The following is a 113,914-nucleotide window of genomic DNA, read 5'->3' as shown; positions in this document are numbered from 1 at the left end:
CGACGTCCGGTGTGGCCCCGCGCGTGGGGCTGATTGGCGTCGCTCGTCAGGGTCCGAGAATGCAGGACCGTCGGTCGTCGATGGCCCGCTACGGCTGTTCGAGCACGATCGCGGCGGGGAAGCGCGCGAGCACGCGGTCGAACGGTGCCCGCGCGAGGCGGCCCGCCTCCGCGGCATCGACGATGCGTGGCCGGGTCAGGGTCGATTCCCGCCCCTTCCACCGCAGCGAGGCGCCGGCGCTCGCCATGACGTTGCGCGCCCAGTTGGTGTCGCGGCCCCACGGCAGCCCGATCATGACGATCGAGGCATCCTTCGTGGGCACGATCGCGATCGGCGTTTCGTAGGCGGTTCCGCTTCGTCGGCCACGGTGCCGGATCACCGCCCACAGCGGGACCCCGCGCCGCCCCGCGAGGGCCTTCGCGATCGGCGCGGTCGCATTCACGAGTCGGCGTGGTGGTCCCCCGGCCGTACGGGGACGCGGCGAGGTCTGGGCCTTGGACGTGTCATTCACGCTAAGAAGACGAGTGACGGGGGTCGGATGTGACAGGCAGGATGCGACGCAGGGTTGCGTCACATCCGCCCGTGGTGGATCGTCTTGATGCCATGACCGAATTCGCCTCCCTCTGGACCGCGTACCGACCACTGGTGCGCGATGTCGCCTACCGGGTGCTCGGATCGGTCGCCGAGGCGGAGGACGTCACCCAGGAGACGTACCTTCGGCTGCTCGCCCGCGGGGACGAACCCCTCGACGAACCGCGCGCCTGGCTCGTGACGGTCGCCTCGCGTCTCGCGATCGATCGGCTGCGGGCGCACGAGCACTCCCGGCGCGCGTACGTGGGCCCCTGGCTGCCGGAGCCGATCGTCACCGACGAGCGCACGCTCCCCGAAGACCGGGTCACCTTGGACGACTCGGTGCGGATGGCGCTGCTGGTCGTGCTCGAGCAGCTCACCCCGGCGGAGCGGACCGCGTTCCTGCTGCATGATGTCTTCGACCTCGACTTCGACCGGATCGCCGACGTGCTCGGAGTCTCCCCCACGGCTGCACGGCAATCCGCCTCCCGCGCCCGCCGGCGCATCGCGGACCACGGAGCCGCCCGCTTCTCGGTCGACCCGGCCACCGCCCGTCGTCTGTCGGAGCGATTCGCAGCGGCGGCCTCGGACGGCGACCTCGACGGGCTCGTCGCCGTGCTGGCCTCCGATGCACGCGGGCACTTCGATTCCGGCGGCCGCATCCCGGGGGCGCCGCAGAATGTCACCGTCGGCGCGGAGAACGTCGCCCGTCAGCTCCTGGCCTCGGTCGGCGGGCTCGGACTGCAATTCTCGCCCGCCGAGGTCAACGCCGCCCCGGGGGTCGTCGCCCGTCGCCGCGGGCGGGTCATTGCGGTCCTCGCCCTCGAGTACGGGGACGACCGGATCAGCTTCATCCACGGCATCGGCAACCCTGAGAAGCTCGCACACATCCTCTGACCGGCGCCCGCGGACCGCGTGGGCGGCTCGTATCCGCGGCGACCGTCCGGGATGATGTGCGCATGGCAACGCTCTCCGAGATGCTGCACACTCTGATTCCGCCGACGCAACGTCAAACCGTTGATGAGGTGACGGAGGCGCTCGATCTCGGCTCGGGCGACCGGGCCGGCAAACGCAGCGGCTTCCTCATCATGCTCACGATCGCGGGGATCATCGCCATCGCCGGGGTGATCACCGACTCGACGGCAACGGTCATCGGCGCCATGATCATCGCGCCGCTGGGCACCCCCATCCTCGCGATCGGGCTCGGCATCGTGACCGGACGGCTCAGCCTCGTCGTGCGCTCCATCCTGTGGGTGCTCGCCGGGCTGATCATCGTCATCGTGCTGGGCCTCGCGTTCTCGGTCTTCGTGGCGACGCCGGAGAGTCTCGCCACGAACTCGCAGGTGGTCGGTCGCACGTCGCCGAGCTTCATGGATCTCGTCGCGGCCCTGGCGACCGGGTTCGCGGGAGGTTTCGCGATGTGCCGCAAGGACCTCAGTGCGGTGCTCCCGGGCGTCGCGATCGCGATCTCGCTCGTTCCACCCCTCGGCGTCGTGGGCGTGTGCGCGGGGCAGGGACTCTGGACGGATGCGCTGGGCGCGCTGTGGCTCTTCTTCTCCAACGTGATCGCGCTCATCATCGCCGGCAGCATCGTCTTCACGCTGGCCGGGTACGCCCGCGACCCCGGGTCGTCGCCGGTGGCGAACCGTCGCCGCGCGTACGTGATCGTCGGAGTGCTCGCCGTGATCATCACCATCCCGCTCGCTGCGAACTCGATCGTCTCCGTCGCCCTCGCGCGCTGGTCGGTATCGATCCAGGATGCGACGGCTGCGTGGCTCTCCGGCGAGCAGGGGGCGCGCGTGTACGGGGTCGAGTGGTCGGGCGGAACGGCCACCGTGGACATCACGACGGACGACGGCTCGACCCCGCCGATCGACGAGCTGCAGAAGTCGATCGCCGCAGCCGTGCCGTCGTATATCGGGGTCATCGTCGACGTCGGGCAGGGCCAGGAGGTCATCGTCCAATAGCGGGTGCAGATGGCTCCGCGGCCACCCGCGAGCCGATCACCGCGGCTGGGTCGACCTGACTCGCTGCTCGCCGGGGCGCCGGCTGGGGTTGGCCGCTGTGCCGATGGCAGGCAACCCGAGTCTGCGGGCGATGTACCAGCTGAGGTTGAAGAGGGCGATGCTTCCCGTGGTGGCGGCGGCGATGATCGTGCCGAGGTCGGCGATGAGGATGGCCCAGATCAGCCAGATGACCTGGTTGAGCACGGCGAAGATCAGGAACAGCACCGACACGCCCCGAACGTGGTGGGCGCGGACCAGGGCGACGCTCTGCCCGGCGTTGGCGAGCACGGCGGGGATGATCGCGATCGCCCCGTAGGCACCCGAGCCGAAGATGTGGTCGACGAGGATCATTGCCGCGGCCAGGACGATGCCGGGCAACAGGGCCACGAGGAAGCTGCGACGAAGCTGGCGTGCCAACAGGAACAGAATCGGCACCGTGGAGCACAAGGACAGAGCGCTGGCGACCACCTGGGGCGCCTGCCCGATGGACATGCCGTGCGCAGTCCATCCGAGGTTGACTGCGAGAAACGCCTGCCAGGCCGGGAGCGAGAGCCCTTCCACATTCCTCGTTCGCGCGAGGCGGACCAGCTGCGGCAGGCCGAGAACGACGGCGGTGACGGTGCCGGCCCACCCCAGGATCTCCACCGCCGTCATCGCCAGCCTCCGTTCGCCGGTCGACTGCCAGGCGTTCTTCTTGTCAGGTTAGGCGAGCGTGCGCTCGAGCGGTCACCACGTGTTCGCTCCGGGACGTGAGGGTGCCGGGTGCGACTGAACAGGCTCCCCGGAGACGGCGAGGCTGCCGAGCAGCTGCAACGCCTGATGGTCGGCCGAGCCGGGCTCGGCAGCGAGGACGGTGAGCTGGATCGCCTCCTGCCCGACGACGTCCAGTCCGTTGAAATGCAGGGTCAGGTCGCCGACGACGTGGTGGTGAAAGCGCTTCACCCCCGATTGGTGCTCCCACACGTCGTGGCGGCCCCAGAGCCGGCGGAAGTGGTCGCTGCGTGTCGAGAGCTCTCCGACGAGATCGTGGAGCTCCTTGCTGTGCGGATCGCGTCCGGCCTCGGTGCGCAGCTGTGCGACGTTGATGCCGGCGATCGAATCCCAATCCGGATAGAAGCGGCGGGCGACCGGCTCGAGGAAGATGAACCGCGCGAAGTTCGGCGGCGATGTGGTGGCTGTCGCGAGGAGCTCCTCCATCAGCGCCGCCCCCAAGGGATTCCAGGCGAGCAGGTCCGTCCGGCCGTTGCCGACCAACGCCACCGCCGTTGTCATCGAGTCCATGAACCACTGCATGCTCGACGAGGGATGCCAGACGTCCGCGCGCTTACCCGGGCGGCGCGGTCTGGTGTTCGCGCCGCCATCCCGATGCGCGAGCCGCAGCAGATACTCGCGTTCCGCGGCATCCATCTGCAACGCTTTCGCGAGTCCCTCCAGCACCGCCTCCGATGCGCCGCCGATCGCGCCGCGCTCGAGGCGCGAGTAGTATTCGACGCTCACTCCGGCAAGCGCAGCGACCTCGCCTCTGCGCAGTCCCGGCACCCGACGGTCGTCCCCACGCGGCAGGCCGACCTGCTCGGGTTCGATGCGCGCGCGACGCGACATCAAGAACTCGCGAACTTCGGAACGTTGGTCCATGGCACGAGGGTAGATCGAGCCGGCCGTCGGCTGGGATGCCCTGTCGGGGCACGTCAGACCCGGGACTCCCGCGTTCGCGCGCATCGCCGTTCGATGGATGTCATGGCCCCACGCGCTCTGATCTCGCTGTTCGCCGTCCTGCTCCTGGCGACGGTTCCCGCCTGGTCCTCATCAGCCCAGGACAAGACGCCGGAGACCGTCGTCATCCGCATCGCGGACTCGGCGACGGCCCGCGAGTTCGCCCATCGCCTTCCCGTCACTGTGACCTTCGACGACCGGATGGGAGTCGCCGAGGTCGCGCACCTCCCGCAGCCGCTGGATGCTTCTCAGTCCGCGCTGCTCACCGCCCACCGCGCCGGCGACGTCGCGTATCAGGTGTCGCAACAGATCCTGATCGTGTTCCTGTCCGACGGCAGCGCCGTGCCAGAAGGGGACCTGGTGCTCGTCGGCCACATCGCCACGGGGTACGGCCACATGGCCGCGTGCGTCCGAGACTGCACCATCCATCTCGATTCAGTGACTCCGTAGGCCGGGGCGCCGTCCGATCCGAGTTCAGCGTGTGGGCCGCATCGCGACGTGCTTGTCTTGACGCCGTGCAGCGTCTCTTCCGGACGGCCACGTCCCTCGCGATGAGCTCGGACGCGAACGTGAACACCTGATCAGGCGGCAAGAATGAGTGATGCCCCTGGAGGGACTCGAACACGTTTTGAGCATTCTGCATAGCGACACGAAAAGCCAACTTCCGCGGAATTACGCGGGTTTTCGAGGGTGCGACGACAACGCGCGACGTCCGAAAACAGCTAGCTACGAATGGAATGCGGCCAAAATGCGGCCAAAAATGCCCCCTCGTGTCCAGTGTCTGCGCGGCATTCGTGAGAGCCCTCCTCGAAGACGTGGGTGCGCCTGAATTCGAGATGCGCAATTTTGGGCACTTTGCTCACCGCGTGGCGGTATATGCAGGTTCTTGAGGCAGATTGCTCAAATCTGCTCCGAGCCCTGGGAGCGGTCCCCGCCTCTGATGGAGGGACCCCAAGGAGGGAGGGCCTGGCGGGCGGGTGAGGCCCGCATGTTGACCCTGTTCGAGGGGGCGTCTTCTCGGGTATGCGGCGGTTCCCGGCCGGCCGTAAGGATCCCGTTAGGACAGGGGTCACGAACCCGCTGGAGTTCTACGCTTCGACTCGTGGCAAGCATGACGCGTGTGATCGATGAAGTCCGCACCTCGCGAAGCCCGATCAGCCTTGCGCTGTTTGTGGGCGCGCTGGGCGTGGTGTTCGGCGACATCGGGACGAGCCCGATCTACACGCTGCAGACCGTGTTCAATCCGGACGACCCGCACCCGGTCCCGCTCACCACCGAGAACCTCTACGGCGTGATCTCACTGATCGTCTGGTCGGTCACGCTCATCGTCACCGTCACGTACGTGCTGCTGGCGATGCGGATGGACAACGACGGCGAGGGCGGCATCATGGCTCTGCTGACGCTGCTGCGCAGGTGGGCGCCTCACGGGCGGCGACGCACCCTCCTGATCCTGTCGTCCCTGGGTGTACTCGGTGCGGCCCTGTTCCTCGGAGACAGCATGATCACCCCGGCGATCTCCGTTCTCTCCGCGGTGGAGGGCCTCAAGGTGAGCAATCCCGGCCTCGCGGAATGGGTCGTCCCGATCACCGCCGCGATCCTCCTCGTCCTGTTCCTGCTGCAGAGGTTCGGCAGCGCCGCCGTAGGCCGGCTCTTCGGCCCCGTCATGGTGGTCTGGTTCCTGGTGATCGCGGTGCTCGGCATCGGCGGGATCACCCAGGATCCCCGCATCCTGCTCGCCCTTCTGCCGACCTACGCGATCGGCTTCCTGGTCGGACACTTCCAGATCGCATTCTTCGCCCTTGCAGCAGTCGTCCTCGCCGTCACCGGCGCGGAGGCTCTCTATGCCGACATGGGCCACTTCGGCCGCCGACCCATCTCGCGGGCCTGGCTCCTCCTGGTCTTCCCGGCATGCGCGCTGAGCTACCTGGGGCAAGGCGCGCTCGTGCTGAAGAACCACGCGAACCTCTCCGCACCGTTCTTCCTGCTCGCCCCGAGCTGGGGACAGTTCGCGCTCGTGATCCTCGCGACGGCCGCCACCGTCATCGCATCCCAGGCCGTCATCTCCGGGGCGTTCTCCGTCGCCGCGCAGGCGTCCGGTCTCGGGTACCTGCCCCGGCTGAGAGTGACGCACACCTCCTCGTCGACGCACGGCCAGATCTATGTACCGTGGATCAACTGGCTGCTGATGGTGTCCGTCATCACGCTGGTCTTCGCGTTCCGCAGTTCGGCAGCGCTCGCGTTCGCGTACGGGATGGCGGTCACCGGCACCATCACCATCACCACCATCCTGTTCTTCTATCTCGCTCGGCAGCGGTGGACCACCCCGGCCTGGGTCCTGTGGAGCGGAGCCGTCGTGCTCCTGGCGGTGGATCTGCTGTTCGTGGCCGTGAATCTCACGAAGTTCATCCACGGCGCGTGGCTGCCGCTGGCCATCGGACTGGCCGCCTACACAGTCATGACGACCTGGCAGCGCGGCCGCGAACTGATCACCGCACGACGAAGCCAAGCGGAAGGGTCGCTGACCGAGTTCGTGCGCAACATCCGCACCAACCCGGACCTCGTCGATCAAGTGCCCGGCACCGCGATCTTCCTCAATCCGGGGAGCGCGACAACCCCGCTCGCTCTGCGGGCGAACGTGGAATTCAACCACGTCCGACATGAACGGGTGATCATCCTGTCCGTCGACGTCGACACCGTGCCACGACTCGGCGAGGACGACCGGTTCCGGGTGGACGACCTCGGCGATCCCACTGACGGCATCCTGCACGTGACGACCCGATTCGGGTACACCGAGACACCCGACGTCCCCCGCGCCCTGCAAGGACTCTCACCCGAGCAGTCCGAGGGGCCGCTCGAGCTCGAACACGCCACGTACTTCCTCTCGAAGATCGAACTCCGCCAGGGCGACCTGCCCGGGATGGTCCGGTGGCGCAAGCGCCTGTTCCTCGCCGCCTCCCACATCACCGCCGACGCGAGCGACCACTTCAGCCTGCCCCGCGACCGTGTCATCGTGATGGGATCCCAGATCGAACTATGACCCTAGCTGTCCGTCTGGTGCGCGCCGGCCGCATGAGGACTCACATCGGCAACGTGCGCCGAAGGAGTCCGGCGTGGAGACCTGTGCGATGGGAATGCGTTAGCGAACAGCCGCGCTCCGCATGCCTTGCGTTAGGGACGGCTCCTCCGCCGCGGCAGAGAGCGACGCTGAGGTCATGCACAGCGTCATGACGGACGGCACGATCACCGCACGGGTGGTCGACCGGATCACAGCGCGAGGCGGGAACGAGCGCGCATGGGGATCGGTGAATGTGTGGTGGGAGCCGTACGGGATCGTTCGATACAGGCTCATCGTTCATCCGCCCGGAACCGACGCTGAGACCCGACGCTGGCTGCGTACAGGCGACCAGTGGCCCGCGGTCGGCCTTCCGAGCGCCACCGTGGTGGCGATGGTGCTCACCCTGGTCGCCCCGCCCGCCGTAGCCGCGGCCGTCAGTGCCGCACTTTACATGGCCGGATGGATCGTGGTGCACCACCATGTCGCCCGAGCCCGACGTCACACGCGTCGTCTGGTTGCGATCGACTTCGGGGCTCGCGCCACAGCGGAGGAGAGAGCAGAGTGCGCACGGCTGCGACGTCTGGCGTCGATGCTCACGAATGCCGACCGTGCCCTACGTGCTGGCGAGATCACGCCCGTTGACCACGAGATCATCTGGGCACGCGTCTTCAGCGACGTCGAGCCACGCGGTTCACAACGCAGCTGGTCGGCCCACTGAGAGTCCGTTGTCGGCCCCACCGTGATCGCCTCCGCTCAGGTCGACGGGGCTTCGACGACACGTTGCCGTGACCAGGCATCGATCACCTGGTCGGGGTCAGCCCGGGTCACCGCCAGTTGCCGCCAGCGTGCAGCTTCGAGGTGTCGCGGATAGGACCGTTCCGGCCGTCGGGGATGGCTACGCGGATGTACACGCACGCGCCCATCGGCAGGCCGAGGATCGTCTTCCCATAGATGCGTCGACGCCGTCGACCACGACGTGCCGCTGCAGCACGGTCGCTGTCACTTGTCCCCACTGGAACTGCGCTGTTGACTCATGACGAGTGCTAGCAGGGTATAACCGGCGAAGATGACTGCCGCGGTGAGCCCCGTGACATAGAGCGCCACGTCGTTGCCCGGCCAGAGATTGGTGATGATGAGCACCATGCTGCCCGCTATGCAGATGTTCAGCGGCAGTCCGACGAAGGGGAAGATCCGATCGATCCGTTGCCGGCTGCGGCTCAGCTGTCGGGAATCCGAACTGCGACTGAAGACGATCATGAAGATGGCCCAGATCGCGGTGGCCACCACGGCGCAGGATAGCCACAGCCAGTGGTCGCCGACGCCATATTGGTTGACCGCGATAGGGATAAGGGCGGAGATAACCACCCAGACTCCCAGTCCGAGGACGCCTTGCAGGTAGACAACACTGTGCACATCGCTCACCGGAGCGCTGCGCACACTGATCAGTGCACCGAACCCGACGAACACACCGGCGATCTCGGCGAAGTGGACGAACAGGTCTGTCTCCATAGCGCACGTCCCTTCAGGCTGGAACCAACGTCGCCATTGCCCGGGGCGCGATGAGCGTATGCCTCGTGCGTCTCGCGGCGGAGGACTTTCGGCCTGCGCGGCGCGGACTCTGCGTGCGAGGGATCATCGTCCTCCTGGGAGACGCACGCCGACCCGGACGAGGGATGGGGCGACGACGCGAACCTCCGCAAGTGGCTACGCGATGGCGAGTGGCTGGAAGAGCGGCTGCAACACTGCGTTTTGAGCATGCTGCCTTGGCAGGCGGGTGAGGTCCGCATGTTGGCTGTGGAGGTCGTCTCCCGTCACGGCTGACGTCACGAGCGCGCGCAAGCTGGAGTAGCGACAGCTATATTCCGTGTTAGGCGCCTAAACTGGAATAGTGAGGTCCGACGTTCCTGGCACGAGTGCCACCCCCGCCTGGCCACGTCATGGAACCGAGCGACGGGAGTGGCATCAATCGGTGCGCGGCGGGAGCCGCGAAGATCGGATGCTGCGCCACGTCGACGTGTCCGTCCCGCCGCGCATCGCTGGGCGCGAGGCTCCGGCGAGAACAGACCTCGCCGCGAGCACCGAGAGCGCGTTGGTGGAGATCGCATCGACAGACGCCGACGCGAGAAGCCATTCGCTGGCCCTGGGACGGTTCCTGCTCCGCACCGAGGCGGCTGCCTCGTCGAAGATCGAGCGGGTGTCGGCAAGCGTCGGGGATTTCGCACGTGCGTTGGCCGGCAGCCGGGCCAATACGAACGCGACGAGCATAGTGGCGGCATCAGCGGCGTTGCTGCGACTTGTTCGCCGCGCGGGCGAGATCGGCAGCATCCAGCTGGATGACCTGCTCGCAGCCCATCACGACTTGATGGTGAACGATCCCGCAGAAGCAAGCTACGCGGGTCGGCTGCGCGACATGCAGAACTGGATCGGCGGCAGCGACCATAGCCCCCGCGGCGCACTATTCGTCCCCCCTCCCCCTGATCTGGTGCCGGACCTCATCGCCGACCTCCTGGCATGGACATCGCGTGACGACATCCCGGTCATCGTCCAAGCCGCGATCGCCCACGCACAGTTCGAGTCGATCCATCCGTTCACCGACGGGAACGGACGAATCGGAAGAGCGTTGATCAGTGCCGTGCTCCGGCGTCGGGGAGTTGCACGGAATGTCGTGATCCCGCTTGCCAGCGGGCTGCTGGCAGTTCGTGATGACTACTTCGCCGCGTTGACTGCCTACCGCGCCGGTGATGTCGCGCCGATCGTCGAGATCATCGCCCTTTCGGCCCGAGTGGCCTCCGTCGAGAGCCGGGTCTCGATGGACGAGCTGCGTGCCCTTCCCGCCGAGTGGCGGAAACAGTTGCCGGGTCGGCGGAGCCCCGTCGCCGAACGCGTCATCGGGGCGCTGCTCGATGACCCTGTGATGAGCGCTGAGGACATCGTGACAGCATCAGGAGCACCCACGTCCGCCGCATACAACGCGATCGATCGACTGACGGATGCCGGCATCATCACCGAGATCACGGGACGCAAGCGCGACCGGGTCTGGGCAGCAACGGACGCTCTCGGTGAGTTGGATGAACTCGACCGGCGCATCCAAGCCTCGATGACGCGGGAGTTCACCGCACGCCGCACGTCGACGTCGTAGCCCCGGTGGATCCCGATAGAGTCTCGGCTCACACAGAACGGAGGGACCGACAATCGACAAGAGTGCGGCGCTGAGCAGCGCAAACGCCCACCTGTTCGGCACCGGGCTCGTGGCGGACGCTGACGACGTTCATCGCAACGAGCTTCAGCAGCTATGGCTGATCGGCAGCTACGATCCGCGGCAGTCGGGCGATGTGATGGGCGCCATTGCTGTCTGCGTCCGGGACGACGGGACCGTCTACGACGTCAACCGGGCTCCCTTCGAGTCCGAATGGGATGGCGTCGTCTACCCTGACTGCGAACCGGACTGATCGTCGACCGCTGGAGCGTCACGAAGTGCGGGTCAGGCCAGGGGAAAGGTGTGCTTGTCGAGCCACAGCTCCACGTCGTGTAGAGGCAGCGGCTCCGCGCCGGCGATAAGCCGGATGTAGCGGTCGCCGTCCTCCGCGTCGGCGCGCAGGTCGTAACCGTTGACGTCGTAGAAGGCGACCGTGACGAACCAGCTCAACCGCTTGTTGCCATCCAAGAGCGGATGATTGTGGTTGATCGCGCCGATCAGCACGGCCGCCTTCTGATGAATCCCTGGGTAGACCTCCTCGCCGAACACGGGCATCGGGGACGCCAGCGCGGACAGCAGGCCATTGCGATCCCGGTAGTGGAATCCCTCATCCTCGACGAGTTCGTCGACGTCTTCCGGCTCGATGTACTCCGTCACCGCGAGAGCCGGTCGAGCAGCTCAGCGTCACGGTCGCGGACCCGATCGAATGCGCGGCGCACCCGCTCGCGGCGGATCGTGCGAGCGTCCAGCTCGAGCACGGCCATCTCGATGACGCTGTTCTTGCTCTGCCCCATGAGGGAGGCGAGCTCGGTGAGCTTCGTTTCCGCCTCTGGCGAAAGGCGCACGGTGCGGGCCATGACGGCTCCTCTCCTCGTGGTGTCATCATGATACCGCCGACGTGGCGCGGCTACCGCTCCGTGTAGACGCCACCGCCTTACCGGACGCCGCTCGCGGCGGCCCTCAGCGGCCCTCCTCGCGGTTCGGCTCGCGGAACCGCTGATCGTAGGGTTCTCCGGAAATCTTCTCCGGCTGACCGGCGCGCGCTTCCGGCCTCAGCGGCGAAGACTCTTAGTCAACCCCACTGAGGTCAGCAGGAAGTCAACCGCGGGACCCGCTTGGAGTGGCTCACACTCCGCGGCGCACCGACGCATGGGTGTTCGACCTCATCCGCGAAGCCGCCGACGCGACAGGCGCCAGCGATCCGCGTCACCATCTCACTGCCCGAGAAGAGGAAACAACCATGAGCTACATCACGACCGACGACGGCGCGCAGATCTACTACAAGGACTGGGGTGATGGCCCTGTCGTCACGTTCTCGCACGGGTGGCCGCTCAGTGCCGACGCATGGGACGGACAGCTGCACTTCCTTGCGCAGCACGGCTATCGAGTCATCGCGCACGATCGTCGCGGACACGGGCGATCCAGCCAACCCAGCGACCGCAACGACATGGACGGGTACGCCGACGATCTTGCTGCCGTCATCGACGCGCTCGGCGTCACCGACGCGACCCTGGTCGGGCATTCCACCGGTGGCGGCGAAGTGGCCCGCTACATCGGACGCCACGGCACGGGCAAGGTAGCGAAGGCCGTCCTCGTCTCCGCGGTTCCGCCGATCATGGTGCAGTCCGACGCCAACCCCGAAGGGCTGCCGATCAGCGCATTCGACGAGTTGCGCGCGAACCTCCTCAAAGACCGCTCCCAGTTCTACAAGGACCTCGCGCGACCGTTCTATGGAGCCAATCGTGAAGGTTCGACGGTCTCCGAGGGTGTGCTTCTGCAGTTCTGGCTCTGGAGCATGCAGGCCGGCTTGCGCAACGCCTACGCCAGCATCAAAGCGTTCTCTGAGACCGACTTCACCGAAGACCTCAAGGCGTTCGATGTGCCCACGCTGGTGTTGCACGGGGAGGACGACCAGATCGTCCCCGTCAAAGACTCCGCGCACAAGTCGGCCGCCCTCATCCGTGGGGCGAAGGAGATCTACTACCCCGGCGCTCCGCACGGGCTCAGCGACACCCACGGAGACCAGCTCAACGCCGATCTGCTCGCGTTCCTCAAGAGCTGACACACAAACGATCGAGCTGTCAGTCGAAGGACAACACCGTGAACGATTCACCCTCGCCGGGAGGGTCCGCATGGAACGTGAAGACGCCACCACCCAGATCCTGAACGCCGGCGACGGCTTCCTCATCCCGCCAGGAGTCCCGCACAACGCGACAGATCTCGGCCCTGGCACCGGGAGGATGCTGTCGACCTACATCGTCGAGAGGGGGCAAGCCCATCGCGACGCTGGAACCGTGATGTCGGCGCGCGGTCAGATCTGAGCGTGACGGATGACCGAGGAAGTAGTTGACCGCAGCTGCGTCGGCCTCACTCAGAGCGATCGCCAGAGGAGGGCGGACGCGAGGGTTCGGTAGGGAGACCAGACGGCGCCCCGCTCGCGAACGTCGGCGATGAACGGCAGCTCCACCAGTGCGTATGCATGTTGCACCGCGGTGCGGATGCCGAGATCTCCGGCCGGCAGGATGTCCGGTCGCCGCAGTTGGTGGATGAGGAACATCTCCGCACTCCACGGCCCGATGCCTTTCACGCGGCTGAGCGCAGTGATGGCCTCGTCATCGCTCACTTCTTCGAGGGCGTCGATGGCAAGAACTCCGGCCACGACGGCGTGCGCCAAGGAGTGCAGATACCCGGCCTTGGAGTGCGACATCCCCAGTGCCCTCAGTTGATCCAGATCGAGACCGAGAACACCGACCGGTGTCGGCGGACCGCCCAGGGTGACGGTGAGTCGGTCGTACAGGACGAGCGCCACCTTGATGGAGATCTGCTGCGCCACGATGTGCAGGACCATGCCGGCGAAGTTGTTGCCTGTCGTGCGTCCGCCGTCGGGGAACGCGAACGGGTCGGGGGTCCCGACCCTCTGGATCAGTCGGTCCAGGACCGGATCGGCGGCGCCCAGTACGGCATAGCCCTCCGCGACCGACGTCGTCATGGCGTACGCCTCGGAAGGAGGAGTTGCAGGAGGTCGTGCGCGACCTGCTCGGGCTGGTCCTCGACGAGGAAGTGTCCGGCATCCAGGCCGCGGCCGTGCAGATCTACTGCCCAGGGTCGCCAGACGTCCAGCACGTCGCCATAGAACTTGGGCAGCGCACCCGGCGCGCTCCACAGAACGAGCAGCGGGCAGTGGATCTGACGGTCGTGCGCTCTGTCATGGTCGTCGTGTTCGCGGTCGATTCCGGCGCCGGCGCGGTAGTCCTCGCAGATGCCGTGAACGACGCTCGGGTCATCGAGGAGAGCGCGGTATTGCGTCATGAGCTCTTCGGGGTAGCGGCCAGCGGTGCGCCCGAGTCCGAGCGCGCGGACGTGGTGATCGAAGAACGTGGACGGGTTCGCGTTGATGAGATCCTCCGGCAGAGGCGCCGGCTGTGCCAGGAACGCCCAATGCCAGTAGGTCAGCGCCATCCGTGCATCGGCACGCGACCAGACTTCTCCGGTTGGCACGACGTCGAAGGCTCCAGCGGCGGAGATCACCTCAGGGTGATCCAGCGCCATCCGGTAGGCGATCCGGCCGCCGCGGTCGTGCCCGGCGACCGCGAAGGTGGGAATGCCGAGCACGCGCATCAGCTCGACCAGGTCGTCCCCAATGGCTCGCTTGGAGTACGTGCTGTGATCGTCGACGGTCCCGGGCCGGAAGGATTCACCGTAGCCGGGCAGATCGACCACGACGACCGTGTGGCTGCCGGTGAGATGATCGACGACCTCGTGCCACATCAGGTGCGTCTGCGGGTAGCCGTGCAGCAGCAGGATCGGCGGGCCGTCGCCCCCGATCAGCGTGAAGATCTGCCCGCGCGCGACGTCGATCGAGCGGCTGGTGAACGTGTCGAACATGGCGTCGGCGTCGTTTCAGGTCCGGATCGTCACGACGGGTCCAGGTCGATCGGCGCGGAGTTCTCTTCGCCGACCGTGATGGTGCTCACAGTGTGCTCCTCAGGCTCGAAATGGGGTGACGCAGTCAGCGTGCCCCGCAGGCCGGCGCCCCCGCAGCACGGCAAACCCGAGAAGATTTCCGGCAAACCCGACGGTCAGTTGATCACGTTGGTCGCACGATGGGACCATGGCCGTGACAGTCCTGATCGTCGATGACGACGAGCGCTTTCGCGACTTGGCGAGGAGAATGCTCTCTACCTGGGGTTACCAGCCCGAAACCGAGGCAGGCAGCGTGACCGAAGCGTTGCAGCGAGTATCAGAATCGCGACCCGACGTCGCGCTCGTCGACATCGGCCTGCCCGACGGAACCGGCCTCGAACTGAGCAGAATCCTGGCAGTGACGCCGGGGCAGATCCGGGTTATTCTCGTCTCCTCCGACAGCGACGCGACGACAACGGCAGAGGCGACCGCGGCCGGCGCCACGGCGTTCATCCCCAAAATCGACCTGTCCCGCGCGCTTCTTCACTCGTTCCTCGAGGAAGGCTAGGTGATGAGTGTCGACATCCAGGGTCAGCCGCTGCGGGTGTCTGTCGGGGAGGACGACCTTCTCTTCCGGCAAGGTGTCGTGCGTGTCCTCACCGACGGTGGACTGAATGTCGTCGCAGAATCGGGCAACGCGGTCGAGTTCCTCGCCGAAACACTTGCTCATGGACCAGACGTCGCGGTCGTCGACATCAGGATGCCGCCGCGCCGAGACGACGATGGGCTGCGAGCGGCGATCGAGCTGCGTGAACGCATACCGACGATGGGCGTCGTCGTCCTCACCCAGCACTGCGAACCGGAGTTCGCCGTCGAGCTGATCGGAGACCGCCCTGAGGGCGTCGGCTACCTCTTGAAAGAGCGCGTCGGCGACATCCACGAGTTCGTCGAAGCGGTGATACGGGTTGCCCGGGGCGGGAGCGCCCTGGACCCGGAGATCGTCGCACGCATGCTCCGACCGCACCCTGTTCCAGAAGAACTCGCGCCGCTCACACCTCGAGAACGGGCGGTCCTCGCCGCAATGGCGGAGGGATTGTCCAACCAAGGAATCGCACGAGCGCTGCTCATCAGCAACGCGGCGGTGGAGAAGCATGTCACCGCGGTGTTCCGCAAGCTGTCCATCACTGCCGAGGGCGCCGACCACCGGCGCGTCCGCGCTGTGCTCCGATACCTGACGGCTCAACGAGCCTGAGCTGTCGACCGATGTCGGACGTCACCGATCGCATTCCTCCAGGCAGCGGCCTCACCGAGCCGGAAGGAACATGGTTCGGCACCGATCTGGAACGTGAAGAGATCCGCCGCCTGATCGAGAAGGATCGGGCGCTTCGCGATGTCGCAGATGTGATCGCTCGTGCCGGTGCGGACGCCGACGTCATCGCCTTGATCGTTCGCGAGGCATCGCGGCAGGTAGAAGGCTTGCCTGTGACACTGACCCAGTTCATCGGCCAGGGAGAATTGCTCGTCCTGGCCTCACAGGCGGGGCCGGCGGAAGCCGGCACACGCATCGCGTTCGAAGCAGACACGCTTCCCGACCGGGTCCTTCGGGCCGGCGTGCCGTCCCGAGTCGATGACTACCGGGGAGAGCCGGATGCCGACCTGGCGGTGCGGTTCGGGATCGCTGCCGGGGTGGGCGTGCCGATCGTCGTCGAGGGCCGGACGTGGGGGATGTTCTACGTCAACTCCCCCGCCGGGCCACTGCCCGTCCAGACCGAGGCCCTCCTGGCGGGGTTCGCGCAGCTGGTGACCGCCTCGTTCGACAGCATCGAAGCCCGCAGCCAGCTTCGTGCGGTGGCAGAGCACGATCAAACGATGCGCTCGATCCAGCAGGATGCCGCCGACGCGTCCCTCACCTCCCTCGCCACGCGCCTCGTGGAGTACGCAGCGAAACTGAGCGGGGTGACGCGCGCCTCCCTGAGCATCGTCGGCGGTGTGGTGGTGTCGGCGACCAACCCGGTCGGGTCAGTCACGAACTCGTCGATCCCTCTGACGAACCATCTCGAGTTCCCGATCGTGGCGCATCACGAGCACGTGGGAGTGCTCTCCATCGAGACGACGTTGCCCGCACTCCCCCGCCAGACCAGCCAATACCTGATTGATCTGGGCGAAGTGGCCGGGCGTATCTTGCTGGCGATCAGCAACCGGCAACACCTGAGCGAGCTCATCGACGAACAGGCGTCGCTGCGGCGCATCGCTGAACTCGCCGCACGTGGGGTTCCGAGCGCGACACCGATGGACGACATCCTCACGGTGATCTGCAGGGCGGCATCCGACCAGTTGAGCGGACAAGAGGTCACCCTCCTTCAATTCGAAAGCGCCGACACGATCCTGGCGGTCGCCACGCACGGCGGCCCCGTCCCGCCCGGCATCCGGATCATCCACCCCCTCGGGTCGCTATCCGACCAGGTGGCACGGACAAAGAGTTCTGTGCGCGTTGATGACTTCGACGCGCTGCCGAGCGCTGAGATCGTACGCAAGTACGGTATTCGCGCCGGCGTCGGAGTCCCGGTGTTCATCGACGACCGGCTCTGGGGGGCGTTCGTGTCGACGTCCCCGAGCGAACCCCTGCCGCCCGACACCGAACAGCGCTTGGAGGGCTTTGCCCAGCTGACATGGGCGGCGATCGCGAATGCCGAAGCCCGCGAGATCTTGCGCCGCCTCGCCGACGAACAGGCAGCCCTGCGCCATGTCGCCGAGCTCGTGGCGCGCGAGTCGCCGCTGCCTACGGTCTTCCACGCCGTCGCGCAAGAAGCATTTCGTGTTCTCAACGCCTCATCGGTCCAGGTCGTTCGCAATCAAGATCGCGAAGCGTCCGATACCCGCCTGATGGCCGAGGTCAGGCCGCAGCCGACTGCCCGCGCTCACTATGCCGCAGCACTCATCGTCGTCAACGGCGAAAAGTGGGGCACTCTCTCCATCGAGTCGGACGCTCCCAGCCGCATCGACGGCAGGGATCGCCTCAAGCCCTTCGCCGACCTCATGGCCGCCGCCATCGCCAACGCCGACCACCGGGCGAGCCTCACACAGTCCCGTGCGCGCGTGATCGCCGCGGCCGACGAAGCTCGCCGGCGACTGCAGCGCGACGTTCACGATGGCGCGCAGCAGCGCCTAGTGCACACCATCCTCCTCCTCAAGCTGGCGAGGGATTCCGCTGGCGCCGGCGGTGACGTCACCGATCTGCTTGCCGATGCGCTCTCGCACGCCGAGGAAGCGAATCGCCAACTCCGCGACATCGTCCGCGGAATCCTGCCCGCCGTCCTCAGCCGCAACGGTCTCGCCGCCGGCATCGAGTCGCTCGCTGCCGACACCCCGATCCCCATCGATCTCACGCTCCTCGTTCCGCGACTGGATTCCGTCATCGAGACGACCGCGTACTTCACGGTCGCCGAAGCGATCACCAACGCTGTCAAGCACGCGGAAGCCACACACGTCCGCGTGTCGTGCGTGCTGTCCGGCGATGCTGACGAGCTGATCCTCACGATCGAAGACGACGGCGTAGGCGGCGCCGAACCGTCGCGCGGCACAGGCCTGACCGGGCTCAGAGACCGCATCGAAGCAAGCTACGGAACGCTCGACATCGCGAGTCCCCCGCACCGCGGCACCCGGATCGTCGCGCGCATTCCCCTGGATGCGTCGGACGTGCGATAGAGATCCGGGAAATTCGTCCGTGGGGCGCTAGCAAGAACGCAAGAGGAGGCACATGGTGAGCAGACAGTACGGGTGCATCGCGTTTACCGAGGATGTGCGTGATGTGCAGGCCGACTACGGCAGTTCCGGCTTCTACGACAGGATGCGGCGCCGCGCAGACGGCACGGACGAGTCTGACCCACTAGGTCCGAGGGAGGCGTCATTCCTCACTCAGCGCGACGGCTTCTACCTCTCCACCGTCAGCCAGACCGGATGGCCCTATGTGCAGTTCCGCGGCGGGCCGCCCGGCTTTCTCCACGTCACGGATGAGCACACGATCGCCTGGGCAGACTTCAGGGGCAACCTGCAACACGTCTCGACAGGCAATCTCGTGGGCGACCAACGCATCGCGATGATCGCCGTGGACTACCCGAGGCGACAACGACTCAAGCTCTACGGGATGGCTCGCGTCATCCGGATTGACGACGACCCGGAACTCGTGTCGTCGCTCGCGATGGCCGACTACCACGCGATCGTCGAGGCTGCCATTGTGGTGAACGTCATCGCCTTCGACTGGAACTGCCCTCAGCACATTCCACAACGCTTCACGCTCGCCGAAGTAGAAGCGCGAGTCGCCCCGCTCCGGGACCGGATCAAGGAGCTCGAGGGCCGGGCGTCCGCCACTTGATCTCTTCAGACCAACGACGTTGGGCACCCCTGCCCAACATTCATGGCGTGCCTCATCAACAGGAAAGGACTTCACATGACGACTCCGAACATGACCCCACCCGACGACTTGTCAGGAACCGCTGACGAACGAATCAGACAACTCGACCTGCTCGCCGGAACCGATTTGTCAGCGGAATGGCTCCGACGCCAGCTGGATGCAGTCCTGCTCGCGTGGTGCGCCGACGAGACCGAACTCGACATCGATCGGGAATCTCGAGTCGACTACTGATCAGCGGGACAGCTCACATCTGTGTCGTGCATAGAGTGGTCCGTTCTTGAGCGTTCTGCTCAGCCAGCGGCTCGTGTGTGGCGAAGTGCACCAAGGCCGGCTCGATGCGTCGCAATGACGTCATAGCCCGATCGACGGGCCCGACGGGGAGCCCGGGATCTGGTGCGGGCGACTCTGCTGGTCCTGGTCGGCCCGCATCCGGTTGTACGTCTCGCGGGTGATGAGGTCCTCCGCGAGCCCCGCTCCGCGAGCCCGCGCCATCATCCGCGTCGCCGTGCTGACACTGACGCCGAGCTGGTCCGAGACGAGCTTGAGCGGCGCGATGTTCACCGTGGTGGCGATCCGATACAGCCTCACCGCCTCGACGAGGGTCTCGCCGAATTCGCGATCGGATGCATGTGCACGCACGTCGGCGAGGTACTCGCTCAGGGACATGGGCTCTCCCTCAGCCCACTGCAGCGTGACTACTCGCAACGCAGACCGCTGGACGATCTGCAGCACGCTCACATCTCGTAGCGACGCGGTCGTGACTTCCTCGCCCTCCCCCGATCGGTCCACTCGGACGGATTCGGCGACCGACCGTCGCAGCTGCTGGTCGTAGACGACGCGGACGCGGATAGGCCCCAGGTTGTCCGGTTCGCCCGTCGCGACGGCATCCCAGCTCGAGGGAATGTGCACGCCGTCGCCGACATGGATCCGTTCGGGGTCGACCGCTTCGACCAGGAGTTCACTCACAACGGCGAGTGTCCCACGATTGGCATGTCGTGAGCAATTCATGTCGCGCTTTGCTCAGATAGGGAGTACGGTGTGCGCAAGCGATGTCACACATTGCTCACCAGGAAGGAGAAGGACGTGAACAGGACAACGGACTCACTCGCGCTGACGATGAAGGATGCCGCGAAGCTCGTCGGCGTCGACTACCGCACGATCAAGCTCGGCATCGAGAGCGGGACCATCCCCACGGTACAACTCGGCCCGCGGCGGATGATCCCCCGCGTCCCGCTGTTGCGCGCCTTCGGTGTCGACCTCTGAACGCGCGAGCTCAACGTGCCCGGCTACACCGTCAGCGTACGACTGGACGTTTGGGACGGCGTCAAGAAGGTGCGCGCTTATACCCTTCTGTCTTTGATGGCGTCGTAGCTCAAAGATCCCTCACTCACGCGAGGGCACTTCCATCATCATCGGGTCCGGGTCGTCATCGCCCGGCAGAATGGCGTCACTCACGGTGACGTATCGCTTCGCTCGATGCACCGTCACGTCCCGATTGGACAGCGTCAGTATCGGAGTCGGCGGGCCGAACGAACGACGCCATAGCTCGGAGTCCGCCGAGTCACCCGCGGGCGGAGGGTCAGAGCGGACGTCATTAGCGCTCGCCCACACGAGAACGTTCTTTCCCTCTTCGCCCCCTCGAAGGAGATGACTCTTCCACGCGACGCCGTCCAACTTTTCCTCCGGCGCCCAGCGGAAATACTCCCCGATGATCTGGGTGACGACGTACTCCACGCGCTCCTCGCCCGTGAGTCTCACCGACTGCGTCAGACGCTCCTCGAAGTCATCTGCGAATCGTGCGAAAAGGAACTGGCGGCGTTTGTCGGCAGCGAAGATGCTCGGCAACGCCGGTGACTTCGTGAAGTCCAGAATGGTGAGTGCCCGCTGCGCGACGAATCCACCGACCACGGCATCGTCGTACAGGCTATGAAGAGCGGTCTCCTTCACCGCAACCTCGCGTGTCGTGGCGCCGTAAAACAACCCGACCCCTTCAGGGTTCAGGCGCCCCGCAGACGCCTTGCCCGCAGGAGCCGGACCAAGATGCTTCGCCGGGTCGTCGCACGACTCGTGGCGGAACGTGAACCCGTCCTCAGCCATCCGAGCGCGATAAAGCTTCTGCCCCTGCGCGATGGTCGTCAGCATGTCGTCCTGCACGTACGCGGCAAGGCCATCCAGGAATCGCGAGACTCGAGCTGGTGGTTCGTTCCGCCGCCCCTCCCGCTCACGAGCGCCGATGTACACGAACCGCGACTGGTACTTCACAGTCTCCGCGAACCCGTCCCAGGAGAACAGGAACTCGTCACGCAAGCCCGACTCCATCCAGTACTTCGGCGCGGCGATGGCATCAGTGATGTGTGCGTTTACTTCGTCTATGACGGAAGCATCGAAGGCGCCGGACGTGCAGTCATCGACGACGTAGTCAGTTTCAAAGCCCCCGTTCCATTCGTCCCACTCGTCCGGTGTCAGGCCGCCGTGGTCGTGATAGAGCCACACGGCGGCGTCGTAGACGTGCCGCCCGACAACGTCCATGGAGACCGCCGTTATCCTGCCGTCGGCACTGCGATGGTCGCAGTAGGAGCAGACGCGACTGTCTGCCTCGCTCATCACCAGTTCCAAGAGAACGGGGTCGGTGATGTGGGAGAGGCAGATAGTCTCGCTCAGGCCGGTGAAGCCCGCAGGTTCATACACGAGCTGATGGTATCGGTGGCGCACCCCGCTAGTCGCCGCTCGCGGGGTGCGGACATTGTCACGGATTTCGTCCTCCCACCCGGAACTTGCAGACGTACGACGCCTCCACGAGGTCTATGGTCTGGTCAAGCCGCCGCCAATGGGATGTAGTTCGAATCGGGCCCCCACTGCACGCTCGTTTGCGATGAGCCAGAATGGTGACGACCGTTCACATGACTGCCTGGCTCTAACGATGAAGGGTGCCGCCGAGCTCGTCGGCGTCGACTGCCGCACGATCAAGCACGGCATCGAGAACCGGGACCATCCCCATTAGTCAGCTCGGCCGCAACGATGATTCCCCTCGCCCCACTGCTGCACGTATTCGGGATCAGCTCGCTGATCCCGCGATCGCGGGCGGTCTGCGCGACCAGGTTACCCTGCGCGACCAGATGCGGGATCGACGCCGGGACTCCGGGGGGTGGGGCAGCAGGCATCTCTCAGACTCCCTTCCGAGACGATCATCGCCTCAACTCGGGTGTCCGGAAAAGCGGTCAGGCTCCCGCTGCACTTGGCAATCCGTATGAGCTCAGCGAACGAATGCGGATCCGCCGCCATGCATTCCAGTGATCCAACTGCGAGCGACCGGAATGGCTCCTCTGCCTGCGGCGCCGTCGCGTTCGCGACTGTATGAAGGGGACCGAAGCCGAGGCGATGTGGCCCGTTCAGGCAACGTCCACGCTGTCTTCACTGACATCGTGGACGAGGGATCCGATGGCCGCCACGATCTCCGCATCCGCGCGTGGCAACGCGTCTGTTCCGAATGTGTAGGCCACAAGCTTGGAAGCAACCCGCTTCGCGCCGGGGATTGCGGCAAGGCGTTGGGTGTATCGGTTCACGGCTTCTTTGACCGAGGGGGTCTGGGAGAGTGACCAGGGGTCAACGCCGAAGGTCGCGAAGCGGGCTCCCTGCCATTGCTTGTCGTCTGGCAGTACCCAGCCGATGGATAGTGGCTGTCTCCGATCCGGGGTGGTGATTCGGAAGGACGCGCCCTGCGATCGCCATTTCACCTCGACACCAAGAGCGGTACAGCCTGCAATTACGTCGCGCATCGCGTCACGGTATACGCCGTCTGCGATACCGGTCAGGAATGCGGCTTCGTCGGCTTGACCGGCCGGGGTAGAAGAACCGCCTGACGATCGTCGAGGCGGTGCCGAAACCACTTGGGCGGCGTGGGCGACCAGCTCCTCCCCCTGCATCTGCACGATTTCGACGAGAAAGAACTTTCCGTATCGCATCGTCGCGTTCAGGTAATCGAGGCTGGTCTGCATCGATGGCGTGAACCGTTGTGCCGCGACGACATAGTGGATATCCCCGGTTTCGAGAACTTCGCCCAGACGAGCGATGAATCCGGCGAGGTCCTCCTCATTGAGGTTCCAGCTGCTATGCGCGACCGCGTCGGCAAGCGTATGTGCGCCGCGAGACCTCGCATCCACTCGGTCGCTCGAGAGATAGCGCTGTACCACCCCGCGATCGAACTCCTCGACCGTCAACCGCCAAAGATCGGAGCCGTAGTCGATCAGCTGGGCCAGGGCATGTCGGAAGTCTGGATTCTGTGGCCCGGTCTTGAATTCGATCAAGACCACATCGCCGGAGGAGGAAAGACAGAGCAAGTCGATGTAGCCGGAGGCCAGAGGAGTTTCCCGTCCGACGACCAACAACTCGCCATCAAACCCGAGATCGTCCGCCGGGATGAGCTGAGGCTGCAACTTCATGATTTCCTGAAGATGGTGCTCGTTGGGCGCCGGCACCTCAACCAGATCGAACGTCTGCCCACTTCGTTGGACCAAGATCCGTCGCGGCACGTTTTGCCTCCTCAGAACAATTTGCAGGCTATCGGCCGCTTGCTGATGGATGCCACGTTCGCAGAGGACCGCGCTCGCGCTGTCGCAGCTGCACGTCACGTCGAGGTATCGAAACTACCAGGTATGACATTCATCCGGAGCTACGGCCGACAAGCGCCGACGTGACGAGACCGATGAGCTTTGCCGGGCGGTTGGTCGATCCCTGCGCGCCGCGTTGCCGCGCCTCCCGGTCGTGCTCTGGGAGGCTCGAGCCTGCATAGATGAAGAACGGCGTCTTGCTGTCGTTCTCCCGCAACGCAGCCAGGAGTTCATAACCGGCGCGGTGGTGATAGCCGTCCGGCTCCTGGCGACCCATATCCGAGATGATCGCGCCGAATGTGTTGATCTGGAGCAGCTCGAGTGTCTGAGCTGTGGAGGTGACCAGCGTGACCGCGACGCCAAGCTTGTGAAGCGCGTCGACCACATACGTGTTGTTGCTCGGGTTGTCGTCCACCCATAGAACGCTCGACCCTGCGATCCTGGCGGCCGCCGCGTCGTCGGGAATTGCCTCGTTCAGCACATGGCGAGCCTGATCAGTCGTCACCGGTCCGCCCGCAACTCCTGGTTGCGTGGTTGCTGCAGACACCAATTTGGACGCCGCGTCGATCCGCCCGCTGAAGGAGAAGCCCGCGATCGAGACGCTTGCCTCGCCGCCACCGCCTGCCGCGATCCGCTCTTGCGCTACGCGCGCGATCGGTTCAATCATTCGTGCCAATGGTCTTCGGAATCGAAGAATGAGAAAGATGATCAGCAAGGGCCATACGAGCGCGCTCAAAAGTGACAGCGCGCTTGAGATCACGACGGCGATCGAGGCATCCGACACGCCCCGATCGTATTTCCCCGTCACCCGAGAAGCCCTCACGCTCGAGCAGTGTTGCCAGATCCCTAAGGTCAACGACCGACAGCTCAGACGCCCCTACATACCCAGCCCACGCCCCGTGCTCGGCGACCCGACGACAGGCCCCGTCGCCATCTCCGCCTCCCGGTTCCGCGCCGCACGACGCATCTCCGCCTCAGCCGCCCGCACCGCATCCTGCATCGTCACCTCAGGCGTCCCGCGCTGCATCGACTCGGCGATCCGCTCGCGCGCCGCTGCATCCGTCCGCGCCACGACGATGGCGACGTTGTGGGCCCGCCCACGCGTGAGTCCCACGTAGAGTCCCGCCGCATCCACATCCGGCCCGACAACGGACGCGTCGGCCGTGTCGCCCTGCACCCCGTGAACGGTCGACGCGTAGGCGAGCTGCAGGTGCCCGCGCGCATACTCGTGGGGAACGTGCCGCAGCTCGCCACTGTCGGCGACGGAGACCAGAGATACGAACTCGTCGTGGATGCCGCGCACGACCCACTGCGCCCGGTTCTCGACGCCGGTGAGCCGGTCGTTGCGGCGGGTCTGCACGGTGTCGCCGACGAGGATGCGCTGCTCCCCCATCCCCCACGCCATGATGCTGGGATCGAGCTCACCCTGATCAACTCGACGCTGCTGGATGGCGTCGTTGATGGCATCCGCCTCAGCGTTCGTACCCGACACGAGCGTGACGCGCTTGCCTCGAGCGTGCCAGTCGAAGTAGGTGTCAATCATCCGCTCACGCGCCGCGTCATGGTGGTCGACTCGCTCGAGGTGCCCCCGTTCAGCCAGCTCGCCGGCAACGGCCAGCGAATGCTCACGATCTCCCGCGTCGCGCAGCCGCAGCGTGAGCGCCGCATACTCGGGGTCGCGGAACCGGTGAACAGTGTCGAGTTCGATGGATGAGTTGGCGTGGCGGATCGCGGATGCCATCGCCCCGGCATGCCCGACCGGCAACGCTTGATGCGCGTCGCCGACGAACGCGAGTCCGACCTGCAGCTCGAGCGCGAGTTCGGTGAGGACGTTCGCGGTCTGCAGGTCGACCATGCCGGCTTCATCGACAACGATCCGGTCGCCGGCATACAGCACCCAATGCGCAGGACCGCGATACCTGCCGCCCATCATGGGGTCGGCATCCCCACGCGCGAGTCGTGTCCACACTTTCGCGCCGGCTTCGTCGGTGCTCCACCGGTATCCGTAATCGGCGAGCAGGGCATGGATGCTGGATGCCGAGGTCCCGATCTCTTGGGCGGCCACCGACGCCGCCTTGCGGGTCGGGGCGACCACCAGCATCCGTCGCCGCTGGGCCGTGAGCGCGTGGAACGCTGCGCGCAGCATGGTGGTCTTTCCCGTGCCGGCCGGCCCTGTCACCGTTACCAGCCCATCTGTTCCGCCAATGGCGCATGCCGCAACGTTCTGCGAGGCATCCAGAGTCGAGATGTCCTCCTCCGATGCGAAGTGGCGGAGTTCAGCCGGCAGGAGAGAACGCCCGGGCGTCGCGGCCGCGTCGAGTTGACCGGCGAGGCGCATCTTCGCCCTTACCGTCTCGGTCGCCATCAACGCCTTCACGTGCGGAGGAGCGCCAGGTGCGACCAGGCGGACGACGGACTTTGCAGCGCGCGCGCTGATCTCCGCAATGACGTCGTCCAGCTGATCGCGCGGCGCAACGATTCCCGATCGCGAGAGAGCGCGCGTTGCACCGGCGCGGATGTCGAAGCGGCTGAACCGTCCTCCGGATGACGTGGACCGCTCGTCCGCGTCGACGAGTGCCCTGGCCGCGAGCAGGTCGAGATCGAGAGCGTCGAGGTCTGTCGCGTCGATGGCATTGGGTGCTCGCTCGGCGACCAGGCTCGGGTTGATCGCCGCGATCTCGTCGCGGACTCTCGCCTCCCACGAGATCTCGTCGAGATCGGCCGGTTTGTTCGGACGCGACACCGCCCAGGCGCGCCGGTCGATCTGTTGCAGTACCTCGACGCTCGGCGCGGATCCCCTGTGCTCCGCCGACCACTCCGCGATCAGGCGCAGGCGGTTGGCCCCGATCTGCGCGGACCGGCGCGAGAGTGGGCGGACGGCGCCGGCGAGTTCGGCGATCTCCCCCGCGCCGTCGAGCTTGTACCCGTGGCGGGCGAGCGCGGCGATCCAGGCGGGATCGGTTCGAGCGGCGAGCTCACCCTCAGCGTTGACGACGGTGTGCAGCTTCATCGCAACGCGGGAGTCGAGGTTCGACCACTTGCCGTCCGCGCCGAGCACCTTGATGTTCAGCCAGAGGTGGCGGTGGACGTGCGGGTCGAGAGCGCGCGAGCGGCGATGCTGCAGCTCGACAACCTCGATGCGGGTGATCTCTTCGCGGATGAGCCCGCCGTGCCCGCGCCGCGCGTTGAGCTCGCTCTGCCAGGTGAGCAGGATGCGCTCACGCAGCCGATCTTGGAGCGCTTCGAACTCGGCAGCGAGTTCAGGATGCAGCAGCGCAGCGATGCTGTACGACTTCGGGTGATTGATCGTCCCATCGAGCAGCAAGTCTGCGTCGGGGCTGAGTCGCTGGTGACCACGTTCCTCCCCCGTGATGGGATCGTGCCCCGTAAGCCAAACTCGAAGACCGCCGGCGGTGAGCTCGTCGGAGGTGATGACGCCGTTCTCGACGATGAACCGGGCGACGGTCGAATCGGATGCCGCGCTGTACGCCTCGAGCGCCTCGGCGCCGGTCGAGTAATGCAAATGAGCGTCGCATGTGCCCTCGAGTGCGTACGAGATCGCCCGTCGGACGCCGTGAGATTCGACGCCCCTCTTCCACCGCTCGAGACCGCCGCGCATGCCGTCAGGGTACGACCGTTTTTCCCTGGTATCCAGGGATTTTTTTCGTTTGAAGCTTACTGTAGCGAGGTGCTTCTATTGGGCGTCGCCCACCCATGGTGCCTGCGTGCATTGCTCTATTAATTGCATTGCTCCGTTCTGTGTCTCCGTCGTCTCCTCTGTCTCGGTCGTTTCTTGCTCCCGGACTGGAGGGCGTTTCGGATCGCGCGCCCTGCTGGTGCATTTATGCGGGCCGGTCATACGAACCACGCAGTGCCGCAGGGTGCTGGAGCGCGCCGATGGGCCGAGCGCGCGTTAGAGAGGACCGCCATTCGCACGGCTAGGGTTTCAGTGGCTTGACGCCGGGATCGGCACTTGCTCTCGTGTCGATGCGGGCAGAACCGTCGGTGGGCGACGTGCGCGTTGCTGGAAGGTCAGCGACAAGTTCACGTGCGACGACGTACATCTTCCGCGGCCCAACGCGCCTGCTGCCGTAGCGGTGACTCTGAAGTGCGCGAAGCACAATGCGACCAGCCACCGCCCTACTCGAGGAAGTAGGTGAGGATTTTGTCTTCGGAGTCGAGGACCTCTTCTTCCGCCACTCCGAGTGCCAGTGCGAGATCAACCGAACCGATGAAGGCGATCTTCACGTCCGGCGAAAAGGCCCGGTCCAGCACCTCGAGATAATCGGTCATGCTCGCGTCGAGCTTGTCGATGAGCGCTTGGTGGTCGCTGGCGAGTTGCTCGTCGAGGATGTGCTGTTCCTCGAGGTAGCGCGCGACGAGTTCCATCTCCCGCTTGGAGAGAGAGGAGGAGGCTGTCCAGTACATAACAGTGCCAACGCTGTTGCCGATGACGGCTCCCAGGATGGGAACGGGTATGAGGGCCTGTCCGATGAAGGAGGACAAAGCACTGACGGCCGCTTCCAGGGCGACGAGTTCGGCATTCTCGATGAACTCAAACTCGTCGATCTCGCCGCGGCGGAGCTTGTTCGCTTGTTCCGCGATGCCGAAGGCTGCGGTGACGATAGTGCTGGCTACGGCGGCGGACGTGGCGCTGAAGTTCGTGAGCACATAGATGCTGGCACCTCGGCTGCCACCCTTGACGGCCCCGAAGCCGGTGTGGCCGGCGATGTCGGCCCAGTCGCGGCCTGTGAAGTCCTTCAGCTTCGTGCCTTGACGGCGCTTCTCCCCCACGGCCAGCACGAAGGCGGTTCCCCCCTCGATCGCTGCGGCTGCGAGGGTGGCTTTCGTGCCCTCCTTCAGCTTCGGCCGGCTCTGCTGGTACGAGGCGTCACGCTGAGACTGGTCAGTGGAGCGGAGTGAGTCCTTCTCCGCATCGAGCGTCGAGGCGTAGACACCGTTCTGGACCGCGCTGTACTCCAGGTTCGAGGGTTCCAGCGACTCGATGCCGATAGAGCCCTCCGCGAAGAACGACTGGACGCGCTCCCAGTCCTTCAACGACGGGCCGTCACCGCCACGCGTGAGCAGGGAGGTTGCCTCCGCCCGCGGGAGACTGTGCAGCCGCTGGATGACCTCGAAGTGATCGCTGGGGATCTGATACCGGCCGCCGTTCTTCACAAAGTCGGGGTACTTCTCCAGGTGCTCAGCGATGGCGCCGAGACCGAAGCGCCCACCCGCCTGAACGAACTTCTGTTGGATTTGGATGCCCTCGCGCATCAAGTCCACGGGCCCGTTGTCGTTCACCCACTGGTAAACGGCGTCCTTCCCCAGGACCTGGCTGCGCGCGTTGCCGACACCGACCTCCGCGACCTCCGCGATGAAGCCGTGCATCCCCTTCACGCCACCACGGTTGGTCAGGACCACCTCGAGGTCAATCTTCTTGATCGCCTCGTCGATGGATGCAAGCGCGTCCTGCAGATTCAGGTTCTGCCGGTGAAGTGAACTCAGAAGGCCGTCGATACGAATTTGATTGAGGTGGTTGATCCAGGCAGCGACGGCCTGCTCCTGGTTGCTCTTCGCGAACCCGGGATAATAATCACTCATCTTCGCCGGCCTGCACGATGCGCTCGCTCAGGAGGGCGGCGCCCGACTTGGCGTTGTTCACCATCGCAGCCAACTGCGTCTGCTGAGAAGGGGGCAACGTCGCAAAGTCCGCACCGAAGTATGCAAGTGCCCCACCGTAGCTCTTGAGGAGCAGCTCGCGGAGAGACATGGTGCGTTCGAGGAGGTCGCCGATCCGGGCATCCATGTTCTTGACCAGTGCGGTGTTCTGCTTCAACGCGCTGAGCGCTCGTTGCTTCTCCTCGCGGTTTTCGAACTTCTTCTTGGTGAACAGTGCGATGGACACGAGCAATGTCGCACCGGCGACGGACCACCCGATCGGGCCTGCGAGGGCAAGCAGTGCGGCGCCAGCCGCCGTGCCTCCGCCGCCCATCGCGACTGCCCCGCCGCCCAGCCACGCCAGAGCGGCACTGGTTGCGGCCGCCCCAGAGAGGGTAGAGATTGCCGTGCCAGTCGACGCGACTCCAAAGGTAGTGGCAACCCACATCGCCGCGGTCGGCGCCATGCTCGCGACGGCGACGCCCGCAGCGAAGCCGGCTCCGGCGCCAGCAGCCGACCGTCGCGCGGCTTCGAGGTCCTTGCGGGCAAACTCCTCCGCACCCAGGAACTGTGCCTTGTGGATCTCGATGTCCTCGAAGGCGGCCTCGAACGACTTGGGCGTGTTGGCGATGCTGTTCACGAGCTGCTCGACGAGCCCGACGACGTCGGTCGAACGCTCCCGCTGACGTAGGAGCGAGACGCCCTTGTCGTTCATTTCAGTGAATGCACCGTTGTACTCGATGATCGCGTCCTGATACGGGTCCGACTTCTTGGCCGTGAGCTTCTCGATGCTCCCGCCCGCGGCATCCTTGAGATCGCCGGCCTGTGTCACCACCTGTGCGGAGGCGCTACGCGCGAACTTGCCGATGTTGCCGAGACCCTCTCGTGCCTTGTCTACCTTGATCGGTTCAGCCACTGCAATCTCCGGCCTCCGTCGTTGCTGCACATACTGACGAGAGAATATCGAGCGCGGACGACACGTCACGCACACTGCACGCTCGGATGAACCCTGAGCCGGGCGTCGGAGGCAACCGGTACCGTGTCGCCAAGCGCAACCCACTCTTCGCGATCACAACGCCGGAAGACCGCAATTTCCTCGACGATCACTGCGCGGACTGCCTTGAGCCGTTGCCGGAGGACGTGGAGGCACTGTTCTGTTGCGCGTGGTGCGCAGTAACTCTGGAGACAGCACCAACTTTCAACTGCTCTGCAGCGACTGTCACAAGGCGAAGACCGCCGAGAACTTCGTACCAGCCAACCCGGAGAACCATGCGCTCCTGCAGTCCCTCTTCGTGTCGAGGATCGTGCCTGGCGAGCCAAGGGCTGCTCGCCGATCACGAAGCCACGTGGGCAACCGCGTGGCGAGGACTGAAATCGAGCCGGAAGAAGAGGTTCGTCGACCACCTCACGGATCTCGGCATCGACGTCACCGGACTGAAGTCCCGCACCGACATGGTGCTCGAGCTCGAGGACTACCTTCCCGACGCCGAAGAGGCACCTGGCCCCGAGGACTCCGACGGCGGATTCGGTCCGGGCTCGTACTTCGCCGCGGATATGCGACGCAACACCTAGCCTGACCGCTGTGGCCGTGCCCCGCCTGGCTGCGGAGGTCAGGATGGGCGCCACGATCACGCGGACCGTGTCGGCGCGAGACTAGGCGGTCGTGTCGCCCTCGTTCGTGGGCGCGACAATTGGCCGTGGAAGAACCGACTCGCGCAGGTGAGGTCGGGAGCGAAGCCTTTCAACCAAGAGCGGAACTGTCCACCACAGGACTGCCGCAACGATAGGCATGACGTAAGAGACGACGAGTAGCCACAGTGCGGGATCGGCCCAGACGCTCTCGAGCGACACTTGCCGCGTGAGAGTGACCATCACGCCGGTGACGATCCCCGCTGCGAGCCAGAGACAGACGTTGACCGTGGTCGCGCGTGTCACAGACGCCCGGCGCGCGAACCAACAGATGAACACGGCGGTGCCCGCCGCGGCGAGCCAGAATACGGAGTTGGGGCTGACGAGCCACTTGCCGGCCTCTCGCAAACGATCCATGCCCCAATCCCCCGTGGGTAACTGATCGATCAGCGGCTGACCAAACACCTTCATGAGCGCCGTCGAGATGAGGGCGACCGCAAACGTAACGATTGCGCCTCCGACGACTTTGTAGAACGTCCCCATGGCTCACATTTACGCACGGACCACAGACAACGCCGGTGCGACGCGCTCGATCCCCGCTTCTCCACGGATGGCATCGGAAGCTGTCACGCCTGCTCGGCACGGAACACGTACCCGAAACTCGGGGCAGTCGGGCGCTCCACGTGCTGGGCCTCCGTCCAACCGTTCTTGGTCCAGAAGCCCCCGGCGTCGGCCGAGGCGACGGTGAACCAACGCCCGGCCTACCGTTCGACGATGGCCTCCACCGCCTGCAGGCCGAGCCCCTGACCGCGGACCCGATTACTCACCTCAACGAACTCCATCTTCACAACAACGGTTGGTAGATCAAGCCCGACGTACTCGTCCTCGTCCGTCGAGAACGGGTCGATCTGCGCCCGTGCCACCTCAACTCCGTCTAGAGCGAGCGTGAGGTACTCACGGCCCGGCAGAGCGACATTGTTCACCCACCAGTCACGCTCGAACCCCTTGGTGCGGCGATTGAAGAGCAGACGATCCCGCTTTGGGATGAGCTGCTGAACTGTCAGTGGCATCGCGCGCCGATCTAACGAATGGAACGTAGCCCAGGCGCGAACCGACCGGCGTGGGTGAACGGCGATCTCGCACCGCGCTCACCAACGTCTCGCTGCTCGGGCGATGGTGTCAGTTCTTGTCGTCGTTGAGCCTCTTGAGTTGTTGAAGCTCGGCCCAGTGCTGTTCGAGCCCCGTAAGCGTGGGGCTCACTCCGAGCGTGATGAGGGGCTGGGAGTGGCCATCGATGTAGCGACAGGCTTCCTCGAAGATCTCGGTCACCTTCGGGATGATCTCGTCGAGCTTCCCGGTGTTGATGTTCGGTAGTCGCGTCATACCGACGTTCGGCTGGTACCGCTGCGTGACTCCTTGGAGGAGCTCACTCTCGGTGAACACTTCGGCCCACGACCGTAGCCAGCCGTACCCGACGCGGACGAGGGCGTCACGAGCTTCTCCGTCCACCTGGTTAGCGGCTTGGATCGTCTCGTTGATCCGTGCGCGGATGCCGCTGAGCGTGTCCCAACGGGGCCCGGTAGCCTTGGTGACCTTGCCCTTGCCGCCCTCGTCAGTAATCTGGAAGTAGACGCAGCGCTTGGACTTCTCGAACAAGCTCAAGAGTGTGGTGGCAAACAGGATGTCGTGTGTGAAGACGATGACCTGGTTGCCTTCGGCGAGCCGGGCGATGCGCTGCGCGACTTCGTTGATCCGACGGTGGTCAAGGCTCGACACCGGATCGTCGAAGATCACCGGCGCGGTGATGCCAGCCAATCTCGCCTCTGCCAAGAAGTCCGCGAGAGCAAGCACCTTCTGCTCCCCCTCGGAGAGAACCTTCGATGGCTTGTGTTTGCCGCTAATGACCTTGCGGCGCTGTGCTTTGCCCTCGCGTCCGACGAACTGAAGCTTCAGCGGCGCCGTCCGCAGGGCGGCGCACTCCTCTAGGAAGAGCGCGTCGAAACTCTGATTGATGAGCTGGTCGCTCGCGGTCTTGGCCAGCTCAGTGACCGCGCGCCCCAGCGAAGGCAGCGGACGCTTGAGAGTCTTGAGTCGGTCGGCCTCCTTGGCGCTCCTGACCTGGGCCTCGATCAGCGGCCAGGACTTGCCCAGCTCGACGGCGTCGCCGAGTTCCAGCAACTCGGCCTGCTTCTCAGCGAGCGTCTGAGCCCGGTTCTGCTGCTGCGTTTCCAACGTGTTAATGCTGGCCTCGACGGTGTCCAGTGCAGCATCGATCTCGGTCTTGGGGTTGGTGAGGAGATCGACCATTCTCGTGCCGGCGTGCGTGCCGTCCGCTGCCGCGGCCGTTAGGGCGCTTCGTGCCTGCTCGATGGCTTGGATGTGTGCGAAGTAGGGCGGCTTCTCGTCTTCGTCCTTGTACTGCGCGATGGAGGCGATGAGTTCGTTGCCTTGGATCACGGTCGCCTGGCGCTTGTGCGCCGTCAACACGGTATCGGTGGTGCGGATATCGGCGGAGATCTTGTCTTCGAGGTAGGTCGAGTACCGGGCGAGCAGCTCACGTGCCGGCTCCAACAGTGGCTGGCGGCAGTAGAGGCAGCGCTCAGAGTCATGCACCCTCTCCTCCACGAGATGCTGACGGTAGGTGTCGCCAGCTTCGATGAAACCGCTCCAGGTGTCGTCGGGCTCGGTGGGCAGGTCTGCGGCAGCGAAGAGTTCGCTGCGGAATGCGTCGTAGTCGCTGGCGAGCTGTGACCGCTTCGTCAACGCATCGTTGTACCCAGTCGCATCGAACGCGATGAGCGCCTCGGCGGCGCTTGAGGCTTGGGCGAGGACACGTTGTTCTGCCTTGAGCGCTGCGATCTGAGTGCCGATCGTGTTCGTCCGCAGCGCCGCCAAAGCCTGCGTAAGAACATCAAGCTGATTCTCGGCCCCGTCGCTCGTTACGATCCGTTCCTTGAGCGTTGCGAGGTCAGTGGATGCGCCGAGGGTTTCAATCTGCGGATAGATGCTCGAGCCGCGCTGGAACCTGGAAAGCAGGCCAGTGCTTCCGGTCGCGAGTCCGCTGATCGCCGCGTCGATCTGAGCGGCGACTGCCTGGATCGCGGCGGTCACATGATTGAAGAGCGATAGCGAGGCCGGGGTGTAGACGTAGTCGAGGTCGTCGTCGACGTGGGTCGTCACCGCCGGACTATCGAAGATCGACATCCGTGTGAACGGTGACACGCCGCGATCGCCCGCCCAGCTCAGCGTCTGGGCTTCGTTGCCGAGCTTGTACTCTAGCTTTGCCGACTGGTCCTCGGCGAGATCGGCGTCGATGTTGCCAAGGATCGTGTCGGCGGTGCGGCTGTTGGCCAGCGCCTTCAGGATGCGCGAGTATCCGGTCTTGCCGGTGCCATTCTCGCCGTAGAGGATCGTCAGGCCCTCATGCGGCTCGATCACCGCGCCATGTACCAGCGCGTTGACGCCGTGCACCTCGGAGAGGCGGGTCAGCGTGAGCGGCGGCGCGGACTCGTCCCGGCGTGCTTCGACCTCTAGTTTGGCGACAACGGGAAGCTCGCGCTTGTCCAGCGCCTTCTCCTGCCGGAAGAGCTGGTACGCCATCTCCATCGTGCTCGCCCCGACCGGACGTCCAGAGCCAATGGCTTCTGCCACGAGCAGCCGCACCCACTCGTCATTCTTATTCGCCCACTCAGCGAGTAGCGCGCGTGGGTCGGCGAGATCGGTGTCGTCTGGCTCGGCGGGTTGCGCTGCGTCGATCAGCCCAGCGGCGGGCTCGGTCACGTCGCTCGTCATGCTGCATCCTTCCATCTGGTTCTTCGCCGGGCGGAGTGTCGCTCAGTATCGTGCGCACCAGAACGAGCGAGATCACCTCGTCGACGAGTTTGCCCAGCTTGCGTGCGTTCCCCGACCTGTCGGCCAACGGGTACAACAGGGTCTTGAGTTCATCGGGAGTGAGTCGGGCCTGCTCCTGCGATGACAGGTGCCGATAACGGTCGTCGACGAGTCGGTCGATGACCTGCCGAATCTCCGACTTGGAGAGCGGCTTGAAGTGCACCAGCGAATCGAACCGGGAATACAGGGCGTCGCCGAGCGCCTTGCGGATTTCGTCTTCGGCGCCGTAGTTGGAGGTACAGATGATCAGCGACGGGCCGAGTTGGACTCTGTAATTCTTGTCCTCGAAGACGCCGCCGTCGAACAGCTGGTAGAACGCGCTGTGGAAGACCGAGTTGGCCTTGTCGAACTCGTCGATCAGAATCACGCCCGACTCTCGGTCGAGGAGGTCTCGCGCGAACGATGCTTGGAAGACGAGCCGCGTGCGGCCGAGATCCGTCAGTCCGTAATTGTTGCGGAACGCCTTGATGTTGAAGCGAAGCAGGAGCTTGGAGCCGTCCGGACTTTCCCCGAGCAGCTCGTAGTACCCCTTGGCGCCGGTGAGAACGTCGTCCAATCTCGCCAGGTGTAATGGCATCTCGTCCATCTTGAGCATCACCATGTAGGGCGTGAACATCTTCATGAACGCCATCGAGTCCTTCGAGGCGGTCACTCGAAGGTCTCGCAATTGGCTGACGCGGGGATCTGCTTCCGCCTTTGCCAGGTAGTCCGCCAGGATCGTGTTGGACAGCGTCTTTCGGAGGATGCTCTGCCCGGCGCTGGAGATGTCGACTCCACCGCCCTCTTCCGCTGAGCCGCCAAGGAAGGGAAGCCAGCTGAACTTCGCTGCCAGACGAGTCTCGACCTCACTGTGCAGATTGGTCGTGCGATCCTTAACGTTCTCGCTCGTGGCGGCAGCCTTTCCGCCCGCTGAAATGTCCAGGTAGTCCGATGCAGACTCCTCGTCGAAGTAGACGACCTTGATCATCGTTGCCTTCGTGTCCGCGCCAGCTCCAGCCATCAGCATGTCTCCCCGCCGAGGGCCAGTTCAATCCGGACACCGTCGTGGTCCGTCGTATTGGTGTAGTCCACAGTGCCGGCGGGTGCCGCGTTGAAGTGGCGGAGGGCGAAGCGGATCTTCATCGCTTCATCCCACGCCAGCTGGTGCAGGCTCAGCTTGTCCTTGGTCTCGCGCACGAGATAGAGCCTCTCGGCACCGTCGACGTCGCAGACGATCGCCCAGTCCGGTGAGTACTCACCGACGGGCGTACGCACCTTGAAACGGCGCGGGAGCTTGGCGAATAGCTTGATCCGATCGCTGTCGTTCTCGAGCTGTTCGGCGAAGTTGCGCTCGACGTGGCTGTCGTAGTCGAAGTGGTCGTAGAGATTCACACCGCCCACCGGTGCCACAGCGATGCCGGATTTCGGGTCGGGGTTCTCACGGGTCGCCGGAACGGGCGACTTGGGTTCGGCCGGCCAGAAGATCGCGTTCGCGTCCCACCAGTCATTTTCGTCGGTCGGCTCGTAGATGATGCCCTTGGCCATCTCCTCAATCCCGGCGGTTCGGATCGCCTGTGCGACGATCCGCGCCCAGCGGTCGGGGTCATCGAGCAGGCGCGCGGCGAACTGCCCCGGGATCGCGGCAACCACGCTTGCGAGCGTGGGGCGGGTTAGGCGGAGCGGGAACTTGCCGTACTGGAGCTGTTCCTCGATGAGTTGCAGGACGTCCGGGAACCGCTCCCCCACGATCACGAGACGTTCGCCAGGGGTCTCGGACACGGACGCGTCGCCCGTGGTCACATGGCCCTCGTCGTCGTAGGTGAGGTCAGCGGACTGGATGATGTTAGCCCGGCGCTCGATGTAGCGCAGCTGGTCGAGTATCTCCGACTTCGCCACAGCGGTGGCGAGTGACTTGCTGTCGAGCGTGACCCGGTACTTGGTGCGGTAGCGGATCCGGTTCCACAGCTCGGCGAACGCGGGACTGTCGAACTGCTTCGGGCGGCGGAGCATGACGATCTCGTCGTCCGAGTTCTCGATCTCTGGAACGTCGGTCTTGCCCGCCCCGGTACCCGCCGTCGTGTACTCAGCGTTCAGGCCGTCGCGGAACTCGCTGAATGACTCGTCGACAACGAGGGTGAGTCGGTTGATCACGCCGTCGAAGACGCGGTGGCCCGACTGATCCACCGGTAGACGAAGGCCGCGCCCGATCTGCTGGCGACGTTCCCGTTCAGACTTGGAGTGGCGGAGGAATCCGACCTGGAAGACGTTGGGGTTGTCCCATCCCTCTTTCAGGGCGGAGTGGGAGAAGATGAACGCCCGCGGGTTCGCTCGGTCGAGGATGAGTTCCTTGTTGGCGATGATCTCGGCGTAGGCGCGCGCCTGCTGCTCCTGATCGTCCTTGGAGTTGCCGGTCGCGTCCTTCAGCAGGCCGGTCTTGGTCGACGGGAAATACGCCACGCGCAGCTCGGCCGGATCCGGCATGTCGTCGGTCGCCCCTCCCGCCCGCACCCACTCCTGTGCGAACACCTCATCGAACAGGGCGGGAAGTGTCGCGTCGTCACCGACGTAGTCGGCGACGTGTTCCACGAAGAAGAGCGAGAGCACCTTGACGTCGTAGATCGAGCTGTCGATGAGCTTCTGACGGTCGAGGTGGCGGCGAATGGTCTGGCGGATCTGGTCCTTCCACACCGCCAAAGAGTCGACACCGTGTTCGTCGCCGACCTTGAGGACGAGGCCGTTCTGAAAGATCACTCGATCGGGCTGCCGAGCGATCTCGTCGACCACAAGACCTTCGTAGTGACTCGGGGCGTGAAAGTCCCCAACGAGCTCCGACCCTGCCTGGAGTACGACCCGCTCACGCACCGTGCCAGATGCGGTGGCTCGATCGATCGTGGCCTCAGCCATCAGCCGGCGCCGCACGCTGCGGATCTTGTCGAGGCGAATGTAAGGAGTGCCGTCCTCACCGGCGATGACTCCCTTGACGGAGACACGCTTGACCAGGCCTGCGTCGCTGGCCTGTTTCGGTCCGAGCCGATGCACGAGATTGTAGGGCACCGTGTGGGTGGCGCTGAAGCGGAGCGCGAAGAACGGGTTGAGGGTGGCGATGGCCTGACGGCGCAACGGCGTCGCCATGTTCTGCGGCTCATCGATCAGCACGACCGGACGCGTCGCGGCGATCTGCGCCACCCGACTCATCGGCACGCCCCACAGCTGGGGCTCCTCTTTGGAGGCGTAGAGCGTGTTCGTGTCGGGCTTGTCGAGCGCCTGAATACCGACGATTAGGAACTGCACATCACCGGAGGGCTCGGCGAAGTCGTTCACTGCGGTGCTCTCACTCAGCGACCCCCACCGGTACTTCGTGGAAGGGAACTTGGCCTCGAAATGCTCTTTCGTCTGTTCAAACGTCTTGACTACGCCCGCGCGGATCGCGATGGAGTGAACAAGAATCACGAACTTGCGCAGCCCGTATTGCTCGGCCAGCCGCAGCGCCGTCTCGATATAGACGTAAGTCTTTCCCGTGCCCGTCTCCATCTCGACAGAGAAGTTCGGGAATTCACGCTCCAAGCCCTGCAGATCTGTCTCGGCCAACAGCTCGAGCGATTCCTGCTTCGCGACCGACTCCCGTTCGGTGACCGCGGTCAGATTCGCGACAAGCGCGTCCGAGTCCAGGGCGAACCCGTCGTGTCCCTCAGCGCCCGCCGCCTGTCCCACGATCACATCCCGGGGCGGCGTCAGCGCGCCCTCGAAGAGGTCGACGATTGCCGCGACGGCTGCTGACTGATGCGGCTGATCGTCAAAGCGAAACTTCACGAGGCACCCGCTCCAGAAGGATCAACTTGGACTGCAGCCGAGGCGCGAGCGTCAGCGTGACGTCATCGCTCACCTGGTCACCGCGAAGGATCAGCGTGTCGTCATCCGTCAGACCGAGCGCGTCCGCCGATGCGACCGAGAACTCGCCCAGACTCACATAGAGCCGCGGAGCGCGGGTATCGGCATCCCGAGCCGCGAACTCGTAGACCGTGACGTCACCGTGCGTCGTTTTGGTCACCACGGCGTCGAGTCGCGTGTTGGTCGCTTTGAGAACGACCTCCCAGGCGACCGAGAGCTCGTCCGCGCCGTCGACGACCGGCGGCTTGGTCGCGCGATCGATGGCATCCAGCAGGAGCTGCTCTCCGGTCAGGCCCGCAGTCGCGATAATCGGCGGTTCAACGATCAGGTTCGTAGGGCGGGTGCGGAACACACGGAACGAGGGTGTCGCTCCACTCACGTCTGGGGTCGCGGCGGCAGCGCGGCGCAGACGCTCTGCCGTGATCTCGAAGATCGTGCCGTATCCGGCCTTGACCGCGTTCTTGCCCGACTCGGTTGAGGTGTCGGGGGCTTCGGGACGCTGCACGAGCACCCAGTGCCGGGTCTTGCCGTCCTTGGGGTTTTGCTCCCACACAGCCTGTGCGGTGGAGCCTGAACCTGCGAAGAAGTCCAGAATCAGGTCACCGTCGTCGGTCAGGCTGTGGAACAGCCGTGCCAGCACGTCGGTCGACTTCGGGTCATCGAACACTTTCGCGCCCATCAGCGCGTCGAGGTTGGTCGACGCTGCGCGACGATCCCGATAGAACACCGATGCCGGCGCCCAGTCCTCCCGCATGTGCAGGTAGGCCTTGATCTGCACCCGCCGGTCCATGTCCTCGGGATAGATGAGCCTGCCATCAGCATCGAGCTTCTCCATCGTCGGACGCTCATACCGCCAGCCGTTGGCCGGCGGCTGGTAACCCTTCCACTCGTAGCGGAGGTTCTCCCGATAGTTCGGGCTCGAGATGTTGTCGCCGAACCAGATACCGCGCTCGTCCACCTTGCTGTAATGCGCGTGCGCCTTCGATGGGTCCTCATCGGACAGGGACTTGTACCATTCGCGGAGCGCCGTGGTCATGGCGTCGAAGTCCTCGCCATGTTCAGCCCGCAGCGCCTCGACTTTCGCGTAGATCGGCTCGAGCCCTTCCTTGCGCTCACGCCAGCGAATGTCGTTGGCCTTGAGGTAGGCGCGGTCGCGCGCGTAGACAAGGATGTAATCCTGTCCGCCGCCGGTAAGTTTCGCGTCACCCTTTCGGGCTCCGCGCCAGGTCATCATGTCGACGAAGTTCTCTGCACCGAAGATTGCGTCGAGCAGAAGCCGTAGGTGATGCACCTCGTTGTTGTCGATCGATGCGAGGAAGACACCGTCCCGGCGAAGCAGGTGACGCGCGATAGACAGTCGCGAGAACATCATGGTCAGCCACGGGTCGTGCTTGCGCCCCGTCGTTTCCAAACGGCTCGACATCGCGTTGCCCTGATCGTCCACCTGACCAGTCGCGCGGAGATACTCGCTCTCGGGCACTGCGAAGTCGTCGTTGTACGTGAACGAATCGCCCGTGTTGTACGGCGGGTCCAGGTAGATGAGCTTGACGGCACCCTTGTAGCCGTTCTTCAGGAGCTTGAGGACCTGCAGGTTGTCACCCTCGATCAGCACGTCCCTGGCGTCGTCCCAATCCAGCGACGCGTTCTCGTCGGGAATCAGTGTCGCCGTCGTCGCCGCGCGTGCCTCCGAGCGAGCGAGATCGACGGAAGGCCAGGAAAACGTGAACGCTGGTGTCTGGTCCGCATCGCCCAGCCCCAATGCGTCCAGCAGCGCAGCGCGATCGAGAGCACCATCAGCAAACGCGGACGGAACGAGGTCGCGCAGGACAGCGATCAACTCATCGTTCGGGTCAGCGGTCTCACCAGGTACGTAGTCGGTCATGCTCAGTAGTGCTCCTTGCGCGCGGGCGTATTGGTCAGCGGTGAACCCAGGGTCACCCTCACCATATCCGCGGCCAACGACGTGACGCGCGAGGCGGGTACGTGGCATCGACGGGAGGCGGCGGGTCGATCTGCTGGCCCTACTCTTAACACGTAGGGGTGGGCACGGTAGCTCTCGAGGTTCCGCACACGGAATGCGTCGGCTCCGTCAGGCGTCTCCGCATCGCACAGTCCGCCCACGACCTGCGATCGGTGACATGTCACGTACTCTACGTTCGCTTCTGCTCGATGCAGGTATCGATCCCGCTGGAGCGCTCGTGATTCGTCACGCGTTCGCGCAGGAGCATACGGACAGCGGATTGACTGGGCTACACGCAGACTCGACACACTCGTTGATCCTGGAGGTAGTCCGCCGACCCGAGGCGATTTCCGGCCGCGCCACCGCCCTCTGGGTCGTCTTCGTCAAAGAGGGCGGCGACGAAGCGCGACTGTGGTCAGTCCTCGAGCACCACGGCGAGATGGTGAACCATGACCAGGTCAGATGGTTACTGCCTGGCCGCCTCTGGGAGGTCGCTTGGCTGCCCTCAGATCGACTGGCTTTGCCTGCGGCAAGGAGAGCAGTCGAACGGCGACTTACCCTTTATGGACAAGCCAGCCGACGCGCCCCTTCGAAGCCGCCAGGCGTGAATGCGTGGCCCTGGATTGCAGATCACGCGCCGCTAAGTGCACACCCGACGAAGAGTCTTCCTTCGACACACCGGGCTACTTCAGCGATCGTGCTCAGCGCAGTGCTCGACGGCGCACGGCTGCTAAGCGACGCGCGCCAGCGCGGAGTCTGCAAGGAGTGAGCGGCGAGAACGGAGCCGAGCTCGATCGCTACACTCTCAGCGTCGGAGGATGGCGATCCGGTCTTCCACCGCCGACACTTGGCGACGTTCTCCAACATCGCACCGCATCCCATTCCACCGCCGTTGACGACAGCGTCACCATGTCCGACACTGGCCCGATACTGACCATCAGCCCGGAGCGAGCGGAGGTCGAGATGGGCAGCATCACCCCATACGAATCGTCGAAGGGCCGTCGCTACCGCGTGCGCTATCGCAAGCCTGACCATTCCGAGACTCAGAAGCGCGGGTTCAGGACGATGCGCGACGCGCAGCTCTTCCTCTCCACTGTCACGGTGTCGAAGGCGACGGGCGACTACATCGATCCGGCGTCGTCGAAGGCTCCTGTCGCGGCATTCGCCGACGCCTGGATGCGGTCAAAGCGGCCGCCGATGTCGAAGCTCTCGTACTACACGACGCTCGAACAGGCCTGGCGCAACCACGTAGCGCCGGTCTGGGCTGATCGCGAGATCGCTTCGATCCGGCGTTCGGAGGTCCAGGACTGGGTCGCGGAGCTGGCGTCGCGCAAATCGCGCACGGTCGTGCTGCGGTCGCTCGGAATCCTCGCCGGCATCCTCGATGTGGCCGTCGACGATCGTCGGCTGGGACGCAACCCTGCACGCAATATCCGCAACCTTCCTCGCCGCGGACCGGGCAAGCGGCGTGTCTACCTCACGCATGAGCAGGTCTCGACCCTCGCGGCGTGCTCGGCGCATCCGACGCTCGTGCTGACCCTCGCCTACACGGGGCTGCGGTGGGGTGAGGCGACCGGGCTGCGCGTGCGGAGCGTGAACCGGCTGCGGCGGCGCTTCGTCGTCGAGGAGAACGCGGTGATGATCGCCTACGAGATTCACATCGGCACGCCCAAGACGCATGCGCGGCGATCCGTCCCCTACCCCGAGCGCCTCGTCCCGCTCATCGATGAGGCATGTGCCGGCAAGGGCCCGGAGGGGCTGCTGTTCGGCGACGGGATCAACCACATGAGGAACTCCGGCGAGAAGGGCTGGTTCGCGAACGCGGTGCGCCGCGCGAAAGCGATCGATCCGTCGTTCCCGAGGCTCACCCCGCACGACCTCCGCCACACCGCCGCGTCGCTCGCCATCAGCTCGGGCGCGAACGTGAAGGCCGTGCAGCGGATGCTCGGCCACGCATCGGCGGCGATGACCCTCGATACGTATGCCGACCTCTTCGACGACGATCTGGATGCCGTCGCCGCGAGACTGAACGACGCGATGCCGTTGGTGGCTCTGCCCTCGAGCTCGTCAGGACGCTTCTCCGCGTCGCGCTGACCGCAGCGCGGTGTGGAGACCGTCCCAGCCATCAAGCTCCGGCCGTGGCGCGATATGAGCGCCGGGTGCGCGCGCTAACCTAGCGGCGACGATGTCCCTTTTCTGGGGAGGACAACGACGTTGATCGGACGATCGAAGCGTATTCGAGTACCTGGAGTACCGGCGGACTTTCGCGTGCCGCCCGGCTGGCCGACCCCAACCGATAAGTGGATCCGCGATAACGCCTTGTGGCAGCCACCCACAGGCTGGACTCCGGTTCCGGACTCCGTTGCGGCCCCGCGTGAGTGGCGTTTCTGGGTGCCCAACGCATTGTGGCCACGGGTGATGGGGGCGTATTACGGCTCGATTGCGATCTGGGCGCGCCTCACGAACTGGTGTGCGGCCGTGTGGTTCGTCGCATTTGCCGCGAGCGCGTTCCTCGGATACCCGCCCACTCTTCGGATCATCGGGTGGTTCGCTGCGGCCGTGTCACTCGGTTTGTTCGTCGTTCACGAGTCCCTCAAAGCCCGCAGGTCGAGAGATCTGCTGGCACGGTTCGCGATGGTGGCAGATCAGGGTCGGCAACAGAGGCTCACCCGCGAGTACCGGCGCTATCTGACGGCTATGGCATGACGCTGGATGAGGCGCGGGCTCACCTTGGGGTTACCGCGGCGGCGACCGTCGACGAGGTCCGGATGCGTTTCGGCGTCGGGCGCGGGCGCTGCATCCCGATCTTCATCCGGATGCCGACGATGCGGACCGCGCGCGGCTCGGGCGAGAGTTCCACAATGCGCGCGTGGCCCGCGACACTCTGGTCCGCTACATCAGCGACCCGCTGCGGAAACCATCGCCACAACCGACCGAGCCGCAACCGACGCGATCATCGGCAGGTCCGCGCACGACGACGCCCAGGCCTTCGGAGTCGACGCGGCCCGCGCCCCCGCCTCGCGTCACGATGCGATTCGACGAGTTCGTGGCGTGGACGGACGCGGCCGGGGTTCGGGGCCGGCGCCCGATCGCCTCGCTACGTCGACTGGGCGCGAGTCATCATCTGGGGGACGCTCGGCCTCGTCGTCGTCGCTCTCGTTGGAGGAATGATCCTCGCCGCGAACTCGCTCTCGTCGATAGGTTGATCCCATGTCGTCGCCACCCTTTCGCCTCCGCGCAGGCGACATCGTCACGCGCGCAGACCTCGTGGTGGAGTACGGCGGGAGTGTGCAGTCGGGTGGCATCGTTCCGAGCAACACGTCCAACTCCGTCTTCGTGTTCACCGACCCCGCCGAAGGCACTCAGTTCGGCTACGTCTATGACGGGTTTTCTCGGGACGGTAAGGCGTTCCACTACACGGGTGCCGGGCGCGATGGAGATCAGAAGCTCAGTGGCAGCAACTCGCCGATCCTGACCCACGCCGCAAAGGGGCGTTCGCTCCACGCCTTCAGCGCGGCGGGCGTGGTCGCGGGATCGAGCACGAAACTCCAGCGCTACATCGGCGAGTTCATCCTTGACCCCGACGTGCCGTTTGAGCGCATGCCGGCGCTCGACCGGGGCGGAGCACTGCGCACAGTCCTTGTCTTCCGGCTCCTCCCAGTGAGCGTGATCCCCGACGACATCGTCGAGCTGGTCGGCTACTCCGGAGTTGCTCGCGAACCGAATGCCATTTCTGTGCCCGTCGAGATCAACTCGACCGAGTTCTTTGAGACGGCTGATCGCGCAGGTGGCCTCGCAGTGCGGCGCGAGTCGCAGCTCGTCGATGAGTTCATCGCACATCAAGTCGGGCACACCTTCTCTCGGTGGGCGATCAACCTCCCGGCCGAGCGCACGCGGCTCCTCACCGATATCTACGATGAGGCCGATCACACCCTCTTTGAAGCGAAGGCGATCGCAGGGCGATCGGATCTCCGAATGGCGGTTGGCCAGCTCTACGACTACCGCAGGCATGTGCACGTCGAGGACTTGCGGTGTTCGGTCCTGCTTCCTGATCGCCCCACCGCCGACCTCCGAGACCTTCTCCAGGATGCCGGGCTCGGGCTTGCATTCCGCGAGCGGACAGGCTTTGTGGTTGAGCCGCCCAGCACCTCAGGTCGGGGCGAACGGATAGCCCAGTGACGCGGCGATTCGACGTGGTCGGCGCGGTCATAGTACGCGACGGGCAGGTGCTCGCCGCGAAGCGAGGGCCGAGCGGAAGTCTGCCCAACACGTGGGAATTCCCCGGAGGAAAGGTTGAGGCCGGCGAGTCAGCGCGAGAGGCGCTTGCTCGCGAGATTCGCGAAGAGTTGCTCGTCAACGTCCACGTCGGCGACGAGATTCTCTCAACGACCCACGACTACGAGTTCGGGATCGTGACGCTGACCACGTACTACTGCGAGGTCCGGTCGGGAGTTCCACAACCCACAGAGCACACAGCGCTTCGTTGGCTCACGCCGCAGGACCTCTCTTCGTTGGACTGGGCACCGGCCGACCTACCAGCGGTTGAGCGGGTCCGCTCGGATCTTCAAGCCCGCTAGGTCAGATCCGTTCTCGCACTGCTTGACATACGCGCTCTACCGTTGGTGGCGCTGCCCTCGAGGTCGCCCTCGGCGACGCTGCTCCGCATGTCAAAGACCCAGGAACACTCGCTCTGACCTCGGAGAGCAGATTGCTCAGTCCGGAGGCCGAGCATAACCTGCGCGAATCTGTCGTTTCACGACGGTAAAAGTTCCCAAGAGGAGCCCTCCGCCGGCCGAGAAGAACCATGCTTCTTACGGGCTCGTCAACGAAAATGCGGCCAAATTGAGGCCAAAAATCGAGAATTGTGTGGTCTGACCATAGAGAAATACCTGATCAGACAACGAAAACAAAAAGTGCCCCTGGAGGGACTCGAACCCCCAACCCTCTCCTTAGGACGGAGCTGCTCTTCCATTGAGCTACAGAGGCAGGCGGCATCCAGTCTATCGATCGGATGCCGCCTGCCTGACAGCACAGCTCAGTAGGGCTCGACCAGCGCGCCCGCCTCGTCGGCGGCGATCTTCGCCTGCATCCTGGCGTCGTCGTGCGCCTCCTGCAGCGCCGACTTCGCCCGCAGCGGCGGGGTCTTGAAGAACAGCGACAGGATGAAGGCGATCACGACGACGAACAGCGCCACCCAGTAGACGGTGACCATCGACTCCGTGAAGGCGATCAGGATCGGCTGGGCAAGGCGCGGGTCAGCGCCGTTGAGGAACGACGTGTCGTTGGCGTCGAGCGAGCCGCCCTTGCCGGCGCCCGAGCCGCTCGACGGCAGCTTGCTCACGACGGTGTCGACGAAGTCCTTGCGCGCGGCGTCGTTCGAGAAGTCGAGCGACACCGTGCCGTCGGAGGCGACCTGCGCGGCGGGAACCTGCTTCTCGATCGCGGCGGCGGCCGCCTTCGTGGCCGCGGCGACGGCGGCGGCCTCAGCAGCGGGCTGTGCGGCGGGCGGGAGCTTGCCCGCGGCGACCTGCTCCGCGACCGCATTCTTCGCGCCCTCCTGCGCCTTCGTCACGCCCGCCTGCAGCTGCGCGACCGTCGCATCCGTCGCCTTCGCCACGATCGGGCTGTAGACCTTCTCCATGATCGCCTTGTTCTGCGGTGCCGACGCGACGGCCGGATCGAACGCGGCATCGAGCGCCGTGGTGAGCGTGCTCTTGTCGTGGAACGCGGTCTGGAAGTTGGCCGGAAGCACCGTGAACAGCAGCGAGACGAGCACCGCGGTGCCGAGCGTTCCACCGATCTGGCGGAAGAACGTCGAGGAGCTCGTCGCCACACCCATGTCGCGCAGGCCGACCGAGTTCTGGCTGGCGATCGTGAGCGTCTGCATCAGCTGCCCGAGCCCGAGCCCGATGAGCAGCATCGCGAGTGCGATGTACGGGTACGGCGTGTTGTACTGCAGGCGGGTCAGCACCAGGAAGCCCGCGGCCAGGCACGCGGTGCCGATGATGGGGAACATCCGGTAGCGGCCGGTCCGCGAGATGATCTGGCCGCTGCCGATGGATGCTGCCATCATGCCGAGGATCATCGGGAACAGCTGCAGGCCGCTCTCGGTGGGGCTCGAGCCGAGCACGATCTGCAGGTACAGCGGCAGGGTCATCATGGCGCCGAACATGCCGAAGCCGACGAGCACGCCGATGACGGTCGCCATCGAGAACGTCGGCGAGCGGAACAGCTTGAGCGGGATGAGGGCGTCGTCCTTCATCACCGACTCGATGATGATGAACGAGATGATGCCGAGCACCCCGATGATGTAGCACGCGAACGCGGCCGGCGAGTCCCAGCCCCAGTCGCGGCCCAGCTCGGCGACCAGCAGCAGCGGCACCAGCGCGATGATGACGGTCACCGCACCCCACCAGTCGATCCGCACGCTCGGGTGGCCGTGGCGCGGGATGTGCAGGAAGCGCAGCACGATCAGCAGCGCGACGATGCCGATCGGCACGTTGATGAGGAACACCCACCGCCAGCCGGCGATGCCGAGGATCTCGGGCGTGCCCGCGAACAGGCCGCCGACGAGCGGGCCGATGACGCTCGAGATGCCGAAGACGGCGAGGAAGTAGCCCTGGTATTTCGCTCTCTCGCGCGGCGCGAGGATGTCGCCCATTATCGCGAGCGGCATCGACATCAGACCACCGGCGCCGAGGCCCTGGATCGCGCGGAAGAACGCGAGCTGCTCCATCGACTGCGAGAACGACGCGAGGATCGACCCGATGATGAAGATCACGATCGCGATGATGAACAGCGGACGGCGACCGAAGATGTCGGAGAGTTTGCCGTAGATCGGCGTCGAGATCGTCGACATGATGAGGTACGCCGTCGTCACCCAGGCCTGCTGGCTGAGGCCGTGCAGGTCGTCGCCGATCGTGCGGATCGCCGTGCCGACCACCGTCTGATCGAGCGCGGACAGGAACATGCCGGCCATGAGGCCGAAGATCACGAACATGATCATCCGGTGGGTCATCACCGGGGCGGTACCCGTTGTGGGCGCCTTCACTGAAACGTCAGACATGGATCCTCGAAGGTGGGCGTTCACGAGAGGGGAGGCGTCGACCGGATGCGGTCGGGAGAACGTTCATCCTACGCGCGTTCGTTAACACACGTTCATCAGAAACCCGAAGGTTGCCGGTCAGCGGCCGCGCTGCCCCAGCTGCGCCGAGATCCGGGCCGGCAGCAGGGCGACGAGGCGCGCCAGCACCTTGTAGCGGAGCGAAGGAATGCTGACCCCCTTGCCGCGCGCAGCATCCCGCAATCCCTCGCGCACGACGGTGGATGCGTCGAGCCACATCCATCCCGCGATCCCCTCCTCGCCGGGCGCGAGCCCGAGCCGCTCGTGGAAGTTCGTGTGCACGAACCCGGGGCAGACGGCCGTGACCGTCACCCCGCGCGGGCCGTACACGGCGTTCGCCCAGCGGCAGAAGCTCACGAGGAACGCCTTCACCGCGCCGTACGTCGAGCGCGGCATGAACGCGGCGACCGAGGCCACCGCGATGATGCGTCCGCTCCCCCGCGCCAGCATCGGGTCGAGAGCAGCCCGGGCAAGGCGCAGGAAGACCTCGTCGTGCAACCGGAGGTGGCGCACCTCGACGTCGATGTCGTTGCCCTCGAACGCGAGCGGCAGGCCGTGGCCCGCGTTGCTGACCAGCATGTCGACGCCCTCGGCGACGCGGGCGACCACACGCTGCATGTCCGCGGGCTCGAGGAGGTCGGCGACGAGCACCTCCGCCCGGCGGCCGGCGGCGCGGACCTCGGCGGCGACCCGTTCGAGCTCGTCCGCATTGCGCGCCACGAGGACCACGTCGGCCCCCGTGAGGGCGAGCTGACGGGCGAACTCGGCGCCGAGCCCGGAGCTCGCACCCGTGACGAGAGCAGTGGGCATCAGCGCTCCAATCGGAGGAAGCGATACCGGATGCCGGTGCGCGAGGTGGACCACGCATCCCGTCCCGGCTCTGCCGCGACGACCCGCCATCCGTCGCGGTCCGGGGCGAACGTGTCGCCGGGCACGTCGAGGTCGAGCTCCGTCACCTCGAGCACGTCCGCATCGGCCATGGCCTGCCCGAACAGCTCGGCTCCGCCGATCACCCACACGGTGTCGGCCTCCCCCAGGCGCGCTTCGGCATCCGCGAGCGCCTCATCGAAGGATGCCGCCCGCGTCGCCCCCTCAGCGGACCAGTGCGGATTGCGGGTGACGACGATGTTCGCGCGACCCGGGAGCGGCCGGAAGCGATCGGGAAGCGAGTCCCACGTGCGGCGGCCCATGATGACGGGCGAGCCGAGCGTGAGCGCTTTGAAATGCGCGAAGTCCTCCGGCACGTGCCACGGCATGCCGCCCTGAGCGCCGATCACGCCGTCCGCGGCTTCGGCCCAGATCAGCCCGAGCCGCGTCATACCGCGACAGCCGCGCGGATAGCCGGGTGGTGCTGATAGCCCTCGACCACGAAGTCCTCGTAGGTGTAGTCGAAGATCGAGTCCGGCGTGCGGGCGAACCGCAGGGTCGGATACGGATAGGGGTCGCGGCTCAGCTGCTCGGCCACCTGCTCGCGGTGGTTGTCGTAGATGTGGCAGTCGCCGCCGGTCCACACGAAGTCACCGGGTTCGAGTCCCGTCTGCTGCGCGATCATCATCGTCAGCAGCGCGTACGAGGCGATGTTGAAAGGCACGCCCAGGAAGAGGTCGGCGGACCGCTGGTACAGCTGGCACGAGAGTCGGCCGTCGGCGACGTAGAACTGGAAGAGGGCGTGGCAGGGCGCCAGCGCCATGCTCGGGATGTCGGCCGGGTTCCACGCCGACACGATGAGTCGGCGCGAGTCGGGGTTCGTGCGGATCTGGTCGACGACCTGGCTGATCTGGTCGATGTGCTCGCCGCTCGGCGTCGGCCAAGAGCGCCACTGCACCCCGTAGACGGGCCCGAGCTCACCGGCCTCGTCGGCCCACTCGTCCCAGATCGAGACGCCGTGCTCCTGCAGCCAGCCGACATTCGACTCGCCCCGGAGGAACCAGAGCAGCTCGTACGCGATCGATTTGAGGTGCACGCGCTTCGTGGTGATGAGCGGGAAGCCCTGGGAGAGATCGAACCGGATCTGCCGGCCGAACACGCTCGTCGTGCCCGTTCCGGTGCGATCGTCCTTGTGCGTGCCGTGCGCGAGCACGTCGCGCAGCAGGTCTTCGTACGGCGTCGGGATGCTCACGGATGCCACGATACCGGCGGTCTCCCCCACCGGCGCGGAGCGAAGCATCCGGACCCCCTGCGTCACACTCGCCCCCACCCGCATCCGCACGCCGTAGCCTGGATCGGTGAAGATCCTCGCCGCGCTCATCCTGATCGCCGTCCTCCTGGCGGTCACGATCGGCGTCGGCGTGTACCTGCGCTGGCGCCAGAACCGCCCCCAGCGACACATCCATCACGAGGTCGTGCAGCCCGAGCGGCTCGGCGCCGAGGGCCTCGGTGAGAGCGCGACGCTGCTGCAGTTCAGCACCCAGATGTGCGCGCGCTGCCCGGGCGTGCACCGCATCCTGTCGTCGATCGCCGACGCGCACGAGGGCGTCATCCATCTCGACGTCGACCTCACTCACCGGCCCGACATCGCCAAGCACTTCCACGTGCTGCAGACGCCGACGACGCTCGTCCTCGACGGCACCGGCACCGTCCAGACCCGTTTCGGCGGGGCGCCGAGCCGCGACGTCATCGAGCTCGAGCTCGCCCGTCTCACCGGAAAGGCCGCCCATGCCTGAGACCTCCCCGTCCGCGCCGGCCGGTATCGACCCTCGCGGTCCCCGCTTCGGCGCCGCGATCACCTCGGTGCTGCTCGTCGTCGACCTGTTCCTCGCGCTCATCGACCTCACCACCGCGGCCTTCTGGCTGCTCCTCGTGATCGCGCTGCTGTTCCTGTGGTCCGTCGTCTCGCCGCGCACGGCTCCGTGGGGCGTGCTGTTCCGCACGGTCGTGCGGCCCCGCCTGGCGCCCCCGACCGAGCTCGAGGACCCGCGCCCGCCGCGCTTCGCCCAGGGTGTGGGCCTGCTCGTGACAGGGCTGGGCGTCGTGCTCCACCTGCTCGGAGTGCCGTACGCGCTGCCGATCGCGGCGGCGCTGGCGTTCGTCGCCGCGTTCCTCAACGCCGCGTTCGGCTACTGCCTCGGCTGCCAGATCTGGCTGATCCTCCAGCGCGCCGGGCTGGTCGGGCGCGAGCAGCGCGCCGCCTGAGCGACTCCTCGCCCGAGCCCTCCGGGGCCGGTTAGGCTGGCCGCGGAGCGCCGCGACGTGCGGTGCACGCCGATACTCGGAGGTAGCGATGACCGTCACCAGTGAAGCAACCACCGCCTGGAAGGGCAGCCTCTTCGAGGGCGAGGGCGTCGTCTCGTTCGCCTCGTCCGGCATCGGCTCGTTCCCCGTCAACTGGAAGGCCCGCAGCGAGGGGTCGAACTCGGTCACCACGCCCGAGGAGCTCATCGCCGCGGCCCACTCGGCGTGCTTCAGCATGGCGTTCTCCAACGCGCTCACCGACAACGGCACCCCGCCCACGTCGATCGACACCACGGCGTCCGTGACCTTCAAGCCCGGCACCGGCATCACCGGCAGCCACCTGAACGTCAACGCGGTGGTTCCCGGCATCGGCCAGGACGACTTCGACCGCATCGCGGCGGAGGCGAAGGCGGGATGCCCGGTCTCTCAGGCCCTCGCCGGCATCGAGATCACGATCGAGGCCACGCTGGCCTGATCGCCGTCATGCCCGCGCTGCGGCGCGGTGCATCGAGATCGCCTTGCGGATCGCCTCACGCGCACGCCGTCGGTCGCCGGCCGCGTCGTAGGCGATCCCGAGGCGGTACCACGCGCGCCAGTCGTCCGGATGCGCCTCGACGTCCGCGCGGTACGCGGGGAACGCGGCATCCGCATCCGCCCGCTGCACGCGTCCGCTCGGTCGCAGGGCGACCTCGTCGTCGGGCAGCGCGCCCTCCTTCTCGAGCTCGCGGCCCAGCTGCTCCGCACGCACGCCGAACATGAGCTCGCGCCACAGCGCCCACGCCGCGATGAGCGGCAGGACGATGAGGGCGGCACCCATCGCGACACCGAGGGGCTGGCCGCTCACGAGCAGCAGGAACGCGCGCTGCGCCACGAAGACGATGTAGAGCCCGAGCAGCACCGCCATGACGGCGACGCCGATGCGTGCGCTCATGCGCCCCGCCGCGAGACGAGACCGAGGTCCAGGAAGCTGTCGAGGCCCACGACCACACCCCGCGCATCGCGCGCCGCGGGAAGGGCGAGACGGATGCCGGGCGCATACGCCAGCGCCGGGTCCACCGTGTCGTGCACGATCGAGAGGGACTCCCCCGCGCCGGAGAGGACGACCTCCTGGCGGGCGATGACCCCGGGCCGGCGCAGCGAGTGGATGGGCACGCTCGCCACCTGCTGGCCCCGCGCCCGCTGGTCGACGTGCGGCGCCGCGACGGGCCCCACGTCGGAGCGGGCCGCCGCGATCAGCTCCGCGGTGCGAACGGCGGTGCCGCTCGGCGAGTCGATCTTCGTGTCCTTGTGCGCCTCGACGATCTCGATCGAGGGGAAGAAGGATGCGGCGACCGCGGCGATCGCCGAGCCGATGACCGAGCCCAGCGAGAAGTTCGGGATGAACACGGCTCCGGTGCCTGCGGCCTCCACGAGGGGCTTGACCTGCGCGATGCGCTCGGCCGACCAGCCGGACGTGCCGACGAGCAGGTTGGCTCCGTGCTCGATCGCGGCCCGCACGACATCACCGGACACCGACGGCGTCGTCGCGTCGATGACGAGGTCGGCGCCCTCGATCTCGGCGAGGTCGGTGCGCGACGAGAGCGCGGCGAACACCTCGTACCCCGGCTCGTCCGACACGACCTCTTGGATCACGGCGCCGAGCTTCCCTGTCGCACCCACGATGGCCACACGCGTCGTCATGCATCCAGCCTAAAGTGAGAGCGTGGTGTCCCTGCGCGAAACCCCAGTCGACGACCCGGCGGCCCATGAACTGCTTGCGGAGTACTTCACCTCGCGCGAGATCGGGTTCGCCCATCAGAACGTGGTGTACACGACGACCTTCCCGGATCCCCGCGCCTTCACCCCGCCCGCAGGGGAATTCCTCCTCGTGCTCGACGACGAGGACCGGCCGGTGGGATGCGGGGGCATCCGCCGCATCCCGGACGGCGATCGCGGCGCCCGCTACGAGGTCAAGCACGTCTACCTGAAGCCCGAGACCCGCGGCCGCGGCTGGGGCCGCCTGCTGCTCGACGGCCTCGAAGAACGCGCACGCGCCTACGGCGCGACGGAGCTCGTGCTCGACACGCACCACTCGCTCGAGGCCGCAGCGAAGCTCTACCGCTCGACCGGTTTCGTGGAGATCGCGCCCTTCAACGAGAACCCGAACGCCACTCGCTGGTACGGCAAGCTCCTGATCTGAGCCGACGAACGCGAGTCGCGGCTCAGACCGGCGGCAGCTCCGGCAGACCCGAGCGCAGCTCGAACGGCAGGTGACCGAGGTCGTTGTGGGTCACGAGCGTCCACGGACGGCCGTTCCTCTGCGCGAGCACCGTGAGCCCGCAGTGCGCCTGATTGAGCGTCATCCACCGCCACTCGGGCATGTCCAGCGCCTCGCGCACGAACCACGCGATCACCGTGTTGTGCGTGATCAGCAGCTCGTGCACGTCGCCGCTCTTGCGCACAAGGAACTCTGCGACCGCGTCGGCCATCTGCGCCGAGCCCGCCTCGATCTCGTCCTCGGTGACACCGCCGAAGAACGGCTCGAACACCGCAGGCGTCTCCGGCGTCATGCCGGTCGGGATGCAGTCGAACAGCAGCGCGGAGGGCTCGGGCGACACCGACGGCAGCCGATCCGCCACCGCGCGGGCTGTTTCAGCCGCACGTTCGAGCGGGGAATGCCGCACGGTGCTCAACGGCACGCCGGAGAGCCGGTCGGCCAGGGCGGCCGCCTGGCGGCGGCCACGCGGCGACAGCGGACCGTCGACCAGCCCATGCTCGGCGTGCTGATGCTCACCGTGGCGCACGAGATACAGATAATGCGTCACACAAGCTCACTTCATTGGGGGGGGGTGGGAGTACACCCGGGCATCCCGCCCGAGGCACTCTCTCCAGCCTACGTCAGGAGCCTGGACGAATCGTCTCAGGCGTTCGCACGGGCGATGTCGGCGAGCTGCGCGCGGCTGAGCCGCACGCCCGCGCCCTGCACCATCTCGAACACGTGACGCTCGGTGAACGCGTTGACGATGGGCGCGGCCACCGTGCGCTGGGCCAGCAGCCACGCGATCGCGACGGCGCTGTCCGGCACGCCGGTCTCGGCGCCGATCGTGTCGAGCGCTCGGAGCACCCGGGTACCGCGACGGTTCAGGCTCGCCGCGATCTGCACACCGCGCTGTCCGAGCGGAAGCCGCCCGCGCGAGCGGTGCGCGCCGGTGAGGAACCCGTGCTCCAGTGCGTGCGACGGCGTCACCGCGATGCCCTGCGCGTCGGCGACCAGCCGCAGGTCGCCGTCGAACTCCTGGCGGCGCAGGATGTTGTACGGAACGTCGAGCACCTTCACGCGCGGGAACCCGGCGGACGACAGGATGCGCGCCTCCACGAGATCTGCGGCCGTGAAGCCGAAGGCCCCGATCGCCCTGACCTTGCCGGTATCGACCAGCCATTCGGCAGTCGCGAGCGTGTCTTCGAGGGCGGCGCGGCCGCCCGTAGCATCCAGGTACAGCACGTCGATGCGGTCTGTGCTCAGACGCCCGAGCGAGGCCTCGACGGCGCGCACGAGATTGACGGGACCGATGCCGGGATTGTCGGGGTGACCGCCGACCCGCGCGGCGAGCACGATCTCGTCGCGCAGCCCGCGCGAGGCGAGCCACTGCCCGATGATGTGCTCGCTCCGGCCGCCGGCGAAGCTGTCCGCGGTGTGGAGAGCGTTTCCGCCGAGCTCGACGTAGCGGTCGATGATGTCGTGGCTCGACTCGAGGTCGACGTTCCAGCCGAACTCGGCGCCTCCGAGCATGAGCGGGAAGATGTCGAAGCCCGTCTCGCCCAGCGCGACGCGCACCTTCGAGCCGATCGCCGGTCCGACGACGGGGATCGGGGCGGAGGGATGCGTCATCTCCTCCGACGCTCCCTGGACGGGAGCGGTCACGACCGCGCGCAGGGAGCCGGTGATGGAACCGACGCCAAAGATGGCCATGACACCCCCCTCACGGTTCGAACCGTGCGTTCTTGCCGCACCCCCCGGTGCGTACTACGAGGCTAAGCCAGCCCCGAAACCTCACCCGACGTTGTGACGACGAATCGGTGAACTTTCCATAACGCTTCCGTCACGAACAGGAAACCTCACCGACCATTGTCCCCCATTTGGGGGACAAACACGACACACCCGCCCTCATCCAAGAAGAGAGCGGGTGTGTCGATGTGATACGGGATCAGCCTTCGGCCGGAACCTCGGCGACGTCGTTCGCCGCCGCGACGCCTTCATTGGCCGCGTCATCGAGCACCGGCTCGAGCGACAGCTTGCCGCGGTCGTCGACCTTGGTGATGCGCACGAGCAGCTTCTGGCCGACCGAGAGGACGTCCTCCACGTTCTCGACGCGCTTGCCACCGGCGAGCTTGCGGACCTCGCTGACGTGCAGCAGACCGTCCCGGCCCGGCATCAGCGACACGAACGCGCCGAACGTCGCGATCTTGACGACCGTGCCGAGGAACTGCTCGCCCACCTCCGGGTTGTGCGGGTTGGCGATCGCGTTGACCTGGGCGCGGGCGGCCTCGGCCGACGCACCGTCGACCGCGCCGATGTAGACGGTGCCGTCCTCCTCGATGGAGATGTCGGCGCCTGTCTCGTCCTGGATCGCGTTGATCGTCTTGCCCTTGGGGCCGATGAGCTCGCCGATCTTGTCGACCGGGATCTGCACGCTGATCACGCGCGGTGCGGTCGGCGCCATCTCGTCGGGGCTGTCGATCGCGGCGTTGAGCACGCCGAGGATCGTCAGGCGCGCCTCGTGGGCCTGCTGCAGCGCGGCGGAGAGCACCGACGACGGGATGCCGTCGAGCTTCGTGTCGAGCTGGATCGCGGTGACGAACTCGCTCGTGCCGGCGACCTTGAAGTCCATGTCGCCGAGCGCGTCCTCGGCGCCGAGGATGTCGGTGAGGGCCGCATAGCGGGTCTGACCGTCGACCTCGTCGGACACGAGACCCATCGCGATGCCGGCGACCGGTGCGCGCAGCGGCACACCCGCGTTCAGCAGCGAGAGCGTCGAGGCGCACACCGAGCCCATCGACGTCGAGCCGTTCGAGCTGAGCGCCTCGGACACCTGACGGATCGCGTACGGGAACTCCTCGCGGCCCGGCAGCACCGGCACGATCGCGCGCTCGGCCAGGAAGCCGTGGCCGATCTCGCGACGCTTCGGGCTGCCCACACGGCCGGTCTCACCGGTCGAGTAAGGCGGGAAGTTGTAGTGGTGCAGGTAGCGCTTGTGCGTCACCGGCGACAGCGAGTCGATCTGCTGCTCCATCTTGAGCATGTTCAGCGTGGTGACGCCGAGGATCTGCGTCTCGCCGCGCTGGAAGATCGCCGAGCCGTGGACGCGCGGGATGACCTGCACCTCCGCGTCGAGCGGACGGATGTCGGCCAGGCCACGGCCGTCGATGCGGACGCCGTCCGTGAGGATGCGGCCGCGGACGATCTTCTTCGTGACCGACTTGTACGCACCGGAGAATTCGGTCGCCGCGACGGCGGGGAGCTCCCCGGCCTCGACGGCGGCCAGCAGCTCACCCTTCACGCGGTCCTTGACCGCGTCGTCGGCGTTCTGGCGCTCGATCTTGTCGGCGATCTGGTAGACGCCCTTGAGGTCGTCGTAGGCGCGGCCGGCGACGAAGTCGTACGTCTCCTGGCTGTACGCCGGGAACACCGGGTACGGCTGGATCTCCTTGGCGGCGGTGCTCGCGACGACGTTCTGCGCCGCGACGAGCTGCTTGATGAACGGCTTGGAGGCCTCGAGGCCCTGCGCCACCACCGCTTCGCTCGGCTTGACGGCGCCGCCCTTGATGAGGTTCCAGCTGTGCTCGGTGGCCTCAGCCTCGACCATCATGATCGCGACGTCGCCGTCGGGCAGGACGCGGCCGGCCACGATGAGGTCGAACACGGCATCCTCGAGCTGCTTCGCGTTCGGGAACGCGATCCACTGGTCGGCGTGCTGACCGTGACCCGGGATGAGCGCGAGGCGCACACCGGCGATCGGACCGGAGAACGGCAGACCGGAGATCTGCGTCGACAGCGAGGCCGCGTTGATCGCGAGCGCGTCGTAGAACTCGCCGGGAGCGATCGAGAGCACCGTGACGACGATCTGGATCTCGTTGCGCAGGCCGTCGACGAACGACGGGCGCAGCGGGCGGTCGATGAGACGGCACACGAGGATCGCCTCGGTCGAGGGGCGGCCCTCACGACGGAAGAACGAGCCGGGGATCTTGCCGGCTGCGTACGAGCGCTCTTCCACGTCGACGGTCAGCGGGAAGAAGTCGAAGCCCTCGCGCGGCTGCTTGCTCGCGCTCGTGGCCGACAGGAGCATGGTCTCCTCGTCGAGGTATGCGGCGACGGCGCCCTGCGCCTGCTGCGCCAGACGGCCGGTCTCGAACCGAACCGTGCGGGTGCCGAATCGGCCGTTGTCGAGAACGGCTTCGGCGGCGGTGATTTCCGGACCTTCCAAGAGGTCCCTCCTTCTTTGTTTAGACTCGCCGACGCGTTTCGTCAGCGAGATCGTGCGAAGGAGCACGAACAGGCAGTGTCGGCGCGCGGTCAGACCGCGGAAGCGCCTGCGCTGGCCACCAGTAGAAGATCACCATGCATCGCATGGGAACCCACCACAGGGGACCAGCTCCTGCCGGCCTGCTCCGTGAGCCCAGTATGGGATTGAGCGGATGCCACGAGGGCAACCTTGGCGATCCTACCAGTGCGCCGCTGATCTGGGATATTCCGCGCCACCAGCCCTGCTCTCGAAGGGACCGCCGGCGCGCACCGGTATTGAGGGCCTGCCTGGGCCTCGGTAGCGTGGGTGGGATGAGCACCGAGGAGAACACGACCAGCGCGTCCGAGGACATGAAGCGGAAGTTCAAGGAGGCGCTCGACAAGAAGAACGCGACCCAGAACCCCCGCGAGGGCCATCTCGACGGCCACTCGTCCGTCGACCACGTCCAGGGGCGGGCGGGGCACAAGCGGGAGTTCCGCCGCAAGAGCGGATGAGCGGAGGCCTGCAATGAGCGGAGGTCAGCCGGCGGAGACGCCGGAGAACGCGGACCCGGACGAGGAGCGCGTCGTCGACCTCGACGACGAAGCCGAGCTGCGGCTCCCGCCGCCGACGCTCGACCCCGACGAGATCGTCGAGGACGACGTCGACGACACCCGGTTCGAGGAGCGGGAGTCGGCGATCGAGTCCGGCGAGATCGAGCCCTGAACGATGCGCTCCGAGGCCGCCCTCGACAGGGCGGCCTCGGAGGCGGGGTCGGCAGCTCTCAGTGCGTGAGCGCCCGCTCGCGGGCCCGCTGCTCCTGTGCGGCGGCCTCCGCCACCGCGGCCTCTTCCAGACCCTGAGTGCCCACGGCATCCTCCGCCGACGACATCCCGTCGTGATCGTCGTCCTGCATGGTCTTCTCGTCGAAGGGGAGCTCGCCGCGCAGCACGGCCCGGGCCCGCGCGCTGTCGAACTCCTTGACCCACGTCCCGATGAGGATCGTCGCGACGGCGTTGCCCGTGAAGTTGGTGAGGGCGCGCCCCTCGGACATGAAGCGATCGATGCCGACGATCACACCGACGCCGTTGACGAGGTCGGGACGGTAGGCCTGGAGACCGCCGGCGAGCGTCGCGAGCCCTGCCCCGGTGACACCGGCGGCACCCTTCGACGCGATGATCATGAACACCAGCAGCCCGATCTGCTCGGGGATGGACATCGGCGCGCCCATGCCGGACGCGATGAACAGCGAAGCCATCGTGAGGTAGATCGCCGTTCCGTCGAGGTTGAACGAGTAGCCCGTGGGAACCGTGATGCCGACGACGGCCCGCTGCACGCCGAGGTGCTCCATCTTCGCGATCAGACGGGGCAGCGCCGACTCGCTCGACGAGGTGCCCACGATCAGCAGGTACTCGCGAGCGAGGTACTTCATGAGACTGAAGATGCTGATGCGCGTGACCGCGAACAGGAGGGTTCCGAGGATCCCGACGATGAAGAGGACGCACGTGATGTAGAACGCGACCATGAGAAGCCCCAGGCTCCAGATGGCGGCGGCGCCCGTGGACCCGACCACGGCGGCGATCGCGCCGAACGCACCGATGGGGGCGAGCCAGAGGATCATGCTCAGGATGCGGAACACCAGCGCCTGCAGGTACTTCACCGCGGTCATGATCGGGGCGGCCTTCTCGCCCATGCCCTGCAGGGCGAAGCCGACGAGCAGCGCGATGAAGAGCACCTGGAGGATGCTCTCGCCGGTGAAGGCGGAGAAGAACGTGGTGGGGATGATGCCGAGCACGAAGTCCTGCGTCGTCGTCGCCTCGGTGGTCGAGGCGTCGTACGTCGAGGCCGCCATGTGCAGGCCGGCGCCCGGGTGCAGGATGTTTCCGACCACGAGGCCGATCGCCAGGGCGAAGGTCGACATCACCATGAAGTACAGGAGCGCCAGGCCGCCGATCTTGCCGACCGTGGCGGCCTTGGCGATGGACCCGACGCCCACCACGATCGTGCAGAAGATGATCGGGGCGATCAGCATCTTGATGAGCGCCACGAACGCCGTGCCGAGCGGCTTGAGCGCGACACCGACCTCCGGCCAGACCAGTCCCACGACCGCGCCGAGCACGACGGCGATGATCACGGCGAGGTACAGCCAGGTGTGCTTGTCCCACGCGTGCTTGCCCCTGCGCCAGTTGTAGCCGGGGAGCCGGAACGAGTTCGTACGAGTCGAAAGAGCCATCGTCGCCTCCTTGGAGAGATCCTTCATCGGATGCCGCCGGATCGGATCGGCGGGCTGAAGCCAGCGTGCGCGCCGTCGTCCGACCCGACGAGTTGTGGTCGTATTGGTCGTGGTCGGGGGCGGGTCCGCTGGACTCGACATGTGGTCGGATGGATGGTGACGGGCTCGGAGGGAGCGACGCGATGACGGGTCGGCGACGGGCGACGAGCGTGGCGACGCGCGTCGTCGTCGTGCTGGTGGTCGCCGTGGTCGTCGTGGGCGCGCTCGTCGCGCTCCTTCTCGTGATCGACGCGCAGCGGGCCGTGCGGAGCGAGGCGGAGCGGGTGACGCATGCGCTCGCCGAGACGATCGCGACGACGGATGCCGTGCGGCAGGCGCTGCCCGCGCCCGACGCATCCGCCCGTCTGCAGCCTTACGCTGCGCGCGTCACGGCGCAGTCGGGGGTCGATTTCGTCACGATCATGACACCCGACGGCATCCGCGTGACGCACCGCGATCCGACGCAGATCGGCAGGCACTACCTCGGGACCATCCCCCAGGGCCGGCAGACGCTCACGGAGGAGTACTCCGGCACGCTCGGCCCGTCGGTCCGCACCATCACGCCGGTCGTGACAGACGGACGTCTGGCGGGGTGGGTGTCGGTCGGGGTGACCGTCCAGTCCCTCGCCTCGGCACTCGCGCCGCGACTGCCCTTCGCGATCGTCATCGCACTGGCCGTGGTCGCGGCGGGCGTCCTCGGCGCGATCGTGGCGGGCCGCGCGACCAAGCGGGTGACGGGCGATCTCCCTGCCGGCAGCGTGCGGGATGCCGTCTCGTCCTACGAGTCGGTTCGCACGCTCGGCGAGGCGCTGCGCGCGCAGACGCACGAGCACGGCAATCGCATGCACACGGCGGTCGCACTCATGGAGCTCGGTCGCACGGACGAGGCCATCGAGCTGCTCACCGAGACCGCCCGCTCGAGCCAGGACCTGGTCGACAAGGTCGTCGCCCGCGACGGCGACCCCACCGTCGCGGCGCTGCTCCTCGGCAAAGCCGCCCAGGCAGCGGAACGCGGAGTGGAGTGGAACGCCGACATGCAGCCCGGCATCCCGCGCACCACGCTCGGCGCGGTCGACGCGGTGTCGCTCGTGGGCAACCTGGTCGACAACGCGATCGACGCGGCGGCGGCAGGCCCGCCCCCTCGCTGGGTGCGCATCGGAATCGCGTCGGGGCCGAACGGACACATCGTGCTGAGCTTCAGCGACAGCGGCACGGGAGTTCCGGACGACCTCCGCGACCGCATCTTCGAGCACGGCTTCAGCACGAAGCCCGCGGGCGCGGACGGCCGCGGCGTGGGGCTCGCCCTCGTCCGTGCGATCACCGAGGATGCGGGCGGCACAGTCGAGCTGAGCGCGCATCCGACGACGTTCCGCGTCACGCTGCCGGCGCAGGCGGCCCGCAGATGATCAACGTCCTCATCGTCGACGACGAGCGTCTGACGCGCGAGCTCCACCGCGAGTACATCGGGCGACTGCCGGAGTTCCAGGTCGTGGCCGAATGCGACGGCGCCCGTGCCGCGCTCACCGCCGTGTTCGACACGCCGCCTCCGGGCGGCATCGACCTCGTGCTGCTCGACATGACGATGCCCGACGGGCACGGGCTGGACGTCGCCCGCCACATCCGCGCGCGTGCCGTCGACATCGACATCATCGCGATCACGGGCGTGCGCGACGCCGACGTCGTGCGGGCCGCGGTGGGCCTCGGCGCCGTGCAGTACCTCGTCAAGCCGTTCTCGTTCGCTGCTTTCCGCGACCGGCTGGAGCAGTACGCCGACTACCGGAGACGAATGGCGGATGCCGCCGGCCCTGCCACCCAAGCCGAGATCGACGCCCTCCTCGGCTCGCTCCGCCCCGTCGGTGGCAGCGCCCCGCCGAAGGGCCTGTCGGCCGCCACGCTGGAACTGGTGGCCGCGACGCTGCGCGCGGGCGAGCCTCTGTCGGCGGCGGAGACGGCGCAGCGGCTCGGCATGTCCCGCGTGGCGGCGCGACGGTATCTGGAGCACCTCGCGAACGCCGGGCGGCTCGAGCGCAGCCCGCGCTACGGCACCCAGGGCCGGCCCATCACCGAGTACGTGTGGATCCGGTAGGCGCAGGGCATCCCGACATACCGAGGTGCAGGAGGGGATCGGCTTCCTCCTGCACCTGGCTCGAGACCCGACTAGCGGCTTCGGGAGTCGAGGGCCACCTCGTTGCCGTTCCGATCGACGATCTTGCCGTCGATGACGGCGTCACCGTCTTCGAATGCGTCGAGATAGGCGACGGGGATGCTCCGCGTCGGCGCGGAGGCGATGGCGGGAGCATTCCGCCTGCGTCCCATGTGGTTGAACAGCAGGTTCAGCAGGATCGCGGTGATGGCCGCGGAGCTGATCCCCGAGTTGAAGACCGTCTGGAACCAGGAGGGCATCTGCTCGTAGATCGTGGGAGCGGCGATCGGCAGCATGCCGATCCCGATCGCCGAGGCGACGATGATGAGGTTCATGTTGCCTCGGTAGTCGACCTTGGCGAGCGTGCGGATGCCACTGGCCGCGACGCTGCCGAACAGCACGATCCCCGCACCGCCGAGGACCGGCGGCGGCACGGCGGCGACCACACGGCCGAGGACGGGCAGCAGGCCGAGGATCACGAGCACGCCTCCCCCGGTCGCGACCACGAAGCGGCTCTTGATCCCCGTGATCGCAACGAGCCCCACGTTCTGTGCGAACGCGGTCATCGTGAACGATCCGAACACGGGCGACACGGCGCTGGACAGCATGTCCGCACGCAGACCCGCGGCGATCCGACGGGAGTCCACCTTGGTTCCGACGATGTCGCCGACGGCGAGGATGTCCGCGGTCGTCTCGGTGAGGGTGACGAGGATCACGATGAGCATCGAGACCGTGCCGGCGAGGCTGAACGTCGGCAGCCCGAACGCGAACGGTGTCGGGAAGGCGAAGATCGGCCCACTGGCCACACCGCTGAAGTCCGCCTGCCCCATGAGCACGGCGATGATCGTGCCGACGACGATGGCGAGCAGGATGGCGAGACGCGAGATGAGCGCCGTACCGACCTTGCTCAGCAGGACGACGATCGCGAAGGTGAGCGCCGCCAGCAGCAGGTTCACCGGGGACCCGTAGTCCTTCGCGGATGAGTTCCCGCCCATCGCCCACATCGCCGCGACCGGCAGCAGGGTCAGGCCGATGGTCGTGATCACGGTGCCGGTCACGACCGGCGGGAAGAACCGGATGATCGTCGCGAAGACCGGCGCGATGAGCAGACCGATCACCGACGCGATCATGACGGAGCCGAGCACCGCCGGCAGGCCCCCGCCACTGGTGACGATGGCGCCCATCGTCGCGACCCCGGCGAACGACACTCCCTGCACCAGTGGGAGCTTGGACCCGAAGAACGGGATGCCCACGGTCTGCAGGATCGTCGCCAGACCTCCCATGAACAAGCATGCGGCGACGAGGACACCGATCTCCGCATTGCTCAGCTTGGCCATCGACCCGATGATCAACGGCGGGGCGATGATCCCCCCGTACATCGTCAGCACGTGCTGAACCCCGTACGCGATGGTCACGCCGATCGGCAGGCGCTCGTCCTCGGGGCGCAGAACTGCCGCTCGTTCCTTGCTCATATCGACCTCTTCGTCGTCACTCTCCGGCGGCATCGCGCGCGCAGAATCCTCGCGCGCACCCACGGCCGGTCGCATCTCGGGCAACTCTCCACCCGGCTTGCGTCATCCAGTGCTCCCTCTGCGGAGCACTCAACACTCAATCACGCAGCCGTGGGGGCGTCAAGATATTTTTCCGAGATGCGACCGCCAAACTCCGCTATGCGGAATTTGTGTGACTCCGGCCGAGCCGTCCGCGGGCGCCTACTCCCCCGCGAGACCGCCAAGCAGGTGACCGAACGACTTGCCCTCGCCGAGATAGTTCTCCGGATCGAAGGGGTCGCCCGTGACCACGGCGGCGCGCGCGGCGACCGCATCGGCGAGCTCGGTCGCACCCTTCACGATGCGCGACGCGAGGGGTGCGACGTCGTCGCCTGTACCGCCCCAGTCGGCCGACGCCGCGAACACGCCGGTCGAGACCGGCTGCGCGTGCAGGTAGGCGAACAGGGGTCGGATGGCGTAGTCGATCGCCAACGAGTGGCGGGCGGTGCCCGCGTTGGCGCCGATGAGCACCGGCTTCCCGGTCAGCGAATCCGGGTCGAGGATGTCGATGAACGACTTGAACAGTCCCGAGTAGCTCGTCGAGAAGATCGGCGTCACGACGATCAGCGCGTCGGCCGACACCACGGCGTTGACCATCGACTCCAGCGCCGGCGGCGCGAAGCCCGTCAGGAGGTTGTTCGTGATGTCGTGCGCGTGGTCGCGCAGCTCGAACGTGTCGACCTCGACCTCGATGCCGCGCTCGGCGAGCCTGGCCACGGTCGCGGACGCGAGGCGGTCGGCGAGCATGCGCGTGGACGACGGGTTCGACAGCCCGGCCGAGACGACGGCGATCCGGCGGCCGCTCATCGCTTCACCCCGAACGCCGAGCCCTGCGGGGCGGGCGTGTCCTGGTAGGGGCGCTCGCCGACCAGGTTGTCACCGCGGTTCGCGCCGGGGCGCGGCTGCCGCGCTTCGTCGTCGCCGTACTTCGCCCGCACGAGCGACTCGTGGGTCGGAGCATCCGGAACCCCCGCGGGACGGTTCTTCGCGAGCTCCTTGCGGAGCACCGGAACCACCTCGCCGCCGAGGATGTCGAGCTGCTCGAGCACCGTCTTCAACGGAAGGCCGGCGTGGTCGAGGAGGAACAGCTGGCGCTGGAAGTCGCCGAACGCATCGCGCATGCCGGCGTAGCGGTCGATGACCTGCTGGGGCGAGCCCACCGTGAGCGGGGTCATCTCGCTGAAGTCTTCGAGGCTCGGGCCGTGACCGTAGACCGGGGCGTTGTCGAAGTACGGACGGAACTCGCGCACGGCGTCCTGCGAGTTCGCGCGCATGAACACCTGCCCGCCGATGCCGACGATCGCCTGCTCGGCGGTGCCGTGGCCGTAGTGCTCGAAGCGCTGACGGTAGAGCTGGATGAGCCGGGCGAAGTGGTCCTGCGGCCAGAAGATGTTGTTCGCGAAGAACCCGTCGCCGTAGTACGCGGCCTGCTCGGCGATCTCCGGGGTGCGGATGGAGCCGTGCCACACGAACGGCGGCACGTCGTTCAGCGGGCGCGGCGTCGAGGTGAAGCCCTGCAGCGGGGTGCGGAACTTCCCCTCCCAGTCGACGACGTCCTCACGCCACAGCTTGTGCAGCAGGGCGTAGTTCTCGATCGCGAGCGGAAGGCCCTGACGGATGTCCTTGCCGAACCACGGGTAGACCGGGCCGGTGTTGCCGCGGCCGAGCATCACGTCGGTGCGCCCGCCCGACACGTGCTGCAGCATCGCGAAATCCTCGGCGATCTTCACCGGGTCGTTCGTCGTGATGAGGGTGGTGGCGGTCGAGAGGATGAGGCGCTCGGTCTGCCCGGCGATGTACGCCAGCGTCGTCGTCGGCGACGACGACCAGAACGGCGGGTTGTGGTGCTCGCCGAGCGCGAAGACGTCCAGGCCCACCTCTTCGGCGTGCTTGGCGATCGTCAGGGTCGCGCGGATGCGCTCGGCCTCGGTCGGGGTGTCCCCCGTCGTCGGGTCCTGGGTGATGTCGCTCACCGAGAAGATGCCGAACTGCACGGCCGGCTGCTGCTGCTCGCTCACGGGTCTCTCGCTTTCGGGATGCTTCCGCATCCGATTCTATGCAATTGAATGTATCCGCTATAACGTGGCCATCGTAGATCTATTCCCGGACGACCGGGGCCATGTCGTACGTCACCCACGGCGTCGCGATGGCGTGGCTGTCGTAAAGGCTGCGAGCCGTGGCATTGTCGGCCGCGGTGATCCAGCGGACGACACTCGCGCCGGCATCCGCCGCGATCGCCGCGACCTCACGCAGAAGCGCCGTGCCCGCACCGCTCCCCCGCGCCTCTGGCGACGTGAACAGGTCGTCCAGATACAGCCCTTGGGTCGCCGTGGAGGGACGCGCGAACCAGCGCAGATTCGCCAGCCCCACGACAGCGTCGCTGTCGTCGACCGCCACCAGCCCCTGCATCTCGTGCGCGCCGCGCGAGACCCAATGCCACGTCGTACGAACGGCATCCGCATCCTCTGCCAGCTGGTAGAACGCACGATAGCCGCGGTACAAGGCCGCCCAGGGCACTTCGTCAGCGGCCGCGACCGCACGCACTCGGATGCTCATCCTCCCAGCGTACGGATCAGGCGAAGAGGCCGGCCCCGACGTACGAGCCCTGCTTCGCGCCCGGCGGGATGGCGAACACCGCGGACCCGGTGTGCTGGATGTACTCGTTCAGGAGATCCGAGCGCAGCGCGCGCTGGATCGTGACGAACCGCTGCGGATCACGCTGATACGACAGGAAGAACAGCCCCGCATTCAACGAGCCGAGCGGGTCGTTGCCGTCGACGAAGTTGTAACCGCGGCGCAGCAGGCGGATGCCGTTGTTGAAATCGGGATGCGCGAGCCGAACGTGCGAGCGCATGTCGATCGCCGGCTGTCCGGCGGCGTCCTTCTTCGAGAAGTCCGGCTCGGTGAACTCGGTGCCGCCGGAGAGCGGTGCGCCCTCCCCCTTCGAGCGCCCGATGATGCGGTCCTGCTCGCTGCGCTGCTGGCGGTCCCACGGCTCGATCTTCTGGCGGATCGTCCGCACGACGAGGTACGAGCCGCCCGCGAGCCACGTGGGGCCGTCGGCCCAGACGTGCTCGTCCATGGCGCCGGGGTCCTCGGCCAGGATGTTGGCCGTGCCGTCCTTGAACCCGAAGAGGTTGCGCGGGGTCAGCTGCTCGCTCGTGGTCTTCGACGTGCGCCCGAAGCCGAGCTTCGACCAGCGGATCTGTGCACGGCCGAACGCGATGCGGCTGAGGTTGCGGATCGCGTGCACGGCGACCTGCGGATCGTCGGCGCAGGCCTGGATGCAGAGCTCCCCGCCGGAGGCGGCGGCCTCGAGCGCGTCGCCGACGAAGCGCGGGAGCGCCTGCAGGCTCGCCGGACGGCGGGCCGCGATGCCGAAGCGGTCGACCCCGTCCTTCTCGAACAGGTCGGGACCGAACCCGATCGTGATGGTCAGCGCGCTCGCGGGCAGGCCCAGCGCCTCGCCGGTGTCGTCCGGTGGCGCGTCCGGCGAGCCGCCGACGGCACCGCTGGCGCTCACGTCGAGACCCTGCGTCATGCGCGACGCGGCGTACGACCAGTCCTTCAGGAGCAAGATCAGGTCGTCGCGCGTCGCATCCTGGGCCATATCGAAGGCGGCGAAATGGAGGTGGTCCTGCACGGGCGTGGCGATGCCGGCCTGATGCGCGCCGAAGAACGGGTGCACGACGCCCGTGTCACTCGCCGCCTGCGCGTTGGCGACGGATGCGCCCACCGCGGCTCCGCCGATCCCGCCGACGACGAGCCCGCCGGCGCCGGCACCGAGCAGACCCAGCAGACCGCGCCTGCTGAGTCCCCTCTCCTCCTGCCCGCCCTCCGTCACTTCAGGACGGTGGAGGTCAGCTGCGACAGCGGCTCGGCGAGCGAGTTGATGAGGTCGCTGAGCTCGCGCCGCTGCGCCTCGGTGACCTGCGAGTAGGAGTTGAAGCCCTTCTCGAACGAGCCGTGGGTCGCGAGCTTCGCCTCGATGTCGGCGTAGCCCTTGTCGATCTTCGCGACGAGCGCGGTCGCGACCGCCCCCTTCGATTGCGCGAGGTCGCGCACGAGCGAGAACGCCATCTTCGAGCCCTCGACGTTCGCGGTGAAGTCATAGAGGTCGGTGCGCGACCACCAGTCCTCCTCGCCCTCGATCTTGCCCGTGGCGACCTCGTCGAGAAGGGCCGAGGCGCCGTTCGAGAGGGCGGCGATGCCCTGCGACTCGAGGTCCTCCTGGAAGTCGCCGGCGTGCACGTAGTCGTAGAGCGTCTGCACGTTCGCGACCAGGCCGTCGGCGTAGGTCTTGCGCTCTGCCGGGGTCGACGGCGCCCAGTTCTCCCACGCGGGCGTCGACTGGTCGGAGTTCAGGGCGTCCCTTGCGGGCTGCCACAGGTCCTTCTCGATGCGGTGGAAGCCGGTCCACGGGATGCCGTCGGCCTGCGCATCGAGTTCGCGATAGTCGATCTTCGGATCGAGGTCGCTGAGCGAGCTCGCCACCGGCTCGATGCGCTCGTAGTAGCCGCGCACGACGGGGAACTGCGCCTTCGCTGCGGCGTCGTCGCCGGCCGCATAGGCGGCGGCGAACGTCGTGACGGCGGGGAGCATCAGTCCGACCTGGTCCTTCACGAAGGCGGTGTAGAGGTCGACGGCCTTCTTCTTCGCGTCCGCGTCGGCGCCGTCGGTCTTCACGCGGCCGCCGGTGACCTCGAACGCGGCCTTGCCGACGCCGTCGCCCACCATGCCCGGCTTGCAGAGCGTCTTGTAGCTGCCCGGCTGGACCAGCACCGTGAGGCTGCGCTTCGCGCCCGGCGCGATGCTCTCGACCTCGCCGACGATCCGCACGCCGTCCCCGGCGAACAGGTAGAACTCCGTGGTCTGGCTTCCCGCGTTCGTCACGTCGAACGTCACGGTGCCGCTCGGGGCCTTCGCCGCCGAGAGGTCGCAGGCCGAATCGGTGGAGGTGACCTTGATCGACGGGGATGCGGCGGCATCGGCCTTCGCGACGCACCCGGTGAGAGCGGCGGCGGCGATCGTCAGGGCGGATGCGGTGGCGAGCGCGCGGGCGCGGATCATGAGGCTCCTTCAGCGAGGGCGGTCTGGGGCACCGCGGTGTTCGGGGCGGCGGTGTTCGGGGCGGCGGTCGGCGCGGCGGTCGATCCGGCGACGGCCTGGGTGGCTTCGGCCGTGCGCGCGGGCGCCGGCTTCGGCCGCGAACGGCGCAGGCCGCGCACGAAGAACCCGCCGACGATCGCCATGTAGAGCACCCAGGCGGCGACCTGCAGCCAGGTCATCTGCGGCATGAAGCCGACCGTGGCCTGCAGGATCACCGCGAGCGGGTCTCCCGGGTGGATGACCGAGCTCACGTCGAAGGCCCAGCCGAACGGGAAGGCCCCCAGCCCTACGGCGACGTCGCCGGTGGCCGGGTCGACAGGCGCGAGCACGGAGTAAGGACCGGGGAGGATGCCGGCCTCCTGGAGGTCCTTGACGGCGTACGCCAGGACGCCCGCGGCGACGATGACGAGGAAGGCGCTCGTCCACTGGAAGAACCGGCGCAGATCGAGCTTCAGCATCCCCTTCGCGAGCAGCCAGCCGAGGAACGCGGCCACGACGATGCCGAGCAGTGCACCGATCAGCGCCGTCGGCGTGTCGCCAAACGACTGCGCCATCGACCACAGCAGCAGGGCCGCCTCGATGCCCTCGCGTGAGACGGAGACGAAGCCGACCAGCACGAGCGCCCACAGGCCGCCCATCGCGAGCGCGCGGTCGAGCCCGCCCTCGAGATGCTTCTTCATGTTGCGGGCGGTCTTCTGCATCCAGAAGATCATCCAGGTCACCATCGCGACGGCGATGAGCGAGAAGAATCCGCCGATGGCCTCCTGGCCTGCAGAGGTGAGGTCGTAGGCGCCGAAGGTGAGGACGCCGCCGATCGTCAGTGCGAGACCGATCGCGAGCGCGATCCCGATCCACACGCGTGGGAGGACGTCACGGCGGCCGATCTTGGTGAGGTAGGCGATGAGGATGCCGACGACCAGGGCGGCTTCGAGGCCTTCGCGCAGGCCGATCAGGAATGTTGCGAGCACGGCATTCTTGCTCTCTGTCTGGGGAACGGATGCGTCCGCCAGATCAGGTAAGGCGAACCTCAGTAAGCACAACCTTACCTGGAGCTCCGCCGACGTCCAAACCCGAGGGTTTCAACGACGAAGGCCGCCCCACACCGTGGGGCGGCCTTCGCTGTCCCGCCGTGGCGGGACCAAGAATGTTCTGAGCGATTGAACGCTGGTCGCGCTTAGCGGCGCAGTCCGAGACGCTCGATCAACGACCGGTAACGGTTGATGTCGACGTCCTGGAGGTAGCCGAGCAGACGACGGCGCTGACCGACGAGCAGGAACAGACCACGACGCGAGTGGTGGTCGTGCTTGTGCTCCTTCAGGTGCTCGGTCAGGTCCTTGATGCGCTGCGTCAGCATCGCAACCTGCACCTCGGGGGATCCGGTGTCACCGGGGTGCGTCGCGTACTCTTCGATGATCGCCTTCTTGACCTCTGCATCAAGTGCCATAGGTGATCCCCTCTCTCTTTGCTGCGCGGTGCCCGTCACCCGATGTGCGAGCGCTCTTTATCCGCGGCCGATCCAACGGCAACCTGAAGAGTCTACAGGATGCGAAACCCCGCCGCGTCCGCGCCTCCCGGGGCGCGCGCAGCGCGCCATCCGATACTTAACGCCGGATAACCTCTAGGGATGTCACCGATCGTCCGCGCGTACCTCGCACCCTGATGGCGCGGACGCGATTGCGGCTGCGCCGCGACCACTTCATCGACCTCCGGCCCCTGCGCACCCCCGCCTTCGCGCGCATGTGGGCAGGCTCGACGCTCTCCGGTCTCGGCGGGCAGCTCACGGTCGTCGCCGTCATGCTGCAGGTCTACGAGATCACCCACGACTCCTTCGCAGTCGCGATGATCGCGTTCGCCGGGCTCGTCCCCATGATGATCGCGGGACTCTACGGAGGCATGCTCGCCGACGCCTTCGACCGGCGCGTGGTCGCACTCCTCGCGGCGACGGTCACGTTCGGATCGACCGCGCTGCTCGCCGCTCTGACGTGGGCGCACCTCGAGACGGTGTGGTGGCTCTACGGCATCAGCATCGTCAACTCGGCGGCCAACTCGATCGTCATGGCGGCCCGCGCCGCGATCGTGCCCCGGCTGATCCCGCGCGACCAGCTGCCCGCGGCATCCGCTCTGCAGGGCATCTCGTACGGACTCATGGTGATGGCCGGCCCCGCGCTCGCGGGCTTGCTCGTCGCCTTCGCCGGCTACGCGTGGACGTACTCCGTCGACGTCGTGCTCATGACGTCGCTGTTCCTCGGTCTCTGGACGCTGCCCAGCGTCAGACCCGAGGGCGAGATCGTGCGTCCGGGGCTCAGATCCCTCGCGGACGGATGGGCGTTCCTGCGCCGCGCCTCCAACATCCGGCTCCAGTACATCCTGGACATCACGGCGATGACCTTCGGGCAGCCCCTCGCCCTCTTCCCGGCCGTCGGCGCCGTGCTGCTCGGAGGCGGAGCCATCACCACCGGAGTGCTCACCGCGGCCGTCGCGGCAGGCGCGTTCCTGTCGAGCCTCTTCTCAGGCCCGATCGGCCGCGTGCGCCACCACGGCATCGGCATCGAGCGCGCGATCCAGGTCTACGGACTGGCGATCCTCGGCTTCGGCCTCGTGCTCGCAGCGGCGGCCCTCGGCTGGTTCGCGCCCGCGGTCGTCGGGCCGCACTCCCCCAACCTGGTGCTCATCGGCGCCGCGGTCGTCGCGCTCGCCGTCTCGGGCGCCGCGGACAACGTCAGCGCGATCTACCGTTCCACGATGATGCAGGCCGCCGTGCCGGACTCGGTGCGCGGGCGGCTGCAGGGCATCTTCATCGTGGTCGTCGCGGGCGGCCCGCGGGTCGGCGCGCTCTACGCCGGTGCGCTCGCGACCCTCACGACGCTGTGGTTCCCCCCGCTCCTCGGCGGCATCGTCATCATCGCGCTCGTCGGCGTGCTCGTGCGGCTGAGCCCGCGCTTCCGCGCGTACGACGCCGAGCATCCGGAACCCTGAGACCGGGCGGGGGGAATGTCGCACCCCCGCAGCACACTGGGGCGATGACGACGATCCGCACGACGACGATCGCGCTCCGCGGCGCGTACGACCTGCGCGAGGTCGCGCTCATGGGGTTCGGGCATCGCGACGAGAAGCACTTCGACGGGGTGATGCGCCTCGCGTTCTGCACGGACGCTCTCGACGGGCAGGTGGGCGTCGAGGTGCGCCAGAGCGAGGGTGCCCTCGAACTCGTCGTCCACGGCGACGGCGACCTGGCCGCGATCACCCGGCAGGTCGCCCGCGTCGTCTCGGCCGACCACGACGGCGTCGCCTGGGCCGCCGTGTGCGCAGACGATCCCGTGCTCTCCCGCGTGTACGCAGCGGCCCCTGGGTTCCGTCCCTCGAACTTCTACAGCCCGTACGAGGCCGCCGTCTGGGCGGTCGTCTCGGCTCGGCGCGCGCGTGCCCAGGGCATCGGTCTTCGCCGGCGGATCGGCGAGGCGCACGGAGCCGTCTTCGAGCTGGCCGGCGCTTCGGAGACCGCTCTGCCCACCCCGTTGCAGCTGCTCGAGATCGAGTCCTTCCCCGGCTTGCCCGTCGACCGCATCCCGCGACTCCACGGCATCGCGCGCGCCGCGCTCGAGGGCGCGCTCCACGTCCAGCGGCTCACGGCGATGGAGCCTGCGGAGGCGATGGCCGACCTGCAGCGGCTGCCCGGCATCGGGCCGTTCTACAGCGCGCTCATCGTGATCCGCGCCTGCGGCCTGAGCGATGTGCTCTCGACGCAGGAGGACCATACGCGCGCCGCGGTGCAGGAGCTGTACGGCCTCGACCATCGTCCCGACGCTGACGAGCTCGAGCGCATCTCCGAGGGATGGCGACCCTTCCGCACGTGGGCGGCGGTCGCCCTGCGGGCCGTGGGCCCGCGGCTGCCGGCGCCGGCATGAACCGTAGGCAGAGTGCACGGATGCCCGGGACCGTGCGGTCCCGGGCATCCGATCTCGTCAGTGGTTTCAGCCGACGGCGATGAGGTCGATCACGAAGATCAGGGTCTTGCCGCCGAGGAAGTGACCGCCCGCCGGGCCGTAGGCCAGGTGCGGCGGGATGGTGAGCTCGCGGCGCCCGCCGACCTTCATGCCCGGGATGCCGTCCTGCCAGCCCTGGATGAGGCCGCGCAGCGGGAACTGGATCGTCTCGCCGCGGACCCAGGACGAGTCGAACTCCTCGCCGGTCTCGTACTCGACGCCGACGTAGTGCACAGTCACGTTGTCGCCGGGCTTCGCCTCGGCGCCGTCGCCCACGATGATGTCGCGGATGACGAGCTCTTCGGGAGCCGGGCCCTCGGGGGCGTCGATCTCGGGCTTCGTGCGGTTGTCAGTCATGAGACCATCCAACCGGACCCGCTCGCGAGCGTCAAAGCGCGCTCGCAAGGGTTGACGGGGCACCGCGGGGCACGGCATCCTGGAATCCGTAGTTCAGCGCCCCGTCGCACGCAGGCCATGCCGCGGCACCGGGCGCTGAACTCTGCGGAGGGTGCGTCAGTGCTTCTCTTCGACGACGTTCTCGGCGGCGTGCAGGATCGGGATCGCCGCCGTCACCGTCTCGAGCCCCGACAGACGCGCCGGCGAGAGCTGCTTCGTGACCTCCTCGCGCGACATGAGGCCCGCCTCGACGACCAGGTCGGCGACGTTGCGTCCGGTGAGCAGAGCGGTCTTGGCGAGAGCAGCGGATGCCGCGTACCCGATGAACGGCGTCAGGGCCGTGACGACGCCGACCGAGGAGCCGACCATCGCGCCCAGGCGGTCGCGGTTCGCGGTGATGCCGTCGACGCAGTTGACGCGGAGCGTCCACATGGCCTGGCGCATCCACATGATCGACTGGAAGATCGAGTGCGCGATCACCGGCTCGAAGGCGTTCAGCTGCAGCTGGCCGCCCTCGACGGCCATCGTCACGGTGAGGTCGGCGCCGGCGACGGCGAACGCGACCTGGTTCACGGCCTCGGGGATGACGGGGTTGACCTTGCCGGGCATGATGCTCGAGCCTGCCTGCACGGGCGGCAGGTTGATCTCGCCGAGGCCCGCCTGCGGGCCCGACGAGAGGAGGCGCAGGTCGTTGCAGATCTTCGAGAGCTTGATCGCATTGCGCTTGAGCGACGACGAGAACGACATGAACGAGCCGGTGTCGCTCGTGGCCTCGACCAGATCGGTCGCCGTGGCGAGGTCGAGACCCGAGATCGCGCGCAGATGCTTCAGCACCGCAGGCGAGTAGGCGGGGTGGGTCGTGATGCCCGTGCCGATCGCCGTCGCGCCCATGTTGATCTCCCACAGGAGGTAGGCGTTCTCGTTGAGGCGCTGGAGGTCGTAGCCGAGCGTCGACGCGAAGCCGTGGAACTCCTGACCGAGCGTCATGGGCACCGCATCCTGCAACTGGGTGCGGCCGACCTTGAGCACGTCGTGGAACTCGGCGGCCTTCGCGAGGAACGCCTTGCGCAGAAGGTCGAGCTCCTCGATGAGGCTGCGCAGGGTGAGCGAGAGTCCGACCTTGATCGCCGTCGGGTAGACGTCGTTCGTCGACTGGCTGCGGTTCGTGTGGTCGATCGGCGAGAGGAAGGCGTAGTCGCCCCGCGCGCGCCCGGCGAGCTCGAGCGCGATGTTGGTGATGACCTCGTTCGCATTCATGTTGGTCGAGGTGCCGGCGCCGCCCTGGATCACACCCACCACGAACTGGTCGTGGTACTCGCCGTCGATCACGAGCTGCGAGGCGCGGTCGATCAGGCCCGCCTTGTCCTCACTCAGCACGCCGATCTCGGCGTTCGCGCGGGCCGAGGCCTGCTTCACCATGGCCAGCGCGCGGACGAGGTCCGGGTAGACGGAGATGGGCCGCTTCGCGATCGGGAAGTTCTCGAGTGCGCGAGCGGTGTGGATGCCCCAATACGCGTCTGCGGGGATCTCCATGGATCCCAGCGAGTCCGTCTCGGTGCGAGTGCGCGTCATTGCGTCCAGAGCCATGTGTTGCAGTCCTTGTGGGTTCACGGCGGGTATCGGTACACCTCAGCGTACGCGGCGCGCTGCGTGAGAACGATGGACGACCCGGCGCACAGGATGCGGCGCACTGTACACCGCGGCGAATCCTCGCCCCGGCGGATCAGCGCGGGGGCTTGCGCGAGAAGCGCTCGAGGCGCTCCTCCGGTGTCAGCTCCGCCATCCTGGCGACCCACTCCGCCGAGAAGACGTCGGCGGTCGGCGCATCCGTCACCGGCACGACCGCGTGCGTGATCGTGTCGTCGTAGACGTGGACGAGGTGGAAGGCCTGCCCCGCATCCATTCCGTTCACCTCGACGGCCGGACGGGCGAGGTTCATCGTGTAACAGGTGGCGGATGCGACATACACGGGAACGCCCGCGAACATGCCGCTCGTCGCATAGTGCAGGTGACCGGCGAGGATGGCCCGGACGTCGCTGCCCGCGATGGCGTCGGCGAGTGCCTCCTGGTGGCGCAGCTCGAGGATGTCGAAGAACGGGAGGTGGCTCGGCAGGGGCGGATGGTGGAGTGCGAGGATCGTTCCCAGCGGCGCCGGCTCGGCCAGCACCCTGTTCAGCCACGTGAGCTGGTCGGCACCGAGGTCGCCGTGGTGCCAGCCGGGGACGGTGGTGTCGAGGGCGATGAGGCGCAGCCCGTCGAGGTCCCATACGCCGGTCACCGGCTCCTGGGTGGGGCTGTCATCGAGCAGCTCGACCCGGAGGGCGGGTCGCTCGTCGTGGTTTCCGGCCACCCACACGATCGGTGCGCCGAGACGCTCGGCAACCGGCTCGACGGCCGCCCGCAGTGCACGATAGGCGTTGGGCTCTCCGAGGTCGGTGAGGTCGCCCGTGAAGACCACCGCATCCGGTCGCACCCCCGTGCGCTCGATCGCCCGAAGCGTCTGCGCGAGGTTCGCAGTGACGTCGTACGTGCCGGCGAGCTTCGCCTGGCCGGCCAGCAGATGCGTGTCGCTGACGTGCACGATCGTGCGGCGGGCCGGCGCATGTGCGCCGAATCGAAGCTCGTCCATACCCCGAGCCTACGGCCGAGCCCGGACGTCTCCCCCTACTGGACGACGATGAGGATGAGGCCGCCGAGGACGGCGAGCCCGCAGAGCGTGAACGAGATGTAGGCCCCGATGCGGGCGATGAGCTTCTGACGGTCGGTCAGCGGGCTCTTGCGCGCCGCCTTCGCTGCCGCCTTGGCCGCCTTCGCTCGCTCCTTCTCGGAGATGATCGCGATGGCGTCCGTGAACTCGGCGGGCGCGACGACCGGGACCTTGCCGCCGCGCACGAGCAGTCGCACCGCGATCGCATAGAAGCCGACGACCAGCAGCGCGCCGATGAGGGCGACGACGAAGACCTGGAGGAACGCGATCCAGTCGATCGTGAGGGTCACTTCTTGGCCTCCGAATCGGAGTTGTCGCCGGTCTTGTTCGCCTGGGCCTCGGCCTTCGACTGCGCCTTCCGCTGGGCGCGCTCACGCGACTCCAGTGCCGCTCGGCGGCGCGCCTCCTCGCGCATGATCGCGCGCTGGCGGCGGGTGGGCGGCGGGTTCTTCTTGACCTTCACCGCAAGGCCGGAGTCGGCGACCTCGCTCATGGCGTTGGCCGAGGTGACCGCGTTGCGGCGCGAGCGCAGGTAGATGAACAGGACGGTCGCGACAGCCAGCACCGTGTCGAGGGCGATGCCCCACGGTCCGAGCCACACGATGATGAGGGCGGCGAAACCGCCCACCGCGGCGGAGGCAGGCAGCGTCAGGAGCCAGCCGACGCCGATGCGACCGGCGGTGCGCCAGCGCACCTTCGACCCGCGGCGCCCGAGACCTGAGCCGATGACCGAGCCCGAGGCGACCTGCGTCGTCGAGAGCGCGAAGCCGAGTGCGCTCGAGGAGAGGATTGTGGCCGCCGTCGACGTCTCTGCGGCGAAGCCCTGCGCCGGCTTGATCTCGGTCAGACCCTTGCCGAGGGTGCGGATGATGCGCCAGCCGCCGACGTACGTGCCGAGGGCGATGGTCGCCGCGCACGCGAAGATGACCCACGTCTGCGGCTCGGTGTCGGACGCGCTCTGCCATCCGGCGATGACGAGGGTGAGCGTGATCACGCCCATCGTCTTCTGGGCGTCGTTCGTGCCGTGGGCCAGCGCGACCAGGGACGACGAGAAGATCTGACCCCAGCGGAAGCCGTCGCGCCCGTCGGGCTTGCCGTCGTAGCGGCGCGTGAGGAAGTACGCGAAGCGCGTGGCGAGGAAGGCGATCAGGCCGGCCGTGATCGGCGAGATCACGGCGGGGAGGATGACCTTGCTGAGCACCACGCCGTAGTTGATGGCCGTCCAGCTGTAGCCGACGACGACGGCGCCGATGAGGCCGCCGAACAGGGCGTGAGACGAGCTCGACGGCAGGCCGAGCAGCCACGTCAGCATGTTCCAGGTGATGGCGCCGATCAGGCCGGCGAAGATCAGCGACAGGAACAGGTCCGAATTGATCGCCTGTTCGTTGTTGATGATGCCGTGCGAGATCGTCTGCGAGACCTGCGTGGACAGGAAGGCGCCCACCAGGTTCAGGCATGCCGCGATGAGCACGGCCACCCTGGGCTTGAGGGCTCCGGTCGCGATCGGTGTCGCCATCGCGTTGGCGGTGTCGTGGAAGCCGTTCGTGAAGTCGAAGAAGAGCGAGAGCGCGATGACCAGAACGACGAGCAGAACTGCGGTCTCCACCGGTCCCTTTCGTGGCAAGGGGGGATCAGGGCAGCCGATCGCGCCGGCGGAATATGCCGAGGATCGACGGTGCGAACGAAGAGTTCACGGTGGCTTAAGCTTCCGGTAACCGGGCCACGTGAATGATACAGCCTCAAACCCCGGGATCACTCAGGCTCGGATAGCGTGAGACGGTGACCGAGCACGCCGCATCCATCCCCGAATCCGAGACCGCCGAGCCCGCTGCCGGTCGGCCGCCCGTCGCGGAGCGCAGACCCGTGGTCCGGAGCTTCCACGGCGACGACGTCGTGGACCCGTACGAGTGGCTGCGGGCGAAAGACGACCCGGAGGTCATCGCGCACCTCGAGGCCGAGAACGCGTACACGCAGGCGCGCACCGCCCACCTGGAGCCCCTGCGCGAGCGCATCTTCCAGGAGATCAAGGACCGCACTCAGGAGACCGACCTCTCCGTGCCGTCGCGGCGCGGAGAGTGGTGGTACTACGGCCGCACGATCGAGGGCAAGCAGTACGGCATCCAGTGCCGCGCTCCCCTCTCCTCCCCCGAGGACTGGACCCCGCCGTCGCTGACCCCGGACGTCGAGGTGGCCGGCGAGCAGGTCCTGCTCGACGCGAACGTCGAGGCCGACGGTCACGAGTTCTTCTCGCTCGGCAGCTTCGAGGTGTCGAACGACGGCGCGCTCATGCTCTACGGCGTGGATCTCGAGGGCGACGAGCGGTATCTGCTGCGGGTGCGGGAGCTCGCCACGGGGGTCGACCTGCCCGACGAGATCCCCGGCACGTTCGCAGGCGCGACGTTCTCTCCCGACGGGCGTTTCGTCGTCTACTCGACGGTCGATGATGCGTGGCGTCCCGACACGGTCTGGCTGCACGAGCTCGGCACGCCGGTCGCCGACGACGTCAAGCTCTTCCACGAGCCGGACGAGCGGTACTGGGTCGGCGCCGGCTTCACGCGCAGCGAGCGCTACCTCGTCATCGAGGTCGGCTCGTCGATCACATCGGAGGAATGGCTCGTGGATGCCGCGGACCTCCGCGCCGAGCCGCGCGTCGTGTGGCCGCGCCGCGAGGGCGTCGAGTACGAGACCTCCCACGCGGTCGTCGACGGCGAGGACGTGCTGTACGTCCTGCACAACGACGGCGCCTTGGACTTCGAGCTCGTGCGGGTCGCGGCCTCGGATCCGCTCGGCTCGCGGGAGACCGTCATCCCCCATCGCCCCGGCGTGCGCCTGCTCGGCGTCTCGTGCTTCCGCGACTGGGGCGTCATCGGCTACCGTCGCGACGGCCTCGCGCGCCTCGGCCTGATGTCGTACGCCGACGGCTCGGTCGACGAGATCGGCTTCGACGAGCCGCTGTACTCGGTCGGCACGGCAGGGAACCCGGAATGGGCGCCCCCGGTGCTGCGCATCGCGTACGGCTCCTTCGTCACGCCGTCGACGGTCGCCGATCTGGAGATCGCGACGCGATCGCTGCTGGTGCGCAAGCAGCAGCCCGTGCTCGGCGGGTACGAGCCCGAGGACTATGCGCAGGAGCGCGTGTGGGCGCCCGCCTCCGACGGCACGCAGGTGCCGATCTCGGTCGTGTACAAGCGGTCGTTCGGCGCACTCGGCGAGTCGCCGCGGCCGCTGCACCTCTACGGCTACGGGTCCTACGAGCACTCGATCGACCCGGGCCTGTCGATCGCCCGCCTGTCCGAGCTCGACCGGGGCGTCGTGTTCGCCGTCGCGCACGTGCGCGGCGGCGGGGAGATGGGACGCGCCTGGTACGAGGACGGGAAGATGCTGCACAAGCGCAACACCTTCACCGACTTCGTGGATGCGGCGCACCACCTGGTGTCGATCGGGTACACGACCCCGGCACGGATGGTCGCCGAGGGCGGATCGGCCGGTGGCCTGCTGATGGGCGCGGTCGCGAACCTCGCGCCCGAGCTCTTCGCCGGCGTCCTCGCGGACGTCCCCTTCGTCGACGCCCTGACCTCGATCCTCGACCCCTCGCTGCCGCTGACGGTCATCGAATGGGACGAGTGGGGCGACCCGCTGCACAACGCCGACGTCTACGCATACATGAAGTCGTACACGCCGTACGAGAACGTGCGGGCGGATGTCGAGTACCCGCGGATCCTGGCCGTGACCTCGCTCAACGACACGCGGGTGCTCTACGTGGAGCCCGCGAAGTGGGTTGCGCGCCTGCGCGAAGTCGGCGCCGACGTGATGCTCAAGTGCGAGATGGTCGCCGGGCACGGCGGCGTGAGCGGCCGGTACAACGCGTGGCGCGAGCGGGCGTTCGAGCTGGCCTGGCTCTTCGACGTCCTCGGGGTCGCGGGGTCGTAGACGTGCCCGCGGCCCGAGCGGTGCCGCCTGTCACAGCCGGATGATCTGGCCCGAGCGGTGCAGCCACCATGCGATCCAGGACAGCAGGCCCAGGATCGTGGCGAGCTGCACTGCCATCAGCCACGGGGACGCGTCGATGTACCACCACGTGACCGCGGGCACGGTCACCAGTCCGAGCAGGATGAGGTGCAGCAGGTAGAGCAGCAGCGCGTTCTCGCCCCACCACGCCAGGTATCCGGCTCGCGCCGGGATCACCCGCGAGATCAGGTCGAAGATCAGGAAGCCGATCGCTGCGATCGCCAGGGTGAGGAGCATGTAGCTCATCGAGATCCGGGTCTTGCTCACCGGAACGATGACCGCCGACAGCAGTGCCACGACCGTGATCGTGCCGCAGCACCACAGCAGGGGCGGAATCCCCCGCCGCCACGTGTCGGCCACAGCCGTGGAGAGGATCAGCAGCCCGCCCCAGGAGAGGGCTCCGATGAGGCCGCCCTGGACCACGCCGCGCACGACGGCGAGCGGGATGGAGTCCAGGAGAAGCTGATAGCCGATCAGCAGTCCGGCGCCGATCCCGAAGCGCCAGACCATGCCGAGGCGGATGAACGGCAGACAGATGAGCCCCGCCGCACCGAGCGCCTGCAGGACGCCCCAGGTCGCCGGCGCGTCGGCGACCTGAGTGCCGCCGGCGGCGAGGATCGCCCCGATGCCGATGAGGGCCAGATAGCGCAGGACGAAATGCCGGTAGGTCCCAGGCAGTCCGCTCGCTGCGCGCCTGCGGAAGGACTCGCCGTAGGTGAGCCCCATCGCGAACACGAAGCACGGCGCGCCGACGTCGATGATCGTGAGGCCGACGTCGGGGGCATGCTTGAGGAAGGGTGGCACCGAGACGATGCCGGACAGGTAGTTGCCGACGACCATCAGCAGCACCAGGGTGCCACGGAAGCGGTCGATCGAGAGCACACGGCCATCGCCCACGGATCCCCGAGGAGAAGCAGGCGTCGTCGCCGATACGTCGCCGGACTGCGACATGCACCAACGGTACTCTTTGACCGTCTCGAGCGGTGCCGGGTCCGCGCGCGGCGCGGTGCAGGCGATCAGCCGAAGAGTGCGGCGGCCTCTTCGTAGCGCGAGAGCGGCACCGTGTTGAGCTCGCCCAGGGCCTCGGCGAACGGCACGCGCACGATCGCCGTCCCGCGCATCGCGACCATCTGGCCCCAGGCGCCGTCCACAACGGCGTCCGCGGCCGCGAGGCCGAGGCGCGTGGCGAGCACCCGGTCGAAGCCCGACGGCGACCCGCCGCGCTGAATGTGGCCGAGCACCGTCGCACGCGTCTCGATGCCGGTGATGCGCTCGATCTCCGGCGCAAGCACCTCGCTGATGCCGCCGAGGCGCGGGCGGTTGAAGGCATCCAGGCCCTTGTCGCTGTACGCCTCCTCCATGCCCTTCAGGGTGAAGCCCTCGGACACGACCACCATCGGCGCACGGCCGCGGTCGTGGGCGCGTGAGACGAGCTCGCAGATCTCGTCGATCGACATCGGCACCTCGGGGATGCAGATCACGTGGGCACCCGCGGCCATGCCGGAGTGCAGGGCGATCCAGCCGACGTGCCGGCCCATGACCTCCGCCACCATGCACCGCTGGTGCGAGTCGCCGGTCGTGCGCAGGCGGTCCATGGCATCCGTCGCGATGTTCACGGCCGTGTCGAAGCCGAAGGAGTAGTCCGTCGCACGCAGGTCGTTGTCGATCGTCTTCGGCACGCCCAGCACGTTGATGCCGTCGTTGTAGAGACGGTTGGCGGCGGCCAGGGTGCCCTCGCCGCCGATCGCGATGATGCCGTCGATGCGGTGCCCGTACAGCGTCTTGGCGATGTTCTCGGATCCGCCGCGCGACCCCTCGTAGGGGTTGGTGCGGCTCGTGCCGAGGATCGTGCCGCCGACCTTCGACAGGCCCTTCACCTCGTGCCGGGTGAGCGGGAAGAAGTCCGCGTCGACGACGCCCCGCCATCCGTCACGGATGCCGACGAACTCGAGGTCGTAGGCGGTGGTGCCCTTGAGCACCACACCGCGGATCACCGCGTTGAGGCCGGGGCAGTCGCCACCGCTGGTCAGGATGCCGATCTTCATGTGTCGTCCCGCGGGTTCGAGGGGAGGGGGGAACTGGCGACGCTGCCTCGATCAGTATGACGGATGCGACAGCGGCGACGAACTCTCCGCCCGATCAGGCCCCGAGCGCCTGACGCAGCAGATGCATGAGCGCGGACAGCTGCACCGAGTCGCTCGACTGCGGGTCGACCGCCTCGCCGTCGAGCGCGCGGGCCGCGAGGCCGTGCTTCGAGTCGATGAGCTCGGCGATCTTCGTGTCGATCGTGTGCGCCGCGATGATCCGCCACGCCGTCACCGGCTCGTCCTGGCCGATGCGGTGGACGCGGTCGATCGCCTGCGTCTGCTCGGCAGCCGTCCACGACAGCTCCGACAGCACGACGTTCGACGACGCCTGCATGTTGACGCCGACGCCGGCCGCGGTGAGCGAGCAGACCGCGATCGCCACCCCGGGGTCGTTGTTGAACGCGTCGACGGCCTGCTGGCGCGCGGGCGCGGTCTGGTCGCCGCGCAGCGACACCGTGCGCAGACCGGATGCGGCGAAGTGGGCCTCCGCGGCATCCATCACGTCGATGTGCTTGGCGAAGAACACGACCTTGCCGACAGAGCGCTGCAGCTGGACGGCGTAGTCCGCCGCGAGCAGCGCCTTGGCCTGCCCGATGCGGCGCACCATCGTGAAGACGTTCTCGGTGCCCGCCGGGGCGGCCTTCGCATCCTCCAGCTCGGAATGGGCGACGAGGCGGACGATGTCCTCGTCGATCTCCCCCGGCTCCAGGGCGCGGTGGCTGCGCGACTCGACGATGCGGCGGTACTTCTCCGCGAGGCGGGCCCCGAGCTCGCGCTCGGCCTGGCGGATCGACCGGCCGTACTCGTCGTCGAGCTCGACGGGGAGGTCGGCGATGAGCTTGTCGGGCAGATCCTTCGCGACATCGGTCTTGCGACGGCGGACGATGCCCATCGAGATGACCGCCTCGCGGGCCTCCGGGTAGAAGGACTTGTCGGCCGGGGTCAGGCCCGTGGCATCCAGCTTCTCCATCAGCAGCGGACCCGGCTTCTCGCCGTTCGTCCAGCCGAGGAAGCGCCAGATCGCGTCGAAGTCCTCGACGTCGTTGATGAGCGGCGTGCCCGTGAGCGCCAGGAGCAGCGGGTCGCGCACCTGCTCCCGGATGCGCGCGGCGAGCGCCAGCACGTTCTGGGAGCGCTGCGAGGTGAGGTTCTTGATGAAGTGCGCCTCGTCGACGACCATGCCCTTCAGGCCGATCGAGCCGAGCCACGACAGGTGCCGGTCGAGCACCTCGTAGTTGACGATGAAGACGTCGGCGAACGCGTCGATCGCGTCGCCGTCGCCGTGGATGACGGTGGCCCTGCGCTGCGGCGTCCACCGCTCGACCTCGCGCGCCCAGTTCATCTTGACGACGTTCGGAACGACGGCGAGCAGCGGATAGGCGTCGGCGACGGATGCGGCGAGCACGGACTCCGCCGTCTTGCCGAGGCCCGGCTCATCCGCGAGGAGGAACGAGCGGTGTCCGGCGCGCACCGCCTCGAGGAAGCGCGACTGGTGCGGCATGACCTCGAGGCCCTTGGGCGAGAGGCGGTCGAACTCGGGGACGGTCGGGAGCTCCATCGTGGCGGAGCCGCCTCCGGCGCCGGTCTCGAACGCCTTGTACAGCGGGCCCATGAGCTCCCAGCCGTCGAGGCGCCGGCGCGCGGTGGACCCGTGCGCGCGCAGCGCGAGGTCGGGAGCGAGGAACGGGTTCGCCTCGCGGCGGGCCTCGACCTGCGGCGGCACGACCTGGCGCTCGGCCAGAGCCGCGGGCACGACGGGCGCGACGATCGGGGCGACGTCGGTGATGATGAGCTCGTCCGGCGGCAGCTCCGCACCCGACTCGAGCAGCCAGTCGCGGCGCATGCGCTTGGCGACGGGAGAGGCGGCCTGATCGACCTCGAGCAGCTGGATGAGCGACGTGTCGCGCGCCGCGGTCTTCGCGAGGATGGTGGCGACGCCGTCGAGGCGCTTGAGTAGCTCTGCGCGCACGGCATCCGTGATCTCGGTGTCGCCCTTCACCCGCGCACGCTCCTCGCGCACGAGGAACGCGATCACCTGGAACTTGACCCTGTTGGTCGGGCCGAGCTTGCCCCGCTGGGCCTTGGCCTCGACCTCGCGCACCTTGCGGGCGAGGATCGGGATGATCGGTGCGTCCTCATCGCGACGTGCGGATGACGGGCGGCGACGGCGCTGCTGCGTCCTGACGTTCTGAACGTCGGTTGCCGTGGTCGGCATGCTCCTCCTGAGCGTGAATGCCGGGAGCGGCCCGGCGACGACGGGTTCGTCGCGAACCCGTCCGATGTGCACTGCGTCGTATCAGCTCGAGAACCGTGGCGGCTCGGGACACCGAGGGCGACGCGAAGCGGGGACATTGTGCTGTGCGGCACAAGCCGATTTCCTGGGCATCGACTGCGCAGACAGCGTATGACGACCGTCACAGACCCGCTTCAGCGGAACGGCGACGGGAAACCCCGCCTCTGATTCTATGCCCAACATGCACATCCACGCCTGCGCACGCCGTCACGTGACGAATATCTCGGGCATTCCTCCCACACGCGGGCATTCGCGACTTTCGTCGGGACGCTCAGAATGAGCGGCGCAGCCGTAGGCTGTTGAGCACGACGAACACGCTCGAGAACGCCATCGCGGCCGCCGCGATCATCGGGTTCAGGAGCCCGAAAGCCGCGAGCGGCAGCGCGGCCGCGTTGTACGCGAACGCCCAGAACAGGTTGCCGCGGATGATCCGCATCGTCCGGCGGCTCACCCGCAGCGCCGTGTCGACCTGCCGCAGGCCCTCGCGCATGAGGGTGATGTCGCTCGCATGCATGGCGGCATCCGTCCCTCCGCCCATCGCCATGCCGAGGTCTGCGGTCGCGAGGGCGGCAGCGTCGTTGACGCCGTCGCCGACCATCGCGACGCGGTGGCCGGATGCCTGCAGCCGGGCGATCTCGTCGACCTTGCCCTCGGGCAGCACGCCGGCGACGACACGGTCGATGCCGACCTCCGCGGCCACGGCCTGCGCGACCGACGCGTTGTCGCCGGTGAGGAGCACGACGTCGACGTCCAGCCGGCGCAGGGATGCGACGACCTCGGCGCTCTCGGCCCGCACGGCGTCTGCGACCGCGAACACCGCGGTCGCCTGCCCGTCCCAGCCGGCGACGACGACGGTGCCGTGGCTCTCCCCCGCCGCGACGGCGGCGACGAGCGACGACGGAACGACCGCGCCCTGCTCGGCGGCGAAGTCCGGGCGACCCGCGAAGACGCCGATGCCGTCCACCGTTCCGGTGACGCCGCGACCCGCGTGGCTGCGGAAGTCGGCGACGTCGGCCGAGCCCACGCGGGCCGAGGCGATCGCGCGCGCGACGGGATGCTCGCTGTGGGCTTCGAGGGCGCCGACGATCCGCAGCGCCTCCTCGCGGCTCGGTCCGTCGACGGTCACCGCCGCCAGGGCCATGCGCCCCTCGGTGACGGTGCCCGTCTTGTCGAGGACGACCGTGTCGATCCGCTCAGCCTGCTCGAGAGCCTCAGGCCCGGTGATCAGGATGCCGAGCTGCGCGGCGCGGCCCGTGCCGACCAGGATCGCGATGGGCGTCGCGAGCCCGAGCGCACAGGGACAGGCGATGATGAGCACCGCGACCGCGGCGGTGAAGCCGGCCGCGACCGGCTGGCCCGCGAGCATCCACGCGATGAGGGTCAGGACCGACAGCCCCACGACCACCGGGACGAAGACCGCGGAGATCCGGTCGGCCAGCCGCTGCACGCGGCTCTTGCCGGTCTGCGCATCCTCGACGAGCTGCGCGATGCGGGCCAGGCGGGTGTCTGCGCCGACCGAGGTGGCGCGCACGACGATCCGGCCGTCGGCCGCGATCGTGCCGCCGGTGACGGATGCGCCGGCCGAGACATCCACCGGCACCGCCTCTCCGGTCAGCATGCTCTCGTCGACCGAGGCCGTGCCGTCGACCACGACTCCGTCGGTCGCGACCTTGCCGCCCGGACGCACGACGAACTCGTCGCCCACGCGCAGGTCGTCGATCGGGATGCTGCGCCCCTCCGCGAGCTCGACGTCCGTCGCACCCAGGCTCATGAGCGCGCGCAGCGCGCCCCCGGCCCGGCGCTTGGACCTCTGCTCGATGACGCGGCCGAGGAGCAGGAAGACGGTGACGACGGAGGCCACTTCGAAATAGACCATCGAGGTCGCATCCTCGGCGCCCATCGTCGCGAGCCGCCCTGCGGTGCCGAACACCAGCGCCCAGACGCTCCAGAGGTACGCGGCGAGCGTGCCGATGGTGACCAGGGTGTCCATCGTCATGGCGCCGTGACGCGCGTTCGCCAGCGTGGCCCTGTGGAAGGGCCAGCCGCCCCACAGCACGATCGGCGTCGCGAGGGCGAACGACGCCCACTCCCAGCCGGGGAACTGCCACGCCGGCACCATCGCAAGCACCACGACGGGGACGGCGAGTACGGCGCTGACGGCGAGGCGTGCGCTCAGCGCGGTGGTGGTGTCGTGGACGTGGGCTCCGTGCTCGGCTCCGTGCTCGGCTCCGTGAGCGGTGCGCGGTGTTCGCACGCGGGCGTCGTAGCCCGCCTCCCGCACGGCCTGAACGAGACGATCACCGTCGATGCCCGCGGGGTAGCTCACCCTCGCCGACTCCGTGGCGAGGTTCACCTCGGCCGTGACGCCCTCGACGCTCTGCAGCCGCTTCTCGACCCGGGCGACGCAGCTCGCGCACGTCATGCCCTCGATGTCGAGCGTCGCCTCGCGGAGGTCGGTCATCAGGCGCGTCCGGCGAGCGTGTAGCCCGCCTCGGCGACGGCAGCGGCGACGGCCGACTCGGCGATCGGCTGTGCGGCCGTCACGGTCACGGTGCGGCTCTGCAGGTCGACGGCGACGTCGGTGACACCGGCGACTCCGCTCACCTCCCGCGTCACGCTCGCTGCGCAGTGGCCGCAGGACATCCCGTCGACGATGAAGCTCTCGGTGGTCATGTCGTTCCCCTTTCGAACGGTCACGAACACCAACCAGCATACCCCCCTGGGGTATTCCCGGACGTCAGATCATGCTCTTGGGGTGCCACACCGTCTTGATCTCGGTGAGCGAGGTGATGCGCTGCAGGCTCAGGGGCGCGGCATCCTTCCCGCCCTGCGGCGGGATGACGCGGGTCAGGGTGTCCGCGGCGGCGATCTGCAGGTCGACCCAGTCGAGCTCCCCGGCTCCGGTCAGATCCAGCGCCCGCACGTCGGGATGCGAGGCGAGCCACGGAGCGAGCTCGGCCGCGGATCCCGTGAGCACGTTCACGACACCACCCGGAACGTCGCTCGTCGCCAGCACCTCGGCGAGGCTGATCGCCGAGAGCGGATACCGCCCACTCGCGACGACGACGACGGTGTTGCCCGAGACGAGCGCGGGCGCGACCACCGAGACGAGGCCGAGGAGGGCCGAGTCCTGCGGTGCGACGATCGCCACCACGCCGGTCGGCTCGGGTACCGAGATGTTGAAGTACGGACCGGCGACCGGGTTGGCGTTGCCGGCGACCTGGGCGAACTTGTCCGTCCACCCGGCGTACCAGACCCAGCGATCGATCGCCTCGTCGACCTCGGCGCGCGCTTCGGCCGCGGTCGCACCGGTCTGCGCCGTGATCTCGTCGACGAACTGTGCCCGTCGCCCCTCGAGGATCTCCGCGACACGGTAGAGCACCTGGCCGCGGTTGTACGCCGTCGCACCCGCCCAGCCCTTGCCCGCCCCGACCGCGGCCGACACGGCATCCCGAGCATCCTTGCGTGACGCCTTCGCGGCATTGGCGAGGAAGCCTCCGTCCGGGGCGACCACCTCGAAGGTGCGCCCCGACTCGCTGCGGGGGAACGCCCCGCCGATGAAGAGCTTGTAGGTCTTCGGAACCGTCAGCCGCGCTGGGCTCACGCGCCTGGAGGCTCCGGACGACGCGCCAGCGGCGTTAGGAGAAGGTGTGGCGATCATGCCGCTCCCTTGAGGTAGGCGAGAAGGCCCTGGCGGCCACCCTCGCGACCGTAGCCCGACTCCTTGTAGCCGCCGAAGGGGCTCGTAGGGTCGAACCTGTTGAACGTGTTGGCCCACACGACGCCGGCGCGCAGGCGGTCGGCGACCGCGAGGATGCGGCTGCCCTTGTCGGTCCAGATGCCGGCGGACAGGCCGTAGGGCGTGTTGTTGGCCTTCTCGATGGCCTCCCCGGGCGTGCGGAACGTCAGCACCGACAGGACGGGCCCGAAGACCTCGTCGCGCGCGATGCGGTGACTCGTCTGCACGTTCGTGAAGATCGTCGGGGCGAACCAGAAGCCGCGATCCGGGATGGCGCAGTCCGCCGTCCAGCGCTCTGCGCCCTCCTGCTCGCCGATGTCGCTGAGCTCGCGGATGCGCTCGAGCTGCTCGGCGGAGTTGATCGCGCCGATGTCCGTGTTCTTGTCGAGCGGGTCGCCGAGCCTCAGCGTCGAGAGGCGGCTCTTCAGTCGGTCCATGACCTCGTCATGGACCGACTCCTGCACCAGGAGCCGGCTGCCCGCGCAGCACACGTGCCCCTGGTTGAAGAAGATGCCGTTGACGATGCCCTCGACCGCCTGGTCGATCGGCGCGTCGTCGAACACGATGTTGGCGGCCTTGCCGCCGAGCTCGAGAGTGAGGCTCTTGCCGCTGCCCGCCACGGTCTTCGCGATGGCCCGGCCGACGGCCGTCGAGCCGGTGAAGGCGACCTTGTTCACGTCCGGGTGCGCGACCACTGCGGCGCCGGTCGCGCCTGCGCCCGTCACGATGTTCACGACACCGGCGGGAAGGTCGGCCTGCTGCAGGATCTCCGCGAAGATGAGCGCCGACAGCGGTGTCGTCTCGGCGGGCTTCAGCACGACGGTGTTGCCCGCCGCGAGCGCCGGGGCGACCTTCCACGCGAGCATCAGCAGCGGGAAGTTCCAGGGGATCACCTGACCGGCGACGCCGTGCGCGCGAGGGTTCGCGCCGAGGCCGGCGTAATCGAGCTTGTCGGCCCAGCCGGCGTAGGAGAAGAACCAGGCCGCGACCAGCGGCACGTCGACGTCGCGGCTCTCCTTGATGGGCTTGCCGTTGTCGAGGCTCTCCGCGACCGCGAGCTCGCGGGCGCGCTCCTGGATCAGGCGCGCGATGCGGTACAGGTACTTGCCGCGCTCGCGGCCGCTCATCTTCGACCACACCTTGTCGTAGGCGCGGCGCGCGGCGGCGACCGCCGCATCCACATCCGCATCCGAGGCCTCGGCCACCGTCGCGATGTGCGACTCGTCGGCGGGCGAGATCGTCGCGAACGTGCCGCCGGTGCCCTCGCGGAACTCGCCGTCGATGAACAGGCCGTACTCGTCGCGCAGGTTCAGGATGGAGCGCGACTCGGGAGCCGGCGCGTATTCGAGAAAGCTCATGCTGTCCGTCCTCAGTCGATCGTCACGTAGTCTGCGCCGGCGTAATGGCCGGTCGCGAGCTTCTGCCGCTGGCGCAGCACGTCGTTGAGCAGGCTCGAGGCGCCGAAACGGAAGAGATGCGGCTGCAGCCACTCCTCGCCCACGGTCTCGGCGACCGTCACCAGGTACTTGATGGCGTCCTTCGACGTGCGGATGCCGCCCGCCGGCTTCACGCCGATGCGCTCACCGGTGAGCCGGTGCCAGTCGCGGACCACCTCGAGCATCAGCAGGGTCACCGGGAGCGTCGCGGCCGGCGAGACCTTGCCGGTCGAGGTCTTGATGAAGTCGCCGCCGGCGAGGATCGCGAGCCACGATGCGCGCTTGACGTTGTCGTACGTGTTCAGCTCGCCGGTCTCGAGGATGACCTTGAGGGACGCATACGTCCCATCGGCGCGCCGGCAGGCCTGCTTGACACGGGCGATCTGCTCGAAGACCACGTGGTAGTGCCCGGCGAGGAACGCCCCGCGGTCGATGACCATGTCGATCTCGTCGGCGCCATCGGCGACCGCCTCGGCCGTGTCGGCCAGCTTGATGTCGATGGATGCTCGTCCGCTGGGGAATGCGGTCGCCACCGCCGCGACGCTCACGAGGCCGGCGTCGGGGTCGCCGTGCGCGGCGCCCAGCGCGTCGAGCGCGTGCGGCACCATGTCACCGTAGACGCAGACGGCCGCGACCCGCGGACAGGTCGGGTCGCCCGCATCCGGGGTCAGGGCCTTGGCGACCAGCGACCGCACCTTGCCCGGAGTGTCGGCGCCCTCGAGAGTCGTCAGGTCGATGAGCGAGATGATCTTGTCGAGCGCCCACGCCTTCGACGTGGTCTTGATGGAGCGGGTGCCGAGGGATGCGGCGCGCTGCTCGAGGCCGACGGCATCCACTCCGGGAAGCCCGTGCAGGAATCTGCGCAGGGTCGCATCGTCGGGCTCGCCGCCGAGGAGCTCGAGCGCGCGCTCCTGCGACCTCTGGATCTCGGTCGAACTCATGAATCCTCCAGCATTGCTCGGGCCGTCGCTTCGTCCATCACCGTGATGTTGCACAGGCCGGCCATGATGACCGTCCGTGCGATGTCGTGCTTCGCCGCTCCCGCCGTCACGAAGATCGCGCGGTCTGCGTTCCTCAGGGCGTCGAGCCCGATGCCGACAGTACGCGCATCGAGCTCCGGATTGACGATGTTCCCGTCCGCGTCGATGTACCTTCCGAGCACGTCGCCGACGGCACCGCGGCGGGCGAGTTCGGCGATGTCCTCGACGGTGAGGTAGCCGTTCTCGACGTGGGCGGAGCTCGGGTCGACCGCTCCCGCAGTGAACAGATAGGTGCCCGCGTGGGCGGCCAGCTCGAGGACGCCGGCCACGACGCGGTCGGCCTCGATCGCCTGCTTCGTCTCGACGCGCTCGAGGATCGCCGGGCTCGGGAGCAGCACGGCCTGCCCGTGGCCCCGCTGCGCGATGGTCGCGGCGAGACTGGCGGCGTTTCCGGACCGGCGGTTGGTGGTCACGCCTCCGTTGGTCTGCACGACGGTCACCCCATTCGCCCAGCCGTCGGGCAGCGCCTCGGACACGGCGGTCAGGGTGCGGCCCCAACTCACGGCGAGGGTCCGGGGCACGGGACGGAGCGCGGTCAGGAAGTCGGCTGCGGCCTGGGCGACACGATCGAGCTCCAGTCCCGCGGGCGCGGGCGACACGATCGCCGCCTTCAGTCCGAACCGCTCGCAGAGCTGCCGCTCCAGGGTGAGGCGGCGCGCGCGCGGATGCACGATCTCGATGCGGACGATGCCCTGCTCCCGGGCCTGCGCGAGGAGTCGGCCGGCCTTCCAGCGGGAGATGCCGAGGAGGGCGCCGATCTCGTCCTGCGTCTTGCCCTCGTCATAGGCGAGCTCCGCCACGCGCACGGCGAGCAGTTCGTCTTCCACGGCATCCTCCTTCCGACTTCCAGGGTAGGACGGATGCACCGAACGCGCACGCGGTTGCTCAGATGAGCACCAGGAGAGGCGACGGATGCGCAGACGCCGGGGCTCCGGCCCGGCGGGGCGACCGCGACTCAGCTCAGGGCGACCCGCACGCGGGCGACGTCGTCGGCCATCTGCGCCTTGAGCGCCTGGATGCCGTCGAATGCCGTCATCCCGCGGATGCGGGCGGTGAACTGCACCTCGACGCTGTGGCCGTACAGATCGAGGTCGACCTCGTCGAGGACGTACGCCTCGACCTGCCGCAGCGGGACATCGTCGAAGGTGGGATTCGTCCCCACGCTGATGGCGGCGGGGTACCGCGTGCCGGGGCGCAGCCCCTCGGCCTCGTCGATCAGCCAGCCGGCGTAGACGCCGTCGGCCGGCACGAAACCCTCGAGCTCCTGAGTCAGGTTCGCGGTCGGGTACCCGAGCTCACGGCCGCGCTTGAGACCGTGCACGACCTCGCCCCACACGGAGGGTGCGCGGCCGAGCAGCCGGGTCGCCGCCTCGATCTCGCCCGCGGCGAGCAGCTCGCGGATCCACGTCGACGACACCCGTCGCTCGCCCTCGATCGCCCGGATGTCCTCGATGACGTCGACGCGGAAGCCGAACTCCTCCCCCATCTGGGTCAGGAGCTCCGGCGTGCCGGCACCGCCGCGCCCGAAGCGGAAGTCGTGGCCGACCATGACCGTCGCGGCGCCGAGCGCGCCGACGAGGAAGTTCCGGACGAAGTCATCGGCCGGGATGCCGGCGAGCTCGGAGTCGAAGTGCAGCACGAGAGTGGCGTCCACCCCGGCCTCGTCGAGCAGGTGCAGCTTCTGCGTGAGGCCCACGAGGTCGTCGGGGCAGATCTCGGGGCGCAGGGTGCGCAGCGGATTCCGGTCGAACGTGACCGCCACGACCTTGGCGCCGCTGGGAGCGGCATCCACCCGCGCGCGCTCGATCACCGCGCGGTGACCGGCGTGCACGCCGTCGAACTTTCCGATGGCCACGACCGACGGCCCGAAGCCCGCGGGCACCTCCGCGGGATCGTGGAAGACGATCATCGAGCCACCGTGCCCGTGGCATCCGTCGATGAGGCCCTGTCATCGAGCGGTGGATGCTTCACGAGCCACCACATTCCGAGGAAGGGCAGCACGAGCGGCACGAACACGTATCCCATGCCGTAGAACGACCACACAGTCGCCTCGGGGAAGAGATCGGGCCGGATGACGCTCAGCGTGCCGATGATGATCACGCCCGCCATCTCGAAGCTGATCGTCACCCACGCGACGCGGTACCAGACCCTGGATCCCGCGAAGACCAGCGCGAGCGTCGCGACGATGTAGACGACCGCGGAGAGCGCGGAGAGCGTGAACGCGAGCGGAGCCTTGTCGAAGCGCTCGATGATCTGCACGAGCGAGCGCCCGAAGGCGCCGACGGCGAGGATCGCGTAGACGATCACCAGCACGCGGCCGACACCGCTCATGCGTCGGCGCGCCGTCTTCTGAGGGGCGGGTTCAGGGGAAGTCATGGCGCCCCCATCCTAATTCCGCCGCGGCGGGCGGCCGCTGCGTCAGGAGCCCTGCACAGTCCAGATGACCTGCATGCGCCAGACCATGACGGCGACCGCGAGCGCGGCGATGCCCATGATCACGGTGCTCCATCGGCTCCGCTCGAGGAGCGCCCAGATGACGGCGGCCGGCGGGATCAGCACGGCCGTGACCAGATACACCCAGAACTCCAGGAGGCTGCCCGTGGGCGGGTTGCCCGCGAACGGCGCGATGATCGAGATGACGACCTGTGCGATGAGGCCCAGTTCCAGCACCCCCAGGATGCCGACGCTGAGGTCGCTCGGGCGCCGCCCGGCGAGACCCAGCACGACGCACAGGAGTCCGCCGAGGGCCGCGATGGCCACCAGGATGTAGGTGAACCACAGGATCATCGGGTCTGCTCCTCGGGCATGTTCATGGCGCTCTTGAGGTCTGCTCCGCGCCTCTCGACGACCCCGACGAGCACGCCGTCCGGGTCGACGGCGGCGGCGATGCGATCCGGGATGCGGGCGCCGGCGCCGGTGAGCCGCTTGCCGTGCCGCAGGTCGCGGGCCTCGTCTGCGGTGACGTCGAGGCGTCCGAGCACGGAGCCTGCGACAGCCGCCGGAGTCAGCATCGTCGCCTCAGCGATGCCGTCGATCGATGCGGCGTCCCCCACGTCGAACGACCCGATGCGCGTGCGGCGCAGCGCCGTGAGATGCCCCCCGACCCCGAGCGCAGCGCCCAGGTCGCGCGCCAGTGCCCGGATGTAGGTGCCGCTCGTGCAGTCGACCACGACGTCGAGGTCGACGATCCCGACTCCTCGGGTCTCGCGCAGGACGTCGAACCGCGACACCGTCACCTCCCGGGCCTTGAGCTCGACCTCCTCGCCGGCACGGGCGAGGTCGTAGGCGCGGCGGCCTCCCACCTTGATGGCGGACACCGTGCTCGGCACCTGCGAGATGCGGCCGGTCAGCGCAGCGATCGCCGCCGCGATCTCGTCGGAGGTCAGGTGGCCGGCATCCGTCGTCGAGATGATCTCGCCGTCCGCGTCGTCGGAGTCCGTGGCGACCCCCAGCCGGATCGTCGCCTCGTAGGTCTTGTCGAGCCCGACGATGTAGGTCAGCAGGCGCGTCGCCTCGTCGACGCCGAGGATCAGAAGGCCCGTCGCCATCGGATCGAGCGTGCCGGCATGCCCGATCTTGCGGGTGCCTAGGGCGCGCCGCGCCCGGGCGACGACGTCATGCGACGTGACTCCCCCGGGTTTGTCGACGAGCACGATCCCGCCCATCAGGCGACCCGCTTCGGGTGTGCGAGGTCGGAGTTGTCGATGACGATGGATGCCGCCTCCCGCGGATGCACCTCGTCGAGGTAGAGCTGCTGGCCGCCGCGCCACCGCGCGTTCGAGGGCGCATCCGGGTCGGGGTCCGTGCCGTCGCGCCCCGCCATCCGGGCGTAGGCGGTCTCCCACGGCACGTCGAGCCAGACGACCCTGTCCCAGATCTCGGCGAGGGACGGCCGCTGCAGGAAGATCCCGTCGACGATGAGCACCGCATCCTGCGGAGCGGTCACCCACCTCGCCTCCACCGGCGCGTCCCGCGCCAGGTCGAACGCGGCCAGCTGGAAGCCGGTCGTCCCCGCGGTGTGCGCATCCCGGAACGGGTCGATCAGCACCCTGCGCAGCGTCGCCTCGTCGTAGGAGTCGCGATAGAAGCCCTCGGGGCTGCGGCGCCCCAGTGCATAGCGCTCTACGCGCGGCCGGTGGAAGTCGTCCATGCTCGCGCGAAACACCGCCGAGTCGTCCTCGCGGAACACCTGCGCCAGGCTGTCGGCGAACACCGTCTTGCCCGACCCGTCGATGCCGTCCACGCCCACGATCACACGGCCGGCCGGGAACCAGCGGCGCACCTCGTCGCGCAGCACCCGCTGCAGCGTCGTGACGGGCGTGGTGGGCAGGCGCATGTCTCCAGCCTAGGGTTTGCGCCTCGGCGTGCCCGTCCGCGGATGCTGGTGATCCGGCCGATATCGGGCGCCCGCAGCCGAAACGCCCGATATTCGCCGGATCACCGACGTTCCGCGCAACGCACTGGCCTTCAGCACGGCGCACCGAAGTTCAGCGCTGCGAACCGACGCCCCGTTCGAGGTGCAGCCCCTGCGCGACCGCGCGCATGACCGTGTCCTGCACCTCGTGCCACCGTTCGACGACCTGGCGGTACCCCACCCGGATCACGTGGTAGCCCATGAGCTTCAAGAGTGCGTCATGGCGGTTGTCGAGCTCTCGCTGCTCTCCTGTATGGGTCGCGCCGTCGATCTGCAGGACGAGCCGATCGCCGATGAGGAAATCAACCCTGTGATCGGCGATCCAGACCTGGGGAACGATCGGGAGGCGAAGGAACCTCAGGCGGGGAGCCACGAACGACTCGAGCCCGGAATCAGACCACGGCGCGGCCTCGTCACGCAATCCGCGGGCTGCAGGGCCCAGCGACAGTCGGCGGAGAGCCTCGGCACTGACCAGCCTCTTGTTGAGCGCCGACTCCCAGACCGCGAGTGCCTCGTCGTGCGGCAGGCAGTAAGCAACGAGCGCCAGCACATTCTCGATCGGATCGACAAGGGAATCGGGATGCCGCGGCACGACCGGTGCAGACCAGTGCACGTGATGACGCGCAGACCCGACGGGCGCACGTCCATGCGATGTCGTCCCGACGTGGATCTTCGTGTCGCTCTGCAGGACCCACAAGCCGAGCCGCCTGGCCTCGGTCACGCATGTGAGAACCACACCCGTCCCCGCCGCGCTCTCGAGGAGCGGATCGATGTCGGGAACGGCCAACCATCCGTGACCTACGCGCTTCAGCTCACCTGCACCGACGGCGAGCGACTGATAGTGGGCGGAGTGTCCGGCGATCGCGAGGGAACGGGCGCGCGCGATCCCGCCGGATCTGCCAACCGCCTCGACAACCGCCTCCCGTCGCCGAATCGCGCGTGCACGCACCCGTCGCAGAGCGCGGCCTCGTGAGTTCTGTGTGGTCATCCGTCCACTGTCATTGCGCGATGCGGCGCCGGCCGCGGCATCCACTCGATCAGTGGACGGGCCGCGGCACCATCCCCGTCTGGAGGAGTCTTCCCGTCCTCGTTCGGTGATTCGGCGAAGATCGGGCATCCGGCGGCGAGACGACCGATTCCCGCCGGATTACCAACATCACCAGGGGGTGTGAGCCGCCATAGGCTGGTGCGCATGCCCGACCTCGCGACGCCTCTGATCGCCTGGTACCGGGAGAACGCGCGGGATCTGCCGTGGCGGCGGCCGGGCTTCAGCCCGTGGGGCACGCTCGTGAGCGAGTTCATGCTGCAGCAGACGCCGGTGAACCGGGTCATCCCTCATCTCGAGGAGTGGCTCGAACGCTGGCCGCGCCCCGCCGACCTCGCCGACGACCCGCCCGCCGAGGCGGTGCGCCAGTGGGCGAACCTCGGCTACCCGCGACGCGCGCTGTGGCTGCACCGCGCCGCGACGGAGATCCGCGACCGGCACGACGGCGAGGTGCCGCGCGACGTCGACGCCCTGCTCGCCCTCACCGGCATCGGCGACTACACCTCACGCGCCGTCGCCGTCTTCGCCTACGGCGACCGGCATCCCGTCGTGGACACGAACACGCGGCGGGTCCTTGCGCGCGCGATCGGCGGTGCGGCGCAGCCGGGTCCGCCCTCGAAAGGAGACCTGGCCGCCATGGCGGCGATCCTCCCCGACGACGACGCCGAGGCGGCCGTCGTCAACGCCGCGACGATGGAGCTCGGCGCCGTCGTCTGCACGGCCCGCACCCCGCGGTGCGCCATCTGCCCGATCGCCGAGGTCTGCGCCTGGCGGCTCGCCGACTACCCCGACACCGGCGACGCACGGCGCACCCAGGCGAAGTACGAGGGCAGCGACCGGCAGGCGCGCGGCGCCGTCCTGAAGGCGCTGCGGGATGCGTCGCCCCTCCCCCTCGCCGACGTCATCGCCGACTGGCCCGACGCTCAGCAGCGCGATCGCGCGATCGACTCGCTCATCGCCGACGGGCTCGCCGAGGCGCAGGACGGGATGCTGCGCCTCCCTGTGTGACCCGCTCAGGCGTCGACGGCCGCGGAGGTGCTCACGACCCCGCGGATGAGCTCCTCGAGCCCGTCGAGGCCGGGAGCCGCCGCGATCTCGGCGCGGAGCTCCCAGGCGCGATCCCGGAAGGATGCGTCGTGCAGAACGCGGTCCACGGCATCCGCGATCGACGCCTCTGCAGGGCGAGCGGTGCCGAGGTTGATGCCGGCGCCGGACCACTCGACGCGGCGGGTCGTCTCCATCTTGTCCTCGGTGTCGCCGGCGACGACCATGGGGACGCCGTGTGCAAGTGCATGGTGCAGGCCGCCGTAGCCGCCGTTCGACACGAACACGTCGACACGCGGCATGAGGGCGTCGTACGGGATGAACTCGGCCGCGCGGGCGTTGGACGGCAGCTCGCCCAGCGACTCCACCGGTGCGCCGCCGGTCGCTGCGACGACGATGACGTCGCGATCGGCCAGCGCGCGCATGGTCGGAGCGATCAGCTCCTGGAGGTCGGTGTTCGCGACCGTGCCCTGAGCGACGTGGACGACGGTGCGTCCGTCGAGATCGCCCCACCACGAGGGGAGGTCGGCCCGGCGGGACGAGGTGCCGAACACGGGTCCGACGAACCGGACGTTCTGGGCAAGGTCGCTGCGGGGGTATTCGAATCCGGGCACCGTGAGCTGGGCGAAGGCATCGGCGTGCACGCCCCAGTCGTTGAAGTAGACGTCGAGCGAGCCGCCTGTGAGCTCCCGCACCAGCTGCTCGGCGAGCTTCTGCGGCCGGCGCAGCACGACATGCCGCACGAGCGCGTTCAGCGCGCGGTTGCGCAGGTGCCCGAGAGCGCCGGAGCGCGGAAGGATGCCGAGGCCGAACGGCGCCGCGTCGACGCTGGAGAGCCCGAGCGGCAGCACGCCGCACGCGACGACCGGGATGCGCGACCGCGGATCGAGCGCCACTGCGGCTGCGCCCACGACCGTCGACTCCGTGACGATGACATCGGTGGGCACCTCGGCGATCGCGGCCTGGATCGCCCGGTACTGACCGCGTCCGGGAGTGATGAAGATCTCCTCGACGCCTCTCGCGACCCCGCGCACTCCGCCGGCCCGCTCGCGCGTGTCGGCGTTCTCGAGATGATCGACGAAGGCGTCGCCCGGCCAGGGCAGGTACTCCGCCCCGGTACCGCGCACGGCATCCGCGAATCGGTCCCCCGAGAGGAAGCGCACCCGATGACCGGACCGCACCAGATGCGCCGCGACCGCCAGCATGGGCGCGGTGTGGCCGTCGGCGACGGTCGCCGTGACGAGGACAGACAGCATCAGAACCTCCTGTGAAACGTGCTCCGGATGTCAGAGCACGCCCACCGGGGCCGTGATACGTCTACTCCTCGTCGTACTCGCGCGGCTTGACGTAGGGGTCGGCGTCGCCCGCGAAGGCGGCGGATGCGGCGATCCCCGCGACGTGCGCGTCGCGCTCGCGCGCCTCGCGCAGCAGGTCCTCGATGTGTCCGGCGTTGTCGGGCAGCGCGTCGGGGATGAACTCGAGGGTCGGGGTCAGGCGCACGCCGAGCTGGCGGCCGACCTCGCTGCGCAGCATCCCGGTCGCGGACTTCAGCGCCTCGCCCGAGGCGATGCGCTCCTCCTCCGAGCCCAAGACGGTGTAGAACACCGAGGCGTGCTGCAGGTCGCCGGTCACACGGACGTCGGTGATGGTCACGAAGCCGAGGCGCGGGTCGCGCAGCCCCTTCTCGAGGCGCTCCGCGATGAGCACGCGGATGCGGTCGGCCATGCGGGCCTGCCGTTCGCTGGGCATGTCAAACTCCTTCTCACGTGCGAGGGACGCCCACAGGACGTCCCTCGCACGAAACCAGATCAGCCGCGAGGCTTCTCCACCATCTCGGTGGTCTCGATCTCGTCGCCCACCTGGATGTCGTTGTACCTGCCCAGGCCGATACCGGCTTCGAAGTCGGTGCGCACCTCGGTGACGTCGTCCTTGAAGCGGCGCAGCGACTCGATGGCCAGGCCGTCGGCGATGACCACGCCGTCGCGGATGACGCGCGCCTTGGCGTTGCGCGTGATCGTGCCCGAGCGGACGATGACACCGGCGATGTTGCCGAACTTCGAGGAGCGGAACACCTCGCGGATCTCGGCGACACCCGACTGAACCTCTTCGAACTCCGGCTTGAGCAGACCCTTGAGCGACTGCTCGACGTCGTCGATGGCGTTGTAGATGACCGAGTAGAACCGGATGTCGACGCCCTCACGGGAGGCGCGCTCGCGCGCCTTCGTGTCGGGACGCACGTTGAAGCCGAGCACGATCGCGTTGTCGATCGTCGCCAGGTTCACATCCGACTCGGTGATCGCACCGACACCGCGGTGGATGATGCGCAGCTGCACCGAGTCGTCCACCTCGATCTTGAGGAGCGACTCCTCCAGCGCCTCCACGGCACCGGACACGTCGCCCTTGATGATGAGGTTGAGCGATTCGACCTTGCCCTCTTCGAGAGCGCGGGTGAAGTCCTCGAGCGAGATGCGCTTGCGGGCCTTGGCCAGCTGGGCGTTGCGCTCGGCGGCCTCGCGCTTCTCGGCGATCTGGCGGGCCGTGCGGTCCTCGTCGGTGACGATGAACGTGTCGCCGGCGCGCGGGACCGAGTTGAGACCCTGCACCTGCACCGGACGAGACGGGAACGCCTCCTCCACTGCGTCGCCGTTCTCGTCGATCATGGCGCGCACGCGGCCGTAGGCCGTGCCCGCGACGATCGCGTCGCCGACGCGCAGCGTTCCGGACTGGATCAGCACGGTGGCGACCGAACCGCGGCCCTTGTCGAGCTTGGCCTCGATCGCGACGCCACGGGCGTCCTTGTTCGGGTTGGCGGTGAGGTCCAGGCCTGCGTCCGCGGTCAGCAGGACCGCGTCGAGGAGCTCCTGGATGCCGGTCCCCTGGCGGGCCGAGACGTCGACGAACATCACGTCGCCGCCGTACTCCTCGGCCACCAGACCGTACTCCGTGAGCTGCTGGCGGACCTTGGCCGGATTGGCCTCGGGCTTGTCGACCTTGTTCACCGCGACCACGATGGGCACCTGGGCGGCCTGGGCGTGGTTCAGGGCCTCGACCGTCTGCGGCATGATGCCGTCATCGGCCGCGACCACGAGGATCGCGATGTCGGTGACCTGCGCGCCACGGGCACGCATGGCGGTGAACGCCTCGTGACCCGGGGTGTCGATGAAGGTGATGGCCCGCTCGATGCCGTCGTGCTCGGTCCACACCTGGTAGGCACCGATGTGCTGGGTGATGCCGCCGGCCTCGCCCGCGACCACGTTCGTCTGACGGATGGCGTCGAGAAGACGCGTCTTACCGTGGTCGACGTGACCCATGACGGTGACCACCGGCGGACGGATCTCGAGGTCCTCCTCGTTCTCCGCCTCCAGCTCGGCCTCGAGGTCCAGACCGAAGCCCTCGAGGAGCTCTTTGTCCTCGTCCTCGGGCGAGACCATCTGGATCTTGTAGCCGAGCTCGGCGCCGAGGACCTCGAAGGTGGCCTCATCGAGCGACTCCGTCGCCGTCGCCATCTCGCCGAGGTTGAAGAGGATCGTCACCAGCGTGCCGGGCTGGACGGTGTAGCCGCGCAGCGCCTCGAGCTTGTCGGCGAAGTCCGCGATGGATGCGCCGCGGCGCATCCGGATGATCTCGCCGTTGCCCTTCTGGACGTTGACGCCGCCGACGACCGGCGCCGACCGCATCTCGAATTCCTGCCGCTTCGCACGACGCGACTTGCGCTGCTTCGACTTGCCGCCGCCCTTGCCGAAGGCACCCGCGGTGCCACCGCCGGGGCCGCGACCGCGGCCACCCGCACCACCGGGCCGGCTGGCGAATCCGCCGGGCGCACCTGCGCCTGCACCTGCACCGGGACGCTGGAAGCCGCCGCCGGCACCGCCGGGACGGCCGGGGCCGCCGGGACGCTGCTGGAACGGAGCGCCGGGACGACCGCCACCGCCGGGACGACCTGCGCCGCCCGGACGCGGTGCGCCGGGACGGGGGGCGCCGGGGCGCGGAGCCTGCGGGCGCGGGATGTTGCCGGGCGACGGGCGCTGGCCCATGCCCTGTGCCGAGGCGAACGGGTTGTTGCCCGGACGCGGGCCGGCGGGGCGCTGACCCATGCCCTGCGACGAGGCGAAGGGGTTGTTGCCCGGACGCGGCGTGCCACCCGGGCGCGGGGCCTGCGGGGTGGCGGCGGCGGGACTGGGCTTCGGGCCGGGGCGACCGTCCGCAGGCGCCTGGGCGGCCGAAGCGGGAGCGGCAGCGGCCGGAGCGGCAGCGGCGGGCGCCGCCTCTGCGGCGGGAGCCGGAGCGGCGGGTGCCGCGGAGCGCGGCGCTGCGGGCGCCGGAGTCTTCGGGGCCGGCGCGGCGGGCGCGGGCGCCTTCGGGGCTGCCGGACCCGGCTTGGGAGCGCCCGCCCTGGCGGGCGTCGTCGCCGGAGTCGCGGCCGGCTTGGCCGCGTTCTCGGTCTCAAGAGCGGCACGGAGCTTGCGAGCCACAGGGGGCTCGATCGTCGAAGAAGGGCCCTTGACGAATTCGCCGAGCTCCTTCAGCTTCGCGAGCGCGACCTTGCTGTCGACGCCGTATTCGGAAGCGATCTCGTGCACGCGCGGTTTTGCGTTTGCCACAGTTCTCCTGTCTGGGGTCCACCCCAGACAGGGCAGACCATTAGTCGCGGACGGGTCTCATTTCGAGCCGTTCACTTTGTGTCCATAGCCATTCAGCCGTTTCTCGATGGTCTGCGTGTCGAGGGGACCCGACACACGCAAGGCTCGTACGAATGCGCGGCGCCGGAGTGCGGCATCCATGCACGGCACCGACTCGTGCACCCATGCGCCCCGTCCCGGGAGAACAGCGCGCTCATCGGGGACGAGCACGCCGTCGACCTGCACAACGCGCAGGAGTGAGGATCGGGGAGCACGCGTGCGACAGCCGACGCACGTCCGTACAGGAATCATCTTATCACCGGGCCGGGGTGCCCCGGACCCCCTTCACCTATTCCAGCGGCTGGAGGTCAGCTGTCCTCGAGGACGCTGTCGGGCTGGATGTCGATCTTGGCGCCGGTGAGCTTCGCGGCGAGGCGGGCATTCTGCCCCTCCTTGCCGATGGCGAGCGACAGCTGGTAGTCGGGGACGAGCGCGCGCACCGCCTTGATCGACGCATCCAGTACGAACGCCGACGTGACCTTCGCGGGCGACAGAGCGTTCGCGACGAACTTCGCGAGCTCGGGGTCGTAGTCGACGATGTCGATCTTCTCGCCGCTGAGCTCCTCGGTGACCGCGCGGACGCGGCGGCCGAGCTCGCCGATGCACGCACCCTTGGCGTTGATCGACGGGTCGTTCGCCTTCACGGCGATCTTCGTGCGGTGTCCGGCCTCGCGTGCGAGGGAGACGATCTCGACCAGGCCGTTGGCGATCTCCGGCACCTCGAGGGCGAACAGCTTGCGGACGAGGCCCGGGTGGGTGCGCGACACCGTGATCGCCGGGCCCTTGGTGCCCTTGGCGACCGAGGTCACGTAGACGCGCATGCGGGACCCGTGTGCGTAATCCTCACCGGGCACCTGCTCCTCGGGAGGCAGGATGGCCTCGACCGTGCCGAGGTCGACGTGCACCATGCGGGGGTTCGGCCCCTGCTGGACGACACCGGCGACGATGTCGCCCTCCTTGCCGCGGAACTCGCCGAGCACGGCGTCGTCGGCGATGTCGCGCAGACGCTGGCTGATGACCTGCTTGGCCGCGAAGGCCGCGATGCGACCGAAGTCGTCGGGCGTCTGCTCCTCCTCGCCGATGATCGCGCCCTCGTCGTCGGTGAGGGGCAGGAAGACTGCGACGTGACCGCTCTTGCGGTCGAGCTGTGCGCGGGCGCCCTCAGGAAGCTCGCCGTCGGCCGACGTGTTCTTCGCGTACGCCGTCAGGATGGCCTGCTCGATGATGCGCACGAGTTCGTCGAAGGGGATGTCCTTCTCCCGCTCGATCGTCCGGAGAAGTGCGAGATCGATGTCCATCAGGGCCTCCCTATTCAGCTCTCGCCGGCGCGGTGGCGCGCGGCATCCTTACGAGATTACCGGATGCCGTCCGGTCGCGATGCTGAGAGACGCCTCGGGGCGGTGGGCCGCCCCACGAACGGGGCCTGCGGCGGCACGTGTCCACCCCCTGTCGCGTGTCGGCGCCAGGGTGTACCCCGGAAGCATGACCCCAGGCGACATCCGTGACGACAGTGGACGCACGACCCGCGACGACCACGACAGCAGGCACATCCTCCCCGGCAGCGAGCGCGAGCCGGTCTCCGGCGCGACCGTCTCGGGTCCGGTCCATCCGGATGCCGAGATCGAGGCGACACTCGTGCTGAGGCGCAAGGCGGAGGTTCCGGAGTCGGTGCTCGAGCGCCCCCTCCCCCGAGCCGAGTTCGTGGAGAAGTACGGTGCGGATCCCGCTGACGCCGATGCGGTGGCAGCCGCCGTGCAGGATGCGGGCGCGAGCGTCGTCAGCGTGGATCTCGGCGAGCGCCTCGTGCGGGTCCGAGGCGCGGCGAGCGTCCTGCAGCGGCTCTTCGGCACCGACCTCAGCGTCGCGGACGACAGCGGGAACAGCTTCCGCCAGCGCACTGGGCCGCTGCTCGTCCCGGAGGGCCTGCACGAGCGGGTCACGGCGGTGCTCGGGCTCGACGACCGCCCGCAGGCGCAGACCCACTTCCGGGTCTTACCCGAGGCGGCGGCCGCCGTCAGCTACACGCCCGTGCAGGTCGGGGCGATGTACCGTTTCCCGCCCGGCACCGACGGCTCCGGGCGTACCGTGGCGATCATCGAGCTGGGCGGTGGATTCGCCCAGCCAGATCTCGACGCCTACTTCTCGGGACTCGGCATCCACCCCACCCCCACCGTGACCGCGGTCGGCATCGACGGCGCGACCAACCAGCCGGGGCAGGATCCGAATGGCGCCGACGGGGAGGTGCTGCTCGACATCGAGATCGTCGGGGCGCTCGCCCCCGCGGCGCACATCGTCGTCTACTTCGCCCCGAACACGGATGCCGGGTTCCTCGATGCGGTCGCCGCCGCGGCGCATGCGACCCCGACCCCCGACGCCATCAGCATCAGCTGGGGACAGAGCGAAGACGCCTGGACCGCTCAGGCGCGAACCGCGATGGACGGCGCGTTCGTGGATGCCGCGGCCCTCGGCGTGACGGTCACCGCCGCCGCCGGCGATGACGGCAGCAACGACAACGTCAACGACGGCTCCCCGCACGTCGACTTCCCCGCATCCAGCCCCCACGCGCTGGGGTGCGGCGGCACCACGCTGCACGGATCCGGCAGCACGATCGCGTCCGAGACCGTGTGGAACGACGGCGCAGGCAAGGGCGCCACAGGCGGTGGTGTCAGCGATGCCTTCCCCCTGCCGTCCTGGCAGAAGGCCGTCGGGGTGCCGGCCAATCCCACCGGGTCGGCCGGCCGGGGGGTGCCGGATGTGGCCGGCGACGCCGATCCGCAGACGGGCTACAGGGTGCGCGTCGACGGAGCGGACGTCGTGATCGGCGGCACGAGCGCGGTGGCTCCGCTGTGGGCCGCGCTGGTCGCTCGGCTCGTCCAGGCCACCGGCACTCCGCTGGGGCTCGCGCAGCCGAAGCTCTATGCGGGTGCCACCTCCTCCGCGACCGCGGCCGGCTTCCGCGACATCACCTCCGGCAACAACGGCGCCTACGCGGCGAAGGCAGGGTGGGATGCCTGCACGGGCCTCGGCTCCCCCATCGGCACCGCCTTGCTGCAGCGCCTGGGCGGGTGACCCGCTCGGGGCTCACGTGGGGGCGAGTCCCACCGACGTCGCGTGCACCGACGACTCCAAGGCGTTGATCGCGCCGATGAGCCGGAACAGGTCGCCCACGCGATGCTGGTCCAGGGTCAGGGCGATGCGCGGCAGCTCGAGCCGATCGTCGTCCTGGACCTCGGGCGGCAGCGGGGCCGTGCGGCGGATCGAGCCCGAGGCCAGGAGGCCGTGGAACCGTTCGTCGAGCATGCGGATCTCGGCATCCGTCGGCTCGGCCTTCAGCCGCAGCACGAGGGTCGTCCCGACCCACCGCAGAGAGTCGTAGTTTCGCCAGAAGCCCGTGATCTCCGCCGCGGCCGCCTCGACGGAATCTGTGATGAGAACGCGGTCGAGGTCGTCACGCGCAATCAGCCCGGCAGGGACCAGCTCCGCGTCGACGAAGCGGCGCAGTCCGTCCCAGTACGTGCCGCCCGGACGATCCAGCAGCACGATCGGCACCGGCTCCGCCTTGCCGGTCTGCTGCAGCGTGAGCAGCTCGAAGGTCTCGTCGAGCGTGCCGAACCCGCCGGGCAGGCTCACGAAGCCGCGCGACTCCTTCATGAGCATGAGCTTGCGGGTGAAGAAGTACTTCATCGTCACGTGGTTGGGGTCGGCGGCGACGATCGCGGTGGGCTTCTCCTCGAACGGCAGCCGGATCGAGACGCCGATCGACAGCTCCGGACCTGCTCCTTCCGCGGCCGCCTGCATGATGCCGGGCCCGGCTCCGGTGACGACCATCCACCCGAGGCGCGCCAGGGATGCCGCCACCTGCTCGGCCTGCGCGTACAGCGGGTCGTGATCCTTCGTGCGGGCGGAGCCGAACACCGTGACCATCGACGCGCCGTCGTAAGGAGCGAACAGCCGGAAGGCGTTGCGCATCTCCTCCACGGCAGCGGCCGTGATCTTCAGGTCGAGCCGCTCCGTGCCGTCGCGCCCGAGCTCGAGTCCGGTCGCCAGGATGCGGCGCACCAGGCTGCGATTCGCGGTGATGCCCTCTGCATCCAACAGTTCGTCGATGCCGGCGCGCAGCGGGTCGGTGTCGCTCATCACCCCACCCTTGCACCATTCGCCCGGGGCGGGCTGAACGAACGGGAACGGCGCGCGTCAGGGGCGCAGGGCGTGGAGCGCGTCGTGGACCGAGACGACGTCGCGCTCGCCGCTGCGGCGGTTCCACAGCTCGACCTGGCCGTCGGCCGCGCCGCGGCCCACGATGACGATGCGCGGCACGCCGATGAGCTCGGCGTCGGCGAACTTCACGCCGGGCGAGACCTTCGGGCGGTCGTCGTACAGCACCTCGAGGCCGCTGCGCTCCAGCTGCGCCGACAGGGACTCGGCGAGCTCGTAGGCCACCGTATCCTTGCCCGTCGCGATGACGTGCACGTCGAACGGCGCCACGGCGTCCGGCCAGACAAGGCCCTTCTCGTCGTTGTTCAGCTCCGCGATGATCGCGAGGATGCGCGTCACGCCGATGCCGTACGAGCCCATCGTGACCGTGACGAGCTTGCCGTTCTCATCGAGCACCCTGAGCCCGAGCGCGTCGGCGTACTTGCGGCCGAGCTGGAAGACGTGGCCGATCTCCATGCCGCGGGCGAGCGTCACCGGGCCCGAGCCGTCGGGAGCCGGGTCGCCTTCGCGAACGGTCGCCACCTCGACGAACCCGTCCGCCGTGAAGTCGCGGCCGGCCACGAGCGAGTGCACGTGCTTCTGGTCGATGTTGGCACCGGTGATCCAGCTCGTGCCGTCGACGACGCGCGGGTCGAGGAAGTAGCGGATGCCGGTCGCGGACTCCTCGCCGAGGATCGCGCCGGTCTGCGACCACGGTCCGATGTAGCCCTTGACGAGCAGCGGGTTGTTCTCGAAGTCGGCCTCGGTCGCCGGCTCCACCTCGGCCGGGGCGAACGCCACCTCGACGCGCTTGTCGTCGATGTCGCGATCGCCGGGGATGCCGACGACGACGATCTCGCGGGTGCCGTCGAGGTGCGTGAGGGCGAGCACGACGTTCTTGAGGGTGTCGGCCGCGGTGTACTCGCCGTCCAGCACGGCATTGCAGTGCGCGACGAGCGTCTCGATCGTCGGAGTGTTCGGCGAGTCGAAGATGACCGGAACGGGAAGGCCGTCGAACGGGATGGGATCCGGGGCGACCGTCTCGAACGCCTCGACGTTTGCCGCGTAGCCGCCGGGCGAGCGCACGAACGTGTCCTCTCCGACCGCCGTCGGGTGCAGGAACTCCTCGCTGCGCGAGCCGCCCATGGCGCCCGCATCCGCCTGCACGATCACATACTCGAGCCCGAGGCGCTGGAAGATGCGCTCGTATGCGTCGCGCTGCGCCATGTACGAGGCATCCAGTCCGCCGTCCGTGTGGTCGAACGAGTACGCATCCTTCATGGTGAACTCGCGGCCACGCAGGAGACCGGCGCGGGGGCGCGCCTCGTCGCGGTACTTGTCCTGGATCTGGTAGATCGTCAGCGGAAGGTCCTTGTACGACGAGTACAGGTCCTTCACGAGGAGCGTGAACGCCTCTTCGTGGGTCGGTGCGAGGAGGTAGTCGGCATCCTTGCGGTCCTTGAGGCGGAAGATGCCGTCGCCGTACTCGTCCCAGCGGCCGGTCGCCTCGTACGGGTCGCGGGGCATCAGCGCCGGGAAGTGCACCTCCTGGGCGCCCGCGGCATCCATCTCCTCGCGGATGACCTTCTCAAGGCGCGCCTTCACCCGCAGACCCAGTGGCAGCCACGCGAAGATGCCCGGCGCCTGGCGGCGGATGTACCCGGCGCGCACGAGCAGGCGGTGGCTCGTGACCTCGGCGTCGGCGGGGTCTTCACGGAGCGTGCGGAGGAAGAAGTTCGAGAGACGGGTGACCACGAGCACCAAGTCTATTGATGCGCGGTCACCCGTCCCGACGACGATCAGTTCAGGGCGCGCGTGCCCTCGGGGATGACGCCGCCGGCGTACAGGCCGGCGGCGACGTCCTGAAGCGCGGTGAGTGCGACGCGCTGAGGCAGCGGGCCGTAGGAGATGCGGGCGACTCCGAGCTCTTCGTACTCCGTCGAGGTCGGCGCGCCGGGGATGCCGATGACGCTCATCTTCCCGCGGCCGATCCCCTCGACGAGCCGTGCCGTGATCCCGGCATCGAGCATGCCGGGAACGAAGACGCAGGTGGCGCCCGCGTCGAGGAAGGCGCGTCCGCGCTCGATGGCGTCGGCGATCGAGTCCTCGACCGCCCGGTCACGGGCCCGCGCGAACGCGTCGGTGCGCGCGTTCAGCACGAAGGGCACGCCCTCGGCCTCGCCGGCGCGCACGATCGCCTCGACCGTGGCCACCGACTCGGCGAGCGGACGCAGTCGATCCTCGACGTTGGCGCCGACCACTCCGACCCCGATGGCGCGCCGCGTGGTCTCCCCCGCGTCGTCGTACCCGTCGTCGAGGTCGGCGGTCACCGGCAGATCGACGGCCGCCGCGATGCGGCCCACCATGTCGAGCATCACGTCGCGCGGGATCGCGCCGTCGGCGTACCCGAAGCTCGACGCGATGGAGTGCCCGGCCGTGGCGATGGCCGTGGTCTCGGGGAGCGCGGCGACGGCCCGGGCGGACACGACATCCCAGATATTGACGACACGAAGGATCTGCGGTGCGGCGTACAGGCCGGCGAGGGTCTGCGCCTTCTCGGATGGGGTGCTCATGCGACCACGCTATCCATCCGGTGCCGTGCCCGGCGCCCATCGGGGTGTCGTGCCCGGCCCATAGTCTGGCGGGGTGCCTGACCGTCGCGCGCATCTGACCGCCTCCACCGCGCAGGGCTCGCTCGCGGACGCACTGGCCGCCCTCCGCGCGTCGCTCGGCATCCCCGATGCCTTCCCACCCGATGTGCTCGCGGAGGCGGATGCCGCGACCGCCGCGCCGCCGGACCTCGACCTGCGCGACATCCCGTTCGCGACGCTCGATCCGCCCGGCTCGCGCGATCTCGACCAGGCCTTCCAGCTGGAGCGCGTCGGGTCCGGGTGGCGGGTGCGGTACGCGATCGCGGACGTCCCCGGTTTCGTGCACCCCGACGGCGTGATGGATGCCGAGGCCCGCCGTCGCGGGCAGACACTCTATGCGCCCGACGGCACGGTGCCCCTGCATCCCGTCTCCATCAGCGAGGGCAAGGCCTCTCTGCTTCCCGGAGAGGACCGCCCGGCGTTCGTGTGGACCGTCGAGCTCGACAGCGCGGGGGCGGAGACGTCGCATCGGGTGGAGCGGGCGTGGGTGCGCTCGCGCGCACAGCTCGACTACCCCGCCACGCAGTCCGCGCTGGATGCGGGCGCGGACACGCCGGCTGCCCTGCTGCCGGAGATCGGCGAAGCCCGCCTCGAGCAGGAGCGGCTGCGGGGCGGCGCGAGCCTCAATCTCCCCGACGAGGAGATCACGCGGGACCAGTCGGGCGCCTACTGCATCGAGCGACGCCGGACGCTGCCCGTCGAGGATTGGAATGCCCAGCTCTCGCTGCTCACGGGGATGGCCGCCGCGTCCCTCATGCTCGAGGCCCGCGTGGGGATTCTGCGGACGATACCGGCGCCGGACCCGCAGGCGATCGCCGCCTTCCGCGCACGCACCGCGGCGCTCGGGGCGCCCTGGACCGAAGCCCAGCCGTACGGCGAGTACCTGCGCCGTCTCGACCGCGGCGATCCCCGGACCCTCGCCGTGCTGCAGGCCGCGGCATCCCTGTTCCGCGGCGCCGGATACGCCGCCTTCGACGGCGACCCGCCCGCCGACCCGATGCAGGCGGCCGTCGCGGCGCCCTACGCGCATGTGACCGCTCCGCTGCGCCGGCTCGTCGATCGATGGGGGCTCGTGGTGTGTGCGGCCGCATCGGACGGCGGCCGCGTGCCGGACTGGGTGCGGGCCAGCCTCCCGCTCATCCCGCAGCTGATGGCGGACTCCACCAGACGCGCGTCTCAGCTGAGCTCCGGGTCGCTGAACCGGGTCGAGGCGGCCCTCCTGCGCGACCGCGTCGGCGAGCGGTTCTCGGCGGTCGTCCTCGAGGTGTTCGAAGGCAAGGCGCGGGTGCAGCTCATCGATCCGATCGTCACCGCATCGTGTCACGTCGGTCCGTCCGTGGCCGCGGGTACGACCATCGAGGTGACGCTGCTCGCCGCAGACATCGCGACAGGGACGGTGACCTTCACGTCATGACGACCGTGCTGCTGACCGGATTCGAGCCCTTCGGGACGGATGCCGCGAACCCCTCCGGCGACGCGGTGCGGGCCGTCGCCCGACGCTGGAGCGGAGCGGAGGACCTGATCGTCGAGGTGCTGCCGGTCACCTTCCAAGGCTCGGCGGCTCGACTCGCGGAACTGCTGGCCGATCACGATCCGGACGTCGTCATCGGCACAGGGCTCGCGAGCGGCCGCTCATGCATCTCGGTCGAGCGTGTCGGCATCAACCTCATCGACGCCCGCATCCCCGACAACGACGGCGACCAGCCGGTCGACGTACCGTGCCTGCCCGGTGGGCCGGCGGCCGTCTTCGCGTCGCTGCCGGTCAAGGCGATCGTGCGGGATGCCGCGGCCCGCGGCATCCCGATCGAGACGTCGCTCAGCGCCGGGTCGTACGTGTGCAATCACGTCCTGATGCACTCAGGCGCCTGGGCCGACACGCTCGGCAGACGCGCCGGGTTCATCCATCTGCCGTGGGCGACCGGTCAAGCCCCTGCCGGCGAGCCCGAGCTTCCGCTCGAAACCATCGTCCAGGCGCTCGAGGTCGCCATCCGGACGAGCCTCGACGTCGTCGAGGACATCGCCGTGCCAGGCGGCACGCTCAACTGAGGCGCTCCTCAGGCCGCCGGGACCGCCGTCGTGGTCATGACGAGCAGCTGCGGGTCGGAGAGGTCGAGCGATACGCGGATCGACGCGAACTCCGCCAGCGAGGCGACATGCGTGCCGCCGCACAGGAAGCCCACCTCGCCCTCCGGCAGGACGCACCGCCACGTGCGGCGGTCGACGATCGTGGGACCCTCGACATCGATGCGACTCGCGCCCCCCGCCGCCACCCACGCGGCCAGCAGCGCATTGATGCGCTCCTCGCGCTCGTTCAGGGTCGCGGCGAGGCCGTCCGGATCGAAGCCGGCCCGGCGCAGGCTCTTGCCGAGCCGGTACTCGTCGACGCTGCCGTCGCCGTGGATACGGCTCGACTGGTTCGCCCGGCCCTCGAAGTCCGGGTTGCCGAGCGGATCGGTCCCGGGATCCTTGCGCCACAGGTCGGCGAGCGCCGCATCGAGGGCGAGGGATGCCAGGTGGCACGCGGTGTGGCCGCGACTGAGGCCCGCACGCTCGGGACCATCGACGACCGCCTCGGCCTCGAGACCCTCCACGAGCCAAGCCGGGACCGGCTCGGCGAGGCGGTGCCCGACGAGCCAGGTCCAGCCCTCGGCACCACGCTTGACCGGGATGTCCGCGCCGACGGCGAACTCGCCTTCGTCAGAGACCCCGGCCATGACCGCCTCGGTCACTCGCACCGATTCGTCACCGGAGCGCAGGAGACCGGCATCCCCGGGCTGATCCGGCCAGGTGTGGTCGACGGGGTGGAAGGGCGTTGCATCCAGCACGACGATGTCGGCGTCCACGCGCTCGACTCGGCCCTTCCCTTCGAGTGCGCCGGACGGGAAGGTGACGACCGTGCTCGGCATCAGGCGGTCACGACCTGGGCGGTGCCGGTCGCGGCATCCGGTCCCATCTCGTCGGCGATGCGGTTCGCCTCCTCGATGAGGGTGGCGACGATCTCGGCCTCCGGGACGGTCTTGATGACCTGTCCCTTGACGAAGATCTGCCCCTTGCCGTTGCCGGAGGCGACGCCGAGGTCCGCCTCGCGCGCCTCGCCCGGTCCGTTGACGACGCATCCCATGACGGCGACGCGCAGCGGGACCGTCATGTCCTTCAGTCCCTCGGTCACCGCATCGGCGAGCGAGTAGACGTCCACCTGTGCACGGCCGCACGACGGGCACGAGACGATCTCGAGCTTGCGCTCGCGGAGGTTCAGCGACTGCAGGATCTGGTGGCCGACCTTGACCTCTTCGGCGGGCGGCGCGGAGAGCGAGACACGGATGGTGTCGCCGATGCCCTCGGCGAGGAGGATGCCGAACGCGGTCGCGCTCTTGATCGTGCCCTGGAAGGCCGGACCCGCCTCGGTGACACCGAGGTGGAGCGGCCAGTCGCCGCGCTCGGCCAGCAGGCGGTACGCCTTCACCATGACGATCGGGTCGTTGTGCTTGACCGAGATCTTGAAGTCGTGGAAGTCGTGCTCCTCGAACAGCGACGCCTCCCACACGGCGCTCTCGCACAGGGCCTCAGGCGTCGCCTTGCCGTACTTCTCGAGCAGTCGAGGGTCGAGCGAGCCGGCGTTGACGCCGATGCGCAGCGATACCCCCGCCGCCTTGGCGGCCGCGGCGATCTCTCCGACCTTGTCGTCGAACTGTCGGATGTTGCCGGGGTTGACGCGCACCCCTGCGCAACCCGCATCGATCGCCTGGAAGACGTACTTCGGCTGGAAGTGGATGTCTGCGATGACGGGGATCTGGCTCTTCGCCGCGATGATGTGCAGCACATCCGCGTCGTCCTGCGACGGGACGGCGACGCGCACGATCTCGCATCCGGATGCGGTGAGCTCGGCGATCTGCTGGAGGGTCGCGTTGATGTTCGTCGTCGGCGTCGTCGTCATCGACTGGACGCTGATGGGGGCATCGCCTCCGACGAGCACCTTCCCGACCCTGATCTGACGGCTCTTTCGTCGAGGAGCGAGGACTTCCGGCACGCGGGGCATCCCGAGATTCACTGCTGGCACGCAGTCCAGCCTACGACCCGGGACCCCGCGCGGGACTGCATGCTCGGCGACCTCCGAGCCGCGCGCGTCGAGGTGCCGTCACACGCCACGGGCCGGCATCACCGGTCTGATATCGTGACCGCATGTCCGCGAACCGTTCCTGGTGGCCCGCCTCGTAGGCGGCGTGTTCGCGTTCCCAGACACAGACCGCCCTCAGGGCGGTCTTGTCGTTTCGGCGGCCGCTCCCGCATCCGAGCACTGACGGAAGAACCGATGAACCTGCAAGATCTCGTCGCGAGCGACACGCCCTTCGCCCTGATCGCCCGCGACCCGGACACTGTCGAGCTCCTCACCGGCGAGGTCGTCGACGTCGATCTCCTCGCGGACATCCCTCTCATGGTCCCCACGCCCACTCCACACGGCGCTGGCGCGCCGCGCGGAGCCTCCGGGCGCGTGGGCCCCGCGACGGGCACGGCGCGCGAGGTGCTGGCACTGGTGCCGTACCGGCAGGTGCGCGAGCGCGGGTTCGTCTGCCATGACGACGGCGCACCGCTGCGGTGCCTCGTGGTCTCGGACCACGTGCGGATCCCCCTCCCGGAGGCTCTCGCGCAGCTTCCGGCGGAGCCCATCCCGCTTGCCGACGCCGGCTTCGACATCGCCGACGAGGAGTACGCCGACATCGTGCGGCGGGTCATCGCCGACGAGATCGGTCACGGCGAGGGCGCCAACTTCGTCATCCGCCGCGACTTCACCGCGCGGGTCGACGCCGATCCCCGCCTGGCCGCGCTGACGTGGTTCCGTGCGCTGCTCACGCACGAGCGCGGCGCGTACTGGACGTTCGCCATCGTGACTCCCGGCCATGTCGCTGTGGGCGCAAGCCCGGAGGCGCATGTGAGCGCGCGCGACGGCGTCGTCACGATGAATCCCATCTCCGGCACCTTCCGCCACCCCGCCGGCGGCGCGACGCCCGAGACGCTGACCGAGTTCCTTGAGTCGACCAAGGAGACCGAGGAGCTCTTCATGGTCGTCGACGAGGAGCTGAAGATGATGAGCGCCGTCTGCTCCGACGGCGGCCGCATCACCGGGCCGCACCTCAAGGAGATGTCCCGCCTCACCCACACCGAGTACATGCTGCGCGGACGCAGCCGGCTCGACCCGCGCGACATCCTGCGCGAGACGATGTTCGCCCCGACCGTCACCGGCTCGCCGATGCAGAACGCCTGCACGGTGATCGCCCGCCACGAGGCCACCCCGCGTGGCTACTACTCGGGTGTGGCCGCACTCTTCACCCCTCGCTTGACGCTCGCCGCGGATGAGGCGACGCACGATCTCGATGCGCCGATCCTGATCCGCACCGCCTACCTCGTCGGCGATCGCCTGCGCGTGCCGGTCGGGGCCACTCTGGTTCGCCACTCCGACCCGTACGGTGAAGTGGGCGAGACGCACGGCAAGGCCGCCGGTGTGCTCGGCGCGATCGGCGCCGTCCCCCGCGACCCGGCGAGCGAGCTGCCGGCCGCCGGAGCCGACGACGACGACGCGCCCGCCCCGCGCACCGCCCCGTTGGCGGACGATCCCGACATCGCCCGGCTGCTCGCCTCGCGCAATGGGCGGCTCGCCGCGTTCTGGCTGAACCCGCAGGGCGGGGAGGGCCCGGGCCCGTTCCTCGGCCGGTCGGCTCTCGTCGTGGATGCGGAGGACCGGTTCACGACGATGCTCGCCCACCAGCTGCGTCACCTCGGTCTCGAGGTCGAGATCGCGCCCTGGACGGAGGTCACCGACGAGCAGCTGGATGCAGCGGATCTCGTCGTCTCGGGCCCCGGCCCCGGCGACCCGCGGGACGCGTCGA

The 113,914-nt window shown here is 68.1% G+C and carries 105 protein-coding genes and 1 tRNA gene (1 of these 106 cut by a window edge); 35 read left to right on the top strand and 71 right to left on the bottom strand.

The features are described from left to right. Positions 1–88: 88 nt before the first annotated feature. The gene (locus AC0NZN_RS04170; protein ID WP_474591003.1) at positions 89–511 is read right to left on the bottom strand and encodes a nitroreductase family deazaflavin-dependent oxidoreductase; all 423 of its coding nucleotides are present in this window, start codon (positions 509–511) and stop codon (positions 89–91) included. 92 nt (positions 512–603) lie between these two features. Between AC0NZN_RS04170 and sigJ the strand changes: the two genes are divergently transcribed. Together sigJ and AC0NZN_RS04160 are read left to right on the top strand one after the other, a co-directional pair. Beyond that, positions 604–1,467, top strand: a complete 864-nt coding sequence (gene sigJ, locus AC0NZN_RS04165) for an RNA polymerase sigma factor SigJ (protein WP_474591002.1) — start codon at positions 604–606, stop codon at positions 1,465–1,467. Between the two features lie 62 nt (positions 1,468–1,529). After that, entirely contained in the window at positions 1,530–2,537 is a 1,008-nt protein-coding gene (locus AC0NZN_RS04160; protein WP_474591001.1) for a TIGR00341 family protein, read from the top strand. Between the two features lie 36 nt (positions 2,538–2,573). Here AC0NZN_RS04160 and AC0NZN_RS04155 read toward each other — a convergent pair whose 3' ends face one another. Both AC0NZN_RS04155 and AC0NZN_RS04150 read right to left on the bottom strand, forming a co-directional pair. Continuing rightward, on the bottom strand, positions 2,574–3,230 hold the full coding sequence (locus AC0NZN_RS04155; protein ID WP_474591000.1) for a SemiSWEET family sugar transporter: 657 nt from the start codon (positions 3,228–3,230) through the stop codon (positions 2,574–2,576). 72 nt (positions 3,231–3,302) lie between these two features. Further along, positions 3,303–4,211 carry a helix-turn-helix transcriptional regulator gene (locus AC0NZN_RS04150; RefSeq protein ID WP_474590999.1) on the bottom strand — a complete coding sequence of 303 codons (909 nt, stop codon included), beginning with the start codon at positions 4,209–4,211 and terminating at the stop codon, positions 3,303–3,305. A 102-nt stretch (positions 4,212–4,313) separates the two neighbouring features. Here AC0NZN_RS04150 and AC0NZN_RS04145 point away from each other — a divergent pair, with 102 nt between their 5' ends. The 3 genes from AC0NZN_RS04145 to AC0NZN_RS04135 all read left to right on the top strand — a co-directional run bounded on the left by AC0NZN_RS04145 (position 4,314) and on the right by AC0NZN_RS04135 (position 8,062). Next, positions 4,314–4,739: a cyclophilin-like fold protein gene (locus tag AC0NZN_RS04145; protein WP_474590998.1), complete on the top strand. Its 426-nt coding sequence runs from the start codon at positions 4,314–4,316 to the stop codon at positions 4,737–4,739. A 670-nt stretch (positions 4,740–5,409) separates the two neighbouring features. Next, positions 5,410–7,326 carry a potassium transporter Kup gene (locus AC0NZN_RS04140; protein ID WP_474590997.1) on the top strand — a complete coding sequence of 639 codons (1,917 nt, stop codon included), beginning with the start codon at positions 5,410–5,412 and terminating at the stop codon, positions 7,324–7,326. A gap of 175 nt (positions 7,327–7,501) precedes the next feature. Further along, complete coding sequence (locus AC0NZN_RS04135; RefSeq protein ID WP_474590996.1) at positions 7,502–8,062, top strand: DUF6611 family protein; 561 nt, start codon at positions 7,502–7,504, stop codon at positions 8,060–8,062. A gap of 281 nt (positions 8,063–8,343) precedes the next feature. Here AC0NZN_RS04135 and AC0NZN_RS04130 read toward each other — a convergent pair whose 3' ends face one another. Further along, positions 8,344–8,853 (bottom strand): hypothetical protein, encoded by a 510-nt coding sequence (locus tag AC0NZN_RS04130; protein ID WP_474590995.1) that lies wholly within the window; start codon positions 8,851–8,853, stop codon positions 8,344–8,346. Between the two features lie 453 nt (positions 8,854–9,306). After that, positions 9,307–9,609: a hypothetical protein gene (locus tag AC0NZN_RS04125; RefSeq protein ID WP_474590994.1), complete on the bottom strand. Its 303-nt coding sequence runs from the start codon at positions 9,607–9,609 to the stop codon at positions 9,307–9,309. 1 nt (position 9,610) lies between these two features. On the opposite strand from AC0NZN_RS04125, the gene AC0NZN_RS04120 reads away from it, so the two are divergent. Together AC0NZN_RS04120 and AC0NZN_RS04115 are read left to right on the top strand one after the other, a co-directional pair. Next, a complete protein-coding gene (locus AC0NZN_RS04120; RefSeq protein WP_474590993.1) occupies positions 9,611–10,483 on the top strand; it encodes a Fic family protein in 873 nt (290 codons plus the stop codon). A 109-nt stretch (positions 10,484–10,592) separates the two neighbouring features. Continuing rightward, positions 10,593–10,793 carry a hypothetical protein gene (locus AC0NZN_RS04115; protein ID WP_474590992.1) on the top strand — a complete coding sequence of 67 codons (201 nt, stop codon included), beginning with the start codon at positions 10,593–10,595 and terminating at the stop codon, positions 10,791–10,793. A gap of 32 nt (positions 10,794–10,825) precedes the next feature. Here the strand turns inward: AC0NZN_RS04115 and AC0NZN_RS04110 are convergent, their stop codons facing one another. Together AC0NZN_RS04110 and AC0NZN_RS04105 are read right to left on the bottom strand one after the other, a co-directional pair. Beyond that, on the bottom strand, positions 10,826–11,197 hold the full coding sequence (locus AC0NZN_RS04110; protein WP_474590991.1) for a type II toxin-antitoxin system death-on-curing family toxin: 372 nt from the start codon (positions 11,195–11,197) through the stop codon (positions 10,826–10,828). Beyond that, a complete protein-coding gene (locus AC0NZN_RS04105; RefSeq protein WP_474590990.1) occupies positions 11,194–11,397 on the bottom strand; it encodes a hypothetical protein in 204 nt (67 codons plus the stop codon). Before AC0NZN_RS04105 ends, AC0NZN_RS04110 begins: the two co-directional genes overlap by 4 nt. A 383-nt stretch (positions 11,398–11,780) precedes the next feature. On the opposite strand from AC0NZN_RS04105, the gene AC0NZN_RS04100 reads away from it, so the two are divergent. Together AC0NZN_RS04100 and AC0NZN_RS04095 are read left to right on the top strand one after the other, a co-directional pair. After that, entirely contained in the window at positions 11,781–12,602 is an 822-nt protein-coding gene (locus AC0NZN_RS04100) for an alpha/beta fold hydrolase (RefSeq protein WP_474590989.1), read from the top strand. Beyond that, positions 12,502–12,861: a cupin domain-containing protein gene (locus AC0NZN_RS04095; protein ID WP_474590988.1), complete on the top strand. Its 360-nt coding sequence runs from the start codon at positions 12,502–12,504 to the stop codon at positions 12,859–12,861. The genes AC0NZN_RS04100 and AC0NZN_RS04095 overlap by 101 nt, the downstream gene beginning before the upstream one ends. 50 nt (positions 12,862–12,911) lie before the next feature. Here the strand turns inward: AC0NZN_RS04095 and AC0NZN_RS04090 are convergent, their stop codons facing one another. Next, positions 12,912–13,529 (bottom strand): DNA-3-methyladenine glycosylase family protein, encoded by a 618-nt coding sequence (locus AC0NZN_RS04090; RefSeq protein WP_474590987.1) that lies wholly within the window; start codon positions 13,527–13,529, stop codon positions 12,912–12,914. Further along, positions 13,526–14,425 (bottom strand): alpha/beta fold hydrolase, encoded by a 900-nt coding sequence (locus AC0NZN_RS04085; RefSeq protein WP_474590986.1) that lies wholly within the window; start codon positions 14,423–14,425, stop codon positions 13,526–13,528. The genes AC0NZN_RS04090 and AC0NZN_RS04085 overlap by 4 nt, the downstream gene beginning before the upstream one ends. 226 nt (positions 14,426–14,651) lie before the next feature. Here AC0NZN_RS04085 and AC0NZN_RS04080 point away from each other — a divergent pair, with 226 nt between their 5' ends. The 5 genes from AC0NZN_RS04080 (at position 14,652) to AC0NZN_RS04060 (ending at position 19,085) form a co-directional block, all read left to right on the top strand. Further along, positions 14,652–15,011, top strand: coding sequence for a response regulator (locus AC0NZN_RS04080; protein ID WP_474590985.1), 360 nt, complete (start codon positions 14,652–14,654; stop codon positions 15,009–15,011). A gap of 3 nt (positions 15,012–15,014) precedes the next feature. Beyond that, positions 15,015–15,695: a response regulator transcription factor gene (locus tag AC0NZN_RS04075; protein WP_474590984.1), complete on the top strand. Its 681-nt coding sequence runs from the start codon at positions 15,015–15,017 to the stop codon at positions 15,693–15,695. An 11-nt stretch (positions 15,696–15,706) separates the two neighbouring features. Then, a complete protein-coding gene (locus tag AC0NZN_RS04070; protein WP_474590983.1) occupies positions 15,707–18,148 on the top strand; it encodes a GAF domain-containing protein in 2,442 nt (813 codons plus the stop codon). A 55-nt stretch (positions 18,149–18,203) separates the two neighbouring features. Continuing rightward, the gene (locus AC0NZN_RS04065; RefSeq protein WP_474590982.1) at positions 18,204–18,815 is read left to right on the top strand and encodes a pyridoxamine 5'-phosphate oxidase family protein; all 612 of its coding nucleotides are present in this window, start codon (positions 18,204–18,206) and stop codon (positions 18,813–18,815) included. Between the two features lie 75 nt (positions 18,816–18,890). After that, positions 18,891–19,085: a hypothetical protein gene (locus AC0NZN_RS04060; protein ID WP_474590981.1), complete on the top strand. Its 195-nt coding sequence runs from the start codon at positions 18,891–18,893 to the stop codon at positions 19,083–19,085. A gap of 120 nt (positions 19,086–19,205) precedes the next feature. On the opposite strand, the gene AC0NZN_RS04055 is transcribed toward AC0NZN_RS04060, so the two are convergent. Then, positions 19,206–19,820, bottom strand: a complete 615-nt coding sequence (locus tag AC0NZN_RS04055) for a hypothetical protein (protein WP_474590980.1) — start codon at positions 19,818–19,820, stop codon at positions 19,206–19,208. 117 nt (positions 19,821–19,937) lie between these two features. On the opposite strand from AC0NZN_RS04055, the gene AC0NZN_RS04050 reads away from it, so the two are divergent. Continuing rightward, positions 19,938–20,117, top strand: a complete 180-nt coding sequence (locus AC0NZN_RS04050) for a helix-turn-helix transcriptional regulator (protein ID WP_474590979.1) — start codon at positions 19,938–19,940, stop codon at positions 20,115–20,117. A gap of 120 nt (positions 20,118–20,237) precedes the next feature. Here the strand turns inward: AC0NZN_RS04050 and AC0NZN_RS04045 are convergent, their stop codons facing one another. From AC0NZN_RS04045 to AC0NZN_RS04020, 6 genes are all read right to left on the bottom strand, one after another. Further along, a complete protein-coding gene (locus AC0NZN_RS04045) occupies positions 20,238–21,542 on the bottom strand; it encodes an RES family NAD+ phosphorylase (protein ID WP_474590978.1) in 1,305 nt (434 codons plus the stop codon). 701 nt (positions 21,543–22,243) lie between these two features. Further along, complete coding sequence (locus AC0NZN_RS04040) at positions 22,244–23,383, bottom strand: hypothetical protein (protein WP_474590977.1); 1,140 nt, start codon at positions 23,381–23,383, stop codon at positions 22,244–22,246. Between the two features lie 130 nt (positions 23,384–23,513). Next, positions 23,514–24,245 carry a response regulator gene (locus AC0NZN_RS04035; RefSeq protein ID WP_474590976.1) on the bottom strand — a complete coding sequence of 244 codons (732 nt, stop codon included), beginning with the start codon at positions 24,243–24,245 and terminating at the stop codon, positions 23,514–23,516. Between the two features lie 93 nt (positions 24,246–24,338). Continuing rightward, on the bottom strand, positions 24,339–27,080 hold the full coding sequence (locus tag AC0NZN_RS04030) for an AAA family ATPase (protein ID WP_474590975.1): 2,742 nt from the start codon (positions 27,078–27,080) through the stop codon (positions 24,339–24,341). 521 nt (positions 27,081–27,601) lie between these two features. Continuing rightward, entirely contained in the window at positions 27,602–29,065 is a 1,464-nt protein-coding gene (locus tag AC0NZN_RS04025) for a hypothetical protein (protein ID WP_474590974.1), read from the bottom strand. Next, complete coding sequence (locus AC0NZN_RS04020) at positions 29,058–30,038, bottom strand: hypothetical protein (RefSeq protein WP_474590973.1); 981 nt, start codon at positions 30,036–30,038, stop codon at positions 29,058–29,060. Before AC0NZN_RS04020 ends, AC0NZN_RS04025 begins: the two co-directional genes overlap by 8 nt. A gap of 353 nt (positions 30,039–30,391) precedes the next feature. On the opposite strand from AC0NZN_RS04020, the gene AC0NZN_RS04015 reads away from it, so the two are divergent. Beyond that, entirely contained in the window at positions 30,392–30,694 is a 303-nt protein-coding gene (locus AC0NZN_RS04015; protein ID WP_474590972.1) for a hypothetical protein, read from the top strand. A gap of 81 nt (positions 30,695–30,775) precedes the next feature. On the opposite strand, the gene AC0NZN_RS04010 is transcribed toward AC0NZN_RS04015, so the two are convergent. From AC0NZN_RS04010 to AC0NZN_RS03985, 6 genes are all read right to left on the bottom strand, one after another. Beyond that, positions 30,776–31,294, bottom strand: coding sequence for a hypothetical protein (locus tag AC0NZN_RS04010; RefSeq protein ID WP_474590971.1), 519 nt, complete (start codon positions 31,292–31,294; stop codon positions 30,776–30,778). A gap of 218 nt (positions 31,295–31,512) precedes the next feature. Continuing rightward, positions 31,513–31,821, bottom strand: coding sequence for a hypothetical protein (locus AC0NZN_RS04005; RefSeq protein ID WP_474590970.1), 309 nt, complete (start codon positions 31,819–31,821; stop codon positions 31,513–31,515). Between the two features lie 109 nt (positions 31,822–31,930). After that, the gene (locus AC0NZN_RS04000) at positions 31,931–34,543 is read right to left on the bottom strand and encodes an AAA family ATPase (protein WP_474590969.1); all 2,613 of its coding nucleotides are present in this window, start codon (positions 34,541–34,543) and stop codon (positions 31,931–31,933) included. Beyond that, the gene (locus AC0NZN_RS03995; RefSeq protein WP_474590968.1) at positions 34,440–35,609 is read right to left on the bottom strand and encodes a DUF6414 family protein; all 1,170 of its coding nucleotides are present in this window, start codon (positions 35,607–35,609) and stop codon (positions 34,440–34,442) included. Before AC0NZN_RS03995 ends, AC0NZN_RS04000 begins: the two co-directional genes overlap by 104 nt. Positions 35,610–35,641: 32 nt before the next feature. After that, entirely contained in the window at positions 35,642–38,431 is a 2,790-nt protein-coding gene (locus AC0NZN_RS03990; RefSeq protein ID WP_474590967.1) for a restriction endonuclease, read from the bottom strand. After that, on the bottom strand, positions 38,415–40,391 hold the full coding sequence (locus tag AC0NZN_RS03985; protein ID WP_474590966.1) for a site-specific DNA-methyltransferase: 1,977 nt from the start codon (positions 40,389–40,391) through the stop codon (positions 38,415–38,417). Before AC0NZN_RS03985 ends, AC0NZN_RS03990 begins: the two co-directional genes overlap by 17 nt. Positions 40,392–41,432: 1,041 nt before the next feature. On the opposite strand from AC0NZN_RS03985, the gene AC0NZN_RS03980 reads away from it, so the two are divergent. The 3 genes from AC0NZN_RS03980 to AC0NZN_RS03970 all read left to right on the top strand — a co-directional run bounded on the left by AC0NZN_RS03980 (position 41,433) and on the right by AC0NZN_RS03970 (position 45,046). Next, positions 41,433–42,563, top strand: a complete 1,131-nt coding sequence (locus tag AC0NZN_RS03980; RefSeq protein ID WP_474590965.1) for a tyrosine-type recombinase/integrase — start codon at positions 41,433–41,435, stop codon at positions 42,561–42,563. A gap of 1,116 nt (positions 42,564–43,679) precedes the next feature. After that, positions 43,680–44,648: an SRA domain-containing endonuclease gene (locus tag AC0NZN_RS03975; protein WP_474590964.1), complete on the top strand. Its 969-nt coding sequence runs from the start codon at positions 43,680–43,682 to the stop codon at positions 44,646–44,648. Next, the gene (locus AC0NZN_RS03970; RefSeq protein WP_474590963.1) at positions 44,645–45,046 is read left to right on the top strand and encodes a (deoxy)nucleoside triphosphate pyrophosphohydrolase; all 402 of its coding nucleotides are present in this window, start codon (positions 44,645–44,647) and stop codon (positions 45,044–45,046) included. The genes AC0NZN_RS03975 and AC0NZN_RS03970 overlap by 4 nt, the downstream gene beginning before the upstream one ends. Before the next feature lie 337 nt (positions 45,047–45,383). Here AC0NZN_RS03970 and AC0NZN_RS03965 read toward each other — a convergent pair. The 5 genes from AC0NZN_RS03965 to AC0NZN_RS03945 all read right to left on the bottom strand — a co-directional run bounded on the left by AC0NZN_RS03965 (position 45,384) and on the right by AC0NZN_RS03945 (position 49,759). Next, positions 45,384–45,455, bottom strand: a tRNA-Arg gene (locus tag AC0NZN_RS03965). 49 nt (positions 45,456–45,504) lie between these two features. After that, on the bottom strand, positions 45,505–47,535 hold the full coding sequence (locus tag AC0NZN_RS03960) for an MDR family MFS transporter (protein WP_474590962.1): 2,031 nt from the start codon (positions 47,533–47,535) through the stop codon (positions 45,505–45,507). A 117-nt stretch (positions 47,536–47,652) separates the two neighbouring features. Next, the gene (locus tag AC0NZN_RS03955) at positions 47,653–48,402 is read right to left on the bottom strand and encodes an SDR family NAD(P)-dependent oxidoreductase (protein WP_474590961.1); all 750 of its coding nucleotides are present in this window, start codon (positions 48,400–48,402) and stop codon (positions 47,653–47,655) included. Further along, entirely contained in the window at positions 48,402–48,911 is a 510-nt protein-coding gene (locus AC0NZN_RS03950) for a dihydrofolate reductase (RefSeq protein WP_474590960.1), read from the bottom strand. Before AC0NZN_RS03950 ends, AC0NZN_RS03955 begins: the two co-directional genes overlap by 1 nt. Beyond that, positions 48,908–49,759: a thymidylate synthase gene (locus AC0NZN_RS03945; RefSeq protein ID WP_474591262.1), complete on the bottom strand. Its 852-nt coding sequence runs from the start codon at positions 49,757–49,759 to the stop codon at positions 48,908–48,910. Before AC0NZN_RS03945 ends, AC0NZN_RS03950 begins: the two co-directional genes overlap by 4 nt. Positions 49,760–49,817: 58 nt before the next feature. Between AC0NZN_RS03945 and AC0NZN_RS03940 the strand changes: the two genes are divergently transcribed. The 3 genes from AC0NZN_RS03940 (at position 49,818) to AC0NZN_RS03930 (ending at position 51,238) form a co-directional block, all read left to right on the top strand. After that, positions 49,818–50,255 carry a TlpA family protein disulfide reductase gene (locus AC0NZN_RS03940; RefSeq protein ID WP_474590959.1) on the top strand — a complete coding sequence of 146 codons (438 nt, stop codon included), beginning with the start codon at positions 49,818–49,820 and terminating at the stop codon, positions 50,253–50,255. Then, complete coding sequence (locus AC0NZN_RS03935; RefSeq protein ID WP_474590958.1) at positions 50,248–50,724, top strand: DUF4395 domain-containing protein; 477 nt, start codon at positions 50,248–50,250, stop codon at positions 50,722–50,724. Before AC0NZN_RS03940 ends, AC0NZN_RS03935 begins: the two co-directional genes overlap by 8 nt. Positions 50,725–50,812: 88 nt before the next feature. Beyond that, positions 50,813–51,238: an OsmC family peroxiredoxin gene (locus tag AC0NZN_RS03930; RefSeq protein WP_474590957.1), complete on the top strand. Its 426-nt coding sequence runs from the start codon at positions 50,813–50,815 to the stop codon at positions 51,236–51,238. 6 nt (positions 51,239–51,244) lie between these two features. On the opposite strand, the gene AC0NZN_RS03925 is transcribed toward AC0NZN_RS03930, so the two are convergent. Further along, the gene (locus tag AC0NZN_RS03925) at positions 51,245–51,694 is read right to left on the bottom strand and encodes a hypothetical protein (protein WP_474590956.1); all 450 of its coding nucleotides are present in this window, start codon (positions 51,692–51,694) and stop codon (positions 51,245–51,247) included. Continuing rightward, positions 51,691–52,443: a 4-hydroxy-tetrahydrodipicolinate reductase gene (gene dapB / locus AC0NZN_RS03920; protein ID WP_474590955.1), complete on the bottom strand. Its 753-nt coding sequence runs from the start codon at positions 52,441–52,443 to the stop codon at positions 51,691–51,693. Before dapB ends, AC0NZN_RS03925 begins: the two co-directional genes overlap by 4 nt. 22 nt (positions 52,444–52,465) lie before the next feature. Here dapB and AC0NZN_RS03915 point away from each other — a divergent pair, with 22 nt between their 5' ends. Then, complete coding sequence (locus AC0NZN_RS03915) at positions 52,466–52,942, top strand: GNAT family N-acetyltransferase (protein WP_474590954.1); 477 nt, start codon at positions 52,466–52,468, stop codon at positions 52,940–52,942. A gap of 22 nt (positions 52,943–52,964) precedes the next feature. Here the strand turns inward: AC0NZN_RS03915 and AC0NZN_RS03910 are convergent, their stop codons facing one another. From AC0NZN_RS03910 to AC0NZN_RS03900, 3 genes are all read right to left on the bottom strand, one after another. Further along, on the bottom strand, positions 52,965–53,567 hold the full coding sequence (locus AC0NZN_RS03910) for a histidine phosphatase family protein (RefSeq protein ID WP_474590953.1): 603 nt from the start codon (positions 53,565–53,567) through the stop codon (positions 52,965–52,967). Between the two features lie 95 nt (positions 53,568–53,662). Continuing rightward, positions 53,663–54,712, bottom strand: a complete 1,050-nt coding sequence (locus AC0NZN_RS03905) for an aldo/keto reductase (protein WP_474590952.1) — start codon at positions 54,710–54,712, stop codon at positions 53,663–53,665. Positions 54,713–54,947: 235 nt separating this feature from the next. Then, on the bottom strand, positions 54,948–57,224 hold the full coding sequence (locus tag AC0NZN_RS03900; protein WP_474590951.1) for a polyribonucleotide nucleotidyltransferase: 2,277 nt from the start codon (positions 57,222–57,224) through the stop codon (positions 54,948–54,950). Between the two features lie 350 nt (positions 57,225–57,574). Between AC0NZN_RS03900 and AC0NZN_RS03895 the strand changes: the two genes are divergently transcribed. Both AC0NZN_RS03895 and AC0NZN_RS03890 read left to right on the top strand, forming a co-directional pair. After that, positions 57,575–57,757, top strand: a complete 183-nt coding sequence (locus tag AC0NZN_RS03895; protein WP_474590950.1) for a DUF5302 domain-containing protein — start codon at positions 57,575–57,577, stop codon at positions 57,755–57,757. A gap of 13 nt (positions 57,758–57,770) precedes the next feature. Next, positions 57,771–57,968: a hypothetical protein gene (locus tag AC0NZN_RS03890; RefSeq protein WP_474590949.1), complete on the top strand. Its 198-nt coding sequence runs from the start codon at positions 57,771–57,773 to the stop codon at positions 57,966–57,968. 58 nt (positions 57,969–58,026) lie between these two features. On the opposite strand, the gene AC0NZN_RS03885 is transcribed toward AC0NZN_RS03890, so the two are convergent. Then, positions 58,027–59,475 carry a cation:dicarboxylate symporter family transporter gene (locus AC0NZN_RS03885; protein ID WP_474590948.1) on the bottom strand — a complete coding sequence of 483 codons (1,449 nt, stop codon included), beginning with the start codon at positions 59,473–59,475 and terminating at the stop codon, positions 58,027–58,029. Positions 59,476–59,657: 182 nt separating this feature from the next. On the opposite strand from AC0NZN_RS03885, the gene AC0NZN_RS03880 reads away from it, so the two are divergent. Together AC0NZN_RS03880 and AC0NZN_RS03875 are read left to right on the top strand one after the other, a co-directional pair. Then, positions 59,658–60,920: a sensor histidine kinase gene (locus tag AC0NZN_RS03880; RefSeq protein ID WP_474590947.1), complete on the top strand. Its 1,263-nt coding sequence runs from the start codon at positions 59,658–59,660 to the stop codon at positions 60,918–60,920. After that, complete coding sequence (locus AC0NZN_RS03875; RefSeq protein ID WP_474590946.1) at positions 60,917–61,600, top strand: response regulator; 684 nt, start codon at positions 60,917–60,919, stop codon at positions 61,598–61,600. The genes AC0NZN_RS03880 and AC0NZN_RS03875 overlap by 4 nt, the downstream gene beginning before the upstream one ends. Positions 61,601–61,671: 71 nt before the next feature. Here AC0NZN_RS03875 and AC0NZN_RS03870 read toward each other — a convergent pair whose 3' ends face one another. The 8 genes from AC0NZN_RS03870 to rpsO all read right to left on the bottom strand — a co-directional run bounded on the left by AC0NZN_RS03870 (position 61,672) and on the right by rpsO (position 69,760). Continuing rightward, on the bottom strand, positions 61,672–63,129 hold the full coding sequence (locus AC0NZN_RS03870) for a nucleobase:cation symporter-2 family protein (RefSeq protein WP_474590945.1): 1,458 nt from the start codon (positions 63,127–63,129) through the stop codon (positions 61,672–61,674). 240 nt (positions 63,130–63,369) lie between these two features. Beyond that, positions 63,370–64,014: an FMN reductase gene (locus AC0NZN_RS03865; protein WP_474590944.1), complete on the bottom strand. Its 645-nt coding sequence runs from the start codon at positions 64,012–64,014 to the stop codon at positions 63,370–63,372. Next, complete coding sequence (locus tag AC0NZN_RS03860) at positions 64,011–65,201, bottom strand: LLM class flavin-dependent oxidoreductase (protein ID WP_474591261.1); 1,191 nt, start codon at positions 65,199–65,201, stop codon at positions 64,011–64,013. Before AC0NZN_RS03860 ends, AC0NZN_RS03865 begins: the two co-directional genes overlap by 4 nt. A gap of 103 nt (positions 65,202–65,304) precedes the next feature. Beyond that, complete coding sequence (locus AC0NZN_RS03855; protein ID WP_474590943.1) at positions 65,305–65,763, bottom strand: N-acetyltransferase family protein; 459 nt, start codon at positions 65,761–65,763, stop codon at positions 65,305–65,307. A 16-nt stretch (positions 65,764–65,779) separates the two neighbouring features. Then, the gene (efeB, locus tag AC0NZN_RS03850; RefSeq protein ID WP_474590942.1) at positions 65,780–67,051 is read right to left on the bottom strand and encodes an iron uptake transporter deferrochelatase/peroxidase subunit; all 1,272 of its coding nucleotides are present in this window, start codon (positions 67,049–67,051) and stop codon (positions 65,780–65,782) included. After that, the gene (gene efeO, locus AC0NZN_RS03845; RefSeq protein ID WP_474590941.1) at positions 67,048–68,277 is read right to left on the bottom strand and encodes an iron uptake system protein EfeO; all 1,230 of its coding nucleotides are present in this window, start codon (positions 68,275–68,277) and stop codon (positions 67,048–67,050) included. The genes efeB and efeO overlap by 4 nt, the downstream gene beginning before the upstream one ends. After that, a complete protein-coding gene (gene efeU, locus AC0NZN_RS03840) occupies positions 68,274–69,284 on the bottom strand; it encodes an iron uptake transporter permease EfeU (protein ID WP_474590940.1) in 1,011 nt (336 codons plus the stop codon). Before efeU ends, efeO begins: the two co-directional genes overlap by 4 nt. Positions 69,285–69,490: 206 nt before the next feature. Further along, entirely contained in the window at positions 69,491–69,760 is a 270-nt protein-coding gene (gene rpsO / locus AC0NZN_RS03835) for a 30S ribosomal protein S15 (RefSeq protein WP_179437729.1), read from the bottom strand. Between the two features lie 215 nt (positions 69,761–69,975). Between rpsO and AC0NZN_RS03830 the strand changes: the two genes are divergently transcribed. Both AC0NZN_RS03830 and AC0NZN_RS03825 read left to right on the top strand, forming a co-directional pair. Continuing rightward, entirely contained in the window at positions 69,976–71,292 is a 1,317-nt protein-coding gene (locus AC0NZN_RS03830; RefSeq protein ID WP_474590939.1) for an MFS transporter, read from the top strand. A gap of 44 nt (positions 71,293–71,336) precedes the next feature. After that, positions 71,337–72,221 carry a DNA-3-methyladenine glycosylase family protein gene (locus tag AC0NZN_RS03825; RefSeq protein ID WP_474590938.1) on the top strand — a complete coding sequence of 295 codons (885 nt, stop codon included), beginning with the start codon at positions 71,337–71,339 and terminating at the stop codon, positions 72,219–72,221. Between the two features lie 66 nt (positions 72,222–72,287). On the opposite strand, the gene AC0NZN_RS03820 is transcribed toward AC0NZN_RS03825, so the two are convergent. From AC0NZN_RS03820 to AC0NZN_RS03800, 5 genes are all read right to left on the bottom strand, one after another. After that, a complete protein-coding gene (locus AC0NZN_RS03820) occupies positions 72,288–72,656 on the bottom strand; it encodes an FKBP-type peptidyl-prolyl cis-trans isomerase (protein ID WP_474590937.1) in 369 nt (122 codons plus the stop codon). Between the two features lie 156 nt (positions 72,657–72,812). Continuing rightward, the gene (locus tag AC0NZN_RS03815; RefSeq protein ID WP_474590936.1) at positions 72,813–74,282 is read right to left on the bottom strand and encodes an aspartate ammonia-lyase; all 1,470 of its coding nucleotides are present in this window, start codon (positions 74,280–74,282) and stop codon (positions 72,813–72,815) included. A 136-nt stretch (positions 74,283–74,418) separates the two neighbouring features. Next, positions 74,419–75,324, bottom strand: a complete 906-nt coding sequence (locus AC0NZN_RS03810) for a phosphodiesterase (protein WP_474590935.1) — start codon at positions 75,322–75,324, stop codon at positions 74,419–74,421. A gap of 35 nt (positions 75,325–75,359) precedes the next feature. Then, entirely contained in the window at positions 75,360–75,692 is a 333-nt protein-coding gene (locus AC0NZN_RS03805) for a peptidase (RefSeq protein ID WP_474590934.1), read from the bottom strand. Then, entirely contained in the window at positions 75,689–77,008 is a 1,320-nt protein-coding gene (locus AC0NZN_RS03800) for an inorganic phosphate transporter (protein WP_474590933.1), read from the bottom strand. The genes AC0NZN_RS03805 and AC0NZN_RS03800 overlap by 4 nt, the downstream gene beginning before the upstream one ends. Before the next feature lie 173 nt (positions 77,009–77,181). Here AC0NZN_RS03800 and AC0NZN_RS03795 point away from each other — a divergent pair, with 173 nt between their 5' ends. Further along, positions 77,182–79,332: a S9 family peptidase gene (locus AC0NZN_RS03795; RefSeq protein WP_474590932.1), complete on the top strand. Its 2,151-nt coding sequence runs from the start codon at positions 77,182–77,184 to the stop codon at positions 79,330–79,332. Between the two features lie 30 nt (positions 79,333–79,362). Here AC0NZN_RS03795 and AC0NZN_RS03790 read toward each other — a convergent pair whose 3' ends face one another. From AC0NZN_RS03790 to AC0NZN_RS03720, 15 genes are all read right to left on the bottom strand, one after another. Then, a complete protein-coding gene (locus AC0NZN_RS03790) occupies positions 79,363–80,361 on the bottom strand; it encodes a hypothetical protein (protein WP_474590931.1) in 999 nt (332 codons plus the stop codon). A gap of 65 nt (positions 80,362–80,426) precedes the next feature. Then, positions 80,427–81,455: an ATP-dependent 6-phosphofructokinase gene (locus AC0NZN_RS03785; RefSeq protein ID WP_474590930.1), complete on the bottom strand. Its 1,029-nt coding sequence runs from the start codon at positions 81,453–81,455 to the stop codon at positions 80,427–80,429. Positions 81,456–81,549: 94 nt separating this feature from the next. After that, positions 81,550–83,712: a DEAD/DEAH box helicase gene (locus AC0NZN_RS03780; RefSeq protein WP_474590929.1), complete on the bottom strand. Its 2,163-nt coding sequence runs from the start codon at positions 83,710–83,712 to the stop codon at positions 81,550–81,552. A gap of 349 nt (positions 83,713–84,061) precedes the next feature. Continuing rightward, entirely contained in the window at positions 84,062–86,251 is a 2,190-nt protein-coding gene (locus AC0NZN_RS03775; RefSeq protein ID WP_474590928.1) for a heavy metal translocating P-type ATPase, read from the bottom strand. Next, the gene (locus tag AC0NZN_RS03770; RefSeq protein ID WP_474590927.1) at positions 86,251–86,463 is read right to left on the bottom strand and encodes a heavy-metal-associated domain-containing protein; all 213 of its coding nucleotides are present in this window, start codon (positions 86,461–86,463) and stop codon (positions 86,251–86,253) included. Before AC0NZN_RS03770 ends, AC0NZN_RS03775 begins: the two co-directional genes overlap by 1 nt. A 64-nt stretch (positions 86,464–86,527) precedes the next feature. Continuing rightward, positions 86,528–87,394, bottom strand: a complete 867-nt coding sequence (locus tag AC0NZN_RS03765) for an aldehyde dehydrogenase family protein (RefSeq protein WP_474590926.1) — start codon at positions 87,392–87,394, stop codon at positions 86,528–86,530. Between the two features lie 53 nt (positions 87,395–87,447). Continuing rightward, the gene (locus AC0NZN_RS03760) at positions 87,448–88,887 is read right to left on the bottom strand and encodes an aldehyde dehydrogenase family protein (RefSeq protein WP_474590925.1); all 1,440 of its coding nucleotides are present in this window, start codon (positions 88,885–88,887) and stop codon (positions 87,448–87,450) included. A gap of 11 nt (positions 88,888–88,898) precedes the next feature. Next, the gene (gene deoC / locus AC0NZN_RS03755) at positions 88,899–89,906 is read right to left on the bottom strand and encodes a deoxyribose-phosphate aldolase (RefSeq protein WP_474590924.1); all 1,008 of its coding nucleotides are present in this window, start codon (positions 89,904–89,906) and stop codon (positions 88,899–88,901) included. After that, a complete protein-coding gene (locus AC0NZN_RS03750; RefSeq protein WP_474590923.1) occupies positions 89,903–90,832 on the bottom strand; it encodes a sugar-binding transcriptional regulator in 930 nt (309 codons plus the stop codon). The genes deoC and AC0NZN_RS03750 overlap by 4 nt, the downstream gene beginning before the upstream one ends. Before the next feature lie 128 nt (positions 90,833–90,960). After that, positions 90,961–91,914, bottom strand: coding sequence for a bifunctional riboflavin kinase/FAD synthetase (locus tag AC0NZN_RS03745; RefSeq protein WP_474590922.1), 954 nt, complete (start codon positions 91,912–91,914; stop codon positions 90,961–90,963). After that, positions 91,911–92,381: a hypothetical protein gene (locus AC0NZN_RS03740; RefSeq protein ID WP_474590921.1), complete on the bottom strand. Its 471-nt coding sequence runs from the start codon at positions 92,379–92,381 to the stop codon at positions 91,911–91,913. Before AC0NZN_RS03740 ends, AC0NZN_RS03745 begins: the two co-directional genes overlap by 4 nt. Before the next feature lie 42 nt (positions 92,382–92,423). Further along, positions 92,424–92,792, bottom strand: coding sequence for a hypothetical protein (locus AC0NZN_RS03735; protein ID WP_474590920.1), 369 nt, complete (start codon positions 92,790–92,792; stop codon positions 92,424–92,426). Next, positions 92,789–93,670 carry a tRNA pseudouridine(55) synthase TruB gene (gene truB / locus AC0NZN_RS03730; protein ID WP_474590919.1) on the bottom strand — a complete coding sequence of 294 codons (882 nt, stop codon included), beginning with the start codon at positions 93,668–93,670 and terminating at the stop codon, positions 92,789–92,791. Before truB ends, AC0NZN_RS03735 begins: the two co-directional genes overlap by 4 nt. Continuing rightward, the gene (locus tag AC0NZN_RS03725; protein WP_474590918.1) at positions 93,670–94,341 is read right to left on the bottom strand and encodes a nucleoside/nucleotide kinase family protein; all 672 of its coding nucleotides are present in this window, start codon (positions 94,339–94,341) and stop codon (positions 93,670–93,672) included. Before AC0NZN_RS03725 ends, truB begins: the two co-directional genes overlap by 1 nt. Before the next feature lie 151 nt (positions 94,342–94,492). Next, positions 94,493–95,206 carry an endonuclease domain-containing protein gene (locus AC0NZN_RS03720; RefSeq protein WP_474590917.1) on the bottom strand — a complete coding sequence of 238 codons (714 nt, stop codon included), beginning with the start codon at positions 95,204–95,206 and terminating at the stop codon, positions 94,493–94,495. Between the two features lie 405 nt (positions 95,207–95,611). On the opposite strand from AC0NZN_RS03720, the gene AC0NZN_RS03715 reads away from it, so the two are divergent. Then, positions 95,612–96,472, top strand: a complete 861-nt coding sequence (locus AC0NZN_RS03715; RefSeq protein WP_474590916.1) for an HhH-GPD family protein — start codon at positions 95,612–95,614, stop codon at positions 96,470–96,472. Between the two features lie 5 nt (positions 96,473–96,477). On the opposite strand, the gene AC0NZN_RS03710 is transcribed toward AC0NZN_RS03715, so the two are convergent. The 5 genes from AC0NZN_RS03710 to nusA form a co-directional block, all read right to left on the bottom strand. Next, positions 96,478–97,764: a glycosyltransferase gene (locus AC0NZN_RS03710; protein ID WP_474590915.1), complete on the bottom strand. Its 1,287-nt coding sequence runs from the start codon at positions 97,762–97,764 to the stop codon at positions 96,478–96,480. A gap of 61 nt (positions 97,765–97,825) precedes the next feature. Next, positions 97,826–98,257 carry a 30S ribosome-binding factor RbfA gene (gene rbfA / locus AC0NZN_RS03705; RefSeq protein ID WP_474590914.1) on the bottom strand — a complete coding sequence of 144 codons (432 nt, stop codon included), beginning with the start codon at positions 98,255–98,257 and terminating at the stop codon, positions 97,826–97,828. Positions 98,258–98,316: 59 nt separating this feature from the next. Next, on the bottom strand, positions 98,317–101,088 hold the full coding sequence (gene infB / locus AC0NZN_RS03700) for a translation initiation factor IF-2 (protein ID WP_474591260.1): 2,772 nt from the start codon (positions 101,086–101,088) through the stop codon (positions 98,317–98,319). Positions 101,089–101,166: 78 nt separating this feature from the next. Next, complete coding sequence (locus AC0NZN_RS03695; protein WP_474590913.1) at positions 101,167–101,439, bottom strand: YlxR family protein; 273 nt, start codon at positions 101,437–101,439, stop codon at positions 101,167–101,169. 56 nt (positions 101,440–101,495) lie between these two features. After that, positions 101,496–102,485, bottom strand: coding sequence for a transcription termination factor NusA (nusA, locus tag AC0NZN_RS03690; protein WP_474590912.1), 990 nt, complete (start codon positions 102,483–102,485; stop codon positions 101,496–101,498). 184 nt (positions 102,486–102,669) lie between these two features. Here nusA and AC0NZN_RS03685 point away from each other — a divergent pair, with 184 nt between their 5' ends. After that, on the top strand, positions 102,670–104,256 hold the full coding sequence (locus AC0NZN_RS03685) for a S53 family peptidase (protein ID WP_474590911.1): 1,587 nt from the start codon (positions 102,670–102,672) through the stop codon (positions 104,254–104,256). 12 nt (positions 104,257–104,268) lie between these two features. Here the strand turns inward: AC0NZN_RS03685 and AC0NZN_RS03680 are convergent, their stop codons facing one another. Genes AC0NZN_RS03680 through AC0NZN_RS03670 form a run of 3 tightly spaced genes read right to left on the bottom strand, consistent with a single transcriptional unit; the run spans position 104,269 to position 107,954 of the window. Next, positions 104,269–105,324, bottom strand: coding sequence for an LOG family protein (locus AC0NZN_RS03680; protein ID WP_474590910.1), 1,056 nt, complete (start codon positions 105,322–105,324; stop codon positions 104,269–104,271). Positions 105,325–105,381: 57 nt separating this feature from the next. Continuing rightward, complete coding sequence (locus tag AC0NZN_RS03675; protein ID WP_474590909.1) at positions 105,382–107,136, bottom strand: proline--tRNA ligase; 1,755 nt, start codon at positions 107,134–107,136, stop codon at positions 105,382–105,384. Positions 107,137–107,180: 44 nt separating this feature from the next. Further along, positions 107,181–107,954, bottom strand: coding sequence for an isocitrate lyase/PEP mutase family protein (locus AC0NZN_RS03670; RefSeq protein WP_474590908.1), 774 nt, complete (start codon positions 107,952–107,954; stop codon positions 107,181–107,183). Positions 107,955–108,027: 73 nt separating this feature from the next. Here AC0NZN_RS03670 and AC0NZN_RS03665 point away from each other — a divergent pair, with 73 nt between their 5' ends. Together AC0NZN_RS03665 and pcp are read left to right on the top strand one after the other, a co-directional pair. Next, complete coding sequence (locus AC0NZN_RS03665) at positions 108,028–109,446, top strand: RNB domain-containing ribonuclease (RefSeq protein WP_474590907.1); 1,419 nt, start codon at positions 108,028–108,030, stop codon at positions 109,444–109,446. After that, positions 109,443–110,078, top strand: a complete 636-nt coding sequence (gene pcp, locus AC0NZN_RS03660) for a pyroglutamyl-peptidase I (protein WP_474590906.1) — start codon at positions 109,443–109,445, stop codon at positions 110,076–110,078. Before AC0NZN_RS03665 ends, pcp begins: the two co-directional genes overlap by 4 nt. Positions 110,079–110,086: 8 nt before the next feature. Here the strand turns inward: pcp and AC0NZN_RS03655 are convergent, their stop codons facing one another. Both AC0NZN_RS03655 and ispG read right to left on the bottom strand, forming a co-directional pair. Next, positions 110,087–110,938 (bottom strand): alanyl-tRNA editing protein, encoded by an 852-nt coding sequence (locus AC0NZN_RS03655; RefSeq protein WP_474590905.1) that lies wholly within the window; start codon positions 110,936–110,938, stop codon positions 110,087–110,089. After that, a complete protein-coding gene (gene ispG / locus AC0NZN_RS03650) occupies positions 110,938–112,068 on the bottom strand; it encodes a flavodoxin-dependent (E)-4-hydroxy-3-methylbut-2-enyl-diphosphate synthase (protein ID WP_474591259.1) in 1,131 nt (376 codons plus the stop codon). Before ispG ends, AC0NZN_RS03655 begins: the two co-directional genes overlap by 1 nt. A 273-nt stretch (positions 112,069–112,341) precedes the next feature. Between ispG and AC0NZN_RS03645 the strand changes: the two genes are divergently transcribed. Beyond that, positions 112,342–113,914 carry the 5' portion of an anthranilate synthase family protein gene (locus tag AC0NZN_RS03645; protein WP_474590904.1) on the top strand. 386 nt of this gene lie beyond the right edge of the window, so the window shows 1,573 of its 1,959 coding nt (coding positions 1–1,573); it begins with the start codon at positions 112,342–112,344; its stop codon lies beyond the right edge, outside the window.

The sequence above is a fragment of the Microbacterium sp. sgz311019 genome (genome assembly GCF_056135325.1).
Note: the sequence above shows the minus strand (reverse complement) of the source record. Positions and strands in the feature narration are given on the sequence as shown.

Excerpts from the sequence above, each read along its gene's own strand:
- sigJ (WP_474591002.1), top strand. The coding sequence starts at position 604 with ATGACCGAATTCGCCTCCCTCTGGACCGCGTACCGACCACTGGTGCGC.
- AC0NZN_RS04160 (WP_474591001.1), top strand. The coding sequence starts at position 1,530 with ATGGCAACGCTCTCCGAGATGCTGCACACTCTGATTCCGCCGACGCAA.
- AC0NZN_RS04155 (WP_474591000.1), bottom strand. The coding sequence starts at position 3,230 with ATGACGGCGGTGGAGATCCTGGGGTGGGCCGGCACCGTCACCGCCGTC.
- AC0NZN_RS04150 (WP_474590999.1), bottom strand. The coding sequence starts at position 4,211 with ATGGACCAACGTTCCGAAGTTCGCGAGTTCTTGATGTCGCGTCGCGCG.
- AC0NZN_RS04145 (WP_474590998.1), top strand. The coding sequence starts at position 4,314 with ATGGCCCCACGCGCTCTGATCTCGCTGTTCGCCGTCCTGCTCCTGGCG.
- AC0NZN_RS04135 (WP_474590996.1), top strand. The coding sequence starts at position 7,502 with ATGCACAGCGTCATGACGGACGGCACGATCACCGCACGGGTGGTCGAC.
- AC0NZN_RS04130 (WP_474590995.1), bottom strand. The coding sequence starts at position 8,853 with ATGGAGACAGACCTGTTCGTCCACTTCGCCGAGATCGCCGGTGTGTTC.
- AC0NZN_RS04125 (WP_474590994.1), bottom strand. The coding sequence starts at position 9,609 with ATGCTCGTCGCGTTCGTATTGGCCCGGCTGCCGGCCAACGCACGTGCG.
- AC0NZN_RS04105 (WP_474590990.1), bottom strand. The coding sequence starts at position 11,397 with ATGGCCCGCACCGTGCGCCTTTCGCCAGAGGCGGAAACGAAGCTCACC.
- AC0NZN_RS04100 (WP_474590989.1), top strand. The coding sequence starts at position 11,781 with ATGAGCTACATCACGACCGACGACGGCGCGCAGATCTACTACAAGGAC.
- AC0NZN_RS04090 (WP_474590987.1), bottom strand. The coding sequence starts at position 13,529 with ATGACGACGTCGGTCGCGGAGGGCTATGCCGTACTGGGCGCCGCCGAT.
- AC0NZN_RS04085 (WP_474590986.1), bottom strand. The coding sequence starts at position 14,425 with ATGTTCGACACGTTCACCAGCCGCTCGATCGACGTCGCGCGCGGGCAG.
- AC0NZN_RS04080 (WP_474590985.1), top strand. The coding sequence starts at position 14,652 with ATGGCCGTGACAGTCCTGATCGTCGATGACGACGAGCGCTTTCGCGAC.
- AC0NZN_RS04075 (WP_474590984.1), top strand. The coding sequence starts at position 15,015 with ATGAGTGTCGACATCCAGGGTCAGCCGCTGCGGGTGTCTGTCGGGGAG.
- AC0NZN_RS04070 (WP_474590983.1), top strand. The coding sequence starts at position 15,707 with ATGTCGGACGTCACCGATCGCATTCCTCCAGGCAGCGGCCTCACCGAG.
- AC0NZN_RS04060 (WP_474590981.1), top strand. The coding sequence starts at position 18,891 with ATGACGACTCCGAACATGACCCCACCCGACGACTTGTCAGGAACCGCT.
- AC0NZN_RS04030 (WP_474590975.1), bottom strand. The coding sequence starts at position 27,080 with ATGCGCGGCGGTCTCGAGCGGTGGAAGAGGGGCGTCGAATCTCACGGC.
- AC0NZN_RS04025 (WP_474590974.1), bottom strand. The coding sequence starts at position 29,065 with ATGAGTGATTATTATCCCGGGTTCGCGAAGAGCAACCAGGAGCAGGCC.
- AC0NZN_RS04015 (WP_474590972.1), top strand. The coding sequence starts at position 30,392 with ATGCGCTCCTGCAGTCCCTCTTCGTGTCGAGGATCGTGCCTGGCGAGC.
- AC0NZN_RS04010 (WP_474590971.1), bottom strand. The coding sequence starts at position 31,294 with ATGGGGACGTTCTACAAAGTCGTCGGAGGCGCAATCGTTACGTTTGCG.
- AC0NZN_RS04005 (WP_474590970.1), bottom strand. The coding sequence starts at position 31,821 with ATGCCACTGACAGTTCAGCAGCTCATCCCAAAGCGGGATCGTCTGCTC.
- AC0NZN_RS04000 (WP_474590969.1), bottom strand. The coding sequence starts at position 34,543 with ATGACGAGCGACGTGACCGAGCCCGCCGCTGGGCTGATCGACGCAGCG.
- AC0NZN_RS03995 (WP_474590968.1), bottom strand. The coding sequence starts at position 35,609 with ATGATCAAGGTCGTCTACTTCGACGAGGAGTCTGCATCGGACTACCTG.
- AC0NZN_RS03985 (WP_474590966.1), bottom strand. The coding sequence starts at position 40,391 with ATGACCGACTACGTACCTGGTGAGACCGCTGACCCGAACGATGAGTTG.
- AC0NZN_RS03980 (WP_474590965.1), top strand. The coding sequence starts at position 41,433 with ATGGGCAGCATCACCCCATACGAATCGTCGAAGGGCCGTCGCTACCGC.
- AC0NZN_RS03975 (WP_474590964.1), top strand. The coding sequence starts at position 43,680 with ATGTCGTCGCCACCCTTTCGCCTCCGCGCAGGCGACATCGTCACGCGC.
- AC0NZN_RS03960 (WP_474590962.1), bottom strand. The coding sequence starts at position 47,535 with ATGTCTGACGTTTCAGTGAAGGCGCCCACAACGGGTACCGCCCCGGTG.
- AC0NZN_RS03955 (WP_474590961.1), bottom strand. The coding sequence starts at position 48,402 with ATGCCCACTGCTCTCGTCACGGGTGCGAGCTCCGGGCTCGGCGCCGAG.
- AC0NZN_RS03950 (WP_474590960.1), bottom strand. The coding sequence starts at position 48,911 with ATGACGCGGCTCGGGCTGATCTGGGCCGAAGCCGCGGACGGCGTGATC.
- AC0NZN_RS03945 (WP_474591262.1), bottom strand. The coding sequence starts at position 49,759 with ATGCTTCGCTCCGCGCCGGTGGGGGAGACCGCCGGTATCGTGGCATCC.
- AC0NZN_RS03935 (WP_474590958.1), top strand. The coding sequence starts at position 50,248 with ATGCCTGAGACCTCCCCGTCCGCGCCGGCCGGTATCGACCCTCGCGGT.
- AC0NZN_RS03930 (WP_474590957.1), top strand. The coding sequence starts at position 50,813 with ATGACCGTCACCAGTGAAGCAACCACCGCCTGGAAGGGCAGCCTCTTC.
- AC0NZN_RS03925 (WP_474590956.1), bottom strand. The coding sequence starts at position 51,694 with ATGAGCGCACGCATCGGCGTCGCCGTCATGGCGGTGCTGCTCGGGCTC.
- dapB (WP_474590955.1), bottom strand. The coding sequence starts at position 52,443 with ATGACGACGCGTGTGGCCATCGTGGGTGCGACAGGGAAGCTCGGCGCC.
- AC0NZN_RS03905 (WP_474590952.1), bottom strand. The coding sequence starts at position 54,712 with ATGGCCATCTTTGGCGTCGGTTCCATCACCGGCTCCCTGCGCGCGGTC.
- AC0NZN_RS03895 (WP_474590950.1), top strand. The coding sequence starts at position 57,575 with ATGAGCACCGAGGAGAACACGACCAGCGCGTCCGAGGACATGAAGCGG.
- AC0NZN_RS03890 (WP_474590949.1), top strand. The coding sequence starts at position 57,771 with ATGAGCGGAGGTCAGCCGGCGGAGACGCCGGAGAACGCGGACCCGGAC.
- AC0NZN_RS03885 (WP_474590948.1), bottom strand. The coding sequence starts at position 59,475 with ATGGCTCTTTCGACTCGTACGAACTCGTTCCGGCTCCCCGGCTACAAC.
- AC0NZN_RS03880 (WP_474590947.1), top strand. The coding sequence starts at position 59,658 with ATGACGGGTCGGCGACGGGCGACGAGCGTGGCGACGCGCGTCGTCGTC.
- AC0NZN_RS03875 (WP_474590946.1), top strand. The coding sequence starts at position 60,917 with ATGATCAACGTCCTCATCGTCGACGACGAGCGTCTGACGCGCGAGCTC.
- AC0NZN_RS03870 (WP_474590945.1), bottom strand. The coding sequence starts at position 63,129 with ATGAGCAAGGAACGAGCGGCAGTTCTGCGCCCCGAGGACGAGCGCCTG.
- AC0NZN_RS03865 (WP_474590944.1), bottom strand. The coding sequence starts at position 64,014 with ATGAGCGGCCGCCGGATCGCCGTCGTCTCGGCCGGGCTGTCGAACCCG.
- AC0NZN_RS03855 (WP_474590943.1), bottom strand. The coding sequence starts at position 65,763 with ATGAGCATCCGAGTGCGTGCGGTCGCGGCCGCTGACGAAGTGCCCTGG.
- efeO (WP_474590941.1), bottom strand. The coding sequence starts at position 68,277 with ATGATCCGCGCCCGCGCGCTCGCCACCGCATCCGCCCTGACGATCGCC.
- rpsO (WP_179437729.1), bottom strand. The coding sequence starts at position 69,760 with ATGGCACTTGATGCAGAGGTCAAGAAGGCGATCATCGAAGAGTACGCG.
- AC0NZN_RS03830 (WP_474590939.1), top strand. The coding sequence starts at position 69,976 with ATGGCGCGGACGCGATTGCGGCTGCGCCGCGACCACTTCATCGACCTC.
- AC0NZN_RS03825 (WP_474590938.1), top strand. The coding sequence starts at position 71,337 with ATGACGACGATCCGCACGACGACGATCGCGCTCCGCGGCGCGTACGAC.
- AC0NZN_RS03820 (WP_474590937.1), bottom strand. The coding sequence starts at position 72,656 with ATGACTGACAACCGCACGAAGCCCGAGATCGACGCCCCCGAGGGCCCG.
- AC0NZN_RS03815 (WP_474590936.1), bottom strand. The coding sequence starts at position 74,282 with ATGGCTCTGGACGCAATGACGCGCACTCGCACCGAGACGGACTCGCTG.
- AC0NZN_RS03810 (WP_474590935.1), bottom strand. The coding sequence starts at position 75,324 with ATGGACGAGCTTCGATTCGGCGCACATGCGCCGGCCCGCCGCACGATC.
- AC0NZN_RS03790 (WP_474590931.1), bottom strand. The coding sequence starts at position 80,361 with ATGTCGCAGTCCGGCGACGTATCGGCGACGACGCCTGCTTCTCCTCGG.
- AC0NZN_RS03785 (WP_474590930.1), bottom strand. The coding sequence starts at position 81,455 with ATGAAGATCGGCATCCTGACCAGCGGTGGCGACTGCCCCGGCCTCAAC.
- AC0NZN_RS03780 (WP_474590929.1), bottom strand. The coding sequence starts at position 83,712 with ATGCCGACCACGGCAACCGACGTTCAGAACGTCAGGACGCAGCAGCGC.
- AC0NZN_RS03775 (WP_474590928.1), bottom strand. The coding sequence starts at position 86,251 with ATGACCGACCTCCGCGAGGCGACGCTCGACATCGAGGGCATGACGTGC.
- AC0NZN_RS03770 (WP_474590927.1), bottom strand. The coding sequence starts at position 86,463 with ATGACCACCGAGAGCTTCATCGTCGACGGGATGTCCTGCGGCCACTGC.
- AC0NZN_RS03760 (WP_474590925.1), bottom strand. The coding sequence starts at position 88,887 with ATGAGCTTTCTCGAATACGCGCCGGCTCCCGAGTCGCGCTCCATCCTG.
- deoC (WP_474590924.1), bottom strand. The coding sequence starts at position 89,906 with ATGAGTTCGACCGAGATCCAGAGGTCGCAGGAGCGCGCGCTCGAGCTC.
- AC0NZN_RS03745 (WP_474590922.1), bottom strand. The coding sequence starts at position 91,914 with ATGATCGTCTTCCACGATCCCGCGGAGGTGCCCGCGGGCTTCGGGCCG.
- AC0NZN_RS03740 (WP_474590921.1), bottom strand. The coding sequence starts at position 92,381 with ATGACTTCCCCTGAACCCGCCCCTCAGAAGACGGCGCGCCGACGCATG.
- AC0NZN_RS03735 (WP_474590920.1), bottom strand. The coding sequence starts at position 92,792 with ATGATCCTGTGGTTCACCTACATCCTGGTGGCCATCGCGGCCCTCGGC.
- truB (WP_474590919.1), bottom strand. The coding sequence starts at position 93,670 with ATGGGCGGGATCGTGCTCGTCGACAAACCCGGGGGAGTCACGTCGCAT.
- AC0NZN_RS03725 (WP_474590918.1), bottom strand. The coding sequence starts at position 94,341 with ATGCGCCTGCCCACCACGCCCGTCACGACGCTGCAGCGGGTGCTGCGC.
- AC0NZN_RS03715 (WP_474590916.1), top strand. The coding sequence starts at position 95,612 with ATGCCCGACCTCGCGACGCCTCTGATCGCCTGGTACCGGGAGAACGCG.
- AC0NZN_RS03710 (WP_474590915.1), bottom strand. The coding sequence starts at position 97,764 with ATGCTGTCTGTCCTCGTCACGGCGACCGTCGCCGACGGCCACACCGCG.
- rbfA (WP_474590914.1), bottom strand. The coding sequence starts at position 98,257 with ATGCCCAGCGAACGGCAGGCCCGCATGGCCGACCGCATCCGCGTGCTC.
- AC0NZN_RS03695 (WP_474590913.1), bottom strand. The coding sequence starts at position 101,439 with ATGATTCCTGTACGGACGTGCGTCGGCTGTCGCACGCGTGCTCCCCGA.
- nusA (WP_474590912.1), bottom strand. The coding sequence starts at position 102,485 with ATGGACATCGATCTCGCACTTCTCCGGACGATCGAGCGGGAGAAGGAC.
- AC0NZN_RS03685 (WP_474590911.1), top strand. The coding sequence starts at position 102,670 with ATGACCCCAGGCGACATCCGTGACGACAGTGGACGCACGACCCGCGAC.
- AC0NZN_RS03680 (WP_474590910.1), bottom strand. The coding sequence starts at position 105,324 with ATGAGCGACACCGACCCGCTGCGCGCCGGCATCGACGAACTGTTGGAT.
- AC0NZN_RS03670 (WP_474590908.1), bottom strand. The coding sequence starts at position 107,954 with ATGAGCACCCCATCCGAGAAGGCGCAGACCCTCGCCGGCCTGTACGCC.
- pcp (WP_474590906.1), top strand. The coding sequence starts at position 109,443 with ATGACGACCGTGCTGCTGACCGGATTCGAGCCCTTCGGGACGGATGCC.
- AC0NZN_RS03655 (WP_474590905.1), bottom strand. The coding sequence starts at position 110,938 with ATGCCGAGCACGGTCGTCACCTTCCCGTCCGGCGCACTCGAAGGGAAG.
- ispG (WP_474591259.1), bottom strand. The coding sequence starts at position 112,068 with ATGCCCCGCGTGCCGGAAGTCCTCGCTCCTCGACGAAAGAGCCGTCAG.